The 112,244-nt window shown below is 73.2% G+C and carries 104 protein-coding genes, 1 tRNA gene, 2 pseudogenes and 1 riboswitch (2 of these 108 cut by a window edge); of the genes and pseudogenes, 50 read left to right on the top strand and 57 right to left on the bottom strand.

The genetic code is table 11. The features are described from left to right. The 8 genes from NFU81_RS33100 to NFU81_RS33060 form a co-directional block, all read left to right on the top strand. On the top strand, positions 1-99 hold the 3' portion of the coding sequence (locus tag NFU81_RS33100; RefSeq protein WP_251498548.1) for a SagB family peptide dehydrogenase. Its footprint begins 1,515 nt before the window's first position; the window shows 99 of its 1,614 coding nt (coding positions 1,516-1,614); the start codon falls outside the window, past its left edge; its stop codon occupies positions 97-99. 12 nt (positions 100-111) lie between these two features. Next, on the top strand, positions 112-2,874 hold the full coding sequence (locus tag NFU81_RS33095) for a lantibiotic dehydratase (RefSeq protein ID WP_251498545.1): 2,763 nt from the start codon (positions 112-114) through the stop codon (positions 2,872-2,874). Further along, positions 2,874-3,938: a thiopeptide-type bacteriocin biosynthesis protein gene (locus NFU81_RS33090; protein WP_251498542.1), complete on the top strand. Its 1,065-nt coding sequence runs from the start codon at positions 2,874-2,876 to the stop codon at positions 3,936-3,938. The genes NFU81_RS33095 and NFU81_RS33090 overlap by 1 nt, the downstream gene beginning before the upstream one ends. Then, positions 3,935-5,194, top strand: a complete 1,260-nt coding sequence (locus NFU81_RS33085) for a DUF3267 domain-containing protein (protein ID WP_251498539.1) — start codon at positions 3,935-3,937, stop codon at positions 5,192-5,194. Before NFU81_RS33090 ends, NFU81_RS33085 begins: the two co-directional genes overlap by 4 nt. Then, on the top strand, positions 5,187-6,137 hold the full coding sequence (locus tag NFU81_RS40895) for an ABC transporter ATP-binding protein (protein ID WP_274036800.1): 951 nt from the start codon (positions 5,187-5,189) through the stop codon (positions 6,135-6,137). The genes NFU81_RS33085 and NFU81_RS40895 overlap by 8 nt, the downstream gene beginning before the upstream one ends. Next, entirely contained in the window at positions 6,134-6,979 is an 846-nt protein-coding gene (locus NFU81_RS33070) for an ABC transporter permease (protein ID WP_251498536.1), read from the top strand. The genes NFU81_RS40895 and NFU81_RS33070 overlap by 4 nt, the downstream gene beginning before the upstream one ends. A gap of 451 nt (positions 6,980-7,430) precedes the next feature. Next, the gene (locus NFU81_RS33065) at positions 7,431-9,599 is read left to right on the top strand and encodes a protein kinase domain-containing protein (RefSeq protein WP_251498534.1); all 2,169 of its coding nucleotides are present in this window, start codon (positions 7,431-7,433) and stop codon (positions 9,597-9,599) included. Between the two features lie 301 nt (positions 9,600-9,900). Then, positions 9,901-10,464, top strand: coding sequence for an SUKH-4 family immunity protein (locus NFU81_RS33060; protein ID WP_251498532.1), 564 nt, complete (start codon positions 9,901-9,903; stop codon positions 10,462-10,464). A gap of 187 nt (positions 10,465-10,651) precedes the next feature. Here NFU81_RS33060 and NFU81_RS33055 read toward each other — a convergent pair whose 3' ends face one another. Next, on the bottom strand, positions 10,652-10,975 hold the full coding sequence (locus NFU81_RS33055) for a hypothetical protein (protein ID WP_251498530.1): 324 nt from the start codon (positions 10,973-10,975) through the stop codon (positions 10,652-10,654). A 181-nt stretch (positions 10,976-11,156) separates the two neighbouring features. Here NFU81_RS33055 and NFU81_RS33050 point away from each other — a divergent pair, with 181 nt between their 5' ends. Continuing rightward, on the top strand, positions 11,157-11,378 hold the full coding sequence (locus tag NFU81_RS33050) for a hypothetical protein (RefSeq protein ID WP_251498529.1): 222 nt from the start codon (positions 11,157-11,159) through the stop codon (positions 11,376-11,378). A gap of 247 nt (positions 11,379-11,625) precedes the next feature. Here the strand turns inward: NFU81_RS33050 and NFU81_RS33045 are convergent, their stop codons facing one another. Genes NFU81_RS33045 through NFU81_RS33030 form a run of 4 tightly spaced genes read right to left on the bottom strand, consistent with a single transcriptional unit; the run spans position 11,626 to position 15,359 of the window. Further along, on the bottom strand, positions 11,626-12,225 hold the full coding sequence (locus NFU81_RS33045; RefSeq protein ID WP_251498527.1) for a GTP-binding protein: 600 nt from the start codon (positions 12,223-12,225) through the stop codon (positions 11,626-11,628). Further along, positions 12,206-12,604, bottom strand: coding sequence for a DUF742 domain-containing protein (locus tag NFU81_RS33040; RefSeq protein WP_251498525.1), 399 nt, complete (start codon positions 12,602-12,604; stop codon positions 12,206-12,208). Before NFU81_RS33040 ends, NFU81_RS33045 begins: the two co-directional genes overlap by 20 nt. After that, the gene (locus NFU81_RS33035; RefSeq protein WP_251498524.1) at positions 12,601-13,032 is read right to left on the bottom strand and encodes a roadblock/LC7 domain-containing protein; all 432 of its coding nucleotides are present in this window, start codon (positions 13,030-13,032) and stop codon (positions 12,601-12,603) included. The genes NFU81_RS33040 and NFU81_RS33035 overlap by 4 nt, the downstream gene beginning before the upstream one ends. Next, entirely contained in the window at positions 13,029-15,359 is a 2,331-nt protein-coding gene (locus NFU81_RS33030) for a sensor histidine kinase (protein WP_251498522.1), read from the bottom strand. The genes NFU81_RS33035 and NFU81_RS33030 overlap by 4 nt, the downstream gene beginning before the upstream one ends. A 374-nt stretch (positions 15,360-15,733) precedes the next feature. On the opposite strand from NFU81_RS33030, the gene NFU81_RS33025 reads away from it, so the two are divergent. Then, positions 15,734-16,093 (top strand): hypothetical protein, encoded by a 360-nt coding sequence (locus tag NFU81_RS33025; protein WP_251498521.1) that lies wholly within the window; start codon positions 15,734-15,736, stop codon positions 16,091-16,093. After that, positions 16,050-16,784, top strand: coding sequence for a flavodoxin family protein (locus NFU81_RS33020; protein WP_251498519.1), 735 nt, complete (start codon positions 16,050-16,052; stop codon positions 16,782-16,784). Before NFU81_RS33025 ends, NFU81_RS33020 begins: the two co-directional genes overlap by 44 nt. Positions 16,785-16,897: 113 nt before the next feature. Here NFU81_RS33020 and NFU81_RS33015 read toward each other — a convergent pair whose 3' ends face one another. Beyond that, positions 16,898-17,545: a TetR/AcrR family transcriptional regulator gene (locus NFU81_RS33015; RefSeq protein WP_251498763.1), complete on the bottom strand. Its 648-nt coding sequence runs from the start codon at positions 17,543-17,545 to the stop codon at positions 16,898-16,900. A 161-nt stretch (positions 17,546-17,706) separates the two neighbouring features. Here NFU81_RS33015 and NFU81_RS33010 point away from each other — a divergent pair, with 161 nt between their 5' ends. Beyond that, complete coding sequence (locus tag NFU81_RS33010; RefSeq protein WP_251498518.1) at positions 17,707-19,209, top strand: MFS transporter; 1,503 nt, start codon at positions 17,707-17,709, stop codon at positions 19,207-19,209. 187 nt (positions 19,210-19,396) lie between these two features. On the opposite strand, the gene NFU81_RS33005 is transcribed toward NFU81_RS33010, so the two are convergent. Genes NFU81_RS33005 through NFU81_RS32990 form a run of 4 tightly spaced genes read right to left on the bottom strand, consistent with a single transcriptional unit; the run spans position 19,397 to position 22,435 of the window. After that, a complete protein-coding gene (locus NFU81_RS33005) occupies positions 19,397-20,254 on the bottom strand; it encodes an alpha/beta fold hydrolase (RefSeq protein WP_251498516.1) in 858 nt (285 codons plus the stop codon). A 37-nt stretch (positions 20,255-20,291) separates the two neighbouring features. Further along, positions 20,292-20,771 carry a cupin domain-containing protein gene (locus NFU81_RS33000; RefSeq protein WP_251498514.1) on the bottom strand — a complete coding sequence of 160 codons (480 nt, stop codon included), beginning with the start codon at positions 20,769-20,771 and terminating at the stop codon, positions 20,292-20,294. Positions 20,772-20,822: 51 nt separating this feature from the next. Continuing rightward, positions 20,823-21,629 carry an SDR family NAD(P)-dependent oxidoreductase gene (locus tag NFU81_RS32995; protein WP_251498512.1) on the bottom strand — a complete coding sequence of 269 codons (807 nt, stop codon included), beginning with the start codon at positions 21,627-21,629 and terminating at the stop codon, positions 20,823-20,825. Beyond that, positions 21,626-22,435 carry an alpha/beta hydrolase gene (locus tag NFU81_RS32990; RefSeq protein ID WP_251498510.1) on the bottom strand — a complete coding sequence of 270 codons (810 nt, stop codon included), beginning with the start codon at positions 22,433-22,435 and terminating at the stop codon, positions 21,626-21,628. The genes NFU81_RS32995 and NFU81_RS32990 overlap by 4 nt, the downstream gene beginning before the upstream one ends. A 152-nt stretch (positions 22,436-22,587) precedes the next feature. On the opposite strand from NFU81_RS32990, the gene NFU81_RS32985 reads away from it, so the two are divergent. After that, entirely contained in the window at positions 22,588-23,406 is an 819-nt protein-coding gene (locus NFU81_RS32985) for a DUF2785 domain-containing protein (protein ID WP_251498509.1), read from the top strand. Positions 23,407-23,436: 30 nt separating this feature from the next. Here the strand turns inward: NFU81_RS32985 and NFU81_RS32980 are convergent, their stop codons facing one another. Next, positions 23,437-24,582: a Fic family protein gene (locus tag NFU81_RS32980; RefSeq protein WP_251498507.1), complete on the bottom strand. Its 1,146-nt coding sequence runs from the start codon at positions 24,580-24,582 to the stop codon at positions 23,437-23,439. Between the two features lie 171 nt (positions 24,583-24,753). Here NFU81_RS32980 and NFU81_RS32975 point away from each other — a divergent pair, with 171 nt between their 5' ends. Further along, positions 24,754-26,724, top strand: a complete 1,971-nt coding sequence (locus NFU81_RS32975; protein WP_251498504.1) for a LamG-like jellyroll fold domain-containing protein — start codon at positions 24,754-24,756, stop codon at positions 26,722-26,724. Between the two features lie 71 nt (positions 26,725-26,795). Here the strand turns inward: NFU81_RS32975 and NFU81_RS32970 are convergent, their stop codons facing one another. From NFU81_RS32970 to NFU81_RS32945, 6 genes are all read right to left on the bottom strand, one after another. After that, entirely contained in the window at positions 26,796-27,671 is an 876-nt protein-coding gene (locus NFU81_RS32970) for an MBL fold metallo-hydrolase (RefSeq protein ID WP_251498501.1), read from the bottom strand. A gap of 11 nt (positions 27,672-27,682) precedes the next feature. Beyond that, a riboswitch (guanidine-III (ykkC-III) riboswitch) is annotated at positions 27,683-27,750 on the bottom strand. A gap of 57 nt (positions 27,751-27,807) precedes the next feature. Continuing rightward, positions 27,808-28,065, bottom strand: coding sequence for a WhiB family transcriptional regulator (locus NFU81_RS32965; RefSeq protein WP_251498498.1), 258 nt, complete (start codon positions 28,063-28,065; stop codon positions 27,808-27,810). Between the two features lie 33 nt (positions 28,066-28,098). Next, complete coding sequence (locus NFU81_RS32960; RefSeq protein WP_251498496.1) at positions 28,099-28,296, bottom strand: hypothetical protein; 198 nt, start codon at positions 28,294-28,296, stop codon at positions 28,099-28,101. Between the two features lie 71 nt (positions 28,297-28,367). Next, complete coding sequence (locus NFU81_RS32955; protein ID WP_308208345.1) at positions 28,368-30,671, bottom strand: bifunctional polysaccharide deacetylase/glycosyltransferase family 2 protein; 2,304 nt, start codon at positions 30,669-30,671, stop codon at positions 28,368-28,370. A 56-nt stretch (positions 30,672-30,727) separates the two neighbouring features. Further along, positions 30,728-31,243, bottom strand: coding sequence for a hypothetical protein (locus tag NFU81_RS32950; RefSeq protein ID WP_251498491.1), 516 nt, complete (start codon positions 31,241-31,243; stop codon positions 30,728-30,730). A gap of 85 nt (positions 31,244-31,328) precedes the next feature. Further along, a complete protein-coding gene (locus tag NFU81_RS32945; RefSeq protein WP_251498488.1) occupies positions 31,329-32,441 on the bottom strand; it encodes a glycoside hydrolase family 18 protein in 1,113 nt (370 codons plus the stop codon). A 200-nt stretch (positions 32,442-32,641) separates the two neighbouring features. On the opposite strand from NFU81_RS32945, the gene NFU81_RS32940 reads away from it, so the two are divergent. From NFU81_RS32940 to NFU81_RS32930, 3 genes are all read left to right on the top strand, one after another. Next, positions 32,642-33,070 (top strand): hypothetical protein, encoded by a 429-nt coding sequence (locus tag NFU81_RS32940; protein ID WP_251498485.1) that lies wholly within the window; start codon positions 32,642-32,644, stop codon positions 33,068-33,070. A 97-nt stretch (positions 33,071-33,167) separates the two neighbouring features. Continuing rightward, positions 33,168-33,767 (top strand): RNA polymerase sigma factor, encoded by a 600-nt coding sequence (locus NFU81_RS32935; protein ID WP_251498482.1) that lies wholly within the window; start codon positions 33,168-33,170, stop codon positions 33,765-33,767. A gap of 3 nt (positions 33,768-33,770) precedes the next feature. Next, positions 33,771-34,724 carry a hypothetical protein gene (locus NFU81_RS32930; RefSeq protein ID WP_251498479.1) on the top strand — a complete coding sequence of 318 codons (954 nt, stop codon included), beginning with the start codon at positions 33,771-33,773 and terminating at the stop codon, positions 34,722-34,724. Positions 34,725-35,006: 282 nt separating this feature from the next. Here NFU81_RS32930 and NFU81_RS32925 read toward each other — a convergent pair whose 3' ends face one another. The 9 genes from NFU81_RS32925 to NFU81_RS32885 form a co-directional block, all read right to left on the bottom strand. Further along, complete coding sequence (locus NFU81_RS32925; RefSeq protein WP_251498477.1) at positions 35,007-35,828, bottom strand: trypsin-like serine protease; 822 nt, start codon at positions 35,826-35,828, stop codon at positions 35,007-35,009. 777 nt (positions 35,829-36,605) lie between these two features. Then, entirely contained in the window at positions 36,606-37,871 is a 1,266-nt protein-coding gene (locus NFU81_RS32920) for an NtaA/DmoA family FMN-dependent monooxygenase (RefSeq protein WP_251498474.1), read from the bottom strand. A gap of 587 nt (positions 37,872-38,458) precedes the next feature. Next, positions 38,459-39,319 (bottom strand): transporter substrate-binding domain-containing protein, encoded by an 861-nt coding sequence (locus NFU81_RS32915; protein ID WP_251498471.1) that lies wholly within the window; start codon positions 39,317-39,319, stop codon positions 38,459-38,461. Positions 39,320-39,342: 23 nt separating this feature from the next. Next, positions 39,343-40,164 (bottom strand): hypothetical protein, encoded by an 822-nt coding sequence (locus NFU81_RS32910; RefSeq protein ID WP_251498468.1) that lies wholly within the window; start codon positions 40,162-40,164, stop codon positions 39,343-39,345. A 267-nt stretch (positions 40,165-40,431) separates the two neighbouring features. Then, positions 40,432-41,601, bottom strand: coding sequence for a S1 family peptidase (locus tag NFU81_RS32905; protein WP_251498465.1), 1,170 nt, complete (start codon positions 41,599-41,601; stop codon positions 40,432-40,434). Positions 41,602-41,786: 185 nt separating this feature from the next. After that, on the bottom strand, positions 41,787-42,527 hold the full coding sequence (locus NFU81_RS32900) for a hypothetical protein (RefSeq protein WP_251498462.1): 741 nt from the start codon (positions 42,525-42,527) through the stop codon (positions 41,787-41,789). Between the two features lie 5 nt (positions 42,528-42,532). Continuing rightward, complete coding sequence (locus NFU81_RS32895; RefSeq protein WP_422665357.1) at positions 42,533-43,060, bottom strand: SigE family RNA polymerase sigma factor; 528 nt, start codon at positions 43,058-43,060, stop codon at positions 42,533-42,535. A gap of 52 nt (positions 43,061-43,112) precedes the next feature. Next, a complete protein-coding gene (locus tag NFU81_RS32890) occupies positions 43,113-43,691 on the bottom strand; it encodes a hypothetical protein (RefSeq protein WP_251498458.1) in 579 nt (192 codons plus the stop codon). Positions 43,692-43,888: 197 nt separating this feature from the next. Next, positions 43,889-46,591: a LuxR C-terminal-related transcriptional regulator gene (locus NFU81_RS32885; RefSeq protein WP_251498455.1), complete on the bottom strand. Its 2,703-nt coding sequence runs from the start codon at positions 46,589-46,591 to the stop codon at positions 43,889-43,891. 194 nt (positions 46,592-46,785) lie between these two features. On the opposite strand from NFU81_RS32885, the gene NFU81_RS32880 reads away from it, so the two are divergent. Next, the gene (locus NFU81_RS32880) at positions 46,786-49,461 is read left to right on the top strand and encodes a LuxR C-terminal-related transcriptional regulator (protein ID WP_251498452.1); all 2,676 of its coding nucleotides are present in this window, start codon (positions 46,786-46,788) and stop codon (positions 49,459-49,461) included. Between the two features lie 76 nt (positions 49,462-49,537). Here NFU81_RS32880 and NFU81_RS32875 read toward each other — a convergent pair whose 3' ends face one another. Together NFU81_RS32875 and NFU81_RS32870 are read right to left on the bottom strand one after the other, a co-directional pair. Continuing rightward, positions 49,538-50,689: a hypothetical protein gene (locus NFU81_RS32875; protein WP_251498449.1), complete on the bottom strand. Its 1,152-nt coding sequence runs from the start codon at positions 50,687-50,689 to the stop codon at positions 49,538-49,540. Between the two features lie 348 nt (positions 50,690-51,037). Next, positions 51,038-51,484 (bottom strand): VOC family protein, encoded by a 447-nt coding sequence (locus NFU81_RS32870; protein WP_251498446.1) that lies wholly within the window; start codon positions 51,482-51,484, stop codon positions 51,038-51,040. 155 nt (positions 51,485-51,639) lie between these two features. Here NFU81_RS32870 and NFU81_RS32865 point away from each other — a divergent pair, with 155 nt between their 5' ends. From NFU81_RS32865 to NFU81_RS32855, 3 genes are all read left to right on the top strand, one after another. Continuing rightward, positions 51,640-51,960: a GYD domain-containing protein gene (locus NFU81_RS32865; protein WP_251498443.1), complete on the top strand. Its 321-nt coding sequence runs from the start codon at positions 51,640-51,642 to the stop codon at positions 51,958-51,960. Between the two features lie 104 nt (positions 51,961-52,064). Further along, entirely contained in the window at positions 52,065-53,036 is a 972-nt protein-coding gene (locus NFU81_RS32860) for an ATP-binding cassette domain-containing protein (RefSeq protein ID WP_251498440.1), read from the top strand. Then, on the top strand, positions 53,033-53,818 hold the full coding sequence (locus tag NFU81_RS32855) for an ABC transporter permease (protein ID WP_251498437.1): 786 nt from the start codon (positions 53,033-53,035) through the stop codon (positions 53,816-53,818). The genes NFU81_RS32860 and NFU81_RS32855 overlap by 4 nt, the downstream gene beginning before the upstream one ends. Here NFU81_RS32855 and NFU81_RS32850 read toward each other — a convergent pair. Continuing rightward, on the bottom strand, positions 53,799-56,924 hold the full coding sequence (locus tag NFU81_RS32850; protein WP_251498434.1) for an ATP-binding protein: 3,126 nt from the start codon (positions 56,922-56,924) through the stop codon (positions 53,799-53,801). The genes NFU81_RS32855 and NFU81_RS32850 overlap by 20 nt on opposite strands. A gap of 204 nt (positions 56,925-57,128) precedes the next feature. On the opposite strand from NFU81_RS32850, the gene NFU81_RS32845 reads away from it, so the two are divergent. Then, on the top strand, positions 57,129-59,102 hold the full coding sequence (locus NFU81_RS32845; protein WP_251498433.1) for a potassium transporter Kup: 1,974 nt from the start codon (positions 57,129-57,131) through the stop codon (positions 59,100-59,102). 200 nt (positions 59,103-59,302) lie between these two features. Here NFU81_RS32845 and NFU81_RS40890 read toward each other — a convergent pair whose 3' ends face one another. Continuing rightward, positions 59,303-60,205: a LysR family transcriptional regulator gene (locus tag NFU81_RS40890; RefSeq protein ID WP_274036815.1), complete on the bottom strand. Its 903-nt coding sequence runs from the start codon at positions 60,203-60,205 to the stop codon at positions 59,303-59,305. A gap of 147 nt (positions 60,206-60,352) precedes the next feature. Between NFU81_RS40890 and NFU81_RS32830 the strand changes: the two genes are divergently transcribed. The 3 genes from NFU81_RS32830 to NFU81_RS32820 all read left to right on the top strand — a co-directional run bounded on the left by NFU81_RS32830 (position 60,353) and on the right by NFU81_RS32820 (position 64,690). Next, positions 60,353-61,084, top strand: a complete 732-nt coding sequence (locus tag NFU81_RS32830; protein WP_251498430.1) for a flavodoxin family protein — start codon at positions 60,353-60,355, stop codon at positions 61,082-61,084. Between the two features lie 220 nt (positions 61,085-61,304). Further along, positions 61,305-63,371 (top strand): phosphocholine-specific phospholipase C, encoded by a 2,067-nt coding sequence (locus NFU81_RS32825; RefSeq protein ID WP_251498428.1) that lies wholly within the window; start codon positions 61,305-61,307, stop codon positions 63,369-63,371. Positions 63,372-63,478: 107 nt separating this feature from the next. Continuing rightward, positions 63,479-64,690 (top strand): MFS transporter, encoded by a 1,212-nt coding sequence (locus NFU81_RS32820; RefSeq protein ID WP_251498414.1) that lies wholly within the window; start codon positions 63,479-63,481, stop codon positions 64,688-64,690. Here the strand turns inward: NFU81_RS32820 and NFU81_RS32815 are convergent. Beyond that, positions 64,619-65,464, bottom strand: a complete 846-nt coding sequence (locus tag NFU81_RS32815) for a helix-turn-helix domain-containing protein (RefSeq protein WP_251498411.1) — start codon at positions 65,462-65,464, stop codon at positions 64,619-64,621. The genes NFU81_RS32820 and NFU81_RS32815 overlap by 72 nt on opposite strands. Positions 65,465-65,556: 92 nt before the next feature. On the opposite strand from NFU81_RS32815, the gene NFU81_RS32810 reads away from it, so the two are divergent. After that, a complete protein-coding gene (locus tag NFU81_RS32810; RefSeq protein WP_251498408.1) occupies positions 65,557-66,021 on the top strand; it encodes an NUDIX hydrolase in 465 nt (154 codons plus the stop codon). An 80-nt stretch (positions 66,022-66,101) separates the two neighbouring features. On the opposite strand, the gene NFU81_RS32805 is transcribed toward NFU81_RS32810, so the two are convergent. After that, complete coding sequence (locus tag NFU81_RS32805; protein ID WP_251498393.1) at positions 66,102-67,430, bottom strand: serine hydrolase domain-containing protein; 1,329 nt, start codon at positions 67,428-67,430, stop codon at positions 66,102-66,104. Positions 67,431-67,770: 340 nt separating this feature from the next. Between NFU81_RS32805 and NFU81_RS32800 the strand changes: the two genes are divergently transcribed. After that, complete coding sequence (locus NFU81_RS32800) at positions 67,771-69,531, top strand: MOSC and FAD-binding oxidoreductase domain-containing protein (RefSeq protein WP_251498390.1); 1,761 nt, start codon at positions 67,771-67,773, stop codon at positions 69,529-69,531. 30 nt (positions 69,532-69,561) lie between these two features. Beyond that, on the top strand, positions 69,562-70,359 hold the full coding sequence (locus NFU81_RS32795; RefSeq protein ID WP_251498387.1) for a hypothetical protein: 798 nt from the start codon (positions 69,562-69,564) through the stop codon (positions 70,357-70,359). Here NFU81_RS32795 and bla read toward each other — a convergent pair. The 4 genes from bla to NFU81_RS32775 form a co-directional block, all read right to left on the bottom strand. Continuing rightward, the gene (gene bla / locus NFU81_RS32790; RefSeq protein WP_251498384.1) at positions 70,334-71,326 is read right to left on the bottom strand and encodes a class A beta-lactamase; all 993 of its coding nucleotides are present in this window, start codon (positions 71,324-71,326) and stop codon (positions 70,334-70,336) included. The genes NFU81_RS32795 and bla overlap by 26 nt on opposite strands. 90 nt (positions 71,327-71,416) lie before the next feature. Further along, on the bottom strand, positions 71,417-72,028 hold the full coding sequence (locus tag NFU81_RS32785) for a DsbA family oxidoreductase (RefSeq protein WP_251498381.1): 612 nt from the start codon (positions 72,026-72,028) through the stop codon (positions 71,417-71,419). Positions 72,029-72,237: 209 nt separating this feature from the next. After that, positions 72,238-72,753, bottom strand: a complete 516-nt coding sequence (locus NFU81_RS32780) for a MarR family winged helix-turn-helix transcriptional regulator (protein ID WP_251498378.1) — start codon at positions 72,751-72,753, stop codon at positions 72,238-72,240. 275 nt (positions 72,754-73,028) lie between these two features. Beyond that, the gene (locus tag NFU81_RS32775; protein WP_251498375.1) at positions 73,029-73,631 is read right to left on the bottom strand and encodes a hemerythrin domain-containing protein; all 603 of its coding nucleotides are present in this window, start codon (positions 73,629-73,631) and stop codon (positions 73,029-73,031) included. 206 nt (positions 73,632-73,837) lie between these two features. Between NFU81_RS32775 and NFU81_RS32770 the strand changes: the two genes are divergently transcribed. Then, complete coding sequence (locus tag NFU81_RS32770) at positions 73,838-74,833, top strand: hypothetical protein (RefSeq protein ID WP_251498371.1); 996 nt, start codon at positions 73,838-73,840, stop codon at positions 74,831-74,833. Between the two features lie 12 nt (positions 74,834-74,845). Here the strand turns inward: NFU81_RS32770 and istB are convergent, their stop codons facing one another. The 3 genes from istB to NFU81_RS32755 form a co-directional block, all read right to left on the bottom strand. Further along, positions 74,846-75,646 carry an IS21-like element helper ATPase IstB gene (istB, locus tag NFU81_RS32765; protein WP_251498368.1) on the bottom strand — a complete coding sequence of 267 codons (801 nt, stop codon included), beginning with the start codon at positions 75,644-75,646 and terminating at the stop codon, positions 74,846-74,848. Beyond that, on the bottom strand, positions 75,643-77,280 hold the full coding sequence (gene istA, locus NFU81_RS32760; protein ID WP_251498755.1) for an IS21 family transposase: 1,638 nt from the start codon (positions 77,278-77,280) through the stop codon (positions 75,643-75,645). The genes istB and istA overlap by 4 nt, the downstream gene beginning before the upstream one ends. A gap of 67 nt (positions 77,281-77,347) precedes the next feature. Continuing rightward, positions 77,348-77,551, bottom strand: coding sequence for a nitroreductase/quinone reductase family protein (locus tag NFU81_RS32755; RefSeq protein WP_251498365.1), 204 nt, complete (start codon positions 77,549-77,551; stop codon positions 77,348-77,350). Positions 77,552-77,678: 127 nt separating this feature from the next. On the opposite strand from NFU81_RS32755, the gene NFU81_RS32750 reads away from it, so the two are divergent. The 4 genes from NFU81_RS32750 to NFU81_RS32735 all read left to right on the top strand — a co-directional run bounded on the left by NFU81_RS32750 (position 77,679) and on the right by NFU81_RS32735 (position 79,696). After that, a tRNA-Trp gene (locus NFU81_RS32750) sits at positions 77,679-77,753 on the top strand. Positions 77,754-77,951: 198 nt separating this feature from the next. After that, positions 77,952-79,016 (top strand): class I SAM-dependent methyltransferase, encoded by a 1,065-nt coding sequence (locus NFU81_RS32745; protein ID WP_251498362.1) that lies wholly within the window; start codon positions 77,952-77,954, stop codon positions 79,014-79,016. A gap of 75 nt (positions 79,017-79,091) precedes the next feature. Beyond that, positions 79,092-79,454: an ArsR/SmtB family transcription factor gene (locus NFU81_RS32740; protein WP_251498359.1), complete on the top strand. Its 363-nt coding sequence runs from the start codon at positions 79,092-79,094 to the stop codon at positions 79,452-79,454. A gap of 5 nt (positions 79,455-79,459) precedes the next feature. Then, entirely contained in the window at positions 79,460-79,696 is a 237-nt protein-coding gene (locus tag NFU81_RS32735; protein WP_251498356.1) for a hypothetical protein, read from the top strand. 27 nt (positions 79,697-79,723) lie between these two features. On the opposite strand, the gene NFU81_RS32730 is transcribed toward NFU81_RS32735, so the two are convergent. Next, positions 79,724-80,014, bottom strand: coding sequence for a metallophosphoesterase family protein (locus NFU81_RS32730; protein ID WP_251498353.1), 291 nt, complete (start codon positions 80,012-80,014; stop codon positions 79,724-79,726). A gap of 152 nt (positions 80,015-80,166) precedes the next feature. Between NFU81_RS32730 and NFU81_RS32725 the strand changes: the two genes are divergently transcribed. From NFU81_RS32725 to NFU81_RS32705, 6 genes are all read left to right on the top strand, one after another. After that, the gene (locus tag NFU81_RS32725; protein ID WP_251498350.1) at positions 80,167-80,523 is read left to right on the top strand and encodes a DoxX family protein; all 357 of its coding nucleotides are present in this window, start codon (positions 80,167-80,169) and stop codon (positions 80,521-80,523) included. 39 nt (positions 80,524-80,562) lie between these two features. Continuing rightward, positions 80,563-82,077: a hypothetical protein gene (locus tag NFU81_RS32720; protein ID WP_251498347.1), complete on the top strand. Its 1,515-nt coding sequence runs from the start codon at positions 80,563-80,565 to the stop codon at positions 82,075-82,077. 163 nt (positions 82,078-82,240) lie between these two features. Next, positions 82,241-82,450, top strand: coding sequence for a phospholipase domain-containing protein (locus NFU81_RS41445; protein WP_422665356.1), 210 nt, complete (start codon positions 82,241-82,243; stop codon positions 82,448-82,450). Between the two features lie 256 nt (positions 82,451-82,706). Continuing rightward, positions 82,707-83,522, top strand: coding sequence for a lysozyme (locus NFU81_RS32715; RefSeq protein ID WP_251498344.1), 816 nt, complete (start codon positions 82,707-82,709; stop codon positions 83,520-83,522). 86 nt (positions 83,523-83,608) lie between these two features. After that, positions 83,609-84,721: a glycoside hydrolase family 3 N-terminal domain-containing protein gene (locus NFU81_RS32710; RefSeq protein WP_251498341.1), complete on the top strand. Its 1,113-nt coding sequence runs from the start codon at positions 83,609-83,611 to the stop codon at positions 84,719-84,721. A gap of 33 nt (positions 84,722-84,754) precedes the next feature. Beyond that, positions 84,755-85,723, top strand: a complete 969-nt coding sequence (locus tag NFU81_RS32705) for a hypothetical protein (protein WP_251498339.1) — start codon at positions 84,755-84,757, stop codon at positions 85,721-85,723. A gap of 19 nt (positions 85,724-85,742) precedes the next feature. On the opposite strand, the gene NFU81_RS32700 is transcribed toward NFU81_RS32705, so the two are convergent. Further along, complete coding sequence (locus tag NFU81_RS32700; RefSeq protein WP_251498337.1) at positions 85,743-85,913, bottom strand: hypothetical protein; 171 nt, start codon at positions 85,911-85,913, stop codon at positions 85,743-85,745. Between the two features lie 111 nt (positions 85,914-86,024). On the opposite strand from NFU81_RS32700, the gene NFU81_RS32695 reads away from it, so the two are divergent. Beyond that, positions 86,025-86,678: a phosphotransferase gene (locus tag NFU81_RS32695; protein ID WP_251498334.1), complete on the top strand. Its 654-nt coding sequence runs from the start codon at positions 86,025-86,027 to the stop codon at positions 86,676-86,678. A 119-nt stretch (positions 86,679-86,797) separates the two neighbouring features. On the opposite strand, the gene NFU81_RS32690 is transcribed toward NFU81_RS32695, so the two are convergent. From NFU81_RS32690 to NFU81_RS32670, 5 genes are read right to left on the bottom strand one after another with little or no spacing between them, the layout of a single operon-like run. Continuing rightward, a complete protein-coding gene (locus NFU81_RS32690) occupies positions 86,798-87,859 on the bottom strand; it encodes a serine hydrolase domain-containing protein (protein ID WP_251498331.1) in 1,062 nt (353 codons plus the stop codon). Further along, positions 87,856-88,779 (bottom strand): DUF6895 family protein, encoded by a 924-nt coding sequence (locus tag NFU81_RS32685; protein WP_251498328.1) that lies wholly within the window; start codon positions 88,777-88,779, stop codon positions 87,856-87,858. The genes NFU81_RS32690 and NFU81_RS32685 overlap by 4 nt, the downstream gene beginning before the upstream one ends. Continuing rightward, positions 88,776-89,738, bottom strand: a complete 963-nt coding sequence (locus tag NFU81_RS32680) for a DUF6895 family protein (protein ID WP_251498326.1) — start codon at positions 89,736-89,738, stop codon at positions 88,776-88,778. Before NFU81_RS32680 ends, NFU81_RS32685 begins: the two co-directional genes overlap by 4 nt. Continuing rightward, a complete protein-coding gene (locus NFU81_RS32675) occupies positions 89,735-90,442 on the bottom strand; it encodes a hypothetical protein (RefSeq protein WP_251498324.1) in 708 nt (235 codons plus the stop codon). Before NFU81_RS32675 ends, NFU81_RS32680 begins: the two co-directional genes overlap by 4 nt. Positions 90,443-90,458: 16 nt before the next feature. Continuing rightward, the gene (locus NFU81_RS32670; RefSeq protein WP_251498321.1) at positions 90,459-90,647 is read right to left on the bottom strand and encodes a hypothetical protein; all 189 of its coding nucleotides are present in this window, start codon (positions 90,645-90,647) and stop codon (positions 90,459-90,461) included. Between the two features lie 425 nt (positions 90,648-91,072). On the opposite strand from NFU81_RS32670, the gene NFU81_RS32665 reads away from it, so the two are divergent. Next, entirely contained in the window at positions 91,073-92,182 is a 1,110-nt protein-coding gene (locus NFU81_RS32665) for a ScyD/ScyE family protein (RefSeq protein ID WP_251498317.1), read from the top strand. Positions 92,183-92,271: 89 nt separating this feature from the next. Here NFU81_RS32665 and NFU81_RS32660 read toward each other — a convergent pair. Continuing rightward, a pseudogene (locus NFU81_RS32660) lies at positions 92,272-92,559 on the bottom strand (DUF308 domain-containing protein); the annotation flags it as partial. A gap of 10 nt (positions 92,560-92,569) precedes the next feature. Between NFU81_RS32660 and NFU81_RS41440 the strand changes: the two are divergent. Further along, positions 92,570-92,833 (top strand): annotated as a pseudogene (locus tag NFU81_RS41440) (TetR family transcriptional regulator); the annotation flags it as partial. Positions 92,834-92,840: 7 nt separating this feature from the next. Here the strand turns inward: NFU81_RS41440 and NFU81_RS32655 are convergent. The 3 genes from NFU81_RS32655 to NFU81_RS32645 all read right to left on the bottom strand — a co-directional run bounded on the left by NFU81_RS32655 (position 92,841) and on the right by NFU81_RS32645 (position 95,779). Next, a complete protein-coding gene (locus NFU81_RS32655; protein WP_251498311.1) occupies positions 92,841-93,662 on the bottom strand; it encodes a lysophospholipid acyltransferase family protein in 822 nt (273 codons plus the stop codon). Beyond that, entirely contained in the window at positions 93,659-94,396 is a 738-nt protein-coding gene (locus tag NFU81_RS32650) for a GNAT family N-acetyltransferase (protein WP_422665347.1), read from the bottom strand. Before NFU81_RS32650 ends, NFU81_RS32655 begins: the two co-directional genes overlap by 4 nt. Positions 94,397-94,597: 201 nt before the next feature. Continuing rightward, entirely contained in the window at positions 94,598-95,779 is a 1,182-nt protein-coding gene (locus tag NFU81_RS32645; RefSeq protein ID WP_251498306.1) for an epoxide hydrolase family protein, read from the bottom strand. A 124-nt stretch (positions 95,780-95,903) separates the two neighbouring features. On the opposite strand from NFU81_RS32645, the gene NFU81_RS32640 reads away from it, so the two are divergent. Beyond that, positions 95,904-96,515: a TetR/AcrR family transcriptional regulator gene (locus NFU81_RS32640; RefSeq protein ID WP_251498303.1), complete on the top strand. Its 612-nt coding sequence runs from the start codon at positions 95,904-95,906 to the stop codon at positions 96,513-96,515. Here NFU81_RS32640 and NFU81_RS32635 read toward each other — a convergent pair. After that, on the bottom strand, positions 96,457-97,530 hold the full coding sequence (locus NFU81_RS32635; protein WP_251498300.1) for an ABC transporter permease: 1,074 nt from the start codon (positions 97,528-97,530) through the stop codon (positions 96,457-96,459). The genes NFU81_RS32640 and NFU81_RS32635 overlap by 59 nt on opposite strands. Before the next feature lie 160 nt (positions 97,531-97,690). On the opposite strand from NFU81_RS32635, the gene NFU81_RS32630 reads away from it, so the two are divergent. The 3 genes from NFU81_RS32630 (at position 97,691) to NFU81_RS32620 (ending at position 100,663) form a co-directional block, all read left to right on the top strand. After that, positions 97,691-98,278 carry a DUF998 domain-containing protein gene (locus NFU81_RS32630; protein WP_251498297.1) on the top strand — a complete coding sequence of 196 codons (588 nt, stop codon included), beginning with the start codon at positions 97,691-97,693 and terminating at the stop codon, positions 98,276-98,278. A 93-nt stretch (positions 98,279-98,371) separates the two neighbouring features. After that, entirely contained in the window at positions 98,372-98,986 is a 615-nt protein-coding gene (locus NFU81_RS32625) for a VOC family protein (protein WP_251498294.1), read from the top strand. 204 nt (positions 98,987-99,190) lie between these two features. Beyond that, positions 99,191-100,663, top strand: coding sequence for an arabinofuranosidase catalytic domain-containing protein (locus tag NFU81_RS32620; RefSeq protein WP_251498291.1), 1,473 nt, complete (start codon positions 99,191-99,193; stop codon positions 100,661-100,663). Between the two features lie 137 nt (positions 100,664-100,800). Here NFU81_RS32620 and NFU81_RS32615 read toward each other — a convergent pair whose 3' ends face one another. Beyond that, the gene (locus tag NFU81_RS32615) at positions 100,801-101,712 is read right to left on the bottom strand and encodes an aromatic prenyltransferase (protein WP_251498289.1); all 912 of its coding nucleotides are present in this window, start codon (positions 101,710-101,712) and stop codon (positions 100,801-100,803) included. Positions 101,713-101,931: 219 nt separating this feature from the next. Here NFU81_RS32615 and NFU81_RS32610 point away from each other — a divergent pair, with 219 nt between their 5' ends. The 3 genes from NFU81_RS32610 (at position 101,932) to gap (ending at position 104,616) form a co-directional block, all read left to right on the top strand. Next, positions 101,932-102,519, top strand: a complete 588-nt coding sequence (locus tag NFU81_RS32610; RefSeq protein ID WP_251498286.1) for a hypothetical protein — start codon at positions 101,932-101,934, stop codon at positions 102,517-102,519. A gap of 36 nt (positions 102,520-102,555) precedes the next feature. Next, positions 102,556-103,509, top strand: coding sequence for a GlxA family transcriptional regulator (locus NFU81_RS32605; RefSeq protein WP_251498283.1), 954 nt, complete (start codon positions 102,556-102,558; stop codon positions 103,507-103,509). Positions 103,510-103,617: 108 nt separating this feature from the next. Continuing rightward, positions 103,618-104,616 carry a type I glyceraldehyde-3-phosphate dehydrogenase gene (gene gap / locus NFU81_RS32600; protein ID WP_251498280.1) on the top strand — a complete coding sequence of 333 codons (999 nt, stop codon included), beginning with the start codon at positions 103,618-103,620 and terminating at the stop codon, positions 104,614-104,616. A gap of 87 nt (positions 104,617-104,703) precedes the next feature. On the opposite strand, the gene NFU81_RS32595 is transcribed toward gap, so the two are convergent. The 3 genes from NFU81_RS32595 to NFU81_RS32585 all read right to left on the bottom strand — a co-directional run bounded on the left by NFU81_RS32595 (position 104,704) and on the right by NFU81_RS32585 (position 108,006). After that, entirely contained in the window at positions 104,704-106,170 is a 1,467-nt protein-coding gene (locus NFU81_RS32595; protein ID WP_251498277.1) for a hypothetical protein, read from the bottom strand. A 138-nt stretch (positions 106,171-106,308) separates the two neighbouring features. Further along, positions 106,309-106,782: a carboxymuconolactone decarboxylase family protein gene (locus tag NFU81_RS32590; RefSeq protein WP_251498274.1), complete on the bottom strand. Its 474-nt coding sequence runs from the start codon at positions 106,780-106,782 to the stop codon at positions 106,309-106,311. 177 nt (positions 106,783-106,959) lie between these two features. Beyond that, positions 106,960-108,006: a polysaccharide deacetylase family protein gene (locus NFU81_RS32585; RefSeq protein WP_251498271.1), complete on the bottom strand. Its 1,047-nt coding sequence runs from the start codon at positions 108,004-108,006 to the stop codon at positions 106,960-106,962. A 631-nt stretch (positions 108,007-108,637) separates the two neighbouring features. Here NFU81_RS32585 and NFU81_RS32580 point away from each other — a divergent pair. Next, complete coding sequence (locus NFU81_RS32580; protein ID WP_251498268.1) at positions 108,638-109,165, top strand: DUF4396 domain-containing protein; 528 nt, start codon at positions 108,638-108,640, stop codon at positions 109,163-109,165. 12 nt (positions 109,166-109,177) lie between these two features. Here NFU81_RS32580 and NFU81_RS32575 read toward each other — a convergent pair whose 3' ends face one another. Further along, positions 109,178-110,086: a DUF4232 domain-containing protein gene (locus NFU81_RS32575; protein WP_251498265.1), complete on the bottom strand. Its 909-nt coding sequence runs from the start codon at positions 110,084-110,086 to the stop codon at positions 109,178-109,180. 98 nt (positions 110,087-110,184) lie between these two features. Beyond that, positions 110,185-112,244, bottom strand: partial view of a glycoside hydrolase family 2 TIM barrel-domain containing protein gene (locus NFU81_RS32570; protein ID WP_251498262.1) — the 3' portion only. 1,084 nt of this gene lie beyond the right edge of the window; only the last 2,060 of its 3,144 coding nucleotides appear in the window; the start codon falls outside the window, past its right edge — the gene reads right to left on this strand; the stop codon is at positions 110,185-110,187.

The raw sequence follows: 112,244 nt of genomic DNA, 5'->3' as shown, positions 1-112,244 counted from the left end.
GCGGTCGGCCTCGACGACGGGGACGAGCGCACCTTCCTTTTCGTACTGCTCGGCCACGAACGCGCGGACAGCGCGGACTTCGACTACCGGCTGGTCTGAGAGGGCTGATCCGTGAACACCAGCGCGATGCCGCTGACGGCGCCTGCGGCGCCCAGCCCGACCCGGCCAGGTCACGAGACCGCGAACGTGTCGTGGCACCTGGTACCGAGGTTCATGCTGCGGGTCGGCGGGCTCCCCTTCGAGACCGCCGCCGCCCTGGCCACCCCGGCGAGCGCGGCATGGGCCGACGGCGTACTCGACGCGCGGCTGCGGCTGCGCGAGCGCGGCGCCCGGCTCGCCGACACGCTCCAGGAACGTGTGGCGCACCGCCTGGAGGACCCGGCCGCGCGCAGGACGTTGATCAACCTGCGGCGTGACGTCTTCAACCTCCGTGCCCCGCGCGGCCTGACGGCGGCCGAGGCCCATCTGCCGGCCGGTGACCTCGCCGAACTCCACGCGTGGGCCGCCGATCGGGAGCGGCACGAGGAGCTGCTGCGGACCGGCTCCGCCATCCTGGCCGAGGAGATCGCGGCGGGCCGGAGGGACTTGCGCCAGGTGGCGCTGGAGACGGACCTGCGCTCCGGCGTCCAGCTGTCGTCCCCGTCCCTGGACGAGTACCTGGACGGCTATCTGCGGCGTCCGGACGGTCCGCTCAGCAAGCGGGAACGGCGGATCGAACGGTCGCTGCTGGAGTACCTGTTCCGCACCGCGTGCAAGACCAGCCCGTTCAGCACGCTGACGGCGGTGTCCGCGGGCGTCTTCGGCGAGGCGGACGGCCGGCTTCTGGCGGCGTCGGTGAGCGGCTGGGACAAGCGCGGCAGCACCCGGCTCAACATCGCGGTCCTCGCCAGGATCTCGGACCTGCTGACCACGGCCCCCGAGGTCCGCCGGGACCTGCCGCTGCGGGCCACCAGCGGCACGCAGGTGCGCCGCGACCGGGTGCGCTATCTGCGCAAGCTGCGCGGCGCGAACGGTGACGCGGACGCGGCCGTCACCCTGGACGCGGTGCACGAGAGGCTGTTCTTCCTGCCCGGCGGAGACGCTCTCACGGATGTGCTCACGATGTTCGAGGGCGGCGCCACGCTGCGGTTCGCCGACGCGGTGCGGCGGCTGTGCGAGATGGACGCGCGGCGCCCGGAGCCCGAAGTGGAGAGGTACCTGGCCCAGTTGCTCCGGTTGGGCCTGCTCGTGGTGCCCGACCTGCACCTCGACATCCACGACCCGGACCCGGTCGGCAGCTACCAGCGGGGGCTGCGGCGGCTGGAGACGCAATGGGCCGACGAACTCGCCGTGCTCGTGGAGCGGATGGGTGCGGACGTCCTGCGGTTCGCCGAGGGGGAACTGTCCCAGCGGCGTGAACTGCTCGCGCGGGTCGGGGAGTCGGTGGCCGAGGCGCACCGCGCCCTGGGCCGCGACGACGTACCGGTGCTGCGCACCCTGGTCTACGAGGACACCACCCTGCCGGGCCTCGCGGTGACCGGCGACACCCGCACGTGGGCTCGGCAGCTCACTCCCGGCCTGAGCCAACTGGCCCGGATTCTGCCCGCGTTCGACGGCAACCTGGTGCGCAGGCTGGTCACCAGAGGCTACTTCCGGGCGCGCTACGGGGAGGGCGGGCGATGCGAGGACTTCCTGTCCTTCGCGCACCGGTTCGATCAGGACTTCTACAGCAACTACAACCAGCGGCTGATGCGCCATCAGCGTTTCGACGGCACCGACTTCCGCCCGTACGACAACTGGTTCCGGCAGGAGGAGATCGCCGGAATCGACCGCGCCCGGGCGGCCGTGGCCGAGCAGATGCGCCGACGGGGCCGCGACGCCCGCACCGCCGGAGCGGACGTCGAGCTGGACGAGGGCTTCCTGGAGACCGTGGAGGGCCTGTTGCCCCGGCCGGAGGGTCTGCGCTCGCTGTCCTTCTTCCTCCAACTGGCCGACAGCGGCGCCCAGGGCGCTGCCGGGGACGGCGTCGAAGACAGCGCCGGGGATCCCCTTGTCGTGGTCAACCGGGTCTACTCCGGGCTCACCCTGCTCTTCTCCCGGTTCGCGCACTGCTTCGAGGACGGCCTCACCGCGTCCCTGCGCCGGTCTCTGGCGGACGCCGTACCGGCGGGAGCGGTGTTCGCCGAACTGAAGGGCGGCTACGACGCGACCAACCTCAACCTGCACCCGGTCGTGACGCCGTACGAGGTGGTCTGCCCCGGCGAGACCAGTTTCCGGCCGCCGCACGAGCAGATCCCGGTGGAGGACCTGATCATCGAGCACGACGCGGCGGCGGACCGGCTGCGCCTGCGCTCACGCCGGCTGGGCGTCGAGGTGATCCCCGTCTATCTGGGATTCCTGCTGCCGATGGCGCTGCCGGAGGTTCAGCAGGTGCTGCTCAACTTCTCCTGCACCACCATGGTCCAGCTCGACCTGTGGGAGGGCACCGGCCTGCCGGACGGCGACAGCGGCGTGCTGCCCCGGGTACGGCTGGGCAACCTGGTGCTCCAGCGCAAGTCCTGGAGGTTCGCCGCCGATGACCTGCCGCCGGCCGTGGCAGGACAGCCCGACCCGCAGTGGTACCTGTCGTGGCGGGAATGGCAGCGGTCCCGCGGGCTGCCGAGCCGCGTGTTCGCCTCCCTCGGCGGCGAGCACAAACCGCAGTACGTGGACTTCGACTCGTACGCCTGCGTCCGGCTGCTGGAGACCGCGGCCCGCAAGAGCGACTCGGCGGTGGTGCTCACCGAGATGCTGCCCGGCCCCGACCACCTGTGGCTGCGCGACGGCCGGCACCGGTACGTCACGGAGCTGACCGTCCAGCTCGACGGACTCGACGCAACGGATAGGGAGCGGTGATGGACGGCGACCACGGCGGAAACGGCGGCGTGCCCCCCGGGGCGGAACAGGACGGCGACGGCTGGATCAGCCTGCACGTCTTCTACGCCGCGAACTCCAACCCGGTACTGGTGGACTGCGTGCGGCCACTGGTGTCCGGCCTGCGCGAACAAGGGCTGCTGCGTTCGTGGTTCTTCATCCGCTACTGGCTGGAGGGCCCGCACGTGCGGCTGCGGCTGCTGCCCGCCGACCCGTCGGTCGCCGACGAGGTCGCCGAGACCGCGCGGAAGGCCATCGAGGAGTTCCTGCGCGAGCGCCCCGCCTTGTACGAGGAGGACCGCAACTCCAGCCGCGACCTGTACAAGAACATGTTCCTCGCCGAATACACCCAGGAGCGCTGGGACGAACTGTACGGCGCGGACGGCGAGATGCCGTTCAGGGAGAACAACAGCGTCGCCCGCATCCCGTACGAGCGGGAGCTGGACCGGTACGGCGGCGCGGCCGGCATGGGACTGGCCGAGTGGCACTTCCAGGAGTCCAGCGAGATGGTCGTCACCCTGCTGGAGACCACGAACGTCCATGTGCGGACCGTCCTGCTCGGACAGGCATCCCAGCTGACGGCCGCCCTGTGCTTCGCCTTCCTGCACGACGAGGCGGAGGTGGCCCGGTTCCTGACCCGCTACCGCACGATGTGGGAGACCTCGTACCAGGAGCCGAGCGACGCCCAGCACGAACGCTTCGACCGCAGCTACGGCCGGATGCGGGACCGGCTGGTGCCGCGGCTGCTGCACCTCCGCGACAGCGCGCGGGGCGACAGCGCCGCCTCGCCCACGCCGCTGGAGCGCTCCTGGCTCGCCCACTGCGCCGAGCTGCGGGACAGGGTGCTCGCCCTGTCCGAAGCGGGCGCCCTCACCTTCCGCGACGGGGCCGTCCCCGCACCGCAGGACGCCCTTGCCATCGTGCTCAGCTCCTACGTCCACATGACCAACAACCGGCTCGGGGCGAGCATCCTCGACGAGATCTACCTGTCCTACGTCCTGTGCAAGGCGCTCTCCGACATGGCGCCCCAGGCGGTGGCAGGGTGAGCGGCACGGCCGAGGCGGCCGCTCCGGCCGGGGACCGGCCCCGGCTGCGTCCGGAGGTGGTGCTGGGCCCGGCCCTGCGCTCCGGGCCGAAGACCGTGCACCACGTCAAGGACGCCCGTACCGGCTGCTATTACCGGGTCGGCCCCCGCGAGCACTTCATCATGGGCCTGATGGACGGCCGGCACACCCTCCAGGACATCGGACGCGAGTACCACGACGCCTACGAGCGCAGGCTCGGGCCGGAGCACTGGCGGCAGGTGTTCACCATGCTGGGCCGCTACCAACTGCTCGACGGGTACGCCGATCCGGCGGCGCTGGACCGGCTCCGGCAGGCCCACGACGCCAAGCAGTCGGCCCGGCAGGGCTGGTCGCGCCGGAGCTGGGTGCTGCTGCGCCCCGACCGGCTGTGCGCCGCCCTCGCGAGCCGGCTGGCGTTCGCGTTCTCCGCGCCGTTCGTGACGGCCGCGGCGGTCCTGGCGGTCGTGGTCCAGCTGTTCGTGTGGGCCCATGTCGCCACCCTGGCCCACGAGGTGGGGCACCAGAGGACCTGGGCGGTCACCGTGCCGCTCTCGATGGCGCTGTTCTGGCTGCTCACCATGCTGCACGAGTTCGCGCACGGCGTGGCCTGCCGGCACTTCGGCGGCACCGTCACCGAGATCGGGGTCAGCTGGCGGTTCCCGATGCTGACGCCGTACTGCCGTACGGACGACATCGTGCTGTTCCACCGGCGCCGGGCAAGGGTGGGTACGGCGTTCGCCGGCGTTTTCGTCACCCTGCTGGCACTGGCGCCGGTCACGGCCTGGTGGCTGCTCACCGCGGACGGGTCGATCGGGCACCGGCTGGCCGCCGCGCTGCTGCTGTTCGGTAGCGGGGGGGCCGTGATGAGTCTGCTGCCGGTTCTCCGATCGGACGGTTACGTGATGCTCACGCACGCGCTGGACCTCGTCGATCTGCGCCGTGAGTCCTACCGGTTCTGGCGGCTGCGGCTGAGCCGGCGCGACCCCGCCGCCCGTGAACGGCTCGGCTCCTACCCGACCCGCGACACCCGCGCCTACGCCCTGTACGGCGCCGGCTCACTGCTCTTCCTCGTGCTTGCCTACTGCGCCCTGCTGTGGCTCTGGTTCGGCAGCCTCCAGCACTGGATCGGGCCGGTGTGGGCGGTGGCGGTGCTCGCCGCCGAGACCGCCGTGCTGATCGGGATCCTGTCCCCGGCCGTCCGCGGCCGCTCCGGCGAACGGCGGACCACCGATGCCTGACCTCGACGACCTCGTCATCCGCACCGAAGGACTGACCAAGCGCTACGGCCCGCAGACCGGCGTGTTCGGCCTCGACCTGCGGGTCCGCCGCGGTGAGGTCTTCGGATTCCTCGGCCCGAACGGGTCGGGCAAGACCACCACGATGCGGATGCTGGTGGGGTTGATCCGGCCCACGTCCGGGACCGCGACGGTGCTGGGCCACCCGGCCGGCACCCGGAGCGGCCTGAGCGGGGTGGGAGCGCTGATCGAGTCCCCGGCCCTCTACCCGCATCTGTCCGGCCGGGACAACCTGCGCATCCTCGCCGGGTACGCGTCCGCACCCGCCGACCGCGTCGGAAAGGTCCTCGAAGAGGTGGGGATGGCCGCCAAGGCGGACGTCGCCTTCCGCGCGTACTCCCTCGGCATGAAGCAGCGCCTCGCGGTGGCCGCCGCGCTGCTGAAGGACCCCGCACTGCTGATCCTGGACGAGCCGACCAACGGACTCGACCCGGAGGGCGTGGCGGGTATGCGCGACCTGATCACCGGCCTGCGCCGGGACAACCGTACGGTGCTGCTCTCCAGCCACCTGCTGTCCGAGGTGGAGCTGCTGTGCGACCGGGTGGGCGTGATCCGGCGGGGCCGGCTGGTCGCCGAGGGCACCGTGGCCGACCTGCGCCGCGACGCAGGGGAGGGCGGGCTTACTGTGACCGTCGACGCGCCGGAGCGCGCCGCCGACCTCGTGGGCCGGTTGCCGGCGGTCCGCTCCGCGACCGTCGTCGACGGGCGGCTGCGGGTGGCCGTCGATCCGCGCGAGGCGGCGACCGTCAACCGGCTGCTCGTGGAGAACGGGCTGGAGGTCAGCGAACTGCACCGGCGGGTCCTCTCCCTGGAGGACGTGTTCTTCGAGCTGGTCGAGGACCATCCGCCCACAGGACCGGAACGCGTGGAGGTGAGGGGCCGTTGAACGGTGTCCTGAGCGCGGAGCTGCTGTCGGCCCGCAAACGTCCCGGCGTGTGGATCGTCGGCGGCGCGTGGACCGTGCTGGCGGTGGGCTTCGGCATGGTCGTGCCCTACATCGTCTGGCTGGCCATCCGGAACCGGCCGGTCGGATCGTCCGGTGACCCGGAGAAGCTGATCGACGGTCTGCTGCCGGACAAGTTCCTGTCCGGCACCGTGGACCTGTACCCGCTGTTCGGCAGCGCGCTGATGCTGATCCTCGGCGCCGTCCTCATCGGCGGGGACTACCGCTGGGGAACCTGGGGCACGCTGCTGGTCCAACGGCCCAGCCGCAACGCCGCGGTCCTCGGGAAGGCCGTGGCGACGGCGGCGGCGGTGCTGTGCGTCACCGTGCTGGTGGTGGCGGCGAGCGCCGGGACGAGCGCGCTGGTCGCGGCGGCCACCGGCCGGTCGGCGCCCTGGCCGGGCGCCGCCACGCTGCTGGCCGGGACCGGTGCCATCTGGCTGGTCGCCATGGCCTCGGCAAGTGTGGGCGTCTTCCTGTCGATCCTGCTGCGGTCCACCGGCGCCGCCATCGGGGTCGGGCTGCTGTGGCTGCTCGCGGTGGAGAACCTGGTCTCCGGGCTGACCGGTCCGCTGCCCGCGCTGAAGGGGGTCCAGCGACTGCTGATCGGGCCGTGCACGGGTTCGCTGGCCACCGCCCTGGACCCGTCCGGCAAGCCCAACACCTCGGTTCCCGGCGTCGTCTCGGTCTCCGGCCCGCTGACCGCGAGCCTGGTCCTGGCCGCCTACGTGGTGATGTGCCTTTCCCTCTCCTCCTTCCTCATCTCCCGCCGCGACATCGGCTGACCCCGAGGGGCCGGCCCCGGGCACCGGGTGCTTCCCCCGGCTCGGCGATCGCTGCCGGAAGTCGGGGCGAGTCGCGTCCGGACAGGTGTCCGCCATCGCCGAGACGACGGTGCGGCCCCCTTCGCGGCGGGGCGGGTGTGGCCGCCCGCCGGCAAGGAGCACCTGCCGGCCCGCAGCGAGGCGGTTCGGGCGATCGCACTCGTCGCCCCGGGCAACACGGCGGCCGGGGCTGGGGTCTGGGCGCGGTGACGGCCATCTCGCCACCAAGGGCGGACCTGGCCCGGGAGGGTGCCCACGGACGGTCCCGAGTGGAGCCCGCGCCAGGACGGACGATCGAGCGTACGGCTCGACACGACGACACCGTTCGGTGTCATGGCCGGGTTCGCGGCCGGGGAGGCAGGGCCTAGCCTGAGGGCGGTGAAGCAGGCAGGCGCGGGAAAGGTGATCGTCGATGACGCCCCTGGGCACCGAGGACCCGAGGTCCATAGGTGACTACACCCTTCTCGGTCGGCTCGGAGCGGGCGGCATGGGAGTCGTCTACCTGGGCGTCTCCCCTTCGGGACGGCAGGTCGCGGTCAAGTTCGTGCACGGGCCGTATGCCCAGGAGGAGGAGTTCCGAACGCGCTTCCGGCAGGAGGTCGCTGCAGCGCGCAGAGTGAGCGGGGCCTTCACCGCGCCTGTCGTGGACGCCGACCCGGACGCCGACCGGCCGTGGATGGCGACGCTCTACGTACCGGGACCCACTCTTGCCGAAGTCGTGAAGAAGGACGGCCCGCTGAGCCCGCGGGAGCTGCGTGGCCTGGGGCTGGGGCTCACCGAGGCGCTGCGCGACATCCACCGGGCGGGCCTGGTCCACCGGGACCTCAAACCGGCCAACGTCCTGATGTGCGAGGACGGGCCGCGCGTCATCGACTTCGGCATCTCGCGCACGTCCGACAGCCAGAAGCTCACCATGACCGGGCAGATGATGGGCACTCCGCCCTTCATGTCGCCGGAGCAACTGGCCTCTCCCCGGGATGTCACCCCGGCATCGGACGTGTTCTCGCTGGGGTCGCTGCTGGTGTTCGCGGCCGTCGGAACAGGACCGTTCGACGCCGACAGCCCGTACATGACGGGCTACCAGGTGATGTACGAGACCCCGGACCTCGAAGGGGTGCCCGAAGCGCTCCTGGACATTGTCGAGCGCTGCCTGGACAAGGACCCTGCCGCACGGCTGGAACTGGCGGATCTGCACCGCATGCTCCAGGCGCTACCGGAATCCGACGCCCCCGCGCCCGCGCAGGCCAGGGACTCCGCGAACCGCCGCCCCCGCCCCGCTCCTCGGAACGCGGGCACCACCTCCGCGACCGTCGCGCCGGGCACCCGCAGGCGACGCCGGGCACGGACGCTGCTCACCGTCGTCGGAGCGGCGTTGGCTGTAACGGGGCTGTTCGTCGGGGGAAGCGTCTACGTGTTGGGCCGGCACACCGCCACCGCCTCCCACACCGCCCCCACGCCCACAGCCTCCCGCACCACCGCCACCGCCCGTGCCGCGTCGCTGCCCGGCGGCTGGCGGCCCTGGAAGACGAACCTGCGGTACGACGTGAAGGGTGTCGGTCTCGACTACGACAGCACCGGATGCGTCGCAGCGGGAACCGCCCTGTTCTGCGGTGGTACGGGCTTCACCGTCGCCAGGGTCGACGCCGCCTCCGGCCGCGTCCTGTGGCGGAGCGGCACCCGCCCTCAGAACGCTCGACCGATCGGAGTTCGCGACGGGCTCGTCTACGCGTACGAAGTTCGGGACTCGGGGACCAGGCGCGTGGTGGCCCTCGACGCCGGTACCGGACACCAGCGGTGGCAGCACGACATCAGCACCACCCAGGAAGCTGTCCTGTACGACGGCGGACTGCTGACCATGTCCACCGACTCGGCGTTCGTCGTCTACGGGCCTTCCGGCAAGGAGCTGTGGGAGGCGCCCTCGCTGGACGAGTACTGCACTGCGTCGGCGCTGGGAGGCGCCTCCTATGCCCTCTGCTCGGCCGGCACCGAGCCCGGCAAGGGCCCGGTCGACCTGGAGAAGCTCGGACCCGGCAGCCTCACGGAGATCGCCACACTGCCCACGGGGGCGGAGGCGCTCGGCGTTTTCGGCGGACAACCCGTCTTCCTCGCCCCGCAGACCACGAAGGAGGTGTACGAAGCCGGATACGAGCGGCCGTACAACGCCATACTGCGGGTGGACCTGGAAACCGGGCGGGTCAGACGGATAGCGCTGGCACATCCGCTGACCGGCACAGCCACCCTTGTGGACGGCGTCGTCTACTTCGTCCGATCCAACGGGTCGGTCACCGCGGTGTCGGCGGACAGCGGCAGACAACTCTGGCAGAAGGCCACGGACATGGAGTACCTGTCCGTGCCCGCGGTGTCAGCGGCATACAAGCGGGTGTACTTCTCCAACCGCTTCGGCCGCCTCCTGGCGCTGGACAGCCGCACCGGAGGGGAGGTCTGGCGCACTCCCGCCCTGGACGACACCGGGGACAAAGCAGTGAACATCCCGCCGAGCGTGCTGCTCGTCAAGGACGCGATCGTGGCGACGGCCGGCGACACGGCCTTCTCCCGGAGCCCGGGCGGGCCTGCTTCCTGACCCGCCGATCCGGAGCCGGGCCACCGCGTCAGCCTGTACAAGGACAATGCCCACCGGTTCGAACGGGCCCGGACCGGGCTGCTGTACGGCGAATGGCTGCGCCGCGCCCACCGCCGGTCCGACGCCCGCCGCCACCTTCGCGCCGCGCTGGAGGCCTTCGAGCGACTCGATGCCAAGCCATGGCCGCGAGGCTCCCGCACGTCGAAGTGCGGCACAGTGTCGAGTAGTTCGCCATGAGGCCCGCCCCCAACCCCGGGGGCCGGGACGCCGGATGGGAACGCAGCGGAATGGAGCGGAAGGTATGAGCACACTCACCCGCGAGATGCTGGAGTCCGTATTCGCGCCGGAGGAACTGCTCACCGCACCGCAGAGCATTCTGGGACCGGTCGCGAACGCGGACGCGGCGGAGGTGCTGAGCACCCTGGGGATCCCGCACTGGGAGAACCCGTGGTTCGACATGGACGACAAGATCGGCACACGCCTTGAGCCGATCACCGACTGGGACTGGCGGCTCCCCGACCGCTACGAGCACATTCCGCCCGGTGCGGACCACTGGATCGGCCTCGGGCTCGTCCCCTACGACGACCTCGCGTTCGACCCGGCGACCGGCGAGGTCTTCTGCCTTCCCGACGACGCCGAGATCTACCGGATCAACAGCAGCCTGCGGGCGTTCGTGCACTTCCACTACCTGCTCAAGTCCACGAAGCCGGAGTGGGATTTCAACGGCAGCAGGACCGCCGATCCCGAAATGCTGCGCCTGCGCCTGCGGGAGGCGATGGCCGAGGTCGACCGGAGCGCGCTGGAGATCCCTGACTCGTGCTGGCCCCGGCTCCTCGACCACATCGTGAACCCGGAGGTGCTGTGACCCCGAACGGCCTCCGCCCCCAAGACGTCCGCCGGAGCCGCTGCGACGCCGGCTTCGATCTCCGCGACGGTGATGACGCTGAGGAAGCGGTTGGGGCGCGCAGTCGAGCGGAGCCAGGCCACGACCCGGGGGTCAGGCCGAAGGCGGGCGGTGAGCTCCGCCACGACGTTCGTGTCGAGCAGGTAGATCACCGATCGCCTGCCTGATCGTCGTCGTAGGAGCGCCCGCCGAATTCCAGCTCTTCGAAGGGGCTGGACAGCAGGAACTCCTCGAAGCCATCCGTAGCCAGCTGAACCCACCGGTTGAGCATCTCCGGCAGCGCCTCGAGCTCGGTGTCAGCGAGTTCCGCGTCGAAGTGCCTGGCCTGGTCCTCCGGCAGGGACTCCCGGATGTCGCGGATGGTCCGCAACGGATGGGCCGACGTCGCAGACCCGGGCGAGCGCGGAACGCCGCCAGATGCGCGGCCGGCCGGCGCCGGCCGGCCTTCGCGACCTGCGAGGATCGACGACACGAGCCGGTAGCGTGACTGAGAGGCGAGTGAGGTCACCCACTGTCAGCACAGGAGACCTGCGGTCGAATTTTGCCGCGCCTCGCGTCGAAATCCCAGGTCAGCGGCATGACGGCGGTCGTCCCCTTCAGAAACCGTGCCGACAACCGCAGCAAACCGGATGAACGTAGGCTCATACTGAGTCATGACAAAGCCTCCTGCGCCCAAGCGTCGCCTGCCTACCAGCCCCTTCAAGGCAGCGGCCACGCCGGCCCCCAAGCACTTCGCCACGAGCGACCAGGTCACACATGACGTGTACGGCCTCGGCCGGGTAGTCGGCGTCGAGGACGGTGTCGCGGCGCTCGTGGATTTCGGCTCGGAGCAAATGCGGATCTTGAGCCCGTACGTCAAGATGACCAAGCTGTAGGACCGCTGTGCCCGGACACGGGCGCACCGGACCCGTTCAGGACCCGTAACGAAGGAGATACCTCTCATCGATCCGACCTCGCTGTTCTCCGCCCTGGAAGGCCAGCCCCGCTGTTCCGCCGCAGCATCGCCGCCTCCGAAGACGAACCCTTTCCAGGCTCCGGACCTCGGGGAGGACGAAACCTTCCCGCACGAAGAAGCAGGGGAAGCAGAGGACGCGGAGGGGCCTGCCTGGAGCATGTCGGGGTTCAGGACACCGCGTGGGGGGACGGGTCGGGCTGGTCGGCCATCAGGTGGTCGATGAGCGCGAGGAGTACGTCCCTGCCGGACGTACGGTCGCGGGCGTCGCAGAGGACCAGCGGGACGCCGGGGTCCAGGTCGAGGGCCGCGCGGATCTCCTGGGCGGTCCGGTCCCTGACGCCGTGGAAGCAGTTGACGCCGACGACGAAGGGCACACCGCGGCTCTCGAAGAAGTCGATCGACGCGAAGCTGACGTCCAGCCTGCGGGTGTCGACCAGGACGATCGCGCCCATCGCCCCGTCGACCAGGTCGTTCCACATGAACCAGAAACGTTCCTGCCCGGGGGTGCCGAAGAGGTAGAGGACGAGCTCACCGTTGATGGTGATGCGCCCGAAGTCCAGCGCGACGGTGGTGGTGGACTTGCCGTCCACCAGCTCCAGGTCGTCCACGCCGATGCCGGCATGGGTCAGGTACTCCTCGGTGTGCAGAGGGGCCACCTCGCTCACCGCGCCGACCATGGTCGTCTTCCCGACTCCGAAACCGCCGGCGATGAGGACCTTCACCGCCAGCGGATCAGCGCCTCCGTGATCAGAGTTCGCGTAGTCCATCCCGCACCGCCTCAAGAATCGTTCTGTCGCGGAGGCCGCCGTCCCCGCGCAGGACCCGTGGCGGCCTGGCCCGGACCTGCTCGGCGTCGATGAGGTCGCCGATGAGGATCTTCGTCAGTGACACCGGCAGGCCGAGCCCGGAGGCGATCTCGGCGACGGCGGTGGGGCGCCGGCACAGGGCGAGGATCGTCCGGTGCTCCGGCTGCCACCTGCCCGGACCGCGACCGGTCTGGGCAGAGGCCTCGGGAACGGTTGCCACCAGGGTGATCAGCGTCAGGCCGTGCCGCTCGGGAGCGGTCCTTCCGCCGGTGATCGTGTAAGGACGGACCAGGGGCTCGTCGGCATCGTCGTCGTCGAACTCCTCGGTCCAGTGCTTCATCCGTGCCCGCCCGCAGCCTCGGGCTGCGAATCTCGCGGGTCGGCGCCCAGCTTCTGGCCGACCTGCTGGACCATGGTGTGCATGGCGACGCTCATCAGCTCGGCGTCGACCTCCTGGGAGGCGACCACGGCCAGGTGGGTGCCGTGGCCCGCGGCGATGACGAACAGCCACAGGTCGGCCATCTCGACGATGACCTGGTGGACCGGTCCGCCGCTGAAGAGCTGCCCGACACCACGGGCCAGGCTCTGCTGGCCGGTGGCGATCGCGGCCAGCCGCTCGGCGTCCGAGCGGTCGACGGTCCGCGACCGGCTGATCACCAGGCCGTCGTTCGACAGCACGACGGCGTGCCGGGTGCCCGCGACCTGGTCGACCAGGCCGTCGAGAAGCCAGTCCAGGTCCGCGTCGGTACCGGTGGTTCGCTGCGTCATTCTCGATCTTCCCTCGTAGCAGAGCCGACTTCAGGGAGGCCGTCCAGCCCGGGCCGAAGGGCGCTGTCGGCCTTCCGTGCCCTGCGGGACTCCCTCTGGAACGCGCCCACGACGGCACCGGACCGGCTGGGCGGCCCGTCCGTGCCCCGGGTCTCCTGACCACCGTGTCCGGCCTCGTCCGCCGGGACCCTGAGCTCGGCGGCCAGGCTGGCCTGGCGCACCCGCTGGGGCAGCGGCTGGACGCCGGTGGACCCGTACGCGTCGCCCCGTTCCCGCGACGGGGCCGCGGTGACGTGTGCCATCGCGTGTCCTCTGGAGCGGACGGGCAACTTCCCGTCCGCTGCTGCGGGTGACCCGCCACCGGCCTGGGCCTGCGGCGGATGGGGCCGCGGACCGGTGGGGCGCACGTCGGCCTGCGCCGGGCGCACGGCCGGCCGCGGCACCTCGGCCGGGCGGCCCACCACCAGCGACTCCGGGAGCAGAACGATGACGCGGGTGCCGCCGAAGGCGGACGGCCGCAGTTCCACCTGGAGGTCCAGGCCCTTGGACAGCCGGGCGACCACGTAGAGGCCGAAGCGCACGTCTTCGGCGTGGGTCAGCACGTCGAGCTGCGGTGGCGACTCCATCAGGGCGTTGGCGGCGGCGTACTGCGCGGGCACCATGCCCAGGCCCCGGTCCTCGATCTCCACGGCGACGCCCCTGCTGACCCGCGCCGCCCGCACCTCGACGGGGGTCGGCGGCCTGGAGAAGGCCGCGGCGTTCTCCATCAGCTCGGCGATGATGTGGACCAGTGGTCCCACCGCACGCTCGGCGACCCAGGGCTCGTCCTCGACCTCGACCTCGATACGGCGGTAGTCCTGGACCTCCCCCTGCGCGGCGCGCAGCACGTCGAGCAGGCGTACGGGCCTGCGCCAGCGGCGCTGCGGAAGCCCGCCGCCGAGGATCACCAGGTTCTCCTCGTAGCGGCGGAGGCGCGCGGTGAGGTGGTCCAGGTCGAACAGGCCCTCCAGGACCTCCGGGTCCTCGTGCTTGTTCTCCAGCTCGTCCAGCTTCTTCAGCTGGAGGCCGATGAGGATCTGGGTGCGGCGGGCGATGCGCTGGAGCAGGCGCTCGAAGCCGCGGTGCTGCTGGGCCTGCCGTACGGCGGTGGACACGGCGCTGCGACTGGCCAGGTTCAGTGCCCTGCCGAGCTCGCCGAGCTCGTCGGGGGTGGGTTCGAGCAGCCGGATCTCCGCGTCGACGTCCACGTCCTCGCTGCGCTCCAGCCGGGCGACGACGTCCGGCAGCCGTGTCTGGAGCTCCTGGGCCTCCTCCCGCAGTCCGAGGATGCGCCGGCGCAGGACCACGGTGAGCCGCCAGCTGGTGGCGACGACCAGGGCCAGCGCGAGGAGTCCCGCGACGCCGAGACCGATGAGGAGGGTCCGCAGGTGCCGGACGCTGTCGGCCGCGACCCTGGTGTCGCTGTCGGCCCGGATGGCGACGATCCGCAGGAGTTGCGGCTGGACCTTGTCCACCGAGGTGCGCCAGTCGGCGCGCGTGCGGGCGAACTCCTGGCGGTCGCTTGCACTGCCGGCTCCGGCGGCGACCAGCTGCTCCTCCACCGCTTTCTTGTTCTGCCACGCCTTACTGGTCGTCAGTGCCCGGTAGGTGCTGCTCTCTTCACCGGTGAGGAAGGGGGCCACGCGCGACTGGAGGAGGTACTCCTGGGTCCCGATGGCGTCGATGAGTCCGTCGCGGGCTTCGGTCGTCAGATGGGCGGTCCTCCAGCCGCGGGCGAGGAGGGCGTCTTCGCGGCCGATCATGTCCATGGCCGAGAAGAGATCGACCAGTGACTGCGACAGTGCGGCCGTGTCGCCGTTGCTGCTGTGGGTGAGCGCGGTGAGCAGGCCGAGGAGCGAGTCCAGGGCCTCGCTGTAGTAGTCGAAGGCCTGCTGCTCGCTGGACGTGGCGGCGTCCACCGCCTTGCGCTGCTCGGCGAGCGCGTCGAGGCTCTGCTCGGTATCGGCGATGCCTGCGGCGAGCCCCTTCTGCCCGTGGGCCGTGTCCAGGTGCACGAGCGTCCGGGCGTCTCGCACGGCCCGGTCGGTCACCGCACGCTGCGCGGCGAGACTGCCCCGGTTGGCGGCGCCGGGGTCGGCCTGCACGTCAGCGGTGAGGCGACGCTCCTGCTCGAGGTCCAGCAGGAGGGTGACCGTCACGTTGCCGACGGCGACGCCCAGGTTTCGCTGCGCCTTCTCCGCCTGCCACTGGGTGAGCAGCTGGTACGTGCCCAGCCCCCACAGGAGGGACAGGCCCAGGCCGGGTACGAGCACGAGAATGATCAGCACCGTGCGAAGCGGCAGCCGCCGAACAGATCCAAGGTGCCCCGCGGGACGACCGGTCGCCTTCGATGGCCCGTTCTCGCCAGTCGGACTCCCCGGCTTTCGCCGCCCGAGACGGCCCAATCCGGTCACCTTCGGGACACTCTCCTCGCCGTACGACGCAACCCCGACGACATAACGTCAAGTACCGGCCATCGGTTGCCCGATAGTAGCCACATGCCCCGATGGACCGTAAGTCCCTTGTTCCACCCGTTACTTCACCGGTTCGGCATCGCGGCTCAGTCGCCACGACGCCGGACTTCGTACCCAGTCCTTACTACGGCGACCGCATAGCGGCGTGGCGGATCGCCCTTCCCGCGGCGGGCGTTCACAACGTCTCCGTGGACGTCACGGACCCGAGCACCGGTGCGGTGCTCGATCCGGTCGGCGTGTCGGTTGCCGTGACCGACCCGGTTGCCGCGAACCCGTCGGCCCGCGCGGTCGCCGCCGCGCGGGCCGACGCGCGGGCCGACGCGCGGGCCGGCGGGCGGGTTGCCGCAGGCGTCGGCCGGGGGTGCGGGGGGATCTCGCTGCGCCGTCCGGGTGGTCGTGCCCGGGCCGTCGTGCCGCTGGGGATCGGCTGCTCGGCAAGTCAGGACGATGGGCTGCGTTGCGCCACCGTGACATCGCACGGCGGCAGGATCATCGGAGCCTTCCATGACCGTCCAGTCGCAAAACGACCAGCCGCCCGCCCGCTATGACGACCTGCGGGCGCTCTTCGTCAACTGCACCCTCAAACGGTCGCCGGCCAGGAGCCACACCCAGGGCCTCGTCGATCGCAGCAGCGGGATCATGAGGGACCAGGGGGTCGCGGTCGACGTCCTGCGCGCTGTCGACCTCGACCTCGCCACCGGCGTGTGGCCGGACATGACCGAGCACGGCTGGCCCAGTGACGCCTGGCCCGCCGTCTACGAGCAGGTCATGGCGGCGGACATCCTGGTCCTGGCGGGCCCGATCTGGCTCGGCGACAACAGCTCGGTGACCAAGAGGGTCATCGAGCGGCTGTACGGATGCTCCAGCCTCCTCAACCCCGCAGGCCAGTACGCCTACTACGGCAGGGTCGGCGGCTGCCTGATCACCGGCAACGAGGACGGGATCAAGCACTGCGCGATGAACGTCCTCTACAGCCTCCAGCACCTCGGCTACACCATCCCCCCGCAGGCGGACGCCGGATGGATCGGAAGCGCGGGTCCCGGCCCCTCCTACCTCGACCCCGGCTCCGGCGGCCCGGAGAACGAGTTCACCCAGCGCAACACCGCCTTCATGACCTGGAACCTCCTCCACCTGGCCCGGATGCTGAAGGACGCCGGCGGCATCCCCGCCTACGGCAACCAGCGCGCCGCCTGGGACGCCGGCTGCCACGGCGACAGCGAGAACCCCGAGCACCGGTAGGAGAGACCCACCCGGCTGCCGCCGTCCCCCGGAGGCAGCCGTACCGGGCTCTGAGCGGTTCCCGCGCTCGTCCCACCCGGAACGGTCCGCTCCCCCGCCCCGCCGCGGCCCGCTCAGGCGCCGGACTGGAGGCGGAGGCCCGCCAGGGTGAGGTCCAGTGCGGAGCGGAACTGGTCGACGTCGTCGTGGCCGTCGAACTCGTCGACGATCTCGTGGACGAACGGGTAGGCCTCGGGGTCGAGCTCCCGCCAGGTCTGGGCGTAGCGGCCGAGGTACTCGTCGCGGTTCACGGAGCCGTCGAGGACCTCCTCGGGCGGCTCCTGGCCCATGTCGACGGCGGAGCCGACGACGACGCCGACGACCGCGGACACGGCGTGGAACCGCTGGAGCGCGTTGAGGTCGAGGCGGAGGGTCTGCCGGCCGAGCTTCTCGTACAGGCGCAGGGAGTTGCCCTGGACGTCGGTGTTGCGCATGAAGTAGGCGCCCAGCCAGGGCCGGTCCAGGATCGCGTCGAACAGCGTCACGGCCATCGCGCGGAGGTCGTCGATCGGGTCGTCGCTGCCCGGAAGGGCTTCGATCTCGGCCAGCACCGTGCCGATCACGTGGTCGGTGGCGCGGTCGAGCAGCTCCTCCTTGTTCGCGACGTACCAGTAGATGCTGGCGACGCCGCCGCCGAGGCGCTGCGCGAGCGCGCGGAAGGTCAGCGCCGGCGCTCCGGCCTCGTCGAGCAGGGCGACCGCCTCGGTGAGCACGGACTCCATCGAGTGCGAAGCCCGTCGACGTCCCTGGCCCGGACCCGGGCGGTTCTGCAGGTGTGCCATGGCTCACATCCCCACGCGTCTTGCACTGTATCGAACGTTGTTCTATCGTACCGTATCGTACGTTGTTCGATAGCCGAACGGCGTTCGATTGGAGGACTGCCATGACTACCGCCACGCTTGAAGCCCCGTCCCGCACCTACCCGTCGCTGCGCGCGGCGTGGATTCCCCTGGCCGCCCTCTGCCTGGCCTTCTTCGTCGAGATGGTCGACAACACGCTGCTGTCGATCGCGCTGCCCACGATCGGCCGCGACCTCGGCAGCGGCACGACCGCGCTGCAGTGGGTCACCGGGGCGTACTCGCTGACCTTCGGCGGGCTGCTGCTCACCGCGGGGTCGATGGCCGACCGGCTCGGCCGCCGCCGGGTGCTGCTGGCCGGCCTCGCCGTGTTCGGCGCGCTGAGCCTGTGCGTGGTCCTCGTCACCACGACGGGCGAGCTCATCGCGCTGCGCGCCGCACTCGGCGTCGCCGCCGCGGCGATGGCCCCGATCACGAACTCGCTGGTCTTCCGGCTGTTCGACGGCAAGGCCCTGCGGATGCGCGCCATGACGGTGATGATCATCGTCGGCATGTCCGGCTTCGTCCTGGGGCCGCTACTCGGCGGCACCGCGCTGGCCCACGTGCGGTGGGAGTGGCTGCTGGTCGTCAACGCCCCGATCGCGGTGATCGCGTGCATCGGGGTGCGGCTCGGCGTCCCGGCCGACCGGCGGGAGGACCTGACCAGCGACGCCCTCGACCTGCCGGGCGCCGTCCTGAGCGTCACCGCCATCGGGCTCGCCTGCTACTCGCTGACCAGCGGTGTCGACCGCGGCTGGCTCTCCGCGACCACCCTGGCCTCGATCGTGGGCGCCGTCGTGGCCGCGATCGCGTTCGTGCGGCACGAGCGCCGCAGCGCGGCACCCATGCTGGACCTGGGCCTCTTCTCCAGCGGCACCGTCCGCGGCGCCGCCATCGCGCAGATCGGCACGTCCATCGCGATGGCCAGCGTGATGTTCGGGCTGATCCTGCACTTCCAGTACGCCTACGGGTGGAGCCCGGTGCGGGCAGGCCTGGCCAACCTGCCGATCATCGTGACGATGATCGGTGCGACCCCGCTGTCCGAGTGGCTCGCCCGCCGGTTCGGCCACCGCATCGCCTGCCTGGTCGGCGCGGCCTGCCTGGCCGGCTCGATGGCAGGCCTCGCCTGGGGTGTCGACCACGGGTACGCCGCCATCGCCGTCTGCATGGTGCTCATGACCGTGGGGCTGCGCACCGTCATGACGATCTGCGCGGTCGCGCTCGTCGACGCGGTTCCGAGCAACCGCACCTCCATCGGTGCGGCCCTCAACGACACCGCCCAGGAGGTCGGTACCAGCGTCGGTACCGCGGTGGTCGGCACCCTGATCGCCGCACTGGTCACCACCCACCTGCCGGCCGGCACGTGGAGCAGCGACCTGGTCGCGTCGTTCTTCCACGGCGAGCGGATCACCTACGCCGTGCTCGCCGTCGTCGTCGGACTGATCGCGGCAGGCGGCGCGCTGAGCCTCACCGACTCCCACTCCGTCGAGGAACACCCCGACGACGAGGAGGACGCCGTGCAGAAGCACCCCGTCGAGGAACCCGCCTGACGGCGAGGGCGCTCGACCGCGCGGGCCGGATCGGGAAGCGGGTACGGCGGTCCTGGCCTCGCGGGCCGTGCGGCCAGGACCTGCCGACCGGCGCCGGCCTCCTCCCGCGCCAGAACCGCTCGCCAGAGGAACGGCAGCCGGCGGGACCGCGCGTCGCCGCGTGGTCCCGCCGGCGGTGGTCACTCGGTCAGGCGGTGGCCCGGGCGGCCGCCCTGACGAGGTCCGCGACGGCTCCCGGGTGGGAGACCGACACGGCGTGCGAGGCGCCCGGGATCGTCACGGTGTGGGCATGGGCGCGCTGGGCCATGGCCCGCTCGGCGGCCGGCGGGATGGCCTGGTCGGCGCCGGCGACCAGGTACCACGACGGGATGGACCGCCAGGCCGGTGCACTGCTGGGCGCGGCCAGCGCCGCCACCGCGACCGGGCGCTGCTCGGCCGCCATCAGGCGGGTCCGGCCGGCCGGGACATCCGCGGCGAAGACCTTCCGGAAGGCGGCCTGGTCGATGTACGCGTCCTGCCCGCCGCCGGGGAATGACCGCACCACCAGGGACGACGGCAACTGGCTGCCCGGATACTCGCCGGTGATCCCCAGGCTGCTCTCGCCCTGGTCGGGCGCGAACGCCGCGATGTAGACCAGGGCCTTGACGTTGGGGTGTCCCGCGGCGGCGTCGGTGATGACCGCGCCGCCGTAGGAGTGCCCGACCAGGACGACAGGGCCGGGGATCGAGTCCAGGACGCTCGACAGGTAGGCCGCGTCGCCCGCCAGGTCGCGCAGCGGGTTCGCCAGGCCGAGGACGGGGTAGCCGTCGCGCTCCAGCCGGGTGACGACGCCATCCCAGCTGGAGGAGTCCGCGAAGGCCCCGTGGACCAGGACGATCGTCGGCTTGGCCGCTTTCACGGCGCGGGCGGCCCCGGCCGCCGGGTTCGGGGCGGCCTGCGAGCTCGCCGGTACGGCGAGCAGGGCCGCGGCCGCCAGCGCGGGGATCACGACGCTCTTGCGCCGCAGCAGGGCGCGGCGGGACGGCGCGGGCTCGGTGTACGTCATGTCGGCTTCCTTCGGGTCTCGGGGTCGCGGGAAGGGGTCACAGCGTCGGCGGCGGTCCGGTGACGCGCAGCCGGAAGGCCTCGGCCGAGCCCACGACAGCCGCCAGGTCGAAGGCCGGCGGGTGGTCCCGGGCCTCGGCGACCGGGGTGCCGTTGGCCTTGAACCACTCCTCGATGAGGGCCGGGCTGAAGACGACGGCGATCCGGGCGCCCTCGCCGGAGCGGACCAGGTAGCTGTGCGGCACGCCGCGCGGGCCGTAGGCGACCTGCCCGGGGGTGAGGTCATGGCGCTCGTCGCCGACGAAGAACGACACCTCGCCGTCGAGGACGAACCAGAGTTCCTCCTCGTTCTCGTGCACGTGCTGCGGCGGCGCGTGGCCGACCGGGTCCGAGAACTCCATGAGGCTCATGGCGTTGCCGGTCGCGGACCCGGGCAGCAGGACCCTGGCCTGCCCGCCGAGGAACCAGAACGGCTCGCGCTCGGGGGTGGGCTCGAAGGCGGGGAAGTTCCTGATCATGATCACTCCTGGGGTGGTGGGTGGCGGCGGGCCGGCGGACGGCGCCCGGGATCAGAGGGTGTCGGTCATGCCGCCGTCGATGAGGAAGTCGGCGCCGGTGACGTTGCCGGAGCGCGTGCCGGCCAGGAACACGACGAGGTCGGCCACTTCGGAGGGCAGGGTGAAGCGGCCGGTGACCGCCTCGGCCGCGGCGCTCGCGGCGACGGCGGCCGGATCGAGGCCCAGACCGGCGCCGACGGTCGCGGCGACGCCGTCCGCGCCCTTCCACAGCGGGGTCTCGACCGGGCCCGGGCTCACGCAGTTGACGCGTACACCCTGCGGACCCACCTGCTTGGACAGTGCCTTGCAGAAGTTGGACAGGGCCGCCTTGGCGGCGCTGTAGTCGATGACCAGCGGGTCGGGGAGCCGGGCGTTGACCGAGGAGACGGTGACGATCCGGCCGTCGCCCGTGGCGATCAGGTGCGGCAGGGCGCTGCGGGTGGTCCGGACGGCAGCCATCAGGTTGGCGGTGAACGTCCATTCCCAGTCCGCGTCGGTCGTCGCCAGGAAGCCGTCGACCCGGGGGCGCACCGCGCCGACGTTGTTCACCAGGACGTCGAGCCCGCCGTGCAGATCGGCCGCCGCGGCCACGAGCGTCCCCGGGCCGTCGGGGGTGGCCAGGTCGACCTCCACCACGGTCAGCTCGGCGCCCTTCGCGACCAGGTCGTCGAGCGCCTCGCTGCGGCTCCTGGTCCCCGCGACGACGCGGGCGCCGGCCGCCAGCAGGGCCTCGGTGACCGCGAGGCCGATGCCCCGGCCGGCGCCGGTGACCACGGCGCTCTGGCCGGCCAGGCCGAGGTCGAAGGCGGGAGCGGTCATCGCGGCGACTCCAGGCTCTGCCGCCGCAGCCAGGCCAGCGCCTCGTCCGCCACCGCACGCCAGCCGCCGTCGATCGTCAGCGAGTGCCCGCGGTCGGGGAAGGACACGAACTCGGTGACCGCCTCGGAATGCCGGTACTGCTTGAGCGTGGCGAGGGTGACGGCCTCGGGGACGGTGTGGTCCTTGCCGCCGGACATCAGCAGCATCGGGCCGCGCCCGGAGTTCGCGGTGTCGACCTTCGCCGGCGAGTGCGGGTTGAAGTTCGCCGCGGCGGCCTCGAACAGCGGCTTGCCCGGCGCCGGGATGGTCCACCGCGCGAACAGCGCGTCGGACTCCTCCTCGGTCACGGCGTTGCCGAACGCGAAGCGGAACTGCTCGGCGGTCAGGGACACCGCGCGGTGCTTGTTCGCCGGGTTCCTGAACACCGGCAGCGTCGATCGCAGCGCGGACAGCGGCAGCGGCAGGACCCCCTTGATCTGGGCGGCGTCGATCGCCACGGCGGCCGCGGCCAGGTCCTGGCCGAGCAGCTTCTGGGCGATCATGCCGCCGAAGGAGTGGCCGATCAGGATCGGCAGCGTGTCCATGCCTCGGATGATCGCCGCGTAGTGCTCGACGACGTCGTCGATGCCGTGGTCGGCGATGCTCTCCGGGTTCTGCCGCGCGTCCTCGACGCTGTCGGGGTCGCCGGGCCAGCCCGGCGCGGACGGGTCGTAGCCCTCCTGGCGGAAGAGGTCGATCCACGGCTGCCAGGAGGTGCTGTGCAGCCACAGGCCGTGGATGAAGAGGACGGGGATCGGGCTGGGCATCGTCGCGGTGCCTTTCTCGGGATCGGTTACGCCGAGCAGCACACCATCGGGAACCGCCCGCTCGAACCGTGGAAAGACCCCAGTCCCGAATCCCCCCACCCCGGAATCGGGAAGCCCTTCCCCGGGGTGGTGGCACGTGGAAAGCTGGCGCGATGCGCAGGGGTGTAGTGGACTGGACGGCCGTCGCCGCCGGGGACTTCGCGTTCCCGGCCGGGGTGGCCGCGCAACGGATCGGCGACGAGCTGGCGGAGATGCTGGTCTCCCCCGACCCCGTCGTACGCGACGAGCACGCCTACACCGCTGCCGCCGCCTGGATCCGCGCCGGGCACCTCGACGGCGTGCTGGCCGCCATGGGCGACACCGCCGCCGGGCGGTTCACCCACCCCGACGTCCAGGCCCGCACGTTCGCGCCCCTGGTGCTCAAGTGCGTGCTGGCCCGCGGCCGCCAGGTCCCGGGCGCCGTCCCCGAGGCGGCGGTGCGCCGCTGGTACGCCGGCTTCGCCGCCTGGTACCCGCACGAGCGCGACACCCGCGGCTGGGACGACGAGCTGGGCTGGCTGCACGCCGTCGCCCACGGCGCCGACGCTGCCGCGGCCTTCGCCGCGGCGCTGCCCGACCGCAGCACCGACCTGCTGGAGCTGTGCGCGCTGCGCATGACCGCCCGGGACACCGGCTACCGCTACGTCCAGGTCGAGGACGCCCGCCTGGCCGCGGCCGTCACCCGCATCCTGCTCGCCCCCGGCCTCACCGAGGGGCAGGCGACAGGCTGGCTCGACACCGTGACGGCGGCCTTCGCGGACAGCGGCCCCGGCGCGGTCCCGGCATGGGCCTTCAACACCTTCGCCACCCTCCAGTCCCTGCACCTCCACCTGACCCGCGGCCTGTCCGACGGCGGCATCCCACCCCACGCGGCCGCGGTGACCGCCCGCACCCTCGAAATCCTCCGCCTGCCCTACCACTGGCTGGGCTGAGGCGGCCCCGCGAGGGGCGGTGGACGGCGGCTAGGAACCGTAGGGGTAGCGGATCGTGTGGCGGCGCTGGGCGGCTTCGAGGACATCCTGGGGAAAGTGGTCGCCGGCCACGTAGTGACGGCCCTTGGTCTGTCCGACGGCAGCCAGGACGCCCGACCTGACGAGAGCCTGCATGTCCCGGGTGGCCTGCTGGGAGTTCAGCCCTTCGCTCTTCTCGTAGCGCGACCGGCGCACGCGTCCGGCTATGGCCACTTCGTGCAGAGCCGCGACCTGCCGCTCGCTGACACCGAGGCTCGCAGCGTGCTGGTCGAGCAGGAGCCAGACGTCCGTGGAACGCTCCACACGGTGCCGCACGCGCTGGGCCTGCTCGTGATAGGCGCGCAGGTTGAAGGAGATCCACGGGCCGGTGTCGCGTTCCGGCGAGTAGACGGGACCACCGACGTCGCGGAGCACCCTGTAGTAGTCCCACGTGTTTCCGGGCATCCCGAGCCATTCCTCGATGGAGGAGAACTCCGGCGCGAGGACGCGCTGCCGGGCGATGACCAGCGTCTGCAGGCTGCGGGACATGCGGCCGTTGCCATCGACCCACGGATGGATCTTCACCAGGTTGAGGTGGGCCATGGCGGCGCGGACCAAGGGGTGCGCGTCGAGGTCACCCTCGTTGAGCCAGTCGACCAGCTCGCCGGTGAGAGCCGGCAGCCGGTCCTCGCCCGGCCCCTCGTACTCCACGCTGAGGGGATCACCCGCGGCACTGATGAAAATGGGCTTGCGGCGCCACTGGCCCGCGGGTCTCCGGCGGCTGTGGTGGTGGCCCTGCAACATCCAGTGCAGAGAGTTGAGAAGGCCCTTGCCGTAGGCGAAATCCTCGACGTCGTAGAGGGACTGGATGTACGTCATCATCTGCTGATAGGCGAGGGTCTCCGCCTTGTCGGCTTCGCTGGCGTTGATACCTTCCCGCTCGCCGTCCATCAGGTCGGCGACGTCGCGCACATCGACCTGGAAGCCCTCGATGGTATTGGACGCGGCGATCGCCGAGGCCGTCAGAGCGCGGCGCAGGTCCAGAGTCCACTTCGCCGGCGCCTGGCGTACCGCATGGCTCAGCTCGGAGTGCATGGCGGCGATCTCCGCGAGAACGCGGTCATCGGCGGAGGAGAGGGACGGCGTCGCGTACAACATGAAGCAATGATACCTGCTACCTATCATTGCACCACCTCGCGGCCCGCGCGCACGCACCCCACAATCTGGACAACTGCTCGAAGTTCCTTCGTCATCTGGAATCTGCCCAGCTCAGGGCGCCTCTGAGTAGCGTCGTTGGCGTATGAAACCATCGATAGCGAAAGGCCCCCTATGTGCACTCATGATGACGCGGCGTCACAAGGACACGCCGGGCAGAACCGGCGGGGCTTTCTGCGCAACGCCGCACTGGCCGGTGCCGGAGCGGCGGCCGTAGGAGTCGGCGCGTCCGCACTCGGCGGGACCCCCGCGGTCGCCGCGGACTCCGCGGCCGCCGGCGAGAGCGCCAGGACCGGGAAGACCGGCGCGTGGAACCCTGACCCGGACGCCCTGCAGTTCACCCTCGCGGTCATGCCGGACACCCAGTTCCTCTACTGGGGTAGCCAGGACAGCGTCAACCGGGCGCCGCAGGAGGAGTCGTTCCGCTACATCATCGACAACAGCGGGACCCCCGACAACAACATCGTGTTCATGGCGCACCTCGGTGACCTGACCGAGGACGCCGACCCGCTGTCGTTCCAGGAGGTCGACAAGGCGTTCGCGCTGCTGGACTCGCACGGCGCCGCGTACAGCGTGCTGGCCGGCAACCACGACGTGAGCGGCGACGACAGCCGCGGCGACACCCCGTACCTGCAGACCATGGGACCGCAGCGCTTCAGGCGCGCGAAGTCGTTCGCCGGCTCCGACCCGACCGGCTACAACACCGCCCACGTCTTCCAGGCCGCCGGCCGCTCGTGGCTGGTGCTGGCGCTGGACTGGCGGACCACCGACCAGGGCTACGCGTGGGCCAACGAGGTCATCAAGGCCCACCCGAAGATGCCGGTGATCCTCACGTCGCACGACATCGTGGCCTCGCCCTACGATGACAACGTTTTCCCGTACGAGTCCGGCGACCCCGAGAACAACGCCGTGATGGTGGGCAACGGGCAGACGATGTGGGACAGGCTGGTCAAGGACAACGACCAGGTCTTCCTGACCCTCAACGGCCACTACTGGCCGCCCGGGCGGATGACCCGCAAGAACGACCTCGGCAACGACGTGCACATGCACATCACGAACTACCAGAACCGCTACTTCGGCGGCGGCGCCATGATCCGGCTGTACCACTTCGACCTGGCCCGCAACACGATCGACGTCGAGACGATCAACCCGTGGATCCTGGCCCAGGACCCGGAGTCGCGCAGCGAGCTGGCCGCCGAGCACGCCCGCATCACCGGCCCGGTCGACAACTTCTCGGTGGCGATCGACTTCGAGGAGCGGTTCAGCAGCTTCGTCCCGGTTCCGGTCAGGCCCTCCCGCCCGGCCGCCGAGGAGCTGGTGAAGGGCACGCTGGCCTACTGGCGGTTCGACGGGCAGGGCGCTCCCGGCACCGCGCTCAGCGCGGGCCAGACGGTCCGCGACCTGTCGGGCAAGGGCAACGACCTGACGGTGGTGACCGTGCCGGGTACCGCCGCCGACGCGCTGACCTGGTCCGCCGACCACCACCCCGACCAGCCGGGACACGCCAGCCTGAAGTTCGCCGGCGGCCGGAACCCGGTCCACGGCACGTACCTGACCACCGGGGCGAACGCTCCGCTGAACGCCGAGACGTTCAGGAGCGGGTACACGATCGAGACCTTCGTGATGATGCCGCTCGACTGGGACGCCGGCAGGAACGGCTGGGCGGCGATCCTCAGCCGCCGGGGTTCCGCGGGAGCCGCGGGCAAGCACGGCAAGAACACCGACCTGAACGAGCCCGTGGTCCAGCTCGCCATCTCGAACAACGGCCGCGAGCCGCAGTTCAACCACTACCCGCTGAACACCACCTACCCCACGACCAACTGGGGCCACGGGCTGGTGGAGCTGAGGTGGTGGCACCTCGCGGTGGTCAACGACGGCCGCTTCACCAGGCTGTACGTCGACAGCGCCCCCGTGGCCGACAACCCGAGCCGGGTGTCGCAGGGCCTCACCTCGCTCGGCCTGCCCTGGCTGCTGGGCGGCCACGAGTACGCGGGCGCCGTCGACATCGTCTTCCACGGCAACGTCGGTGACACCCGCATCGTCAACCGGCCCCTGCCCGTACGGGAGTTCCTGACCGCCAAGTGACGCGACCTCCCTCCGTCCCCCGTCTCCGCCGCCATCCGCGAGAGACGGGAGACGCGGGGGGGAGACGCCGGTCAGTCGAAGCAGAGGACGAAGAGAGGGCAGGCGTGGCGGCCGGGGCGGTCGCCGGCCTCCCTGAGTGCGGCGGCGATCTCCCGCAGGTGGTCCGTGGTCATCTGCAACGGGGGTTCGTCCGGCTGGTAGGTGGTGCGGATCGGGTAGTCCAGACCCGGTTCCGCGGTCATCTCGATGTGGCAGCCCAGGACGTGGGTGACCGGCCTGCGTTCGGAGAACCGGATCAGGCGGTCGATCGACCGGGCGAAGGCGGGCCGGTCCTGGACGTAGAGCCGGCCCGGGTAGACCGTGTCGCCGGTGAGGAGGAATCCCGTCCACGGGTCGTGGAAGGTGACGGCCGACTCGTGGTGGCCGGGAGTGGCCAGGCACTCCAGCACCCGGCCGCCCAGGTCGACCCGTGCCACGGCGTCGGGGTCCTGGTGGAAGCCGAAGTACGCCCAGGCGGTGGGCAGGTCCGCGCCGACCACCGTGGTGCCGGGGCGGTCGGCGAACTGGCCGTCGCCCGCGACGTGGTCGCGGTGGGCGTGGGTGTGCAGCACCAGCAGGTGGTACTCCTGCCGGGGGTGGCGGGCGAGCCAGCGGTCGACGAGCCGGTCCACCACCTGGCGCAGGGGCAGGAACGCGGCGGACGCGGTGGCTCCCGTGTCGACCAGCACCGCCCGGTCGTTGCCGAACAGCAGGAACAGGAACGGCGCCTCGTAGTCGATCGCCATGTTCTGCCGCAGGACGACCGTGTGCTCGTCGTACTCGTGGACCTGGATGTCCGGGTCGGTGTTGTGCTTGGCGGACGGTGAGCCGTGGATCCAGCGGACGTCCAGTCCGCGAGGCCGGGGGGCCGGGCTGCCGAAGTCGACGAAGGACGCGCCTGCGGCCATGACGCCTCCTGGATGCGTCGTCTTGGCAGGCCGGGTACGGCGCACATCTCGTCCGGGGCAGGCACCGACGGGCCTCCGCCGCGACGCTAGCACGGCACTGGCCGACGGCTCCGACGTCCCTCCGGCCGGATACCGCTCAGTCGCGGCGGTTGCGCAGGCGGCCGGCGCGGCGCCTGGCCGCGCGGCGCTCGTCCTCGCTGAGCCCGCCCCAGACCCCGCAGTCCTGGCCGGTCTCCAGTGCCCATTGGCGGCACTTGTCCATGACGGGGCACTGCCGGCAGACGGCCTTGGCCTCCTCGATCTTCAGCACCGCGGGGCCTGAGGTGCCCACGGGAAAGAACAGTTCGGGGTCCTCGTCACGGCACGCAGCGCGGTGCTGCCAGTTCTGGATCATGGTTCCTTCCTCGTGTGATCGGCGTCGGGGTCGTCAGCCGAAGGCGACGACGAACACGGCGGCGACGACGAGCAGGGCCGCCGCGGCGAGCAGGACCATGCGCCCCGGCGTCAGCGCGCCCGCGGCGTGGTGACTGGGACGCCCGGCCCGCGCGTGCTTGTGCTCCCGGCCGACAGACGCGCCGGAGTCCCACGAGTGACTGGTCTGTGTCGTCATCCTGTAGTGCGTCATGTCCCCTCTCCTGACCGCTGAGCGGAGAACGAAGCCGGAAGACGGCGAACAAGTTCACCCGGGCCGGGCCGTCAGAACTTCCCGTAGGGCGCGGCCCCGTGGCCGTACGGTGCCGGGGCCGGGGCGTGCGGCCCCGGCGCGTCGGGCTCGCCGTACAGGCCGGGGGTCCGGCCGGTGCCGAGGTAGCGGACGCCTTCCGGGTCCGCCGCGCCGCGGACCTCCTCCAGCCAGGCCTCGGCCAGATCGGGGGCTGCGGCCCGGTCGTCCTGCGCGGGAGCCGCGGTCGCGGACGGTCCGGCCGGCACGGTGAGGGTGCCGTAGCGCTCCATGCGCTGCCAGCGCAGCCGGCTTCCCGCCAGCGCGGTGGCCACCGACTGGATGACGACCAGGTACATCAGCTGGCGGTAGACGAACTGCTGGAGCGGCAGCGTCCACAGCGGGCCGCGGGGCTCGCCGTCCAGGCGGAAGGCGTACGCGCCCATGGCCGCCTGGAGCGCGAGGAAGCCCAGCCAGAGGCCGAGGATGCGCCAGGGGTCGAGGAAGACCAGGCCGTAGACCGCGAACACGTCGACGACCGGGGCGATCAGCGGCAGCAGGACCTGGAAGAGCAGCAGGTAGAGCAGGCCGCGGCGGCCCAGCTTTCCCGCGGCGCCGCGGGAGACCAGGGCGCCCCGGTGCTTCCACATCGCCTGCAGGGTGCCGTAGCACCAGCGGTACCGCTGGCGCCACAGCGCGCCGAGGGAGGCGGGCGCCTCGGTCCAGGCGACCGCGCCCTCCTCGTAGACCACCCGCCAGCCGTCGCGGCACAGCGCCATCGTCAGGTCGGTGTCCTCGGCGAGCGTCTCGTCGCTGACGCCGCCGACCCGCAGCAGCGCGCTCCGGCGGAAGGCGCCGACCGCGCCCGGCACGGTCGGCATGCACTGCCCGAGGTCGAACAGGCGGCGGTCGAGGTTGAAGCCGACCACGTACTCGATGTGCTGCCAGCGCCCGAGCAGCCCGCCGCGGTTGACGACCTTGGCGTTGCCGGACACCGCGCCGACGCGCGGGTCGGCGAAGGGCTGCACCAGTGCCCTGACCGCGTCCGGCTCGAAGACGGTGTCGCCGTCGACCATCACCAGCAGGTCGAACGAGGCGGCGGCGATACCGGTGTTGAGGGCGGCCGGCTTGCCCGCGTTGGCCTGCCGGATCACCCGCACGCCGGGCAGGCGCAGCGATTCCACCAGTTCGGCGGTGCCGTCGGTCGACCCGTCGTCGACGACCACGACCTCGACCGGATGGTCGGAGGCGAGCAGCGAGCGGACGGCTGCCTCGATGCCCGCGCTCTCGTTGTACGCGGGCACGATGACGCTGACCGGTTCGACCACCGGCGCTCCCCACCCCCGGCCGCGCCGCCTGACGTGCCGGCGGGCCGCGGTCACCACCGCGGCGGCGCGCAGGACGGCGAGCACGCCCGCCGCGAGCAGCAGCCAGCCGAGGACCCGCAGGACCCACGCGCTGGCGTCGAGCGTGCCGATCAGGGCGTACCCGAGCCGGTGGTCACCGGCACTGGCCGGGCGCATCGCCTGCGGGATGCCGACCGCGTCCCCGACGGTGGCGAACCTGAAGCCGCGGGCCGTGAGCTGCGGCAGCAAGCGGTCGAGCGCGGCGACGGTCTGCGAACGGTCCCCGCCCCCGTCGTGCATCAGCAGGATCTGTCCGGCGCTGCCGTGCGGGGTCGCGTTCGCCACGATGGCGTCCACGCCCGGGCGCTGCCAGTCCTGGCTGTCCTGGGTGGTCAGCACGGTCAGGTAGCCGTCGCCGCCGGCCGTGGTGACCGCGTCCCAGTCGCGGTCGTCCAGCGCGCCGTTGACCGAGGAGTACGGCGGCCGGAGCAGCGAACTGGTCTTCCCGGTGGCGCCGGCCAGGGCGAGTTGCGCCTCGCGCAGTTCGAGCGAGCGCTGCCAGCCGGGAATCGTGCCGAGGTCGGCGTGGGTGAAGGTGTGGATGCCGATCTCGTTGCCGTCGGCGAGGATCTGCCGGACCAGCGCCGGATGGGCGGCGACCTCCGTTCCGACCACGAAGAACGTGGCGTGCACGTGATGGCGCCGCAGCACGTCGAGGATCTGCGGCGTCCAGCGCGGGTCGGGGCCGTCGTCGAAGGTGAGGGCCAGGGTGCGGGCGGCCGGGCGGGCGGTGCGGGCGGGCGTCACGGCGCTGTCGATCACCGGACCGCCGTGGGCGACCGCCGCGGGCACCCGGCCCGCCGCACCGCCGCCCGACCCCGCCGCGTCGTCGCCGATGCCGAACATGTGCTGGGTGTAGCCCTGGATGAGCAGCGCCCCGGCGAGCGTGAGCACCAGCACGGTCAGCAGGAGCCAGTGCGTGCGCAGCGGCACGTTGCGGACGACGCCCCGGCGGCCGCGGCGCCCTCTCGGCGCTGTCGTTCTGCGGCTCATCCGCGGCCGTGCCCGGTGTGGGTGGGCACGGGGTGCGTCGCGGTGCTCTTGCCGTGCGTCACGATGGGAACGGCGGTGGCGGGCGCGCTCGTGGCGGCCGTCGTGCTCCCGGGCGCGGACGGGCGCGGCGCCGGTCCCGCCGCGGGCACGCCGCCGGCCGTGGCGCGGGCGGTCGGCGAAACGGAGCCGGGCGCGGCGGGTGTACGGCCCGCGGTGTCCGGCGCCGAGGGCCTGGCGGTCGCAGAGCCCGCGCCATGCTCCCCCGCGGCCGGCAGCGGAAGGTAGGGCGAGTGGACCGAAGGCCCCCCGATGGCCGCGCTGAGCAGCAGCGCGGCGTATCCGGCGGCGGGGATCACCAGGAGCCACCCGAGCCGCCTGACCCGGCGCTGCCGCCGCCCCGAAGGGTCGACGAAGACCGGTCGGGCGGCCATCGCGGGGCCGCCCGACCGGTGGTCGGCCGCCTTGGACGCCGGTGGGGCGTCGTCGGGCGGACGCACTGCGGGGGTTTGCATGGCGGCGCACCTTACAAGACGTCTGCCGCTTGGGCGAAGCGGCGCATATTACGGATACGCCCTGTTTGCACCGGGGCAGGAGCGCTCAGCTCTGCCGGAGCGCCGGCATCGGCACCGGCACGGAGTACGCGCTCGCTCCTGCGCCGACGCCGCCCTCGCAGCTGTTGGGCGGGTCGGTGGTCACGCCGCGGGTCGAGGGGCGTTCCGCGGCCCAGAACATGTACCCCAGCAGGCCGTTGGTGGTGCCCGCGCCGGCCGGTGCGGCGTTCTGCGTCCAGCTGCCGGTCGCGTTCTGCACCGAGGAGGAGAAGTCGGTGCACTCGGGCCTGGCCTTGGAGCCCTCGGCGATGTAGAGGCTGCCGGTGAACTTCGCCGGGGCCAGCGGCGGGATGGCGGGGCTGTAGTTGGCCTTGCCGGTGAGGTGCTCCTGCCAGTTCGACTCGGCGTCGGTCGCGGACGGCTGCCTGCTGGGCACCATGGCGTTGGCGTAGTCCAGCACCGGGGTGCCGGGAGTGAGCCAGTGGGCGGTGGCGTACTGGTCGAGGTCGATCAGCCAGCGGTCGCCGGCCGCCACGTCGATCGTCAGCCGGGCGGTCGGGTCGGCCCCGGACGCGTCGTACGGGTGGGCGGCCCGGTAGGCGTCGATGAACGCCTGCAGCCCCGCGGTGTTCGGGGACGCGCTCTGCTCGTAGTCGATCTCGATGCCGACGCCCAGCTGCGAGGCGAGGGCGGCGGCCTTCTGGCCGAGCAGGGTCGCGTTCTGCGCGAGCGCGGTGTTCCAGTCGTCGGTGTACGTGATGCCGCCGATGGAGAGCATCACGCGGACGCCGTGGCTGGTGAAGTAGTTCACCACGGCCTGGTTCATGCCGACCGGCACGCCGTTGGTGTTCGCGCTGTTCGTCGTGCCGTTGAGCAGCGTGAGCGGGTTGACGAAGCTGAGGACGGCGAGGTTGACCGAGGGGCGGCCGTCGCCGCGGTCGATCAGCCAGTGGTTGTTGCGGTCGAAGTCGGCCATGTCGCGGACCGTCGCCCACGTACAGGCGTCGTCGCTGCAGTGCCAGGCGCCGTAGACCTGCGGCGCGGTGCCGGTCGCGGCAGCCGCCGCGGTGGCGGGGGCGGCGGCGGGTACGGCCGCGGCGGCGGCCACCAGTGCGGCGGCCGCCGCGAAGGACTTCACTCTGCCGAACAGCACACGCATGAACGCCTCCTGGCGATCAGGTGGTTCTCCGTGAGGGGCCACACACGGTGACGGATTGGTCTGGACCTTGTCAACGAGGCATACAGATCGGGACGAATCGCCGCCACGGCCCGGGGTGTGACATTTTCGCCCGGCTCTGCGCCTTCGGTTGCAGCCGCGTGGTCCGCGGCTGGCGGTCCGGCGAATGGAGGCGCGACACGATGCAGCACGTCTCAGGCACTGTCAGCAAGGCTCGGGCGGAGACACTGGGCCCGCGGTTCGCCGCGGACGTCGTGGCCATGGCGAGGGAGGGTGCGCGGGTCCGGCTCGACTACTCGCCGCAGAGCCTGGCCCTGGTGGACCGGGTCATCGACGGCATCCGCCGGGAGCACCCGCCCGCCGAGGCGCTCGCGCCCGCGCTGACCGGCTTCGGCGCGTACACGGGCGAGGTCCTGCACCGGGCGGCCGGCGCGCGATGGGTGGATTTCGACCCGGCCCAGCGCGAACTCTTCGGGCAGCCGTTCGGCATCCGCACCACCGACGGGCGGGTGTGGAACCCGCTCGGCAAGGCCATCAAACGGTACGAGAACGGACAGGCGGAGAGCCTGCGGCTGTTCTACCTGGCGGTGGTGGGCCGGGCACAGGTGTGACGGCGTAAGGTGCGGACCTGCCGGGACACCGGCAGGTCCGCACAGGTGCGGGTATGGTGCGCGCAAGACGCGCGGTGCAGGCGAGTACGAAGAGGGCATGGTGGGCGACGCGAGACTGCACCGGCACTCGCGGATGGACGACACGGAGCTGGGCGACGCGGTCGCCCGGGCGCGTGACGGGGACGAGGCCGCCTTCGGCGTCGTGTACCGGGAACTCCATCCCATGCTGCTGGGCTACCTGCGCGGCCTGATCGGGGACGACGCGGACGACATCGCCTCGGAGACGTGGCACGACATCGTCAGGGACCTCCGCGCCTTCCGGGGCGGCGGCCAGTCCTTCCGGGGCTGGGCCGCGACGATCGCCCGGCACCGGGCGCTGGACCACATACGGCGCGGCCGCGTCCGCCCGCGCACGACGGCGCTCGACGAGGATGCGGCCGAACGCGTCGCGGAGCGCACGAGCACGCGGGACTCGGAGGGCGCGGCCCTGGAGAACATCTCCACGGCGCGGGCACTCTCCCTGATAGCGGAACTACCCAGGGACCAGGCCGAGGCGGTGCTGCTGCGGGTGGTGCTGGGACTCAACGGCCCCATGGCGGCCGAGGTGCTGGGAAAACGCCCCGGCGCGGTGCGCACAGCGTCCCACCGGGGGCTGATGCGTCTGTCGGAGCGTCTGAAAGGCGCTGAGGAGAAGTAAGGGATGAACGAGAGCCAAGAGCATGGCCCGCGGGGCGACGGCGGCCGGGACGAGCCCGCCGCGGCCGGGCACGAGCAGGAGCACGACGACGGCCATGCGGCGCCGCAAGACCCACGGGGCGACGGCGGCCGGGACGAGCCCGCCACGGCCGAGCGCGGACAGGAGCACGACGACGGGCATGCGGCGCGCGGGCAGGGCCGCTGGCCGCGGCCGGGCGTCGCGGAGCAGCTGCTGAACGGCGAGGACGTCACCGACGCCGACCCGCGGTCCGCCGAGATGGCCGGGCTGCTCGCGGCCGCGCGCGTCCTGCCGCCGGGCCGGCCGCAGGACGAGGCCGCGGCACTGGAGGCCTTCCGCCGCGCGGCGGCGGTACCGGCCCCGGCCGTACGCGGCCACCGGTGGCGTACGCGGCGAGGACCCCGTCCGGTCAGGTTGCTGATCGGCGGCGCGCTGGCCGTCTCCGCCCTCGGCGGGGTCGCCATCGCCGCGCAGGGCGGCGGCCTCACACACCCCTTCCACTCCTCCGGCGGCGGCACGCACAGCCCGTCGGCGTCGGCGCCGGCGCCCTCGGCCCGCGGTACGGGGACGGCGCCGGGCCTGCCCCGCACCCCGGGCGCCACGCCCGGGCACGGCACGCCCCCGACGCTCGCCGGCACCGTCCCGCCCACGTCCGGCCCGCCCGCCGACACGGGCATGCAGGGGCTGTGCGAGGCGTACGCCAAGGCGAAGGGCGAGGGGAAGGCGCCGGACAAGGCGATACAGGCCCGGCTCGCCGAGGCGGCGGGCAGCGCCGCCGGGATCGACGCGTACTGCGCCGCACGGACGGCCGCACCCTCCCCCACCCCCGGCCACGGCCGCAGCCACGTCCAGAAGACCCCCACGCCGCACACCGGCCCGCCCTCGCCCGTGTCCACCCCGCCCAAGGCGGCAGCCCCGGGCGCCACCCGGCACAGATGAGACCCGGCCGCACGGCCCGCAAGGGGGCGGACGTGCGGCTCGGCAAAGGTGCGGGCCAGAAGGGGAAGAACCCTTCCGGCCCGCGGGTGACGCCTCTGCCGGGACAGGTGGTGCAGGGCAGGACGGGTCAGAAGGCGCCGATGCCGTTCGGGGTGCCGAGGCCGGTCGCGCCGTCCCAGCCGGTGCGGGCGTTGCGCCACTGGGTGGTCGGGCAGCTGCCGTTCGGCAGACGTCGGGGCCGTTGCCACCCGGGTCGGGCGGACGGCGACCGGCACTGCCGCGTCAGGGGAGGGTGACGAAGGGCGCGAGGAACGCCCGGGCCGCCGGTGCGTCGAGCCGGTAGGCGACGTTGGTGGCGTAGCAGGGGCCGTCACCGGTGATGGTGGTCGCCGCGAGAACGAGGGTGCCGTCGAGCGCGGCGAAGTTCGGGCCTCCGGAGTCGCCGTAGCAGGCACCGCCGTTGCCCTGCGGCGCGGTCATACCCAGCCGCACCCACGAGGGGTTGAGGGCGTTGAAGGTGACCGGCGCCTTCATCCGGACGCCGCCGCCCGGATGGGTCTGCCCGCCCGGTCCGCGCTGCGCCTCCTGGGTGCCGTAGCCGGCGACCTCGAAGGGGGTGGCGTCCAGCTGCTGCGGCGCCAGGGCGTCCAGCTCGCCGGCGGTGGGCAGCACGGCCGGCGTGAACGTCCACCGGGCGGCCACCGAGGTCGCGGGCAGCTGGACGACGGCGATGTCGTGCGGGTCGGCGGACGGTCCGGGGTAGGCGGGGTCGGTGTGGGCGACGCCCTCGACGCCCACGGCCGCGCCGATCGCCGCCGGGTCGCCGGGGTGTGCCCGCGCCGCGCTGTCCAGCGCGGTCTGCACGTCCTGGTCGAGCGAGACGTAGAAGCGGACGCCCGCGGACCAGTCGGTCGTGCAGTGCCCGGCGGTCACGAACGTGTCGCGGTCCACCATCGTGCCCGAGCACTCCCAGTCCACCCGGTCGGGCGTCGCCGGGTCGCCGTCGTCGTCCCACTGCACGACGAGCGCCCCGACCTCGGTCCGCTCTGGCGCCGGAGTCGCGTTGTACGAGTTGATCGCCCCGGCCGAAAAGGTCAGGCTCATGACAATCAGGAAAACCCCGGAGAACCCGGCCGCCCCGCCGGCCGCACGCCCTCCGACACCTGCCGACCGCACTGCTGCACGCAACCCCACGACGCGTTCCCTCCGCCCGCGGCGGACCCCGCAGGGCACGCCGACAACCCGCGTCGCAGCCCCGGCAGGGCCGCGGACCGCGCCGACGGGGTGCAGTGTGGGGCCAGGCGAGCGCACGGCGCAAGGCCCCACACAAATCAGACGAACCACCCGCGGTGCCGCACGCGCCGCGACCCCGGCCGCCGGACGTGTGCTTGTCCGGGGGCACTTGGGGCTGCCAGGATCTGTGTTCATGACAGCCGCCGCGGGACTCGGGTGCACCTCCGCCCTGCTCGTGCTCCGTCGCCACGTCGACCAGGGCCGGCAGTCCAGCGCGCTGTGTCGCTGACGTAGCCACCCGGCGACTCCAGGGGAGAACCGCCGCAGCGGCCCCCTGCCCCCCTCCCGTCATTGCTGCTCCGCATTCCGCGTGGGACGGAGCTGCGTTCTTCCCGTTCGGCCCGACCCGGTCCTCCCCCGAGCGGATCCCGCCACGCCGCGCTCCTCGCTGTTCCCGCGCGCCGCCGTGCTCGGCTCCGCCTGCCTGCTCGCGCTGGCAGCCGCGCTGCCGGCGCAGGCCGCCCCGGTCTTCGGCCCGCTACCCGGCCACGCAACCCGCGGGTCCGCGCGCGCCGCTCCCCGGGAGCGGCGGTTCCCGCCCCGCGGGTCGAGGGCCGGTGCTCGCCGTCCGCCGTCCGCCGGCCGCCGTCAGCCGGCCGCCGGAGGCAGTTCGAGGCCGAGGTTCTCGCGCAGCGTCGTCCCGGCGTAGTCCCCGGCGACGATCTTCCGCTTGCGCAGCTCGTGCAGCAGCCCGTTGACGGCGAAGTCGTGCTGGCGCGGGTCGGCGAGGCCGCCGAGCATGATGACGTCCAGCACGCCGGCCCGGAAGCGCTCCTCCACCGCGTCTGCCAGCTGCTCCGGCGTGCCCGCGACCGCCCAGTGCCCGGTGTCCTGCGCGGCGACGACGAGCTCCCTCAAGGTGTAGCCCTGCCGTGCGTACCCGGCGAAGATGTCCACGCGGCCGCGCCGCCGGTTCACCGCCGTCACGTCCGGCAGCAGGCTCTCCGGCAGCTTCGCGTCCAGCGGCAGTTCCGAGAGGTCGACGCCGCCGCCGAGCATGTCGGCCACCTGTGCCCGGCCGCGCTCGAAGTCGATCGCCTCGCGGCGCTCGCGCACCAGCCGCCGCGCCTCCTCCTCCGTCGCGCCGTACGTGGCGTGGAAGGAGCTGAAGATCAGCGGCAGTCCGCCGGGCCGCCCGAACTCCTCGGCCTGGCCGCGGATCTTGCGGGTGAAGTCCAGCGCGACGTCCAGCGTGGGCAGCGAGGTGAACACCACTTCGGCGTACCGCGCACCCAGCGTCCGGCCCGCGTCGGACTGCCCGGCCTGGAACTGCACCGGGCGGCGCTGCGGCAGCGGCGGGATGTTGAGCGGGCCGGCCACCGAGAAGTAGCGGCCGCAGTGGTCGATGGGCCGGACCCTGGCGGGGTCCAGCACCGCCGTGCCGTCCGGCCCACGGGTCAGCGCGCCCGGCTGCCAGCTGTCCCACAGCGCGTTGACGACCTCCAGCGTCTCGGCGGCCCGCGCGTACCGCTCCTCGGGGCTCGGCAGCCCGCCGGGGCCGAAGTTCTCCTCGCCGAGCGAGGACGTCACCAGGTTCCACCCGGCCCGCCCGTTGCTGACGTGGTCGAGCGTGCCGAACAGCCGCGCCAGGTTGTACGGGTGGTGGAAGGTGCTCGACACGGTCGCGATCAGGCCGATCCGCGAGGTGACGGCGCTCAGCGCCGACACGAACACCAGCGGCTCCTGCGAGCCGATCGCTCCCTGCGCGCCGAAGCTCAGCAGGTCGGCGGTGAACAGCGCGTCGATCCGCGCCGCTTCGGCGAGTGCCGCGACCCGCAGGGCGGTGTCCAGGGTGGACCGCTCCGGGTCGACCGCCAGGTCGTACGTCTCCGACACACCGCCGGCTCCGGTCACGGTCTTCAGTGTCCTGGGAGGCTTCGCGCTCACAGGTCGTCCCTTCTCACCGGCGGCGAGGCACCGATGGCGTCATGGGGCTGGGTGCCGCCGTCGTTCACGGCGGAGGTGGCGGCGGCCGCAGTCACGCGCGCGGGCTTCCGCCGGGGCGCGCGCACACGGCGACCCGCGCGCGAAAGGGTGGAGGGGTGGCCGTCAGGGACGGCGGATCGTCAGCGACAGAGCGTGGTGTGGGTCCGGCACAGATCGACGTGCCGGCGCTTCGTCCAGCCGGGACGCAGAACCGCGGCCCCGACGGGCACGACGCGCGATCCCCTCACGACGACTCCGATCGGCCCGGCCTCGAAGGCCGGGCACTGCTCCGCGGCCCCGGGTACGTCCCGGCCGCGTGATGCGTGCTGACGGTGCGGAACGACCGTACGTGCCCGATGGCAGGCCGTGTCAAGACCCCACGGCTGCCGCACGGCGCCCCAGGCGGGGCGCAGAAGGCGCTGCCCCTGCCGGCGGGCTGACCGGCCGGCCCCGCGGGGCCGGCGGGACGGGCGCCGCGCGCACCGCGTGACGGGTGCGCGGCGCCCCCCACGGCCTCACAGCTTGCAGGACAGCCGCTGCACCTCGCTGGAGGTGGGTTTGAACACGCTCTGGTAGTCCCGCGCCTGCCCGGTCTGCTGGTTGTAGTCCTTGATCGCGTAGGGGAAATCGGTCAGGAAGTCCGTCGCCCACTGCTTGTCCAGGAAGTTCGTGAGGACGCCGTTGAGTTTCAGGCAGTCGGCGTGATGCCCCTTCTTCAGGCCGATGCCGAGGTACTGGAGCTGGCCGAACACGTTCGGCAGCACCACCTTGTACTCGTCGGGGTGGAGGTGCATGAAGCCGTCGAGGATCAGCCAGTCGCTGAAGACGGCGTCGGTGTTGCCCGCGGCCAGCTGGTCGACGCATCCCTGCGTGGTCGGCTGCTGGTCGTCCATGTGCGCCCCGGGGATGTCCGTCCCGCCGCCGGTGGTGTCCTCCGCGGTGCACACGCTCTTGCCCCGGACGTCCTTCGCGCTGCGGAACGTGTCGTCGGTCTTGCGGACCAGCAGCCCCTGCGGACTGACCATGTACGGTCCGGCGAAGTCTATTCCGGCGTCGTTGCGGCCCTGCGTGATCGAGTAGGTGGCGATGACGAGCTGGAGGGTGCCGTCGAGCAACTGGCCCGGGCGGTCCTTGTAGAAGATCGGCGAGGGGACCATCTTCTTGTCCAGCGCCGCGCCGACGGCGTGCATCACGTCGATGTCGAAGCCCGCCGCGGGGACGTCGAAGTCGAACCCCGGTGCGTCGGCTATGGTGCCGACGGTGACGCGTTCACCGCTGAGCACGGAGCCCGCCGGGGAGCTGGAGCCGCCGCAGGCGGTGGCCAGTGCGAGAAGGAGAAGACCGGCCGCCTTGGCCGGGTGACGCGCTGCGGGCACGGGGATGTTCCTGCTTTCGGTAGCTAGCCGTTGCTGAGTGCGACGCGGGAGATCTGCAGGTTGACCCCGCAGTTCGCGTCGTCCCTGGGGTTCACCACCGTCACGGTGAGCGTGATCTCGTCCTGTCCGGGCTCCAGCCGGATCTTCGCCCGGGTGTCGGGAGCGACCTGCACCGGCTGCTGCGGCCTGGTCGTGCTCGCGGGGACGACGTCAAGGGTCGTCAGCGGCGCGCAGGTGCCGATCGTCCGGTCGGTGTCCGTCACCTCGAACGTGATGACGACGTACTTGCGGTGGGCGGTGACCTTGGCCTGGAAGGTGGCCGACTGCTTCGGCAGCAGCCCCAGGTTGCCCCTGAGCGACCAGTCCGGGACGGTGACGACCGTGTTCGCCCGGTGGTACGACCAGAGGGGCCATCCGGCGGTGACCAGGCCGTCCGCACACAGGACGGCGACGACCGCCCAGACGGCCGTCCGACGCGGGATCGACGGCGGACGCAGCGGCGGGAACAGGCCCAGGACCGCGACCACGACACCGACCAGGACCACCAGCCCGGCGAACACCCGGGAGAGCCCGTCGGTCTCGACCGCCGCCACGGACAGCAGGACCACCGTCCACACCACCGCGGCGACGGACAGCGCCAGCAGGCTGCCGGCGGAGATCCCGGGCGGCGCGGGGGTGCCGGTGTCCGCCGGCTCGGCGGCCGCCGCGGAGGTGTCCGCGGACCCGCCGTCCCCAGGCGCGGCGCCGGCCGCCGTACCGGCTTCGTCGGGCGTGGCGCCGGGTGGGACGCCGGGCACGGGAACGCTGCCGGTGGAGGCACCCGCACCCGCGTCATCACCGCTCAAGGGTGGTTCTGACATCCGCAATCCCCCCGGATCGGGCTCTGCTGCCGGGACACCGGCGCCAGGGAGTCGAACCTCGCACGGGCCGCGCCCTCTTGGCGGCCCAGTTACTGTGCCGTTACGGATCGGAGTGAACCTTGCCCCACGGCTCCTGCCGCCGGCCGCCTGCGACGCGGCGCCGGTGGCCAGGGACGCCATCTCCCTGGCCACCGGCCGCGACACCTCCGGGACCCGCAGGTCAGGAGGCCGCCGCAGGACTGCTCCGCGCCGTCAGCTCGTCTGGAGCGTGAGGTGGTAGGCCGACAGGATCGGGTTGACCGGCTGGAACCAGGTCTCGCCGCCCGAGCTGCAGTTGCCGTAGCCGCCGGAGGTCACACCCTGGGCCTGGTCGCCGGTGATGAACGAGCCGCCGGAGTCGCCCGGTTCCGCGCACACGTTGGTCTCGGTGAGCCCGTAGACGCTGCCCTGGGAGTAGTTGACGGTCTGGTTCATGCCGAGGACCGTGCCGCAGTGCCAGTGCGTGGTGGAGCCCGAGCGGCACACGGAGGAGCCGACCGGGGCGACCGCGGAGCCGTGCACCAGCGCGTCGGAGACGGTGCCCCAGCCGAGGACGACGTTCACCGTCCACCAGCCGCTGCCCACGTTGACCCAGGAGTAGTCGTTCCCCGGGAAGGTGCCGGCCTGGAAGTTGCCGACGTAGGAGCCGTCCCAGCCGTAGACGGCCGCGCCCGCCTGCGAGCAGTGCCCTGCCGTGACGAAGCCGCCCACCACCGAGAAGCCGATGGAGCAGCGGATGCCGTGGCTGGTGTACGGGTCGCCGCCGACCGTGCCCGCTGACAGCGTTGTCGGAGCGGCGGCGGCCGTCGTCCGCACCGTCACGGCCTTCGCGGAGTCGCCCCGCTCCGCCCGGGCGACGAAGGCGCGGACCGCGGGGTCCGCCGCCTTGTCGGCGCGGACGCTGACCACGACGCTGTTCGACGCGAGGTCCACGCCCCAACTGCTCACCCCCGCCGGGGCCTTCTGCTTCCTGGCCTGCGCGTCGATCGCCGACTTGGCCGCGTCGAGCTGCGCCGCGGTGCGGGTGACGACCCGGGTGGCCGCTCCGGTCCCGGCCACCGCCCGGGCCGCGTCCGCGTCGGTGACCGCGACGACCAGCCTGCCGTCCTTCCGGTCGAACCACGAGCCGCCGTACGCACTTCCGGCGGCCTTCTCGGCCTTCGGTGCGAGGCCGCTCGCGGCGGCCTGCTGCTGCAGTTGCCGCTGGGCCTGGTCCTTGGTGAGGCCCAGGTCGTGGACCATCGCGTCCACGACCGCCGCGGAGGCGTCCACCTTGGGGGCGGCGGACGCGGACGCGGTCGCGGAGGTGGCGCCGGCGCCGGCGGCGACGGCCCCGGCGAGTAAGGCCGACAGGCCCATGATCGTGCCGATTCTGCGTTTCATGACACCTCTTCTTCTTCCGTCTGGGGGGAGTGAGACCGAAGCGAGCAGAGAGCGCTCTCAGGTGGTGCCGTGCCATCGTAGGATCGACACGAGGGTCATGTACAGGTCAAGTCAGCGCAATGTCCGGAACGGGTGGGGCGGTTGGGGCTCGAACAAGCCGCGACTCCCGCCCGCCGCACCAGGCGCTACCCCCGCGGCTTCTCCAGCGACGCGATCACCCGGCCGTCCGCGTCCCACACTGTCAGGCCCAGGGGCGTGAACGGGCCCTGCGAGGCGGCGGACGTGGGCAGGTCGAGATAGCCGGCCGCCCATCCCGGGTGGCCGGGCAGCGTGACCACGGTCGCGGGCCAGGCGCGGCCGGCGACGGTGACGCACATCCGCGCAGGGGCGGCCGTCCCCCGGTAGAGCAGGGTGTAGCGCATGCCGCCGGTGTAGCCGTACGCCTGGGTGCTCACCGATCCCTGCGGCTGGTTGCCGTCCTCGTTGGACTCGTCCCGGCAGTCCCAGCCCCCGCCGTCCTTCCAGTCGACGCAGCGTTCGCCGGCGGCGAGCCGCATCCGCACGCCGCCGCCGAAGCCGATGGCCCGGCCCGGCTCGGCCACCCGCACCGCCGGCCAGACGACCGCGGGGGAAGGGGGCGTACGGGGTCGGGGCGGCGGTGCGGGGGCCGCTGCCACCGGGCGCGGTTCGTCCGGGCCGCGGGCGACACCGGCCGCCAGGGCGGCGATCGCGGCGACGGCGACCACCAGCGGCACGCAGACCGCGACGCGCCGGTTGCGCCGGCGGCGTGCGGCACGTCCCAGCACCTCCCCGGCGGGCCAGGGGGCCGGCTCGACCGTGGCCGCGGCGTCGGACAGGGCACGCCGCATCCGCTCCTCGAACCTTGCGGAAGCCCCGTCGCCGTGCTCCGCCGTCCGGCTGTTCACACCTCTCACCTCTCCCCGCTCTCCCCGGCGGCGAGCGCCGGATGGTCGCGCAGTTTGCGCAGGCCGCGGCTCGCCTGGCTCTTGACGTTCCCGATCGTGCAGCCCAGCGCGTCGGCGACCTGCTGCTCGCTGAGGTCCTCCCAGTAGCGCAGCACGACCACCGCCCGCATCCGCGGTGGGAGCGCGGCGAGGGCGGTGACCAACGCGGCCCGGGTCTCGACGTGGCCGGTGGCCGCGGGCCGGCTCCGCTCCGGCAGCCGGGAGGTGAGCAGGTGGACGACGCGGCGCCGGCGGAACCGGCTGAGGTTGTTGTTCACCAGCGCGCGGTGGACGTAGGCGTCGGGCTCGTCGAGCCGGCTGATCCGCGGCCAGGCGAGGAAGACCTTGGCGAGCGTCGTCTGGACCAGGTCCTCCGCCTCGTGGTGGTCGCCGGTCAGCAGGTACGCCGTCCGCACCAGCCGCGACCAGCGCACCGCCGCCCAGGACTCGAAGTCCGAGCCCGCGTCCACGGCGGCCGCGACGTCCCGGGACAGGTCGCGTCCCGGGACGTCGCGGCCGCGCGTGGGCGCGTCGAGCGGTGGACTGTCAGAACTGGGCAAGGACCGTGCCCGCGGCGTCGTACACCGTCACCTCGGGCTTCTCACCGGGGAAGCCGCTGGTGGGAGCGCCCCAGGCGTATCCGGTGGCGTACCCCGGGTGCCCGCCGAGCGTGACGACCCGGGCGTCGTAGGTGGCGCCCTGGACGGTCACCGTCATGCGGGCCGCCCGGCCGTCGCCGATGTAGAGCGGGGAGTAGAGGGTCCCCGAGGCGTCGCCCGAGGACTGCAGGCTCACCGTGCCCGCGGGCTGGTTGCCGTCGACCACGCTCTTGCAGGTGGACCAGTCCTCGGGCGGCGTGCCGACGCAGCGCTCGGTGCGGGTGAGCTTCAGGTACTGGCCGTGGCCTGCGTTCACCAGCTGCCCGGGCCGCACCACCAGCACGCGGGGGGCCGCGGCGGGCTTGGCGGGAGCGGCGGCGTGAGCGGCGGCGGGCGCGGCCGCGGCCCGGTGGGCGGCCGGGGCGGCGGCGGGAGTGGGCACCGCGGACGCGGAGTGGGCGGTGGCGGCGGCGACCGTGCCTGCCGCGGCGAGAGCCACGGCGGACGCGAGGATGCGCAGTTTCATGGTGCTCCTTCGATACGTTCGGTCTCGCGGAGGAGCGGGTGTCTCGTCCCTCCATCCCCTTCACTCCCGAGGCGCGGACGAGGTTGCACGGCTTCCGGGACTTCTTCGCGGCGGCCGGAGCGGTCCGGCACCGTTCCTGAGCGCGGCTCAGGCGGTGGGAGCGGTCGGCGGTGTGACGGCTCGTGGGGCGGGGCCGGTCAGCGGTGTGACGGCTCGTGGGGCGGGGCCGGTAGGCCGAGCGCGGCGGCCAGCTGCCGGCGGGTGGTCAGGCCCAGCTTGGCGTACACGTGCTGCAGGTGGTTGTCGACGGTGCGCACCGACAGGTGGAGGGCCTCGGCGATGTCCTTGCTGGTGGTACCCGCGGCGGCGAGCCGGGCGACCTCGTGCTCCCGCGCGGTCAGCGACCTGGCCGCCGGCGCGCTGCGGGAGGTGGCGAGCAGCGGGGTGCGCACTCCCGGGCAGCGTGCGGTGTACGCCTGCGCCCGGTGGGCGGCGGCGGTGGCGCGGCGGCGGTGGCCGGTGCTCCGCCACCCGGCCGCCGCTGCCGAGGCGGCTTCCGCGGCGAGCAGGTGGGCGCCCAGGCCCGCCAGTTCGTCCGAGACCTCCTGGAGGGCGGCCGGGTCGTCCACGGCGAGCCCGGTCGCGAACCGGACGCGTGCGGCGGTGAAGGGGCCGTCGCAGAGCCGGCCCAGGTCGGCGAGCCGGCCGGCCGGCTGCTCCGTACCGCCCATCCGGACGACGTCCGTCAGCAGCAGCAGCTCCGAGGTGCGGTGACCGGTGCGCCGGGCGTCCCGGGCGGAGGCGGCCAGCACGGTGCGGGCCTCCGCCAGGCGCCCGCGGGCCGCCAGCAGCCAGGCCTCCGCCAGCCCTTCCTCGCCGGCGGCGAAGCCCATCACCGGGCAGTTCCGCAGCTCCGCCACCGCCGCTTCGGCGGCGTCCACGTCGCCGAGCAGCGCCGCCGAGGCGCCGAGACCGGCCCACGCCTGGCGCAGCGGCGGAAGGAAGCGGTGGGTGCGGGCCTGGGCGACGGCCTCGGCGTACCACCGGCGGGCCGCAGCGACATCCCCGGCCAGCCACTCCAGCCTGCCCCTGAAGCAGGTCATCCAGATGCCCGGCAGGGTGACGCCCTCGGTGACCATGTCGGCCAGCGCACCCTCGGACGTCTCCCGCGCCAGGTCCAGCTGCCCCGCGTCCGCCAGCGCGAAGACCAGCGGGTTGAGCTGGGAGTACGGGGTGCGCGCCGCCTGGCCGCGCTCGGCGAGCCGCCGGTGGGCCGCGTGCGCCCGCCAGCCCCACTCCACGGCCTCCTCGACGCGGCCGACGCAGCACAGGGCCGCGGTCCTGCCGAACGCCGCGACCTCCCAGACCCCGCTCTGCGGCGACGGGGCGGCGTCCTGCGGGGCGGCGGCGTCGTCCTCGACGTCGGCCAGCAGCTCCACGCCCTCGGCAGGCCTGCCAGAAGCGGCCAGCATGGCGCCCTTGTTGAGCCGCAGCAGCCGCAGGCTCGCCGGGTCGCCGACCTGCGCGAGCGCCCTGTCGTTGACGTCGAGCGCCTGCTCGGTGCGGGCGGCGGCCCAGAAGAGGTTGGAGGTGCGCACCAGCACCGCGGTGACCCGTTCCTGCTCGCTGCCCGCGCGGCTCTCCGCCTCCGCCATCAGCGCGTCGGCCTGCTGCCAGCGGGCGAGGTTCATCAGCGCCTCGCCGTTCATCAGGCAGGTGCTGGACGTGCGGTGGCTGTCGGGCAGCGCGCTCAGCAGGGCGTCGACCTGCCGGTAGTCGTGCGCGTGCCGGCCGACCATGGCCGCACGGACCAGTAGTTCGGGGTCGGCGGTGCCGGTCGCGGCCAGGTGCAGGGCGGCCAGCTGGGCGGCGTCGCTGCGCCGGCGGCCCCCGTGCGCCTGGACCCGCTCGATGTGCCGGAGCAGCAGGTCGCGCCGGCGCGGCTCGGGCAGGCCGTCCCGCACCACCTCCCCGTACAGCGGGTGGGCGAGGCTGACGGTGGTGCGCCGGCCGTCCTGGTGGACCCGGGTCAGGCCGGACTCGTCCAGGCCGATCAGCGTGTCCAGCCCCGACACCGCCTGGGCGTCGGCGAGCGCGACGGGCTGGCACAGGGCGAGCAGTTCCAGCACCCTACGGGCCGGCCCGGTCACCGCGGCCAGCCGGGCCGAGATCAGCTCCGCCAGCACGGCGGGTACCGGGGGCGCGTCCCGGGTCAGCGTCCAGATCTCCCCGTCGTGGGTGAGCGTCCCGGCCTCCAGCGCGGCATGGACCAGTTCGCGCAGGTAGAGGGCGTTGCCGAGGGACCACGCGAAGAACGCCCGCAGCGCCCGCCGGTCGACCGGTCCGCCGAGGACCCCGCGCAGCACCGCGTCCATCTGCTCGGCGTCGAAGGGGGCCAGGTCGGTCCGGAGCACCGCGTCGCCCTGGGCGAGGGCGTCGACCGCGTCACCGAAGGGCTCGCCGGTGCGCACGGTGGCGATCAGCCGGATCACCCCGGCGTCCAGCAGGTACTGCAGGAGCACCGTCGATGCGGTGTCCAGCAGGTGCAGGTCGTCGACCAGCACCACCCACCGCCGGTTCCGCCGCGGCCCGGCCAGGTCGCGGGCGACGGCGGCGAAGCCGCGCACCGGATCGGTGAGGTCCGCCCCGCCCGGCAGGAGGTGGGCCAGCGCGCCCAGAGGCACGTTCCGGCTGCTGCCGCCCGCCGTCCTGATCCCCTTCCAGCGGCCGCCCACCGCCCGCGCCTGGAACTCCTCGGCGAGCCGGGTCTTGCCCACCCCCGCAGGGCCGAACAGCACCGCCCCGCGGCACCGCGGGTCCTCCCACGCCCGGTCGAACGCGGCCAGTTCGGCGTCCCGCCCCACCAGGGGCCACGCCGTCCCCCCGTCCGGACCACGCACCGCGACCTCCCGCCCGTGTCGCGTGCGGCCCCCCGGCCCCGCGCGGCTTTCACCCTACTCATGCGTAACACCCGTGGCTTGATGGGGACTTGGCCGAGGGAAGCGAAGGCGGCGGGGCGGCGCGTCCGCCGGACCGCGGCGCGGATTCCGGCTTAGCCTGGGCAATGGTCCCGGTGTGTCCCGCGGAGGCGGTCATGGGTGTGTTCAATCCGGCCTCCCGCTGGCCGCTGGTCGCGCGGGACGCCGAACTGGCGGCGTTCGGCGGGCAGTGGAGCGCCCCGGGCTTCCGCGGCTGCGTGCTGCGCGGGCCGGCCGGGGTGGGGAAGACGCGGCTGGCCGAGGAGTACCTGGCCCGTGCCGCGCGGGACGGCTACCGCACGGGCCGTGCCCGGGCCACCGCGGGCGCCGGCACGGTGCCGCTGGGCGCGATCGCCCATCTCATACCGGCGACGGTCGACCTGTCCGACCCGGTCGCGGGATTCCCGCGGGTGGCCGCCGCGCTCGCCGGCCCGGGCCGGGACCGCCGCTGGGCCTTCCTCGTCGACGACCTGCACCTGCTGGACGCCACCTCCGCGGTGCTGCTGCGGCAGCTGCTGGAGACGCGGACGGTACGGCTGATCGCCACCGTCCGGAACGGCGAACCGGTCAGCGAGGCGGTGCGGGCACTGTGCGCCGCGGAAGGGGTCCGCGGCAGCGAGCTGGCCGAGCTGGACCGCGCGCAGGTCGCCGAGGTCCTGGAGGCGGCGCTGGGCGGCCGGGTGGGCCGCCGTACGGTCCGCGACCTGCACGCCGCGTCGGGCGGCAACGTGCTCTACCTGCGCGAGCTGGTGACCGGCGCCCTGGCCGCGGGGACCCTGGCGGGCGACGGGCAGATCTGGGAGCTGAACCGCAGCAGGCCCGGCGGCACGCCGAAACTGGCCGAGCTGATGGCGGCACGGCTGTCCGCCGCGGACCGGGCAGGCCGGCCGGTACTGGAACTGCTGGCCCTGTGCGGCACGCTGTCGCTCGCCGACGCGCGGGCGGTGGCCCCGCCCGAGGTGCTGGCCGGTCTGGAGGACGGCGGGCTCGTCGAGGTCGGCACCGACCGGCGGCGCACCACCGTGGAGTTCCAGCACCCGCTCTACGGCGAGGCGGTCAGGGCGGAGTTACCGGCCCTGCGCCGCCGCGCCCTGCTGCTGGGGCAGATCGCGCGCGTCGAGGCGTACGGCGCCCGCCGGCGCGAGGACGTCCTGAACCTGGCCACCTGGCGCCTCGGCGCGCACGGCACCGCCGACCCCGCCCTCCTGCTGCGCGCGGCCACCCTCGCGCGGCACGTCCGCGACTACGAGCACGTCGTCCTGCTGCTGCGCCCGCTGGGCGACGCGGACCACACCGCCCGCAGCCTGCTGCTGCTCGGCGAGGCCCAGTTCGAGCTGGGGGACTCCGCGCAGGCGGAGGAGACCCTCGTACGGGCGGCCGGTCCGGCCGCGACCACCGCCGAGCGGCTGGACATCGCCTTCGCCCGCACCCTGAACCTGTTCTGGGCGGCGAACGACGCCGCCGCGGCCCTCGCGGTCAACGCCGCCGCCCGCACGGAGCTGACCGGGGCGGACGAGCAGCGCATGCTCAGGGTCAACGAGGGCGCCTTGCAAGCCGCTTCTGGCGGCCCCGCGCGGAGCCTGGAGCTGCTGGCCGACCTGGACCCCGACCCGCGGCAGTCGCCGAACCCCAGCGTGTGGCTGATGGGCGCGATGATGAAACCCGTCGCCCTTGCCGTCACCGGCCGGGCCGAGGAGGCGGTGGAATTCGCCGGGCGCGCCTACGACCTGCACCGCCGGCTGGAGGAGCAGTCGCTGCTGTTCGCCCCGATCGGCCACCTGATCACCCGGACGCTGGCCCTCGCCGAGGCCGGCCGGCTGGCGGAGGCACGGGCCACCGGGCACCGCGCGTGGGAGGCGGACGGGCACGATCGCAACCCGGTCACCTGGATCTGGCTCGCCTTCCACCAGGCGCGCACCGAATGGCTGGCCGGCCATGTGGAGCCCGCCCAGCGCTGGTTCGCCGAGATGGTTTCGGCCTGCCGCGCCCACCGCATCCACCGCGGCATGCGGCTCGGGCTGGCAGGGCTGGCCGCCTGCGCCGCGCTGACCGGGGACACCGCGGCGGCGGAGAGCATCGGGCGTGAGGCGGCGGCGTACCCGCCCTCGGACTTCCGCGCGGGGGAGGACCGGCTGGGCGAGGCGTGGCTGCACGCGGCGCGCGGCCACCTGGCGGAGGCGCGGCGCACCCTGGCCGAGGCGGCCGCCGCCGCACGGGCCACCGGCGATCTGGCGTCCGAGGGGCTGCTGCTCACCGATCTCGCCAGGCTGGGCGCCGCGGAGCAGGCCGCCGACCGGCTGGCCCGGATCGCCCGGGCCTGCGACGGCGCCCTCGCCCCTGCCCGGGCCGCCCTCGCCGCGGCGCTCGCCGCCGGCGATCCGGAGGCGCTGATGGGCGTGTCCGGGGAGCTGGAGGCCGCGGGAGCCGACCTGCTGGCCGCGGAGGCGGCCTCGGCGGCCGGAGCGGCCTGGACCCGTACCGGCCACACCCGCAGGGCCGCGGGCGCGGCCCGGCGGTCCGCGGCGTGCGCCGCCCGCTGCGGGGCGGTGCACACTCCCCTGCTGGCCCCCGTCCGCACCGCCGCGGCCCTCACCGCCAGGGAACGGGAGATCGCCCTGCTGGCCGCGGGCGGCTCCACCAGCAAGGACATCGCGGCCGCCCTGCGGCTGTCGGTGCGCACGGTGGACAACCACCTGCAGAACATCTACCGCAGCCTGGGCGTCCCGGGCCGCCGCCAGCTCGCCCGGGTCCTCGGCGGTGCGGACCGGCCGTGGCCGGCCAGGACCAGGTAGCGAAGCCGCGCTCCCCGGCGGGACCGGCCGGCGCCCCCGTACGGGCGCGGGGGCGGCGACGGCAGGCCCTGTGCCCTCAGCGGGTGAGGATGGCGCCCGAGGAGAAGCTGTCGCCGTCGTCGCTGGACACGTAGTGCCAGCCGCCGACGGTGAGGTGGCTGCCCGAGGAGGTCACGGAGGAGACGCCCAGGGCGAGTTGCGGGTCGCTCTCGGGCAGGCCGAGGGACTGCCAGCCCGCGGCGGGGGTCCAGGACAGGCCGACCGCGGCGTCGTCGTTGCCGCCGACGACGGCGAGGCCGCCGTGCGGGCGGAGGGTCAGCGCCTGCAGGGCGAAGGTGCCCGCGGGCAGCGGCACCTCGGTCCAGGCGGTGCCGTCCCAGTGCAGGGCCAGCCCCGCCGGCCGCTGCTTGTCGGTGTCGCGGGACCACCCCACCGCCCACACGTCGGACGGCGTCCGTGCGGCGATGTCGAAGAGGACCGAGGAGTCGGGGAACGCCGGGGTCTTGGTCCGCTTCCACTGCTGCCCGTCCCAGTGCACGACGAGGGACTGGCCGGTGTCGTAGTCCGCGCCGACGACCCAGACGTCGTCCGGCGCGACCTCGTCGACCTGGTAGAGGCCCCAGTTGCCGGAGCCCGGTATCTGCACGGACCGCCACTGCCGGCCGTCCCAGTGCTGGACGACCGGGACCTGGGCGAAGGTGTCCCCGTCGTAGCCCTCGCCCACCGCCCAGGCGTCCCGCGCGGAGACCGAACTCACCGACAGCAGGCCGGCGTCGACCGTGCCGGCTGGCAGGGCCGTGTCGGCCGTCAGCCGCCACGAGCCCGCGGCGTAGCGCCCGACCAGGACGCCCTGGGCGTCCGTCCCCTGGTCGCCGACGAAGAACGCGGAGCCGTCGGGGTTCGTGGCGATGTCGTTGATCCTGCTGTTCCACGCGCCGGCGCCGCTGAGCGGCAGTTGCCGCCACGTCCCGCCCTTCGCGAGGTCGCGCTCGTAGACGGTGGGGGTGAAGCCGATGACGCCGCTGTCGGGGTCCGTCACGACGTTCGCGCCCGCGGCCCAGGTGACCGCCGGGGTCGGCTGCGCCACGCTCATCACCGAGACGGAGCCCGTGGACGTCTCCGACCACGTACCGCTGTCCGCCGCCGCTGCCCCGGCCGGGCCGCTCACGGCCAGCGTCGCGGCACCCGCGACTGCGAGGACCTGCGCGGTCCTGCGTGGGAACGACATCTGCTTTCTCCCTTCGCGGAGGAACGCTCCTCCTGCTCACCTCATGGACGCGCCACCCCACCGGAGGCGTTACGTCCGCTTCGGCGCCGCGCCAGGGCGTACGTGGCACACGCTTTAGGGATGACAGCTCAGCCCGAGATCACCCAGCGCGACCTGCGCAGTCATCAAGGGCCTCGACAACCTCCTCACCGTCGTACCCGTCACCCGGCCCACCGTCCTCCACGACCGGTAGGGCTTGCCCGCCGCACGCGCGGATGTGTCCCCCACGACCGGTGGGGCGGTCAGGCGACCGCCGTGCGGAAGGCGCGGCGGGTTGTCCGCCGCCGGCGGGGGCAGCGGGTGAAGGGCTCAGGTGGAGGGCTGGTCGGTGCGGGCGAAGACGCCGTGGAGGATGCCGGTGGCCTGGCCCACTTCGATCAGGTAGCCGTCGGGGTCGCGGATGTAGCAGCGGATCTCGGCCTCGCGGTCGATGGGCGGGGTGAGGAACTCCGCGCCCTTCGCGGACCATTCGGCGTAGCAGGCGTTGATGTCGGCGACCCGCAGGTTCATGAAGCTGGAGATGGTGTGGGGGTCGTCGGGCGCGACCAGGGTCACGGCGGGCTTGTCCGGGGTCGGGCCGCCGCCGGGGTTCATGATGATCCAGCTGTTGGCGAGCTTGACCGTGCAGGGGTTCTCCGCCAGCACCACCTCCCCGCCGAGCACCTCGCTGTAGAAGCGGCGCGACCGGGCCACGTCACGAACCGTCAGGAACACGGTGACCAGCAGGCCCTGGTCCGGGGCAGGAAAACCGTCCATGCGCGCATCATCGGCTCTCCGGGACCGGTGCCGGGGGAGGAACGGCGGTGGCCGCGGCCGGGCCCACCCGTTCGGCGGCCACCGGTGGCCGGCCGCGCGCCCCGGGGCCAGGCTGGTGGGCGGCGCGGAAGCGCCGTGGAAAGGAGCGTCACCCGATGGCCAAGTACCTGATCCAGGCCTCCTACACCGCCGAGGGCACGAAGGGGCTGCTCAAGGAGGGCGGCACGGGGCGCCGCAGGGCCGTGGAGGAAGTGGTCGGCGGGCTGGGCGGCACCGTCGAGGCGATGTACTTCTGCTACGGCGCCGACGACACCGTGCTCATCGTCGACCTCCCCGACGCGGCCTCCATGGCCGCGGTGAGCATGATGGTCACCGCGAGCGGCGCCCTGCAGACCAGGGCCACTCCCCTGCTGACCGTCGAGGAGATCGACGAGGCGACCCGCAAGCAGGTCGCGTTCCGGCCGCCGAAGGCCTGACCGGCGGCCTGTCCGGCCGCCCGACCAGCATGTCCGGCCCGCTTCCAGCGCGCTGAAACCGTCGTGAAACCGCGCTGAATGCGCCGCCCCGCAAGCTCTGCGGCATGACGACAACGACACCGCACTCACCCGCCATCGCAGCCGAGGGGCTGCGCAAGGCCTACGGGGACAAGGTCGTCCTCGACGGGGTGGACCTGACCGTACCGACGGGGACGGTCTTCTCCCTGCTCGGCCCGAACGGCGCAGGCAAGACCACCGCAGTGAAGATCCTCTCCACCCTGGTCACCGCCGACGCCGGCACCCTCCGCGTCGGCGGGCACGACCTCGCCGCCGACCCGCAGTCCGTACGCGCCGCGATCGGCGTCACCGGCCAGTTCTCCGCCGTCGACGGCCTGATCACCGGCGAGGAGAACATGCTCCTCATGGCCGACCTGCACCACCTGTCCAGGAGCGAGGGCCGGCGGGTCACCGCGGAACTCCTCGAACGCTTCGACCTCGTCGAGGCCGCCAAGAAGCCCGCCTCGACCTACTCGGGCGGCATGAAGCGCCGCCTCGACATCGCCATGACGCTGGTCGGCAGCCCGCGCATCATCTTCCTCGACGAGCCCACCACCGGCCTGGACCCGCGCTCCCGCCACACCATGTGGCAGATCATCCGCGAACTCGTCGCCGACGGCGTCACCGTCTTCCTCACCACGCAGTACCTGGACGAGGCCGACGAGCTCGCCGACCGCATCGCCGTACTCAACAACGGAAAGATCGTCGCGGAGGGCACCGCCGAGGAGCTCAAGCGGCTCGTCCCGGGCGGCCACGTGCGGCTGCGCTTCTCCGACCCCGACGCCTACCAGTCCGCGGCAACCGCCCTGCGCGAGGTCACCCGGGACGACGAGGCGCTCGCGCTGCAGATCCCCAGCGGCGGCAGCCAGCGCGAGCTGCGCTCCATCCTCGACTGGCTGGACGCGACCGGCGTCGAGGCGGACGAGCTGACCGTCCACACCCCCGACCTCGACGACGTGTTCTTCGCCCTGACCGGCGGCACCGACATCCCCCAGCAGACCAAGGAGAACGTCCGATGAGCACGCTGTCCCTCGCCCTGCGCGACTCGAACACCATGCTGCGGCGCAACCTGCTGCACGCCCGCCGCTACCCCTCGCTCACCCTGAACCTGCTGCTCACGCCGATCATGCTGCTGCTGCTCTTCGTCTACATCTTCGGCGACGTGATGAGCACCGGCATCGGCGGCACCGACCGCTCCGACTACGTCGCCTACATCGTGCCCGGCATCTTGATGATGACCATCGGCGGCACCGTGATCGGGACCGCGGTCTCCGTCGCCACCGACATGAACGAGGGCATCATCGCCCGCTTCCGCACGATGGCGATCCACCGCGGCTCGGTGATCGTCGGGCACGTCGTCGGCAGCGTGCTGCAGTGCGTCGCCAGCGTCGTCCTGGTCGGCGCCGTCGGCGTGGCCATCGGCTTCCGGTCCACGGACGCCACACCGCTGGAGTGGCTGGCGGCGTTCGGGCTGCTGGTGCTGTTCTCGCTGGCGCTGACCTGGATCGCGGTCGGTATGGGCATGGCCAGCCCGAACGCGGAGGCCGCGAGCAACAGCGCGCAGCCGCTGATCCTGCTGCCGCTGATCTCCAGCGCCTTCATCCCGGCCGGCACCATGCCGGGCTGGTTCCGGCCGATCGCCGAGTACCAGCCCTTCACCCCCGCCATCGAGACCCTGCGCGGGCTGCTGCTCGGTACCGGGATCGGAAACAACTGGTGGATCGCGATCCTGTGGTGCGTCGCCCTGGCCGCGCTCGGCCACCGCTGGTCGAAGGCCTCGTTCAACCGCGACCCGAAGTAACGGCCATGACAGCGCGGGCCGCCTCCCGCAACTCCTCCCGCCCCAGGGCGGCGTACTCCGACAGCGCGTCGGAATACGCCGCCCCGTCGGCGTCCTGCGCGGCCTGCCGGGCGCGGTCCGCCGACATCGTCGGCTGGAACTCGCGCATCACCCCGAGCCGTTCGGCCAGCGCGACCATCCGCACCGCACCGGTGTCGCCGGCGGCGAGCCCCGCCGTGCCGAGGGCGTGCAGCATCGTGCCGAACAGGGGGAGCTCGGACGGCGAGCCGACGGGTTCCGAGAGCAGGGCCAGCAGCCGCTGCCGCAGCCGGCCGGCCGCCTCCGCGACCAGCCCGAGCCGGCCGGCGTGCGCGTGGGCCGTCACCGCCACCGACTGGATGAGGAACACCCACGGGTCGTGGCCGGCGTCGCCGTCGCGCGCCGCGGCCGCCGCGAGCATCCGCTCCACCGCGCCCCGCCAGAGCCCCAGGCCCACCTCGGTCAGCCCGCGGGCGAGCGCGATCTCGGCACGTCCGCCGAGGTCGGGCCGGTAGAAGTCGTCCTGCTGCGGGGTGCTGTGGCTCTCCGCCTGGCGCATCCAGTAGTCGGCCTCCTCGGGGTCGCCGCGCTGCAGGCACGCGAGGGCCAGGAGCGAACGGATGCCGATGTGGTCGTGCCCGTCGCCGAGCCGCGGCAGCACGTCGAGCGACGCCTGGAGATGCTCGTACGCCTCCTGCCCGCGCCCCGTCCGCAGGCACAGCTCGCTCAACCGGGAGTGCACCATCAGCTGGACGGACGGGTTGTCGACCGGCGCCAGCCCGGCGACCGCCCGGCGGGCCGAGACCAGCGCGCGGTCGATGTCGTGCTCGAACTCCCAGACATAGCAGGCGACGCACTCGGCGATGCCGGAGAGCAGCGGCTGCCCGCTGTCCTCGGAGAGCCGGCGCAGCACCTCGTAGCCGGGCGGACGTATCTCGGGGATCGCGCTCAGGACGACCGCGGTGGCGCGAATCAGCGTGTCCGGCGGAGCCGGCGGCAGCCGGCGCAGGGTGACGATCTGGCGTACGGCGCGGGGGCCGGACCCCATGAAGACGGTCGCCGCGCCGAGCACCGCCGCGGTGCGGGCGACCTCGACGCCGGCGGGCTCGGGCCGGTAGTGCGACAGCGGCGGGCCGGTGTCCGCGGCGAGGGCGGCGAGGCGGGGGAAGTTGGTGCCGGTGGACCACAGGCTTCCCAGGACCGCGGTCAGGGCGGCGGTGGCCGGGTGGTCGGTACGGGCCAGGGAGTGCCGCAGGGCCGTGACGAGGTTGTCCTGCTCGGCCTTGATCCGCTCCCACGCGGCCGAGGAGTCCGCACCGAAGAGCGCGTCGTGGTGGGCGGCCCCGAACTCCCGCGCCCAGTCGAGGAACCGGCCGACGGCCGCGTCCTGTTCGCCTGCCTCCTCGCGCCGGGCCGCGCTGAACTCCCGTACGGTCTCCAGCATCCGGAACCGCACGCCGACCGGGGTGTCGGCGACGGTGAGCAGCGACTGGCCCGCCAGCTGCTCCAGCAGGAACAGCGCGTCCTCGCCGAGGACCCGCTCGGCGGTCTCGCCCAGGAAGCCGCCGGGGAAGACCGACAGCGTGCGCAGCGCCGCCCGGGCGTCCTCGGCCAGCAGGTTCCAGCTCCACTCGACGACCGCATGCAGGGTGCGGTGGCGCTCGGGCGCGTCCCGCGCCCCGCCGCGCAGCAGCGCGAACCGGTCGCCGAGGCGCCGGGCGATCTCCGGCACCGACAGCACCCGCACCCGGGCCGCGGCCAGCTCCACGGCGAGCGGCAGCCCGTCGAGGTGGCGGCACAGCTCGGCGACGGCGTCCGGCGGCAGCTGCACGCCGGGCCGGGCGGCCAGCGCCCGCTGGGTGAACAGCTCGACGGAGGTGTCAAGGCCCAGCTCCGGCAGCGCGTAGACCGCCTCCGACGTCAGGCCGAAGGCGGCCCGGCTGGTGGCGAGCACCCGCAGGCCGTCGGAGGACGAGACCAGGGCCTGCACGAGGTCGGCGGCGCCCCGCACGACCTGCTCGCAGTTGTCCAGGACCAGCAGCGCGGGCCCCGAGCCGAGCACGCCGAGTATGCCGGCCACCGGGTCGGCCACGGGGCTGCCCATGGCGCCGCCCGCGCCGAGCGCGGAGGCCACCTCGGCGGCCACGTCGTCGTCGGCGGTGAGGCCGGCGAGCGGCACGAAGTACACCACGCGCTGCTCGGCCCCGCGGCTGACGGCGTGCGCGAGCCGGGTCTTGCCCAGGCCGCCGGGGCCGACGACGGTGACGGCGCGGGAGCTGCCCAGCAGCCGCGCGACCGCCGCGACGTCCTCGTCCCGGCCGAGCAGCGGGTTCGGCTCGTGCGGGACGCCGTGCCGGACGGCGGGCGACTCGCCGCGCAGCAGCTCCCGCTGCACGGCCTTGAGCCGGGCGCCCGGGTCGGTGCCGAGGCTGTCGCGCAGCTCACGGCGGTAGGCCTCGTACCGGGCCAGCGCGGCGGACGGCCCCGAGGTCGCGGCCTCGCCGCGCAGCAGCTCGGCGAGCAGCTCCTCGTCGCGCGGATGCTCCGCGGCGGCCGCGCCCAGCGGCCCCGCGGCCTCCGCGTGCCGTCCGAGGCGGGCGAGCGCGAGCGCCCGGGTGCGCAGCAGCGTGCCGCGGACGGGCGCGCGTTCGGCTCGCAGCGCGGCCACGGGGTCGGCGGGGTCGCCCGCCGCGTCGGCGGTGCCCTCCCACAGCGCGAGTCCCGCCTCGGCCGCGGCCAGCGATCCCGCGTGGTCCCCGGCCCTGGCCCGGTCCGCGCCGGCGGCGGCGTGCAGCAGCAGGGCGGCGCTGTCGACCTGCTCCTCGGCGAGCGCGAGCCGGTAGCCGGCCGGCGTGCTGACGATGACGTCGGCGCCCAGCTGCGCCCGCGCCCTGGAGACGAGGACCTGCACGGCCTTTCCCGGCCGCTCGGGCAACTCGTCCTGCCACAGCCCCGCAACCAGCCGCTCGGCGCTGCAGCCCGTGCGCAGGTCCCCCGCGAGCAGCGCGAGCAGCCCGCGGAGCCGGGGCGCGGTGACCTCCTGTCCGCGGTAGGCGACACGCGGCAGCAGGGTCAGGTCGGTGGTCACCCGTGCAGATTAGCCAAGGCCGGGGAAACCGGAACTCCCGCTGCGGCGCCGGATGCCTGGTGCGGGCCCCGCCGGTGCCCGCGGCGGAGTCCCGGGCTCGTCGCGGTGTGCGGCGGGGCGGGTGCCCGCGCCGTACGGGGGATCGGGATATCGTCCCGCGTGGTGCGCTGGCCCGGGCCGCCACGACCGCGCGGAGGAGACGTCATGGCCGATCGTCGGCAGGAGAGCGGGTCCGGGGGCGGCCCCGCACCGGCGCAGGACAGCCCGGCCGCGGGTTCCGGCGCGCGGGAGACCGCCCGGCTGGCCATGACGGTCGGCGCGCTCGGCGTGGTCTTCGGCGACCTCGGCACGAGCCCGCTCTACACCCTGCAGACCCTGTTCAACCCGGACGACCCGCACCCCGTCCCGGTCTCCGCACGCAACGTGTACGGGGTCGTGTCGCTGGTGTTCTGGTCGATCACGATCATCGTGTCGGTCACCTACGTGCTGCTGGCGATGCGCGCCGACAACGACGGCGAGGGCGGCATCATGGCGCTGATCACCCTGCTGCGGCAGGGGAAGGCCAAGCGCGGCCGGCGCGCGGCCGCGGTGCTCGCGGCGCTGGGGATCTTCGGTGCGTCGCTGTTCTTCGGCGACAGCATGATCACCCCCGCGATCTCCGTGCTGTCCGCGGTCGAGGGGCTCAAGGTCGTCCAGCCGTCGCTGCACAGCGCCGTCGTGCCGATCACGGCGGTGATCATCGTGGTGCTGTTCCTGGTGCAGAGCAGGGGAACCGCGGCCGTGGGCCGGGTGTTCGGACCGGTGATGGTCGTGTGGTTCACGGTGATCGGCGCCTGCGGCATCTCCGGCATCGTCGACCACCCGGGCATCCTCAGGGCGGTGTCGCCCACCTACGCGGTGAGCTTCCTGTTCGGCCACTTCGGCACGGCCTTCTTCTCGCTGGCCGCGGTCGTGCTGACGGTCACCGGCGCCGAGGCGCTGTACGCCGACATGGGGCACTTCGGCCGCCGGTCGATCACGCGGGCATGGGTGCTGCTGGTCTTCCCCGCCTGCATCCTGAGCTACTTCGGGCAGGGCGCGCTGATCCTGGCCCACCCCGGCAACATCAGCAACCCGTTCTTCCTGCTCGTGCCGGGCTGGGGCCGGCTGCCGATGGTGCTGCTGGCCACGGCGGCAACCGTCATCGCCTCCCAGGCGGTGATCACCGGCGCGTACTCGGTCGCCTCGCAGGCCGCCCAGCTCGGCTACCTGCCGCGGCTGCGGATCGCGCACACCTCCGAGTCGACGATCGGCCAGATCTACGTCCCCTGGATCAACTGGCTGCTGATGGCCTCGGTCCTCACCCTGATCTTCGCCTTCCGCACCTCGACGGCCCTGGCCTTCGCCTACGGCATGGCGGTCACCGGCACGATCATCATCACCACCCTGCTGTTCTTCTACGTCGCACGGACCCGGTGGGACACACCGCTGTGGCTGGTAGCCGCCGGTGCGACCTTCCTGCTCTCCGTCGACCTGCTGTTCGTGGCCGCCAACCTGACCAAGCTCGTGCACGGCGCGTGGCTGCCGCTGCTGATCGGCCTCGTCGCGTTCACCGTCATGACCACCTGGCAGCGCGGGCGCAAGGTGGTCACCGCCGAACGCGCCGAGCGGGAGGGGTCGCTGCGCGAGTTCGTCGACTACCTGCGCCACCGGGAGCCGCAGGTGCTCCAGGTGCCGGGCACGGCCGTCTTCCTCAACCGGGACCGGCACACCACCCCGCTGGCCATGCGGGCCAACGTCGAGCACAACCACGTACGGCACGACCAGGTGGTGATCCTGTCGATCGAGACCAAGCCCGTGCCCCGGGTCCCGGTCGAGGAGCGGCTGCTGGTGGACAGCCTCGGCTACTCCGACGACGGGATCATCCACGTCACGGCCCGGTACGGCTACATGGAGACGCCCGACGTGCCCGCCACGCTGGCGCTGCTCGACCCGGCCACGACCGAGGGGCCGCTGCAACTGGACGAGGCGTCCTACTTCCTGTCGAAGATCGAACTGCGCCGCGGCAAGGCGCCCACGATGAGGCCGTGGCGCAAGCGGCTGTTCGTCGCCACCTCCTACATCACCGCCGACGCCGCCGAGCACTTCGGCCTCCCGCGCGACCGGACCGTCATCATGGGCTCGGACATCGAGGTCTGACGGCCGCGCCGGCGACTCCGCCCCTCCCGCCCCAGGCGGACGGCCCGGGCAGGCGGCGGGTGAAGGCGAGCCGGCCGCCGGCGGCCAGGATCGCCGGCACCATCAGGAACCCACAGCGCGAGGGAGTCCGAAGTCCGCTCCGCGGTGCCGCGCACGGCGACCGGCAGCCGGGGGTGGACTCCGGGGGCCGTGCCTGGTGCTCAGCGGCCGGCGGGCGGCTCGGCCGAGGCGCGCAGCAGCAGGTCGCGCAGGGCCGTGGCGGTGTACGACGGGGCGGCGGGGGTCAGGACGACCTGGTCGACGGTGGTCGAGGGGCCGGCGAGGGGGATGACGCGCAGGCCGGGCGTCCGGTCGTCGAGTGCGGACTCGACGGTGATGCCGATGCCCGTGCCCGCGGCGACGTGGGCGGCGATGGCCTGCACGCTGTCGGCGGTCCTGATGATGCGCAGGTCGGCTCCGCCGATGTGGAAGGCGGACAGCAGCCGGTCGCACAGGCCGCTGTTGATCTGGTGCGGCCAGGTGAGCAGGGCGGTGGTGGACAGCTCGGACGCGGTCAGCTCGGCGTGCCCGGCCAGCGGGTGGGCCGCGGGGACCAGGGCCATGAAGCGCTCGGTGGACAGCACGTCCGCGCGCACGCCGGTCAGGTCGCCGGTCGCCCAGCCGATGCCCAGTCCGGCCGTCTCCGCCCGCAGGGCGGTGAGTTGGGCGGTGGTCGGCAACGCCTCCGGCACGATCGTCACGTCGGGGAAGCGGTCGCGCAGCTGCGGCAGGCAGCGCAGCAGCAGGTGGTGGCAGGTGTAGGCGGCGTGCGCGACGACCAGCGTGGTGCGGGCCGGGTCGCCGGCGGCCAGCGAGCGTCCGCGCTGCTGGAAGCGGCGCAGCTGGGCCAGGGCGGCGTGGGCGTCGGGCAGCAGCGCCGCGCCGAGGTCGGTCAGTGAGACCCGGCGGCTGGTGCGGTGGAACAGCCGCCCGCCCAGGGCGCTCTCCAGCCGCCTGACGGCGTCGCTGACGGTGGGCTGCCCCCGGTGCAGGCGCTCGGCGGCGCGGCCGAAGTGCAGCTCCTCGGCGACCGCGACGAACGCTTCCAGCTCGATCCTGTCCACGGGGCCAGGCTACGGCCTGCCCTCACCCGATCGATCGGTGCGGCCGATCGCTGCGCACCGAAGTTCGGCGTTGATGCCGTGCCGCGGGCGGGTTGTGATGGCTGTGCACGCAGGGATTTCCCCACGACCGGGAGTAGTGAAGAGCAGATGGCAGTCAATGACGTGGACCGCGAGCAGGACGCCCCGGCGGTCACGGTGGCGGTGGTCTACCACTCGGTGCACGGGACCACCCGCGTCCTGGCCGAACACCTCGCCGCCGGGGCGCGGCTGGTGCCGGGCGCCCGGGTGCACCTGGTCGAGATCCGGGCCGAGGACGTCACCGCGGGCCGCTGGTACGACGCGGAGGTGATGGCGCTGCTGGAGCGCTCCGACGCGATCGTGATGGGCTGCCCGACGCTGATGGGCAGCGTCTCCGCGGTGTTCAAGGCCTTCATGGAGGCGGTGTTCACGCCGTTCGTGACGCAAGGATGGAAGGACAAGCTGGCCGGCGGGTTCACCATGTCCGCCTCGCAGAGCGGCGACAAGCTGGCGGTGCTCCAGCAACTGGCGGTCTTCGGAGCACAGTTGGGCATGCAGTGGATCGGTGTCGGCGACATGCCGGGCAACAACTGGAGCGGCGGCACCCGCGACGACGTGAACCGGCTGGGCTCGTGGCTGGGCCTGATGAGCCAGAGCCACGCCGACCTCGGCCCCGAGCAGGCCGGTTCGCGCGGCGACCTGATCACCGCCGAGCGGTACGGCGAGCGGATCGCCCGGCTGACCCAGCGCTGGGTCAACGCCGTGCCGTACGAGACCTCCCGGATGACCGAGCACGAGGCCCGCGCCCTGTCGGCGTCCCTGCGGGAGGCCGGCGGCGCGGCCGCGCTGACCGGCGCCTGACCTCCGCCCCGGTCGCGGGGCCGGCATCCCGGGCAGACGTCCCCCGCGCTTCGGCCGGGGGACGGGCCGCCGTAGGGGTCCGTTCACGCCTCATTGACACCATGGGCCGCGCGTGATCAGCATGAGCGCGACATATCTGCCCGGACGTGCGCACCGTCTCCCCGGGGCGCACGCACGCCCGCTGCCGGGCCGCCCCCACCGGATGTCAGGAGAACCGCCCGTGGCCAACGTCGATCGCCGTAGGTTCCTGCAACTCGCCGGGGCCACCGCCGCCGGGTCGATGCTCACCGGCGGCATCGACAGAGCCGCCGCGATCCCGGCCGCCGCGGGGACCGGGACCCTCCAGGACGTCGAGCACGTCGTCGTCCTGATGCAGGAGAACCGCTCCTTCGACCACTACTTCGGCACCCTGCGGGGGGTGCGCGGCTTCGGCGACCCGCGCCCCGCCACCCTCCCGAGCGGCAGGTCCGTCTTCCACCAGGCGGCGGCGAACGGGCACGAGACGCTGCCCTTCCGGCCGGACGCCGACAACCTGGGCCTGCAGTTCATCCAGGACCTCGACCACAGCTGGTACGGCACCCACCAGGCGTGGAACGGCGGCAACTACGACCGCTGGATCCCCGCGAAGACCACGACCTCGATGGCGTACCTCACCCGCGAGGACATCCCCTTCCACTACGCCCTCGCCGACGCGTTCACCATCTGCGACGCCTACCACTGCTCGATGCTCAGCTCCACCGACCCCAACCGCTACTACATGTACACGGGTTACGCGGGCAACGACGGCAAGGGCGGCGGCCCGGTGCTGGGCAACGAGGAGGCCGGCTACGGCTGGACCACCTTCCCGGAGATCCTGGAGGAGGCGGGCGTGTCCTGGAAGGTCTACCAGGACGCCGGCACCGGCCTGGACGCCGCCGGCGGCTGGGGCTGGACCAGCGACCCCTTCATCGGCAACTACGGCGACAACTCGCTGCTCTACTTCGGCCAGTACCGCGGCCTCACCGCGGGCAACCCGCTCCACGACAAGGCGTGCACCGGGACCAACGCCCGTGGCGGCGAGGGCTACTTCGACCGGCTCAAGGCGGACGTGCTGGGCGGGAGGCTGCCCCAGGTCTCCTGGATCGCCGCCCCCGAGGCGTTCTGCGAGCACCCCAACTGGCCCGCCAACTACGGCGCCTGGTACGTCTCGCAGGTGCTGGACGCGCTGACCGCCGACCCCGACGTGTGGAGCCGTACCGCCGTCTTCCTCACCTACGACGAGAACGACGGCTTCTTCGACCACGTCGTCCCGCCCTTCCCGCCCGCCTCCGCCGCCCGCGGCCTGTCCACCGCCGACGTCACCCAGGACCTCTACACCGGCGGCCTGTCCGGATACGCCGCCGGCCCCTACGGGCTCGGGCCGCGGGTGCCGATGCTGGTCCTGTCGCCGTGGAGCACCGGCGGCTGGGTGTGCTCCCAGACCTTCGACCACACCTCGATCGTGCAGTTCATCGAGAAGCGGTTCGGCGTGCACAACCCGAACGTCTCGCCCTGGCGCCGCGCGGTCTGCGGCGACCTCACCGCCGCGTTCGACTTCACCCGCAGCAACGCCACCGCGCCCGCGCTGCCCGGCACCGGCGGCTACGTCCCGCCCGACCACCACAACCCGGGCAACTACGTCCCGGCCCCGCCGGCGACCGGCGCGATCCCCCGGCAGGAGCCCGGCCTGCGCAACGCCCGCGCCCTGCCGTACAACCTGACCGCCGACACGCAACTGGTCAACGGGCGCATGCAGTTCACCTTCGGCAGCTACGGCACGGCGGGAGCCGCCTTCCTCGTCACCTCCGCGGTGCGCTCCGACGGCCCCTGGCCCTACACCGTCGAGGCGGGCAAGGCCCTCAGCGACACCTGGGCGATGCCCGCCGCCGGCTCCCGCTACGACTTCTCCGTCTACGGGCCGAACGGCTTCCTGCGCCGCATGGCCGGCACCGCGGGCTCGGCCGGCCCCGAGGTCATCGCCCGGCACGACACCGCGACCGGGTACGTCGCCCTGGTGTTCACCAACCCCGGCTCCGGCCCGGTCACCTTCACCGCCACCGACGCGTACGCGCCCGCACAGCACTACACGTACACCGTCCAGGCCGGCGCCACGCGCAGCGTCACCGGGTGGGGCGTGCCCGCGGGCAACCGCTGGTACGACATCACGGTCACCTCCGGCGCCGACTCCGCCTACGTACGCCGCTTCGCCGGGCACGTGGAGACCGGCGCCGCGAGCACCAGCGACCCGGCCACCGCGACCACCGCCTGACGCCCGCCGGCCGCCCGGGTCGCGCCCCCGGGCGGGTCCGGCGTCCGCATCAAGGAGGGCGGCCGGACGGTCAAGCCGGTGCGGCGCGGGCACACGAGACTGGGCGCATGACCTCAGAGGGCTATGTGACCGGTACCGAGTCCGCCGTGGCACCGAGCGGTGCCGCCGCGGGCGACCCGCCCGCGCGGGGCGGCGCGGCCGCGTGGGCGCCCGTCGCGGCGCTCACGCTGGGGATCGCGGCCCTGGTGGCCAGCGAGTTCCTGCCGGCGAGCGTGCTGCCGGCGATGGCGTCCGACGTCGGTGTCAGCGAGGGCACCGCGGGGCTCGCCGTCGCGGCGACCGCCGTCGCCGGCGCCGTCACCGCGCCCACGATCGCGGTGGTGCTGCCGCGCACCGACCGCAGGACCGTGCTGCTCGGCCTGCTCGCCGCCGCCGTGGTGTCCAACGCGGTGGTGGCGGTGACCCCGAACTTCCCGCTGCTGCTCGTGGGCCGGCTGCTGCTGGGCGTCGCCATCGCCGGCTTCTGGTCGTTCGCGCTCGGGGCGGGCACGCACGCGGCGCCCGGGCGCGACCACGTCGTGTCCACGAGCCTGGCGCTGGGCGTGAGCGCGGCCACCATCGTCGGCGTGCCGCTCTCCTCGGTCCTCGGCGACGCGGTGGGCTGGCGGCCGGTGTTCTGGTCGGCCGCGGGCCTGAGCGTGCTGGCGCTGGTCGCGGTGGCGGCCACCGTGCCGCCGGTGCCGGCCCAGCAGGGGGCGGGGCTCGGCATGCTCCGGCAGGCGCTGGCCAACCGGCGGCTGATGGCCGGGACGGCGTGCATCGGGCTGGTGGCCTTCGGCAACTTCGCCGCCTACCCCTACATACGGCTCGCGATCGAGCGGGTCACCGAGGGCAGCACGGTCTGGCTGCTGCTCGGCTGGGGCATCGGCGGCCTGGCGGGCAACCTGGCCGCCGGGATGCTCTCCCGCCGCCTCGGGATCTCGGTGGTCGCGGGCCCCGCCCTGCTGGCGGTGAGCCTGCTGGCGCTGGCCACGACCCACGGGATCGCCGCCGCGACGGTGGCCATCGTCGTCTGGGGCTTCGGCTTCAACATGATGCCGGTCGCCAGCCAGCTGTGGGTGACCCGGGCCGAGCCCAAGCGCATCGAACCGGCGCTCGCGCTGCAGGTGACGGCCTTCCAGGTGGCCATCACGGCCGGCTCGGCGATCGGCGGGGCCGTGGTCGACGGCGGCGGGGTCCGGGCGGCGCTACTGGTCGGGGTCGCCGCCGCACTCGCGGGCAGCATCGGCTTCGGGGTGCTGCGCACCCCCCGGCCGTGAGCGCCACGCCAGCGGCGAGCTGCCGTGCTGGGCGGAGAACGCCCGGCTGAAGGCCGCGAGCGAGCCGTACCCCACGGTGAAGGCGATCTGCTCGATCGGCTTGTCCGTCCCGGCCAGGAGCGCGCGGGCGTGCCGCATGCGCACCTCCCGCAGCACCTGCGCGGGACTGCTGCCCAGCTCGCGGCGGAAGCGCTCGCCCAGCGACGAGCGGGACAGATGGGCGACCCGGGCCATGCTCTCCACCGTCCAGGGGCGCCCGGGATGCGCGTCGAGCACCGACACCAGCGCGGTGAGCCGCGGGTCGGAGTCCTGCCGCGCGCTCTCCTCCTGCGCCCGCAGCATCGCGGCCTGGATCAGCCCGCCGTAGCTGGCGGCGAAAAGCGGCAGCTCGCGGCGCGGGTCCAGCGGGCAGATCCGCACCAGTTCGACGATGCCGCGGTTGCTCCGCGCGAAGTCCCGCGCCACCAGCGGGCCGCCAGGCAGCGGCGCGACCGCCCGCACCGCGCTCACCGCGACCTCGGCCGGCGTCAGCGCGACGAGCCGGTAGGCGCTCCTGGCGTCCACGAGGAAGGCGTCACCCGTATGCAGCGCCTCGACGCCCGCCGCGGTCTCCAGCCGTGCCTCGCCGTCCAGGACCAGCGCCCAGACCGCGCCGTCCGCCCCCTCCAGCCGCTCCCCCGCCACCAGCCGGCGGATCGTCACGGCGCCCATGTCCCACGTCGGCCCGACGCCCACACCACTGCCGGGCGCGGCCGCCCTCTCCACCGACGTCATGCACGGGCAACCTCGCGGGCCGTGCCCGCTATTCCGCGGCCCGGGGCGGACGGACGCTCGCGGCCGTACGGCCCTGCACCGAGACTGGCCTCATGGCTGACATCAAGCGCAGCGCGGGCCTGCTCGTCTTCCGCCGCACCGGCTCCGGGGTGGAGGTCCTGCTCGGCCACATGGGCGGGCCGTTCTGGGCACGCAAGGACGCCGGCGCGTGGACGGTGCCGAAGGGCGAGTACGAGGGCGGCGAGGGGCCCTGGGACGCGGCGCTGCGCGAGTTCCGCGAGGAGCTGGGGCTGCCCGCGCCGGAGGGGACGCCGCTGCCGCTCGGCGAGGTGGTGCAGTCCGGGGGCAAGCACGTGACGGTGTGGGCGGTGGAGGGCGACCTCGACCCGGCGGACGTGGTGCCGGGCACCTTCACCATGGAGTGGCCGCGCGGCTCGGGCCGCACCGCGGAGTTCCCCGAGCTGGACCGGGTGGCGTGGTTCGGGCTCGACGCGGCGCGCGGCGTGGTCGTCAAGGCGCAGGCGGCGTTCCTCGACCGCCTCGCGGAGCGGGCCTGAGCCGTACCGCCCCGCGACGTGGAGGCGCCGCCGCCGGTCTGGCCGACCGGCGGCGGCGCGGGAGTTGCGGCTCGGTCGGCTCAGCCGCCGAAGACGTCCGCGAGGACGCGCTTGGTCAGCTCGGAGGCCGGCGTCGTGCCGTCGGGCGAGCGGTCGGAGTTGGCCAGCACCACGACCGTGGCCTGCTTGACCGGGTCGTAGCCGATGAAGCTGGAGTAGCCGCGGATCCGGCCCTCATGGCCGAGGAGGCCCGCGTAGTCGGCCAGGGCCAGGCCGTACGTCATGGCGGTGGGCGTGGTGGGCGTGGTGGGCACGGCGGGCGCCGCCGCGGTGGAGGTGGCGGACATGGACGCGCCCGTCGTGGACGTGGGCGCGGACGTGGCGGTGAACTTCAGCTGCTCCTTGTGCATCTTCGCGCTGAGCAGCTTGCCGGTGGCCAGCGCCGGAACCCAGCGGTTCAGGTCGGCGACGGTCGAGGTGGCGGCTCCCGCGGCCCAGGTCCAGGAGGCGTTCGCCGTGGTGACGTCGGCCGGCTTGCCCGCCGAGTAGTCGGCCCAGGCCGCGTCCTTGCCGGTGAGCACGGGCGCCGTCAGCGCGGCGGCGTTGCTGACGTGCTGGTAGCCGCGGGCGGCCGGGGCGGGGATCGCGGTGCTGCTGTCGATGCGGGTGTCCTTCATGCCCAGCGGCGCGAAGATCCGCTGCTGGAAGAGCGTCTGCAGCGACTGGTGCGTGACGCGCTCGGCGATCATCCCGAGCAGCACGGCGTCGGTGGCGGAGGAGTGGAACGCCTTGCCAGGCGCGAAGTACGGCTGGTGCTTGAAGGCGACGGCGAGCAGGTCCTTCGGGGCGAACTGCGTCTCCGGGTGCTGGGTGAGCGTCTGGTTGAGGCCCTGGTCCTCGGCGTAGTCGAACAGCCCGCTGGTCATGTGCAGCAGCTGGCGGACGGTGATGTTCCGCCCGTTGGGGACGCCGGGGACGAGCCGCGCGACCGGTTCGTCGAGCCCGAGCCGGTGGGCGTCGGCGAGCTGCAGGATGACGGTGCCGGTGAAGGTCCTGGTGATGTCGCCGACGCGCACGTGGTCGGCGGCGTCGATCCGCTGGCCGGTCCCGAGGTTGTCGGTGCCCAGCGCGGTGGTGGTGGTCCCCCACTTGGCCATGGTCACCGAGACGATGGCGCCGGGGATGCGCAGCTTCTGCATCGTCCCGAGCAGGTCGGGGACGAGCTTCTTCTCGATCAGCCCGGCCTTGTTCGGGTCCGGTGCGGGGTTGGCGACGGCCGGGCCGAGCGCGGGCGCGGCGGCCGTCAGGGGGATCAGCGAAGCCAGGAGCAGCGCCTTCCAGGCGTTGCCGCGCCGGATCAGCGGGCGGTTCGCGGAGTCGGAGGATGCCTCGGGTGACGAGGCCTGCACGGAGCCCGTGAGTGTCGGGTGGGCCGAACGTGCGGTATGCGTACGCGGGTTCATAGCTCGAATCCAGTTCGCCGCGGGGGAGGGTCAGGGGAGTAGTGTGACCCATGAATCCCGTTTTGTACCGATTACTCCACCAGTGAGCGTGTACACGCTCATCCGGCCCCGCCTGACGCGGCCACCGCCCGCCCGTCCCCCTCCAGCACGTACGAGGTGTGGTGCGGCGTGGTGCCGGGGGTGGCCACGGCGCGCAGCAGATCGGCGGCACGACACGGGACGGGATCGCCCCGGTTCCCGGGCCGCCCGCGGTATGAATGGTCGGCCGCCCCCCAGGAGGTCCGCCATGGCGACGCTGGTGTCCGTCAACGTAGGAATGCCCCAGGACGTCCCCTGGCAGGAGCGGACCGTCCGCACCGGGGCCTGGAAGTCGCCCGTGCAGGGGCCCAGGATGGTGCGGCGGCTGAACGTCGAGGGAGACGGGCAGGGGGACCTGGCCGGGCACGGGGGCGAGATGCGCGCCGTGCTGGTCTACCAGCAGGACTCCTACCGGTACTGGAACGAGCAGCTCGGCCGCGCCGACCTGGCGTCAGGGATGTTCGGCGAGAACTTCACCGTCGACGGCCTGCCCGACGACGACGTGTGCATCGGGGACCGCTTCCGTATCGGTGAGGCCGAGTTCGAGGTCACCCAGCCGCGCGTCACCTGCTACCGGGTCGGCATGCGGCTGGGCGAGCCCACCATGGCGTCGCTGCTGGTCGCCCACCACCGGCCCGGCTTCTACCTGCGCGTCCTGGCCGAGGGCCGGGTCCAGGCCGGGGACGCGATCACCAGGACCCGCAGGGGGCCGGAGGGGCTCAGCGTCGCCGACACCGACGCGCTGCTCTACCTTCCGGACCGCGACCCCGCGAAGCTGCGCAGCGCCCTGAGGATCCCCGCGCTCAGCCCGGGATGGCAGCAGTCCTTCCGCGAGCTGGCCGACGCCCAGCAGCCCAAGCGGGAGCCGGGCTGGCCGGGCGAACCGGGCACGCCGGAGCAGCCCCGGGAGGAGCCGGGCTGGCCGGGCTTCCGGCGGATGCGGGTCGGCCGCATCGTGCACGAGACCCCCGCCGTCTCGTCGGTCTACCTCGACAGCGAGGACGGCACGCCCCTGCCCGAGGCCCGCCCGGGGCAGTACCTCTCCCTGCGGGTCGCCGTCGGCGAGGACGCGCCCGCGGTACGCAGCTACTCGCTGTCCCGCGCGTCCGCGGGCGGCGCCTACCGGATCAGCGTCAAGCGCGAGCCGCGCGGGCGGGTCAGCGGCTACATCAACGCCACGCTCCGCGCCGGCGACCTGGTGGAGGTCGCCAGCCCGCGCGGGACGTTCGTCCTCGAAGAGGGCACCCGCGCGGTCGTCCTGCTCTCCGCGGGGATCGGCGCGACTCCCGTGCTCGCCATGCTCCACCGCCTCGCCGGGGCGAAGGACCCGCGGCCCGTCTGGTGGGTCCACACCGCCCGCGACCGGGCGCACCACGTCTTCGCGGACGAGGCCCACACGCTGCTGGGGCGGCTCCCCGACGCGCACGAGTCCGTCTACTACACCGCGCAGGCCCCGGAGCGGGACGAACCCCGCGTCACCCACGGCCGCCCGACGGCCCGTTCGCTCGCGGCCCTGGGGATTCCCGCCGACGCCGACGCCTACCTGTGCGGGCCGACCGCCTTCATGGACGACCTCACCGGCTACCTGCGCGAGCACGGCCTGCCCGCGGAGCGCATCCACGCCGAGCAGTTCAGCGCGCTGCCCGCCGTCAACCCCGGAGTGACGGCCGCCGCCGCCGTACGCCCCCACCAGCCCGCCGGCCCCGCCGGCACCGGCCCGCTGGTCACCTTCGCCCGCAGCGGCCTCGCCACCCCCTGGTCGGCCACCCGCGGCACCCTGCTCGACCTCGCGGAGGCCTGCGACATCCCGACCCGCTGGTCCTGCCGTACGGGCGTGTGCCACACGTGCATCACCCCGCTGGTGTCGGGCGACACCTCGTACGCCACCCCGCCCCTCGAACTCCCCGAGCCCGGCACGGTCCTGGTCTGCTGCAGCGAACCGACCAGCGAGGTCGTCCTCGACCTCTAGGTGTCGGTGCCGTGCGCTTCACTGTCGGCCATGGAGCTGACGCAAGCCGCACTCAACGACCTGCTGGACCGAATCGCCGCCCCAGGCGGCCGCCTGCACCTGCCGGCGGACGTCGATCCGCACGCGCTCGTGGAACTGCTGGACGGCCGCTACGGTGCCGCGCGCACGCTCGTCCTGGAGGGCTTCACCGACCCGACCGCGGACGAGTCCTGCGGCACGGCGCTCCTGCCGGTCCTCGAAGGACGGGGCGAGACGATACGGGCGTGGGCGTGGGGGGACCAGTGGATCGGCGCCGGCACCGCGCGGGACGGCGAGGGCGCCGTCCGGGCGGTGCTGGCGACCGCGCCGCGGCGCACGCAGGCACCGCCGGTGGGAGGGCCGGGCGAGGGCGAGGACTGGGTCGACCGGCTCGTCGCCGTCACCGGCTGGACCCCGCCCGCGCGGCAGCCCGGCACCGACTGGGCGCGGACCGAGGCCGACCTGGGAACGCCGCTCCCCCGCGACTACAAGCGCATGGTGGACACGTTCGGGTCGGGCTCCTTCGACGGCTACCTCGACCTGAGCCAGGAGCCGGAGACCTACCTCAGGGAGGACGGCCTGCTCATCTGGGCGGGCACCGAGCACGAGGACCTGTACTGCTGGCGGACCGACGACGGCGACCCGGACCGCTGGCGCGTGACCGTCAGGAGCTTCGACAACGTCGACGTCCCCTTCGACTGCCAGACCGCGGAGTTCGTCTGCCGCATCCTCCTCGACCCGCGCCACCGCTTCACGATGGCCCGCTACTTCGACACCCACTGGTTCATGAGCTACCAGGACCTCGGCTGAGCGGGCCGCGCAGGGCGGTCAGGCCGGTGCGGACGGCGTCGGCGACGAGCGCGTCGTCCGAGGGGGCGTCCTGCCGGCCGCGGTCGGTCAGGACCGCGACGACGACCGGGGCGCCGGTGGGGGGCCAGACGACCCCGATGTCGTTGCGGGTGCCGTAGCCGCCGCTGCCCGTCTTGTCCGCGGCCTTCCAGCCCGCGGGCAGGGCCGCCCTGATGTACGGGCCGCCGGTGGTGGTGTGCAGCATCCAGTCCGTGAGCAGGGCGCGGTGGGCGGCGGGGAGGGCCGTGCCGAGCAGGAGGGCGCGCAAGTCGGCGGCGAGAGCGCGGGCCGTACTGGTGTCGCGGGTGTCGCCGGGGGCCGCCTCGTTGAGGTCCGGTTCCGTCCGGTTCACCAGCGTCGTGGTGTCGCCGAGTTCCCTGACCGCCTTCTGCAGCCCTGCGGGACCGCCGAGTTCCCGCAGCATCAGGTTCTCCGCGGTGTTGTCGCTGTACTGGAGCGCGGCGGCCATCACGTCGCGCAGCGGCATGCCGGCGTCCACGTGCCGGGAGGTGACGGGGGCGTGGTCGAGCAGGTCGGACCGGTCGTAGCCGAGCGTGCGGCCGAGGTCCGCGTCGCCGTCCTCGCGCAGCAGCGCCCCGGCGGCCAGCGCTTTGACGGTCGAGCAGGTCGCGAAGCGGCGGTCGGCCCGGTAGGCGACGGAGCGGCCGGTGCCGGTGTCGAGGAGGAGCAGCCCGATGTTCGCGTGGAAGCGGCCCTCCAGCGCCCGGAAGGCCGGGGCGGTGGCGGCGGACGAGGAAGAAGAGGAGGAAGAAGAGAAAGAGGAACCGGAAGAGGAGGACGGTGATGCGGTCGCCGGGGCGTGCGCGGGGGACGCCGGATCGGACCCGCACCCGCCGAGCAGGCCGAGGCCCAGCGCGACGGCGGCGGCGCGGCGCCCCGATGGGCGACGGCGCTCGGAACGGCACATGCCCGCAAGCCTCGCCCCCCGGTCGGGCCTGGTGCAACCGAGGCCAGGGCGTGTCGGGGCGGGGCAGCCGGACGAGCGCGGTGCCGGCGGTCAGACGGGGTGGAACTCCTGGAACTCCGCGCGCGGGCTCAGGCCCGCGACCACCCGCGAGCCCACCAGCCACGCAGGGGTGCCGGTGACGCCGATCCGCGCTGCAAGACCGGCCGACCGCTCGACGTCGCGGGCGGGCTCCGGTGAGCACATCGCCGCCGTCAGGGCGTCCGGGTCGGCGCCGCACGCCGCCGCTCGGGCCTCCACCACGGCCGGGTCGCCGATGTCCTCGCCGCGCACGAAGTGCGCTTCGAAGAGCCCGGCGTACAGCGCGGGGAAGGCGGCGGGCTCGTGGCGGCGCACCCATTCGGCGGCGGTGAGGGCGTGCAGGGTGTTGGGCAGCCGTTCCGGCCAGTTCAGCGGGAGCCCGGCGGCGCGTGCCTCGTACTCCAGGAACTCGTACATCGGCCCCTGCCGGGGGCCTGCCTCGATGCCCTCGTGCGGGATCTCCGGGTGGATCGGCAGCGGGACGTTCAACACCGTGAAACCACGGGCGGTGAGGATGCGCGACCGGTCCTGCCCGACGTAGCAGAAGGGGCACACGAAGTCGTACCAGTGCAGGACGGGTGCCGGGACGCTCACCCCTGCCGGCGAGAAGTCGTCGATCGACATACCTCCACCATCGCGCACCACGCCGCCGACTGCGAACCCGGCCGCCGGGCCGGCCCCGGCACCCGGTGCCCGGGTGGACCGTCCGCAGCCGGCCGTTCGGCGACAGCTGCGCCCGCCGGCCGGGCACTGACGACGGGTCACCGCCGGCGGACGGGACGGGACGGCTCGCATCCCGGTCCGGTACGGGTGGGTCCGCGCGGGCGGGAAGGTCAGTCCGCGTCGGCGGCGCCCGCGGGTCCCGCGGCGCCCTTCTCGTACGCCTCGATGGTGCGTACGAAGACGGCGCGCTCGGCGGGGCTGAGCGGCTCGAAGGCCGCGCGCCACGCGCTCGCCCCGTTGGCCAGCCAGCCCTCGATGGCGGCGCGGGTCTCCGGGTCGTGGGAGATGCTGACGATGGTGCGGCGGCCGTCGGCGGGGTCGGAGCGGCGGTCGACGACGCCCTGCCGGCTCAGGTCGCTGACCATCAGGCTCACGGTGGTGGGCGCGACCTCCAGCCGCGCGGCGAGCCGGCTGACCGGCATCGGGCCGTCGAACAGCAGGTAGGACAGCATCGACAGGTGGCGGGGCGCGAGGTTCAGCGACCGCAGCCGCTCGGGGACGAGGGTGCGCTTCAGGCGGGCGGCGACCCGGGGCATCAGCAGCAGCATGGCGCGGATGGCCTCGTCCGTGTCCAGACCGGGCGCGGCGTCCTGGCCCGCCCGCGACTCGTCCGGCTGCGTCGACATCCCTCCACCCCCCTTATAGATTTGCTTTCAAAGCAAACCCTCTTGGTGATGTCTCCACAGTACCCGAAGGGGCTGCTCACGCCCGGTCCGCGATCCGAGTCCCAGCAGTTCAGCCCGCATCGATGGCGGCACTGGTGGTGACCATGGCAGCCACGGTCATGGACCTCATCGACGGCACGGTCCTCCAGGTCGCGCTGCCGGAGCTGCGCCGGGCCGGCCTTTTCCGGTCACCCCGGGGCAGGCGCGCAGCCGGCGCAGGCCGGCCGGGCGACGGTTCACCGGGCGCGGGTCACGTTCACCGCGGGCAGGAGGCTCTCCTCCTCGTAGGCGAAGTGCGCCTCCAGGCCCGCGACGGTCCTGTCGAGTTCGGCCCGCAGCCGCTCGGCGTCGCTCGCGTCGCCGGACAGGCGCCGGACGATGAGCTCCTCGAGGCCGGCGAGCGCCCGCTCGACGGCGTGGTGCTCCTCGCGCAGCCGGGAGATGGCCGGCCGCAGCTCGGGGAACTGCTGCTCGAACGCGGTGAAGGAGCCGTCCTCGCGGGTGTGGTGCATCTGCAGGTCGTAGCAGAACCGCAGGCAGTGGCCGCGGAGTTGGGCGCCCAGGTCGAACGTGGAGACGTCGACCGACGGGGTGGCGCCGTTCAGCGCCGCGTCGATCTCGGCACGCACCGAGGCCAGCGCGCCCCGCAGGTCGTCGTGGTGGGCGATGAGCTGCCGCCCGATCATCGTGTTGCGCTCGCCGCTCACGGACAGGTCGAGCTTGTTCAGCGCGACCACCGGGATGACCCGGCTGGTCTTCGCCTGGTACTCGCCGAAGGACGGGATGATGGCGGACTGCTCGGCGTAGAGCCGGTCGCGCTCCTCCCCCTCCAGCACCACCGCGCGTGGCTTCGTTCACGTGAAGTAGCAGCGTTTGGTCGGCAGTTTGGACAGCAGTTGGCGATCTTCAGTGCTGCAGATGCTCACGAGAAATGACGTCGCCGTACTGCGGTGCCACCGGAGTGCGTCAGAAGGGTCCGCCCCTTGATCACCGGTCGTTAGACTCCCGGCGTTCGGATGCTGTCGATGGGCTGGAAGGCCAAGCCGTGGACGATGATTTCTGGGCCGGCTGGCCGGAACGATGGGCCGGCACGGACTGTGACGTGCGGACGGCCGTGGGCGCGATCCCGCGGGAGGTCAAGGACCTGTTCAGGTATGACGAGGTCCCTTGGCAGCAGTTCCCGCACTTTTACGGCCCGGGCGAGGAGATCCCCGGACTGCTCGCCACGCTCGCGTCCGGGGATGCCCACGCAGCCGACAGGGCCTTGGATCGGCTTTGGAACAATCTTCATCATCAAGGCGGCACCATCGCGGTGGGGGCACTGGCGGTGCCGTTCCTGCTCCGCGTCGCGGCGACTGGGCGCCCCGAACTCCGTGCCCAGACCCTTCGCCTGGTCGCCGAGATCGGTCGGTGTCAGCACATGGGGGACGGAACGCGAGAAGGCTTGCTCCAGGTCGCTGAGGAGCCGTTGATGGTCGAGGGCAGCACGATGTGCCCGGTGGACTGGACGATCCAGGCCGCCCGTCAGGCCGTCACGGACGACCTGCACCTTCTACTCCCGCTTCTCGCCAGCCCCGACCCCGAGGTCCGCTCCGAGACCGCCTACGTCCTGGCGGCGGCGATCGGCGAGCTTTCACACGTCTTCTCTGCTCTGCAGTCCAAGCTGGCGAGAGAAGACGATGCGGTGGTCCGGGTGAGCCTGATCCTGGCGATCGCCCAACTCGCCCGCGAACATTCAGATGAAGACGCTCCCAGGTGGGCCCGGGATCTGTGGTCAGATCCCGGACGGCCGCCCGAGGTCCGCATCGGCGCTGGGCTGGCCTGGCTGTGCCTGGTCACCGACCCCGCCCCCGACGAGCTCCGCGCCCTCCTCACAGACCCCGGCATCCGTCAATACGACGACCTGCTCCAGCCCGTGCCGTGGCTCACCTGGATCAACCCCACCGGCGTTGGGTTGCGCAGCTGCATCGACGAAATGCTCACGGCGAACTTCCCTGAAACAGTGCTTGACGATCCTTGGGGTGGTGGACCATCAAGCTGAACCATGCGGCGGTCAGCCGGTTTGGGCGGGTGCTTCGGATCGCGCCCGGGTCGAGGCGAGGCGGTAGGAGTCGGTGCCGGTCTCGATGATGGTGCCGTTGAAGGTGAGGCGGTCGACGATGGCCGCGCACAGGCGGGGGTCGGTGAAGGTCTTGGTCCAGCCGCCGAAGGATTCGTTGGAGGCGATGGCGACGCTGTTTTTCTCCTCGCGTTCGGTCAGGACCTGGAAGAGGAGTTCGGCGCCGTGGCGGTCGAGTTCCATGTAGCCGAGTTCGTCAATGCAGAGCAGGTCGACGCGGCCATAGCGCGCGATGGTTTTGTTCAGCTGCTTCTCGTCGGCGGCCTCGACCAGCTCGTTCACCAGCTTGGTGGCGAGGGTGTAGCGGACGCGGTAGCCCTTCATCGCGGCCTCGGTGCCCAGAGCGATGAGCATGTGGGACTTGCCGGTGCCGGAGTCGCCGATCAGGCAGAGCGGCTGGCTCTTCTTGATCCATTCGCAGCTGGACAGGGTATGGATGGTGGCCGCGTCGATGTTCGGGTTGGCGTCGAAGTCGAAGGCCCGCAGGGACTTCTCCCGCGGGAAGCCGGCTGCTTTGATCCGTCGTTCCGAGCGGCGCCGGGCCCGGTCGTCGCACTCGGTCATCAGCAGTTCGGCGAGGAAGCCGCGGTAGGTCATCTGGTCCCTGACCGCCCGGTCGGCGATCTCGTTGAACTCGTTGCGGATCGAGGGGAGTCGCAGCAGGCGGCAGGCAGTGTCGATCGCGGCGTCGGCTGCCTGCTCGGTCAAGCCGCGCTGGCGGGGCAGGGTGGTCACTGTGCTTCTCCCTCACGGTGGTCGCTGTCGCTGGTGCGACGGCTTCGGAGCAGTTGGTCATAGGGGGTCACCGACGGAAGCGGCCGGGTGTCCGGCGGCAGGTGCGCGAGCCGCCACGCGTGCAGCGAGGTGACGGTGGCCGGCGGCTGCCCGGCAACCGCCGGGATGGACCCGCCGGTGGTCGGCTCGTCCTCCGCCTGGGCAGCCTTGCGTGCCTCCAAGGCGACTGCGTCTGCGGTCAGGGCGCCGGCCCGCAGCGCGGCGGCCAGGCCCGCGACCACGTGCTCGTGGGCGAGGTGCCGGTTCAGCAGCAGGACCTCGATCAACGCCCGGGTGCCGTCCCGCTCGCCGTGGACCTTGCGGGCCTGGGCCCACCAGGCGTCATGAACCGGGGTGAACCTGCCTGCGGACCGGGCCTGTTCCAGGGCCGTTGCCCCGGGGAAGGCCCCGGGCTTTCGGATGAGGGCTTCGAGGTAGTGGTCCAAGTCCAGGCGGCAGCCGCCTTTCGCGATCAGCCGCTCGTGCCGGGCCACCTCGACGTTCTTGTCGTAGACCACCAGGTGAGAGGCGTGGAGCACGACGCGCACCCGCTTGCCGATCAGGCGGGTCGGGACCGAGTAGCGGTTGGTGCGGACAGTGATCTGGCTATAACGGTCGACCCGCGGCGTGAACAGCCGGCCCGTCTCGAACGGCTCCTGGGGCAGCGGCAGCAGCAGCGGCTGCTCGATCGCGAAATACTCGTCCACGGTCCGCGGCCGGGAACCGATCCTGCGGTGCCCGTCGTGCAGGTCCCACTGGTCGACCATCTCGTTCAGCTCGGCGAGGGAGTCGACTTCCGGGACCGGAGTGAAGTGGTTGCGGCGGAAGTAGCCGATCATCCCCTCGACACCGCCCTTCTCGTGCGCGCCGTCGATGCCCGGGCGGCAGTAGAAGCTCTCGATGGTGAAGTGCGAGCGGAAGGCGATCCACCGGTCTGTCTCCACCCGGGCCCGGCTCAACCCCAACACCTGGGCGACGGCCGACTTCAGGTTGTCGTAGCGGATCTTGCTCCGCGGGACACCGCCCAGCGTCCGCAGCGCGTGCACGTGCCCTTCGAAGAAGGCTTCCTGGCCGCAAGAGGCAAAGACCCGGTGGACGGCCTTGCCCGAGTAGGACAAGCGGAGCGAGAACAAGTAGCAGGTCACCAGCTCGCCGGCCAGGCGCACGGTCACGTCACCGAAGTCGACCTCCGCCTCGTGACCCGGCAGGTGGGTCTGCGGCACGAATGCTTCCATCGGGGCCTTGCCCGAGGCCGTGAGGATCTCCGGCTTCCGGTCGGCGACGTAGCGCCGGACCATCGGGTAGGACACCTCGGCGCCGTGCTCCTCGATGAGCCGGTGGAAGATCCGCTTGATCGTATGGCGCTGCTTGCGCGGCGCATCGAGGTCCGTCCGCAGCATCTCGTCGATCACCGGCTTGTACGGATCCAGCGCAGTCGGCCGCGGCGGCGGCTTCTTCCGCGGCTCCGGCCAGACAGAGTCCACGGCCTTCTTCACCGTCCGCCACGACACGTTGTGCCTGCGCTCAAGCTCGCGCATCGTCATGCCAGCACGATGATCACGCCGGATCGCCGCGTACAGCTCGACCTTCGACATCTGCGGCATGACCAGGACCTTTCACCAGGAGCACCTCGATGCTCCCCTGGCAAGTACCCCAGCGCTGTCAAAACTCGTGAACATCACCCGACCGTGGATCTGGGTGCCTCCCAAACCCGTGAACAACTGACGGCACTTCACGTGAACAAAGCCAGCTGCGCCGGCCCGCGGTGGTCACCAGCACCATGGGGGCACCTTCGAACATGCCGCCCACCTTTCCGTTGTTGGCACGGAATTCCTTGACGATGCGGTCGTTCCAGCTCTCGGCCATGAGGGCGTCCTCCAGCTAGTTTGCTTTCAAAGCAAATATAAAGCGACCCTAATCAGCTCCCGTGATCGATGTCAACACGTCCCGGCGTTCCCCGGCGGGGCCGGTCGGTCTACGATCCCGGGCAAGCGAAGTCGTAGCGCAGAGGTCGTCGCGCGCGGTCTCCAAAACCGCGAGGACGCCGGTTCGAATCCGGCCGGCTTCGCCCACCACCACGCCGCCGGGCAGCGCCCCGCGGGTCCGGTCCGCGAGGGGCCGCCCCGGGGCGCTCGGCGTAGCGTGGAGGAAGAGGAAAGTGCTGCCGTCGCCATCGGGCCGCCTGGCCCGGCCGCGTGCCCCGGAGCCGCCTGAGCCGAGCGCGCCCCGCCCCTCCCACCGTGGTCCGATGGACTGAGGAGGAGCGATGTCGGTTGCGGAACTGGACGCGGCGAAGCAGGAGGAGTTCGCGGGCCGCATGATCCAGGTGGTCAACGACACCTGCCTGGGGCTCATGGCCGGCGTGGGCCACCAGACGGGCCTGTTCGACACGATGGCCGGCATGGCGCCGGCCACCAGCGCGGAGATCGCCGAGGCCGCGGGGCTGGACGAGCGGTACGTCCGCGAATGGCTGGGCGCGATGGTGACCGGCGGGATCGTCGACTACCGGCCGGAGCGGGCGGTGTACGTGCTGCCGACCGAGCACGCCGCCTCGCTCACCCGCACCGCGGGCCCCGACAACCTGGCCAGGATCGCCCAGGACTTCGGCATGATGGGCGAGGTCGAGCAGCAGGTGGTGGAGGCGTTCCGCACCGGCGCCGGGGTGCCGTACTCGGCGTACCCGCGCTTCCAGGCCCTGCAGGCCGAGGAGTCCGGCGAGGTCTTCGACCTCGCCCTGGTCGACGGGATCGTCACGCTGGTGCCCGGCCTGACCGAGCGGCTGCGCGAGGGCATCGACGTGCTGGACGTCGGCACCGGGCAGGGCCACGCGGTCAACGTCCTGGCCAGGGCCTTCCCCGCGAGCCGCTTCCTCGGCCTGGACATGTCCGAGGACGGGATCGCCGCGGCACGCGCCGAGGCCGCGGAACTGGGCCTGGGCAACGCCGACTTCCGCGTCGGCGACAGCGCCGAGCTGACCGGCTCCTACGACCTGGTCACCGCGTTCGACGTCATCCACGACCTGGCCCGGCCCGCCGCCGCCCTCGCCGCCGTCGCCGACGCCCTGCGGGACGACGGCGTGTTCCTGATGGGCGACATCGCCGCGTCCAGCCGCCTTGAGGAGAACATCGACCACCCGCTCGGCCCCGGGCTCTACACCTTCTCCGTCTTCTACTGCCTGAGCGTCTCCCTCAGCGAGGGCGGCGAGGGCCTGGGCACCGCGTGGGGCGAGCAGACGGCCCGGCGGATGCTCGCTGAGGCGGGCTTCGGCCACGTCCACACCCGGCGGGTCGAGGGCGACATCCTCAACGTCTACTACGTGGCCAGGCGCTGAGCGCCCGGGCCCGCCTCTCCCGACGCGCCACAGCGGTGATTGACACATCCGGCACGTGCCAATAATGTTTTGCACATGCAGGAGAACGTTATGGAGACGTCGGATCTGACGGGCGACGACCTGGTCAGAGTGCTGGCCACGCTTGCCAGCCCGCACCGGATGCGCGTTCTCACGGCCCTGTCGGCCGGTCCCACCTACGTGAGCCAGCTCGCGCGCGACCTGGGGATCAGCAGGGCGCTGCTCCAGGTGCACCTCAAGCGGCTGGAGGCGGTCGGTCTGGTCTCGGCCCGCATCGAGGTGTCCGAGGACGGCAAGGCCATGAAGTTCTACGAGGTGCGCCCGTTCGCGCTGCACCTCACACCGCAGACGCTGACCACCGCGGTCGAGACGCTCGCGGAGACCTCGGAACGCGGCGTGGCCGCGAAGAAGGAGCTGTGACGCACATGCCCAGTTGGATCATCGAAGAGATCGTCGTCCTCGCCGTCGTCGGCGCCGTGCTGGTCACGGTGATCCGGCAGGTGGGCGTCCACCTGCGCGCGAAGGCCGAACTGGCCAGGGACACCGGCTACCGCGCGATCGCCGAGCGGTCCGTCACGAGCCAGGAGGCCACGCAGGCCGCCCTGGCCGGGATAGAGGCGCGGATGGCGACGATCGAGCGCGTCCTGGCCGACGTCGAGTGACCGCCCGGCGCGGCCGCGCCGCCGGGCTCAGCCCGTGCGCACCGCGCCGAACGCGGCGCGGTCGTCGTGGTTGCCGGTCGCGTAGAAGACGTCCGCGCCCCGCGGGCCGGCGAAGCCGGACAGCAGCTCGTGCGCCCGTGCGTACGCCTCGTGGGAACCGTCGTCCGCGACGTCGCCGGTGACCACGACCGCGTCGAGGCCCTGGAGGTGCTCCAGTTCGGCCAGCAGGCAGCGCAGGGCCGCGGTGCCGTCCGCCCCGTCGGCGTCGGGGCCGCCCGACCGGTCGAGATGGGTGTCGGAGAGGTGCAGGAGCCGCATCGGCCCAACCTGGCGCGCCCGAGACCAGGTCGGATGCCCACCCCGAAGGCGGCCCGGGGCGGGCCGCTAGGGTGAGCGGCACCCCCCCGGCCGGCTATCGCTCTCACAACGGGGTGCCCAACGGCACCCCGTCTCACAGAAGCGGAGAAAGCGTGTTCGCCGCCTACCTCACGATCGTCATCGTCGGCGCCGTCTTCAACGGCGCCGCTGCCGTCACCTATCTCATCGGCCACGAATACCCCAAGGCCCAGGCCGACATGAAGGGCATACCCCGCAAGTACGTCCCGGTCCTGGGCTCCCTGCTGGCCGCGGGCACCGCGGGGCTCCTCGCCGGCCTCGCCGTGCCGGCCCTGGGAACGCTGGCCGCGGCGGGCCTCATCCTGTATTTCGTCGGCGCGATCATCGCCCACCTGCGCGTGGGCTCCCGCGACATCGTCGGCGGCATCGTCTTCCTGGCCACCGCCGTCGCGGCCCTGACCCTGGGCGTTGCCTACCACGGCGCCTGGTAGACGCCGCCCGATCCCACCGGGTTCTGGCACAGTTCCCCTGTGAATCCTGCGCTGTGCGGGCTCGCCGCCAACGCGGCGTTGCCGTCCGAACTGCTCGACCGGCTGGTCGAAACCGCGGACGGCGACGTCGCCGCCGAGCTGGCCCGCCGGGCCGACCTCAGCCGTACGCAGGCGGTCGCGCTGGCGGCGCGGGTCGCCGGCAGCGGCGTACCGCTGGCGTACGCGGGCACGTTGGGTGCCGACGACGTCGATCCGGTGGCGCAGCCGGACACCGCGCTCGCCCTGCTCGACGCGGGGCGGGGAAGGCCGGAGTGGGCGCGGGTGCTCGCGGCCGACCCTCTCGCCGGGCGGCGCGAGAGGCTGGCCGCCTGCGCGGGGCTGCCGGGCGACGTGGTGGAGCGGCTCGCGGCCGACGCGGACATACGGGTCGTGGCGGAGCTGGCCCTATGGGCAACCGCCGACGTGGCGGGGCGACTTGCGCGGCACCCGCACGCCGAGGTCCGGCGGGCGGCGGCAGTCAACGAGGCGACGCCGCCCGACCTGCTGGCCGCGCTGATCGGCGGCGCTCTGCCGCCGGCCGCGCGGTGCCTGGTCTGCGACCGCGAGCAGGTGCCGTTCGTGCACGACAGGCAGTGCCCGCGGCCCGACTGCGACCTGCCGCCGGGCGCCTCCTGCGACGGCTCGCACGAGTCGACCGTGCACGCCATGCGGCATGCCGCGCTGCAGAATCCGGCCACGCCCGCCGACGTCGCCGCCGGCTTCGCCGACCACCCCTCGATGCACCTGCGCTGGGCGCTCGCGGCCCGCCCCGACCTGCCGTCGCAGGTGTACGAGCGGCTCGCGGTGGACACCGTTCCCGGGATACGGGCCGACCTCGCGGAGAACCCCGCGATCGGCGAGGCCCTGATCCGCGTACTGGCCGCCGACCGCGGCCACGATGTGCGGCGCAGGCTGGCCCACAACCCCCGCGTACCGCTCGACGTGCTGACCGAGCTGGCCGGCACCGCGAAGATCGGCGCGACCCTGCTGCCGCGGATAGCGGCCGCGTCCCCCGCCGAGGTGACGGAGCTGGCCCGGTACCCGCAGCCGGCCGTCCGGATGCTGCCGGCCCGGCGACGCGACCTGCCGGCCGGGATCCGCGACGCGCTGGCCGCCGACCCGGACGCGAAGGTCGTCGCGGCCGTCGCCTCCCACCCCGGCCTGCCGGAAGCGCAGTTGCGCGCCATGGCCGACCGGTACGGCGCCCACGTCGTCGCCGGGGTCGCGGGCAACCCCGACGCGACCGCCTCCCTGCTCGACTACCTGGCGCGGCACGAACCACCGGTGCGCAAGGCCCTCCGCGAGATCGCCCGCCACCCGCGCGCGACGGCCCCCGCGCTGCTGGCCTGCCTGGCGGACCCCCGGGCCGGGCACGTCGCCGCCGGCCACCCCGCGCTGCCGCCACAGGTCGTCACCGAGCTGCTCGGCCACGCCGACTGGCAGGTGGTGCGGGCGGCCGCCGCCAACCCGTCGCTGCCGCGGGCCGCGATGGAGGGCCTGCTGGCGAGGCCGTAGGGCCTGCGGGGCGGGGGAGGCGAGGGGGCGTCCCGGGTACCAGAGGTGCGGGAGGAGTGTCCACACCCGCGCGGGATGCCGGCTCGTCCCCGCGGGGCAGAAGCACCCCGGAACCCCGCGCGTCGACGCGGAACCCGTCGCGGGACCGGCGCCGCAGGTCCGGCTGACGCTGCGCAACGACGGCACCCGCGCGGTCCGCTGCACCCTGACCGCCCACGGCCACCTCGGCGGCACCCGGACCTGCACCGTCGCCCGCGGCCGCTCGGCGGTCGTCGACCGGCCGACCCGACTGGGCTCCTACGACCTGGTGATCACCGCCGGCACCGGCACCGGCTGGACCCAGCGGTACGCCGGCCGCGTCGCGACGCTCTGACCGCGCCCCACCCCGGCAGGACGCGGAACCCGGGAGCCCGTCCCCACCTGGGGCCGGGCTCCGCCGCGTTCGGCCCCGCGCCGGGCACCCGCCGCGGGGCCGTCGGGCACGGCCGGACCGGAGCCGCTAACACTTTTTTTCATGTGCCTTGTGCGAGACGAAAGTTTCCTTCACTCTGGGCGTGGACGACGCCCCCGCCCCACCCGAAGCGTGCTTCACACCGGAGGACTTGATGTTGAGTTGGCATGTACCTGCCATGCGGCGCATCCTGGTCGGCGCCGCGGCGCTGGCATGCGCCGCGCTGGGCGCCACCGCACTGCCGGCGGCGGCCGCCCCCACCGCCGCGAAGAACCTCATCACGCACCCCGAACTGGACTGGGCAGGCTCCCAGATCGCCCTGCACCAGCCCGCCTCCGCCGGGCACCTGGCCGTCACCCCGAACGTCGCCGGCACCCCGGGGCTGGACGTCAGCGGTTACCAGGGCAACGTCAACTGGGCGTCGGTCGCGGCGAACGGCGGCCGGTTCGCGTACGTCAAGGCCACCGAGTCCACGTCGTACACGAACCCGTACTTCACCCAGCAGTACAACGGCTCCTACAACGCGGGCCTCATCCGCGGCTCTTACCACTTCGCGACGCCCAACACCTCCTCGGGCGCCGCCCAGGCCGACTACTTCATCGCGCACGGCGGCGGCTGGTCCAAGGACGGCAAGACCCTGCCCGGGATGCTCGACATCGAGTGGAACCCGTACGGCGCCACCTGCTACGGCCTGTCGGCGTCCTCGATGGTCAACTGGATCCTCTCGTTCAGCAACGAGTACCACGCCAGGACCACCCGCTGGGTGACCATCTACACCGCGACGTCCTGGTGGAGCCAGTGCACCGGCAACACCGGCGACTTCTCCTCCACCAACCCGCTGGTGCTCGCCAACTACAACGGCAGCCCCGGCCCGATGCCCTACAACTGGCCTTACCAGACGATCTGGCAGTTTGCCGACAGCGGCATCTTCCCCGGCGACCAGGACGCCTTCAACGGCGACTTCAGCCGCGTCCAGGCGCTCGCCAACGGCTGACCCCGCGGCGTGCGGCGGTCCCCGCGGCCGCCGCACGCCCGACCGGAACCCGCAGGCCCCCGCACCCCACCTCCTGGAGGCACGCCATGGCCGGCTCCGGCCGTCCTCTCTCCCGCCGCAGCGTCCTGGCGGCCGGCACCGCGGTCGCCGCGTCGGCGGCCACGCCGGCCGCAGCCTTCGCCCGCCCCGCCGCGCTGACCCCGCAGCAGCAGGCCGGGCAGCGGGTCGTCTTCTCCTACTCGGGGACGACGGTCCCGCAGAGCCTGCTGACCCAGATCAGCTCGGGGCAGGCGGCCGGCGTCATCTTCTTCGGCGACAACATCAGCAGCCTCGCCCAGATCACCTCGGCGGTGCAGCAGTTGCGGCAGGCGAACCTGAGCAGCCCCTCCCCCGCACCGCTGCTGCTGATGACCGACCAGGAGGGCGGGCAGGTACGCCGGCTGCCCGGCGCCCCTGTGCAGTCCGCGAAGCAGATCGGCGCCTCCGCCGACCCGGCGGGCGCCGCCGCCACCGCGGGCACCGGCGCGGGCAACCTGCTGCGCAGCGTCGGGATGAACGTCAACCTCGCCCCGGTGCTCGACGTCTACCGCACCGCAGGGGACTTCGAGGACCAGTACCAGCGCTCGTACAGCACCGACCCCGAGGTGGTCTCGGTGTGCGGCCGGTCGTTCATCACGGCACAGCGGGCCACCGGCGTCGCGGCCACCGCCAAGCACTTCCCGGGCCTGGGACCCGCAACCGCCACGCAGAACACCGACCTTCGCCCGGTCACGCTGAATACGTCGCTGTCCGAGCTGCGCCACAAGGACGAAGTCCCCTACGTCGCCGCGCTCACCGCCGGCGTCGACCTGGTGATGGTGTCCTGGGCGATCTACTCCCAACTGGACGCCGCACACCCGGCGGGCCTGTCCCCGACCGTGGTGCAGGGCGAGTTGCGCGACCGGTTCACCTTCACCGGCGTGTCCATCACCGACGCGATCGGCGCGGGCGCGCTGAGCGCCCTGGGCACCCCGGCCCAGAACGCGGTCACCGCGGCCGCGGCCGGCATGGACCTCGTCCTGGACGCCTCGGGCGACGTCTCCCAGGGCCAGGCCATCGTCTCCGCCCTCGCCTCCGCACTCCAGAACGGCACTCTGGACGCCGCCGCCTCCAGCGCCGCACTGACCAGGATCAGCGCACTTCGCACCAGCCTTTTCTGACGTCGCGCCACCTCATGAGAGGACCGCATCAGCGTGAGAAGTCCGAAGACCATCGCGGTCTCGTCAGCCGCCGCGGCAGCACTGGTCCTGGGCGTCGGTCTGGGTACCGCCAGCGCCGCCCCCGCCCCCACCGGCACCGCCCGTCCTGCGGCCGTCGGCGTCTGCAGCTCGACCGCCCTGTCCGGCGGCGCAGTCCGCGGGACCCTGCCCCAGGCGGAGGTGCAGCGCCTGCTCTCCCCGCTGACCGCGCAGCACCGCGCGCAGTTCGGCATCCCGGGGAAGGGTCCACTCGGCACCGCCGCCGGCGCCACCGCGGACCGCAGCGCCGCGGCACAGCCGCTGGTGAGCATCCACCCGGCGAAGGGCACCGCGTTCAAGTCCCTGTCCGGCGCCGACGGCTCCTGCGCCACGCAGTCGGTCTCCACCCAGCTCACCGTCCACAACAGCGCCACCACCATCTACACCCCGACGATGTACCCGCCCGGCGGCTCCTGCGTCGAACTGGTCACCGTCTACACGCAGTCGGTGCGCTCGGTGTCCGCCTGGGACTGGTGCCGCAGCGTCAGCTTCGCGGCCTCGGTGCCGATCAACAGCTCCTTCCTGGCCACGTACGGCAACGGCGCCGGCGCCTACACCGGGCGGGTCGTGCGGAACTCGGCCGCCTCCAACACCTGGACCGCGGCCCTCTACAACTACTCGACGGCCCGCTGGGACACCCTGTTCACCCAGTCCGGCACCAACCAGTCCGGGCGCACCGACGGCTGGGACATCGAGGAGCTGTACTCGTCGGTCGCCCCCTCGGGGCAGGCCTACTCCTGCACCGACATGGCCGGCCTGACCTTCGAGTCCAGCAACATCTCGGTGCGCAGCAACGGCACCTGGTCCACGGCCACCTCGGCCAACTCCGACACCCACTACGACCAGCCGGACAGCGCCTTCTACTGCCCCACCCGCAGCTACCAGATGCTCAGCACGTACGACCACTGGAGGGCGGTGGGCTGACCGCCGGCCGCGGCGGCGGTCAGGCCTGGCTCGCGGGCCTGACCGGGAGCGGGGCGCGGGCGTCGCCGCAGGCGTAGCCGATCTCCACCGACCCGCCGGGCAGGGCTCGCCGGCTCTGGAAGGCCAGCCCTGCCGCCGGGTCGAGCGCGGGGGCCAGCCGCGTGCCGCCGCCGAACAGCATCGGCAGCACGACCGGTTCGAGGCGGTCCAGGGCCCCAGCGCGTGGAAGGTCCCGATGGTGCGCGGCCCTCCCCTCGCTGTGCCCGGGTCCACCCGCCGCCGGTTTGGCAGACTCCCCGGCATGGAGCTGATCGGGCGGGGACGCGAGGCGGACGTGTTCGCGCTGGGCGAGACCCGGGTGCTGCGGCGGTTGCGTGACGAGCGTCCGGCGGCGGACGAGGCACGGCTCATGCGGTGGCTGGGCGCGCAGGGCTACCCGGTGCCGGCCGTGCACGAGGCGGAGGGCACGGACCTGGTCATGGAGCGGCTGCACGGGCCGACCATGGCCGAGGCGCTGCGCCGCAGGCCGTGGCGGGCTCCGGCGTACGGGGCGGCGCTGGGGCGGCTGCACCGGCAGCTGCACGCCCTGCCCGACCCGGGCTGGCTGCGGCCGCTGCCCGGCAGCACCGGCGAGGCCCGCGTCCTGCACCTCGACCTGCATCCCGACAACATCATCGTCACCGCGGACGGCCCCCGGGTCATCGACTGGACCAACGCCAGGGTGGGGCCGCCCGAGGTCGATGTGGCCATGACGTTCGTGATCCTGCGCGGCATCGAGCTGCCGCCGCACGAACGCCTGGTGATCCGGGGCCTGTTGCGGTCCATGGCCCGCGCCGGCGGCAGCGACCTGCGGGCCGGCATACCCGCCGCCGCCGAGTGGAAGCTCGGCCGGGACCCCAACCTCAGCGAGGCCGAGGCAGGCCTGATCCGCCGCCTGCAGCGCCGCCACGGGTGACCCGCGGGCCGCCGAACGGGTGAGCGGCCCGCGGCCCGCGGTCCTCAAGACCGCCACGGTGACCGTCCACGTGCGCTGACGCTGCTGCCGGGCCGCCCGCACCCGTGGGCGGCCCGCGGTCACCCGCCGGCGGCCGACGCCAGGTCCTGGAGCAGGCGGTGGCCGGCGGCGACCACCGCGCAGGTGCGGTCGTGGCGGGTGGCGAACGCGGCGACGGCGGTGCGGGTCGCCGGGTGGAAGCCGAGGAAGCACTGCTGGCCGAAGGTGGCGCCGGCGTGGAAGAGCATCGGGCCGCCGGCCGCCTGGTGCTGGTACCAGGTCAGGGTGTGCACCTCGCGGCGGTGCGGCCGCCCCCGCCGCACCTGCGGGACCTGGACGTCCCGCAGGGCCGCGGTGAGCGCGCCGGCCGGCCGCAGATGCGCCTCGGCGTAGCCCAGCAGGTCGTCCGGGGTGGACAGCAGCCCGCCCGCGGGCGCGAACGCGGCCATGTCGGTGGGCGGCAGCGGGGTGCGGCCGTCGCCCCGGCGGCCGACGGCGGCGGCGGGAACGGCGGACGCCTCCGTGCCGAGCGCGGTCCCGGTCAGGGCCAGCGGCCGCAGCACCCGGTCCGTGAGGAGGTCGGCGAAGTCGGCGGCCGTCGCGCTCTCCAGCACGGGACCCAGCAGCGCCAGGCCGAAGTTGGAGTAGTGCCAGCGGGTGCCCGGCGCGTGCCGCAAGCGTGTGCGGGACAAGGCGGCGAGCAGCCGGTCGCGGCCGTAGCCGGCGTACCCGTTGGCGTACGGGTGCAGCAGGGCGCCCGCGACCATGTCCCGCGGCACCCTGGGCAGGCCCGAGGTGTGGGTGGCCAGGTGGCGCAGGGTGATCCGGCGGGCGTGGCCGGGCGGCAGCCGCAGCCCCGGCAGGTGCGCGGCCAGCGGGTCGTCGAGGCCGAGGACCCCGGCCCGGCCGAGGTCGGCCAGCAGCAGCACCGTGAAGGTCTTGGACAGCGACCCGAGGGCGAAGCCCAGGTCCTCGCGCGGATACACCCCGGCCGCCGCCGTACCGCCGGCCGCGTACGTGCGGCGGCCGTCGCGGCTCACGGCCACCACGACGTCCGGGGCGCGGACCCGGGCCAGGGCGCCGTCCAGCAGCGGGGACAGGTCCTCGGCCTGGTACGCGGGCGCGGCCGTCCGCACGCTCATGCGGCCAGGTCCGCGGACAGCGCCCGCGAGGTGGCCATCGCGGAGGCGAACGCGGCCACCAGCGTGGGGTGGTGGACCTGGTCGAAGACCTCCGCGCGCTCTCCGGCGGGCATCGCGCCCTGCACCGGCATCGCACCGTCGGGCGCCTGGGCGGCGGCGTAGAGCTCCCACATCCCGGCGTCGAGCACCGGCCGTGGCAGGCAGGCGTCGACCACGAGGAGTTCGCCGAGCAGGTCCCAGTGCTCCAGCTCGGCCCAGTCCGCGGTCCACGCGGGCAGGTAGCGGGCGAGGTAGTCGGCGACCCGCGGCGGGATGCGGTCGGGGGCGGCTCCCCAGTCGGTGAGGTGGAAGACGGTGTGGGTGATGTCGTAGGCGATGTGCAGCTGTACGGTCCAGGGCTCCGGCATGCGGCCGAGCCAGGTGGCCGCCAGGACCTTGCCGGGGTCGCCGCCGGGCACCCGCCCGATCATGCGCTCGGCGTTGAGCAGGCCGAGCCGCCGGTTCGGCACCATCTCCAGCGCCTGCCAGCTCGCGGTGCCGCGGGCCAGGTCGATCGCGCTCTCCAGCCCGGGGTGGCGGTGGCCCAGCTCGTACAGCCCGGCGTAGATCTCCAGCGGTACGGGCGACAGCGGCTCCTGGCGCTGGAGTTCGGCCAGCAGGTTGCCGCCGTCGAGCAGGTCGCGCCAGACGTGGTCCAGCAGCCGCACCGAGATGTCGTGCTGCCGCGAGCCGGCGACCCCCTCCCGGGCCAGCACCCGCATGTTGACCGCCAGTTCCCCGACCGGCTTGAGCCGTTCGACGATGCCGCGGCCGGTGGCCCGGTCCTCGTCGGTCAGCCGGAAGTACTCGCGGTGCGCGTCCAGCCAGGCCAGCGCCTGGTCGCCGACGCGGTGCAGCACAGCGGGGGATGCGGCGGTCACGGTGTCCTCTCGCTTTCCTGCGGCAGGGCGGCGGGCGCGGCCGCCCGCGCCAGGGTGGCGGCGAACGCGGCCACCAGCGTGGAGTGGTAGCAGGCGGTGAAGACCGCCTGCTGGTCGGCGTCGCGCCGCGGCGGGTCGCCGATCTCCGGCAGGGCGCCGTCCGGCGTGCGCGCGGCGGCCAGCCGGCGCCACGCCCCGGCGTCGTAGGGGGCGTCAGGCAGGCAGGCCGAGACCGCCAGGAACTCCCCGACCAGGTCCCACAGCTGCTCCTCCGACCAGCTCTCGGTCCAGGCCGGCAGCCACAGCCGCAGGTAGTCCGCCAGCGGGGCGGGCAGCCGGCCGGGTGCGCGGCCCCAGTCGGTGGTGTGGAAGACGTCGTGCGTGATGCCGTACGCCGCCTTGCGGTCCAGCGCCCACGGCTCGGAGCACCGGCCCAGGCCCGTGCAGGCGAGCACCGCGTCGAAGCGGGCGTGCGGCGGCAGGCCGACCCGTGCCTCGGCGTTGAGCACGCCGAGGGTACGGGTGTGGTCGTCGCGGGCCACCCGCCAGCGGCGCAGCGCCGTGGTGGCCCCGATCAGCTCCTCGGCCCCCGGGTGGCGCAGGCCCGCCCGCGCGAACACCCCGTACAGCTCCACCGGATAGGTGCCCGCGGGCTCCCCGCGGACCAGCTCCGCGAACAGCTCGCCGTCGCGGGTCTCCTTCCAGGCGAAGGCGAAGAGGTCGGCGGCCGCCTCGCGTACCGGCGCGACCGGGTGCAGCGCGTGCAGCACCTGTGCCAGCTCGGCCAGTTCGCCCAGCGGCTTGAGCGTCGTGTTCGGGTCGGCGTCGGTGGCCACGTCGGCGGGCAGCCGGAAGGCGCCGCGCATCGAGTCGAGCCACTGCAGCGCCCCGGTGACGACGCCGTCGAGCAACTCGGCGTCGGGGTGCGCGCGTCCTGCGTCCGTGGTCCGGATGCTCACCGCGAGCCGCCGGGGAAGCAGCGCGCGGCGCTCGCGTGCAGCGACACCCGCGGGTCGCCGCCGCTCATCCGGTGCACGAAGACCAGGCCGGCCTCCAGCCCGAGGGTGTCCGGCACGTCCGGCATGCGGACCAGCCAGCGGCCCAACCCGGCCGCCTGCAGCCAGTCCCTGCGGCGTACCGCCCGGACGAAGCCCCTGGCCAGGTCGTCGGTGCGGGCGGCGAGCCCCGCGGCGAGACCCGGCGCCAGGCCGGGCAGCGAGAGCGCGGCCAGCTGCGAGGCGCGGTGGGCGAGCTTGGGCCAGGGGTCGGTCCGCACCCAGGTGTCCCCGGCCTGCGGCTCGACCGGCCAGTCCTCGCCGCCCGGCGGGAGGAAGGCCCGGGACGCCTCGACCAGGCCCCGGTAGCTCCACAGCGAGACGTCCGAGGCGTCGGCGCCCGGCGGATACGCCGCCAGCGCCCGGCGGACGACCTGGCTGTCGGGTGCGTCCGAACCGCCCCGGACCGCACCTCCGTTGAGGGCGTACGGTGCCAGGACGTCAGCCCCCAGCACCCTGATGGCGGCCAGTGCCACCGTGTCCCGCTGTGCGAGCAGTGCCGACAGCGCATAGGAGCCGCCCTCGCCGTCGAGGGCGAGGGCGACTCCGCCAGCGACATCGGCCACCACAGTGCTCAGCGAGGAGTTCTCCTGCGCCTGCCCGGCCAATGGGTGCCCCTGACCGTCAGCGGGCGTCCGTCTTCGGGGCGCGGGGGGTTGGGGGCGAGATCAGCAGCAGGGCTGCGAGGAGCAGCCCGCCTCCGCATTCGCGGGTGTCGCGGTAGATGCCTTCAGGTTCTGCGGAATCCAGCAGTCCTTCGACCGCGGCGGCAAGGGCTGCCGTCTCGACGGGGGCTGTCAGCTCCGTAGCCATGAGACCACTCCTTCTCTTGGGGAGGCCTTCAGGCTGGCATTCGTTCGATTTCGTCGCAACTGGGACATACCCGAAGGTGGCGCCCGGTGCGGCGCCGGGAACGGCGCCCAGGTCGGCGGGGTTGTACCACCCTCCTCTGACGTCCCGTCCGGCCCACCCGTGCTTCCGAGCGGACAACAAGCCGAAACCAGCGGGCGGGCAAGTCGGGTCGGCAATGCTCCTGCCTGTCACCCGGCTGGTGTGACCCGCGGCAGGGGGGCATTGCGGTGTCCGGCAGCGGTGTCACGACCGGCCCTACCGTGAGCCGCGGGCGGGGGCACAGGCGGCCGGCATCTCACCGAGGCGTCTGCGCACGACCCCGCGTGCTCACTCTCAGGGGAGGAGATGAGGCGCGGATGCGACCTCTCGCAGTACGTCGGACACTCGTGGCCACAGCAGCGGCCGCGGCACTCGCCGGCCTGAGCGCCGGACCGTCGGGACCGGTGGCGCAGGCGGCCACCCGTCCGGCGGAACTCAGCAGCAACGCACCGGTCAATGTCGTGGCGAGCGGGCTGAACGGCCCGCGCGGTCTGGTCTGGGGGCCGCACGGCCACCTGCTGGTCGGCGAGGCGGGCACCATCCCCTCGCTGTGCGACACCACCAACCCGGCGGGGGTGAACTGCTTCGGCCTGACCGGCTCGATCGCGGACGTCTCGTCCGGCACCCCGGTGCGGATCCGCACCGGCCTCGCCTCGCTGCTCAACGGCGGCGAGATGGTCGGCCCCGACGACCTGGAGTACGTCGACGGGCACCTGTACGCGCTGGAGCCCGCGTCACCGGAGTTCGTCCCCGCCGGCCTGCCCGGCCTGACACCCGCGCTGAGCGCGACGCTCACGACGCAGTACGGCGCGCTGCTCGACGTCACCGGCGGGACCCCGAAGGTGATCGCCAACCCCGGCGACGTCGACTACCAGTGGGCGCCGGACCACGACGGCAACCCCTACGCCCTGGCGGCGAACCCGCGCGGCGGCTTCTACGTGATCGACGGGGGCTCGAACACGCTGGACTCGATCGACAGCAACGGCAACGTGCGGGTGCTCGCGCTGGTGCCCAACACCCCGGGCGGCGCGAACTCCGTTCCCACCTGCCTCGACATCGGCCCTGACGGCGCCGTCTACATCGGCGAGCTGACCGGGTTCGGCGGCACGGCCACCGACGCGAACATCTACCGCTACGCTCCGCGCACCGGCGCCCTGACGGTGTGGCAGAGCGGCTTCAGCGCCGTCAACGGCTGCGGCTTCGGCGCCAACGGCGACTTCTACGTCACCGAGTTCGACACCACCGGTTTCCCGTCCCAGGACGTCCCGCCCACCGGCGCGGTCATCCAGATCGGCAGGGACGGCAGGCGCACCGCCCTGGGCGGGGACAAGCTGTTCGCGCCCGCGGGCTTCCTGGCCGGACGTGACGGCTCGATCTACGTCAGCAACTACTCGTCGCTGTGGCCCTTCGGCGACCCGGCGTACTCGACCGCGGGCCAGGTCGTCAGGATCGGCTGACGCCGGCCGGACGGCGCCGGGCCCAGCCCAGGACCGTACGCAGCCAGGCGGCGGTGACCGCGAGGTTCGCGGGGGCGTCGAACCGCCGTTCACGGACGCGCGGTGCCGCCGGCCCGGCCCAGGCGCAGTGCGGAGAGGAGGAAGAAGACCCCGCCGAGGAAGGCGTAGCCGGCCAGGGTCCGCAGGGAGGCGTCGTCCTTGCCGGCCTGCGCGACGAAGGAGGCTCCGGCGAGCGTGGAGATGGCACCGCTGGCGATCATCGGCCACTGGCCTCCCATGCCGCGCCGCAGGACCCCCACGACCAGCTGGACGAGCCCCGCGGTGATCGCCCAGGCGCCCCACACGCGCAGGACGGCCGGAGTGCCGGAGAACCCGGCGGCGAGCAGGATGAACGCGGCGGCCGAGTACCCCGACGCGGCGCACCCGATCCACCAGGCCGTACTGGCCCACCGGCAGTGGTTCCTGGAGACCGCCACGCAGTTGCTGGCGCAGGCCGGCTGCACGCCCGCCGAGGCGGCGGGCCGCCACTACGTCATGCTCCGGGACGGCGCCATGGCATCCGGCTGCCTCTTCGACCCCGCACTGGTCACCGAGACGTTCCTGCACGGCGTCGACGGCCTCCTGCACAAGGGCACGGCCGCCACCCGGTGAGCACGCCCTAGCGCCGGTGCCCGAGTTGCGGATGCACCTCAGCGGGCGGCTGCGGGAAGACCGCGGCCCGGGCGAGGGCCGCGAGCGTGCGGCGGTCGTGGCCCGCGGGGTGGAGTGCGGGGTGCGCGGTCACGTGGACGGTCAGGCCGCGGGCAGTGGCGACCCGGCGCAGCGAACCGGCGAAGGTGCCCTCGCCGACGTAGGCGGGCAGCGTGGTCGGGGCGCCGTTGCGGGTGTAGGCGAGGGTGACCGGGCGCACCGGGGCGCCCGCGTCCAGCGCCGCCTGGAAGGTGGCCCGGCGGAAGGGGCCGCCCGGCGCCGAGCACCAGGTCGTGCCCTCGGGGAAGACCACCACCGACTCACCCGAGCGCAGCAGCGCGGCCAGTTCCCGCACCGTCGCCGGCAGGCCGCGCAGGCCGTCGCGGTCGATGAAGCGGGTCCCGGCCCGCCGCACCAGCGTGCCCACCAGCGGCCACCGGCCCACCTCGCGCTTGGCGAGCAGGGTGGCCGGCTGCACCGCGAGCAGCGCGAGGACGTCGAGCCACGAGATGTGGTTGGCCACCACGAGGGTGCCGGTGGGCACGCCCGCCACCGCGAGCCCGCCCCTGCCGCCGTCGAGGCCTATGCCGAGGTCGGCCAGCAGCCCGCCGGCCCTGCGCCGCACCTCCTCCCCCGACCCGAGCCGCCGGCCGGCCGCCACCGCCCCCGCCAGGTGCGCGCCGAAGGCGGTGCAGCGCCGCAGCGTCACCAGCGGCGGCGCCTTGCGCGGGTGGCCGCCGAGGCAGGCCGCCGAGCAGGGCGACACCGCGGCCCAGGGGCCGGCGTTCACCGGTCCTCGCCGAGGTAGTAGCGCCGGTAGCGCTCGTTCATCCGCTCCAGGTCGAGCAGGACGAAGAAGTCGGCGTCGCCGAAGTCCCGGTCGTGCGCGGGCGCCCCGCACATCCAGGCGCCGACCCGCAGGTAGCCGCGCAGCAGCGGCGGCAGCAGGGCGGGGCTGGGGGCGGCGGGCAGCGGCTGCCCGCCGGTCCAGGGCTCGCGGGGCCGGACCCGGAACTCCGGCGGGCAGGCGTATCTCGTGCTGCCCAGCAGGGCCGCGTTGGCGGCGGCCAGGCCCCCGTCGCCGAGCGGGACGGAGGCGCAGCCGGCGAGGTAGCGGTGGCCGGAGAGCAGCACGTAGCGGGCCAGGCCCGACCACATCAGGTTGATGACGGTGCCGTCCCGGTGGTCGGGGTGCACGCACGCCCGGCCGGTCTCGACCAGCGAGTCGCGCAGGCCGTCGAGCGCGGCGAGGTCGAACTCGCCGTCGGAGTACAGCCGCGCGCAGCGGCCGGGCGGCAGCAGCCGGTAGGTGCCCACGACCTCGCCCGTGGTGCGCTCGCTGACGATCAGGTGGTCGACGTGGGCGTCGAAGTCGTCGATGTCGTGGCCGGGCAGCGGGGTGTGCAGGACGGCGCCCTTCTCCTCGGCGAAGACCTGGTACCGCAGGCGCTGGGCGGCCCGGACCTCCTCCCGCGTGGCGGCGATCGAGGTGACGTACGAGCGAACAGAAAGAGGCATGGGCATGACAGATCACAACTCCCGTGTGCCGGAGCAGAGGTGGCCGGAAACCGCAGGGGGGAACCCGCGCCCATTGATGCCCGCACCCGGTGCCTGCACGGCCCCCGGCCGCCGTCCGGCCGATGGCCGTGCGGTGAATGTCGAAGGTCGGCGGCCGCTACCGGCCGCGCACCGCCCCCGAAGGCGCCCGGCGGCGCCGAAGCGGCGTCAGCCCGCCGCGGGGGACGGGCTGCGGAAGGGCCGGAAGAACGCGCGCAGTTCGGCCGCGTAGAGCTCCGGCTCCTCGAACGCCGCGAAGTGGCCGCCGCGCGCGGGCTCCGCCACGTAGACGGTGTTCGCCGTGCGCTCCAGCCAGGCCCGCGGCGGGCGGACGATGTCGCCGGGGAAGAGCGAGAAGCCGGAGGGCACCTCGACCCGGCGGGCCAGCTGGGCGGGCGGGATCGCCGCGTTGGCGCGGTACATGCGCATCGAGGAGGCGATCGTGCCGGTCAGCCAGTAGAGCGTGACGTTGGTGAGGATCTCGTCCTTGGTGTAGCTGCGCTCGATGTCGCCGTCGCAGTCGCTCCACGCCCTGAGCTTCTCCACGATCCACGCGGCCAGCCCGGCCGGCGAGTCGTTCAGGCCGACGGCGGCGGTCTGCGGCTTGGTGCGGTGCATGGCCGCGTAGCCGCCCTCGGCCGCTCCCCAGGCCGCGGCGCTCGCCAGCCAGTCGCGCTCCTCGGGCGCCAGCGCCGCCTGGTCGCCGTCGAAGTAGGGCACGCCCGCGTCGGTGCGGTGGACGGCCACCACCCGGTCGGGGTGGTCGAGCGCCAGGTAGCGGCTGACGTGGCTGCCGATGTCGCCGCCTGCCGCGCAGAACCGCCGGTAGCCGAGCACGTCCATCAGCTCGGCCCACAGGCCCGCCACCGCGACGGAGTTCAGCGGCGGCCCGGCCGGGGCGTCGGAGTAGCCGTAGCCCGGCATGTCGGGCACGACCACGTCGAAGGCGTCGGCCGGGTCGGCGCCGTGCGCGCCGGGGTCGGTCAGCAGCGGGATGACCTTGGAGTAGCGCCAGAAGGAGTCGGGCCAGCCGTGGCTGAGGACCAGCGGCAGGGCGGTGCCGGCCGGTGCGGCCGCCCGCACGTGCGCGAAGTGGATGCCCAGGCCGCCCAGTTCGGCCCGGAAGCGCGGGAAGCGGGCCAGTGCCGCCTCCTGCGCGGGCCAGTCGAAGCCGTCGGCCCAGTAGGCGGCCAGCTCCTTGAGGTAGCCGAGGTCGGTGCCGAGCGACCACCCGGCGTCCGCGGGCTCGTCCGGCCAGCGCGTCGCCCGTACCCGTGCGCGGAGGTCGTCGACGTCCGCCGGGGCGGCCCGCACGGTGAACGGCTCGGGGCGTGGCGCGGCATCCGGCATGCGGTCACCCTACAATCGCCCCCGGCCGCGCCCCGCAGGACGCGGCGGCCACCGCCTCGCGGGCCTTGCCCTGCACGGGACCCGCAAGGACCCACGCGCAAGAACATTCGTTTTACGATGGACCATGCCCAAGGTCAGTGAAGAGCACCGCGAAGCCCGCCGCCGCCAGATCCTCGACGCCGCCTGGGTCTGCTTCGCGCGCAACGGCTTCCACAAGACGTCCATGCCGGACGTCTTCGCCGAGGCCGGGCTGTCGGCCGGCGCGGTCTACCGCTACTTCCCGGGCAAGGAAGCGCTGATCACCGCCATCGCCGAGACCTCCATGCGCCAGCTGGTCGAGATCCTGGACGCCCACCTGCGGGCACCGGACCTCCCGCCGCCCGAGGAGCTGCTGCCGGAGCTCATGGAGGACCTCACGGCGCTGGGCGGTTCCGCGCCCGCGCCGATGGCGCCGCAGGTGTGGTCGGAGATGATGCGCGACCCCCGGATCGCCGGGGCCGTCGCCGGCACGCTGGGCGACATCCAGCAGCGGCTGGCCGAGATGTGCCGGCGCTACCAGGCGGCGGGCGTCCTCGCCCCCGGCCTCGACCCCGGCGACACCGCCCGGGTCCTGGTCGCGCTGATCCAGGGGTGGATCATCCAGTGGAACACCATGGGCCTGGCCGCCCACCAGCAGATCACAGCCGGCGTACGCGGGCTTCTGACGCGGGCACCACGGTCAGCGACGCACGGCTGAGCGCCTGGCCCCCGCCCTCGGCGACGAGGTGGTCGCCCAGGTCGGCGGGGCTCGGCCGCCCCGAGGCGACGGCGGCGAGGCCGAGCACGATCCATACGGCGAGGACGGCGAGCGGGCCCGCCGAGCCGCTGCCGCCGAAGTAGGCGGTGCCGCGCAGCAGGTTGGCGCCCGCGCCCGGCGGCAGCCAGCGGCCGATGTCGCCCACCGCGGTGGGCAGCAGCTCGGGCGCCGAGGTGCTGCCGGAGAAGGGGTTGCCCACGAAGACCATCAGCACCGCGCCCATCCCGAGCCCGGCGCGGCCGACGAGGGTGACCAGGCCCGCGGTGGGCGCGGCCACGGCCAGCACGGTGAGGGCGAGGCCCGCCCAGGTGGCCGCGTGCTCGTGCGGCAGCGCGCCCAGGAAGCCCTGGGCGACCAGCAGGGCGGCCAGGCCGCCGGCGGCGGACGCGGTGACCAGGGCCACCAGCCGGCGCCGGCCCGGCATGACGGCGCCCGACATGGTGACGACCAGGGCGACCAGGACGCCGCAGATGGTCAGCGGCAGCAGCGCGGAGCTGAAGACCAGGCCGCGCGGGTCGTGCGCGGAGACCGGGACGACGTCGACCGTCCGCACCGCGGCGGGGGCCGCGGCGGACGCGGCGAGCCGGCTTCCCGAGGCGTCGAGCAGCTGGGCCACCGAAGGCCCCGCCGCGCTGGCCTGCAGCACCGTGACGCCGCCGGGGCCGACGACGAAGGCGCCGTAGACGTCGCGGTGCTCGATCGCCGACCGGGCGGCGGCCTGGTCGGGGTAGCGGTGGACGTCGAAGCCGCCGGGCGCCCCGCGATGGAGTCCTTCGGCGGCGCCGCGGGCGGCCGCGGCCGTGCCGACGACCCCCACCGGCACGTGGCGGGGCGCGATCCGCGCCGCCGGCCACGCGTAGGCCAGCACGGCGAGCGTGACCACCAGCGGCAGCCCCACGACGGTGACGACGGCCTGGCGCCACGGCACGACGGCCAGCGGGTTCCTCACGATCACGCTCCCAAAGCGAATGATCATTCTTCTTTCAGGATGAGCGTAGGCCTCGCATCACCCGACAGTCAAGACGAATGTTCGTTTTCTGATACATCCAGCGGCGTTCCTGGCCGTCCCGCGTGTGCACAGGAGAGCGGGCGCATGTCCGTTTTACCGTGGCTCGATGGGATATGTGACGTGGTGGGCCGTGGTCTCGTCCGGGTGTGCTCCGGTCCTGCTGATCGGCGGTTCGACGACAGCGACGGTGCTGGAGGGACCCACCTACAACCCCGTCAGGCAGACGATCAGCGTCCTGGCGGCGGGCAACCCTTCCGGCTACTGGACCCTGACGGTGATGCTGGTCGCGCTGGGCGCGTGCCATCTGGCGACCGCCTTCGGACTGCGCGCGGCCGCGCTCGCCGGGCGGCTGGCGCTGGGCGCCGGCGGGCTGTCGGCCATGGTGCTCGCACTGTTCCCCGCGCCGAAGTCCGGGGGCTCCTTCTCGCACGGCTCGGTGGTCGCGGTCGGCTTCACGCTGCTGGCGCTGTGGCCGGTGCTGGCCTCCTACCGGCAACCGCCCGCGCCCTGGGGGCTGCGGCCCGTGCCGTCGCTCGCGGCGACCGGGATGATGGTGCTGGGCGCCGCGTGGTTCCTGGTCGAGCTGCAGATGCACGGGGCCGCCGGTGTGGCCGAGCGCGTCGTGACGATCGTGCAGTCGCTGTGGCCGGTGGTGGTCGTCGTCTCCTGCCTGCGGCACGGCCGCCGGGCGTGAGCACCCGGCGGGCCCGGCCGCGTGCCGCCCGGACGTCCGTACCGGTCAGCTTTCGAGAAGCGCAGGCCGGTGCCCGGCGCTTAGCTTCGAGTCATGACCTCCATCGCATCAGTCACCCTTGAGGCGGCCGACCCCGCCGCCGCCGCCGACTTCTACACCGACGCCTTCCGGCTGGACACCCAGGTCCAGGTGCGGGCCGCCGAGGAGCCGTCCACCGGCTTCCGCGGCTTCACGCTGTCGCTGACGGTGTCCCAGCCGGCCACCGTCAACAGCTTCTTCGACGCCGCGGTCAAGGCCGGCGCCACCGCGGTCAAGCCGGTCCACAAGTCGCTGTGGGGCTGGGGCGGCGTCGTCCAGGCACCCGACGGGGCGCTGTGGAAGCTCGCGACCTCGGCGAAGAAGGACACCGGCCCCGACACCGGGACGTTCGACCAGCTCGTGCTGCTGCTCGGGGTGGAGGACATGGTCGCCAGCAAGCGCTTCTACGTCGAGCACGGCCTGGCGGTGGGCCGCAGCTTCGCCCGCAAGTACACCGAGTTCGACATGGCCTCAAGCCCGGTGAAGCTGGCGCTGTACGGCCGCCGCGCGCTGGCCAAGGACGCAGGCGTCAACTCCGACGGCACCGGCTCGCACCGGCTGGCGATCAACGGCGACGGCGGACCGTTCACCGACCCCGACGGCTTCGGATGGGACAAGCCGTCGCGGTGACGGCAACCGCACCGCGGCATGGCCTGATTCAACGTTGTAAACAACATATCCGGACATCGCAGGCGGCCCCGCAAAAATAAAAGCAACAAATATTGACGCAAACAATCAGCGCGCGTACGTTCCGTCGCAGCCGTCGGCCGCAGTGCTCCCACCGCACTGCTCCGCCGGCGGGATATTGCTCCCTCCCCCCATCAAGGAGCACACATGCGCAGAACGAGATCCGCTGCCGCGCGCCACCACAGGGCGCTGCTGTCCGTGCTGGCGACCCTCGGGCTCCTGCTCGCCGCGTTCCTGAGCCTGCCCGGCTCGGCAGCGCAGGCCGCAGGCACCCTGCCCTGCGACATCTACGGCGGCGCGGGCACCCCCTGCGTGGCCGCGCACAGCACGACCCGCGCACTCTTCTCCGGCTACAACGGCCCCCTCTACCAGGTCACCCGCGCCTCGAACGGCGCAACCACCGACATCGGGCTGCTCTCCCAGGGCGGCTACGCGAACGCCGCCGCGCAGGACTCCTTCTGCGCGGACACCACCTGTCGGATCACCAAGGTCTACGACCAGACCTCGCGCCACAACGACCTGTTCATCGGCCCCGCGGGCACCGCGGGCGGCGCCGACCGCGGTGCGGACGCCGCCGAGCTGTCGGTGACGGCCGGCGGCCACAAGGTGTACGGCATCTGGGTCTCACCGGGCGTCGGCTACCGCTCGCACGGCGCCGCGTCGGGCACCGCGGTCAACGGGCAGGCCGAGGGCGCCTACATGGTGGCCAGCGGCACCCACGTCGGCTCCGACTGCTGCTTCGACTACGGCAACGCCGAGTCCACCCCCGCCGACACCGGCAACGGCCACATGGACGCCGTAAGCATCGCCACCACCTGCTACTTCGCGCCCTGCAACGGCACGGGCCCCTGGGTCGAGGCCGACATGGAGAACGGCATGTTCCAGGGCGACAACGGCTCCAACACCGCGAACGCCGGCAACAAGAGCGCGTTCGTGACCGCCGTGCTCAAGAACAACGGGCAGACGACGTACGCGATCAAGGGCGGCAACTCGCAGTCCGGCGGGCTGACCACCTGGTGGAACGGCGGCCTGCCCACCCGCGGCGGCTACCGGCCCATGCAGCAGGAGGGCGGCATCATCCTGGGCACCGGCGGTGACAACAGCAACCGCAACATGGGCACCTTCTTCGAGGGCGTGATGGTCGCCGGCTACCCGACGGACGCCGCCGAGAACGCCGTCCAGTCCAATATCGTCTCGGTCGGCTACTCCGGCGAGACCAACGTGCCCAACGGCCCGCAGGGCACCATCACGGGCCCCGGCGGCAAGTGCGTCGACGTCGCCGCGGACGACACCGGCGTCAACGGGGCGGCCGTGCAGCTGTGGGACTGCCAGACCTGGGCCGAGGACCAGTTCTGGGCGCACCACACCAACGGCTCGCTGTCCACGATCGGCCGCTGCCTGGACATCGTCGGCAACGGCACCGCCAACGGCGCCAAGGTCGAGCTGTGGGACTGCAACGGCGTCGGCGGCCAGGTCTTCAACCAGCGCTCCGACGGCTCGCTGTTCAACCCGCAGTCCGGCCGCTGCCTGGACTCCCCCAGCGGCGCCACCGCCAACGGCACCCGGCTGCAGATCTGGGACTGCAACGGCTCCGCCGCGCAGAAGTTCACCCTGCACTGACGGGCTGGCGCACTGACGCCCGGCAGCACGAAGGGGCCGGTTCCGCCACCGCGGAACCGGCCCCGCCGGCCGTTCAGCCGGCTGGTCGGCCAGTCGGCTGGTCGGCCAGTCGGCTGGTCGGCCAGTCGGCTGGTCGGTTAGTTGTCTTCGTACTCGCGCCACAGCCGCACCACGTCGGGCTGCGCCCGGTAGAAGGACAGAAGCTTGAAGTACTCGCCGGCCGGCGACGAGGCGACGTAGGCGATGAACCTGCGCTCGGCGTCCGGGTCGGCCGACGGGGCGTTGCGCGCCAGCTGCTCGATCTTCGGGTCGAGCCGGCCGCCGGTCGTCGCCGCCGGGTCCAGGGTCATCGCGCTGAAGCAGATCCGCTGCACGCTGGGGGAGTCCCAGTTCAGCGTGACGTAGAAGCCGCCGGCCGACCTGGCCAGGGTCTGCAGCGCCTCGCTCGGCTCCGGCATGTCCAGGTCGCCGAGGATCGCGGCGACGTTCTTGGGTTCGAGCAGGTAGCCGTCGGGCGTCTTGAGGTAGACGTTGAAGGTCTTGTGCTCGTAGTCCATGCCGGTCAGCGCCACCTGGTCGGCGACCCCGTGGCGCTCGAAGAAGGCGGCGTTCTCGGCCACCGCCGGCGGCACCGCCCCGATGCCGGTCAGCGTGGAGATCAGCTGCAGGTCGTCCGGCGGGAAGAACTGGAAGGTCTTGGTGAAGCCGCCGACGACGCCGAAGTCCACCCCGTAGTTGTCGATCGGGCAGGCGGCGGCGATGTCCGCGCTCAGCGAGGCGACCGGGTGGTCCGTGCGCGGGGTGATGCCGCCGGACAGCGCGAGCGCGTAGGGGTCGACCTCCTTGGGGATCATCGTGAAACGGCAGCTGAAGTCGTTGCTGCGACGCGCGCTGGTCTCCACCCGGAAGGCGATCGCGGACTGCGGTATCACGTCCTGATACGTCGTCATGATCGGCCAGACGGTCTCGCGCGAGCTGGTCACGCCCGTCTGCCGAGCTGCGTCCTCGATGACCGAGTAAAGGTCTTCCAGCTCCGTCGTCCCGGCCATTCGCCCTCCAAGTTCGAAATGAGACAAGATCACCGACAGTCCAGCGGTCCTCACTGCCCGTGTCCGCATCCTGCTGCTCTGTCACCTGAGCATTGGCCGCAGGCCTTGGCGGGGACTATGGAACGGCTTGGCGCCTGCTTGGCGACATGGCGCCGGGTCGGCCGGACGATGGCCGGAAAGCAGTGGTTCCGCGGGCCTGAGCGGCGGACGATGGGTCGTATGCGCTACGCCGGGTCCCCCAGTTGGCTGATGCGAATCCACTGCCCCCTGGGTCTGCTGATCGGTCTGTACGCCCGTGACGCTGCGGGACTGCGCCCGGCGACCGCCGTCGACGTGCCGCGCCTGGAACCGGCCGTCGAGCTGCGGGCGGACCTGGCGCCGCTGGCCGTCCCCGCGGCCTCGGAGCAGTGGGCGCGCTGGTGGGAGGGGGAGCTGGCCCGGCAGGAGGGCGTCGAGCACGGCTTCTTCGCGCCGGACGCCAGGTTCGGCGACGGGCAGGAGCTGGACGCCCTGGTCCGCGCGCGCCTGGACGACGCCAGGCGGTGGAGCGGCGAACGCGGCCACGAGGAGGCCGAGGCCCACCGCGACGGCAGCTACCCGGATGAGGAGAACGGCCTCGTGCGGGCGGTCGAGGCGGAGATCGGCCGCAAGGCCCGCCCGTTCGAGCTGGAGGTCATCGAGCTGCCGGTCGCGGGCCGGTTCGGCCGGCGCCTGTCCGAGGGGCTTGTGCTGGTGAGCCGGGCGCTGCGCGCGGACCCGGAGGCGTACCGCGACTGGCTGACCCCGGTGCTGCGCGACCTGGCCTGAGCGGCCCGCCCTGCCCGCTGCGCATAGGGTGGCGCGGTGGGTCGCAGATTGCACCGGGTCGCCGTGCTCGTGCTGGAAGGGGCGAAGCCCCTGGACGTCGGCATTCCCGCGCAGGTGTTCACGACCCGCGCGAGCATGCCGTACGAGGTGCGGGTGTGCGGTGCGGCGCCCGGTCTGGTGGCGGGCGGCGACGGGCTCTCGTACCACGTGGCCGACGGCCTGGACGCGCTCGGCTGGGCCGACATCGTCTTCATCCCCGGCTACCGCTTCCCCGACCGCGAGGACCCGCCGGACGCGGTCCTCGCCGCGCTGGTCGCCGCGCGCGACCGGGGCGCGCGGCTCGCGGCCATCTCGACCGGGGCCTTCGCGCTGGCGGCCACCGGGCTGCTCGACGGCAAGCGCGCCACCACGCACTGGCACTACACGCGCAAGCTCGCCGCCAAGCACCCGCTGGTCCAGGTCGACGAGAACGTGCTGTTCGTGGACGAGGGCACCGTCCTGACCTCGGCGGGCGCCGCCTCGGGCATCGACCTGTGCCTGCACATCCTGCGCGGCGACCTCGGCGTGGCCGCGTCCAACCACGCGGCCCGGCGGCTGGTGGCGGCGCCGTACCGCAGCGGCGGCCAGGCGCAGTACGTGCCGCGCAGCGTGCCGGAGCCGCTCGGCGAGCGGTTCGCCGCCACCCGCGAGTGGGCGCTGCACCGGCTCGGCGAACCGCTCACCCTCGGGGCGCTGGCCCGGCACGCGGCGGTCTCCCCCCGGACGTTCTCCCGGCGCTTCGCCGAGGACACCGGCTACACCCCGATGCAGTGGGTGATGCGCGCCCGCGTCGACATGGCCCGCGAGCTGCTGGAACGCTCCGAGCGGAGCATCGAGCAGATCGCCGCGGACGTGGGCCTGGGCACGGGTGCGAACCTGCGCCAGCACTTCCAGCACATCCTGGGCACCACGCCGAGCGAGTACCGGCGCACCTTCGCGCAGGGCGAGTAGCACCGCTGCGGTGAGGGTGGCGACATCCTTTCGAACCATGGCGCTCACGCCGCCGTCATCCGCGGGCGCCGCGCGCGAGCCTGGTGGCGAAACGAAGGGACGCTTCTCATGACTCGTATCGCCATCAACGGATTCGGCCGCATCGGCCGCAACGTGCTGCGCGCACTGCTCGAACGGGACAGCAAGCTCGATGTCGTCGCCGTCAACGACCTGACCGAGCCGGCCACCCTCGCCCGCCTGCTCGCCTACGACACCACCGCGGGACGGCTGGGCCGCCCGGTCACCGTGGACGGGGACACCCTGGTGGTCGACGGCCGCCGCATCAAGGTGCTCGCCGAGCGCGACCCGGCGAACCTGCCGTGGGCCGACCTCGGCGTCGACATCGCCCTGGAGTCAACCGGCCGCTTCACCTCGGCCGAGGCCGCCCGCGCCCACCTGGCAGCGGGCGCGAGGAAGGTGCTGGTCAGCGCCCCGTCGGCGGGCGCGGACGCGACGATCGCCTACGGCGTCAACACCGACGCGTACGACCCGGCCACGCACACCGTCGTCTCCAACGCCTCGTGCACCACCAACGCGCTCGCGCCGCTGGCCTCGGTGCTCGACCAGCTGGCCGGCATCGAACACGGCTTCATGACGACCGTGCACGCCTACACCCAGGAGCAGAACCTCCAGGACGGCCCGCACCGCGACGCCCGCCGCGCCCGCGCCGCCGCCGTCAACATCGTGCCGACCACCACGGGTGCCGCCAAGGCGATCGGCCTGGTCCTGCCCAACCTCGACGGGAAGCTGTCGGGCGACTCGATCCGGGTCCCGGTCCCGGTGGGCTCCATCGTCGAGCTGAACACCACCGTGGCCCGCGACGTCACCCGCGAGGACGTCCTGGCCGCCTACCGCGCCGCGGCCGAGGGGCCGCTCGCCGGCATCCTGGAGTACTCCGAGGACCCGCTGGTCTCGGCGGACATCACCGGCAACCCGGCCTCGGCGATCTTCGACTCGGCCCTCACCCGCGTCGACGGCCGGCACGTCAAGGTGGTCGCCTGGTACGACAACGAGTGGGGCTTCTCCAACCGGGTGATCGACACCCTCCAGCTGCTGGCCGCCTCCTGACCGGGCTCCGGTCGGCGACCGGGCGGCGGTACCGCGGGAGGCCTTCCCCGCGCTGCCGCCGCCCTCCGCCGCTCCGGGCGCGTGCCGTCAGCCGGCGGCCTGCCACAGGGTCGCCTCGGGTGCGTCCGGCGTGAGGACCGCGGAACCGGTCCAGTCCGCGAAGGAGCCGGACGGCAGGTAGTCCTGCTGGAGGAAGAACGCGCGGGTCACGGCGGTCACGGTCAGGGACGCGCCGGTCTCCGCCACCGGGGTGCGCAGGGCCACGATCTGCGCGATGTCCGACTGCGTGGTGCCGGCCGGGAGTTCGACGGTGGTCGCCGCGGTGCCCTCGCGGGTGATGGACCACGTCGGGTCGACGTGGTTGGAGCGGTAGAGCGTCGGGTCGCCCTTGAGCCGCACGCCGATGGACAGGCCCACGCTGCCGGCGTCCGTCGAGGGCGTCGCGGTGTGGGCGACGGCGAGGTAGAGATACGTGCGCTGGTCGCCGAGTTGGGGGGTGGCCGGGTCGGAGGGCGACTCGATCTTGCCCTCGCGGGCCATCTCCTGCGCCATGACCGGGTAGAGCCACGGGTTGACGTCCATCATGTGCTCGCGCGGCTGCCCCGCGGGCAGTTCCTGGACCGGCGCGGGCGAGAAGCGCATCGGGTCGTCGACGGTGTCGCACAGGTTGTTGTTGGAGGTGCAGGTCTCCAGGCGCGGCCGGTTGCCCTCGTAGGCGCCGGCGAAGACCAGCGTCTGGTGGTTGGCCGCCTGGTAGACACCCGTGCCGGGCACCGGCGTGCCCTCCGCGTCGACCTCGACGTCGTACGCCCACTCGATGTCGGTGGTGCGGCCCCAGCGGGCCATCAGCGCGGGCGAGTTGGTGCCGCCGTCCTCGTTGGTCCAGATGACGGTGTACTGGAGGATCCGGTGTCCAGGCGTCTTCGCCGGAAGGACCTCGTGGTACGAGTACAGCGGCGCGTCGGTGGTCGCGCTCTGGAAGGCGCTGCCGAGCCCGGGCAGGTTGCGGCCGTAGTAGACGGGCGCGTTGCGCAGGATGAGCCCCATGTCGGTGTTCTCGCCGTAGACCTGCACGGCGACCGCGCCGAGCCGCGCGCTGCGGGCGCCCTGCGGTGAGCGGTCGGCGGCGAAGCGGAACTCCAGCCTGTGCGGGCCGCGGTCGAGGCGGCCCAGCGAGAAGCTGCGGGAGATCGGCTGGTCGGCGGGGATCACGATGTCGGTCGCGTAGCGGCCGTCGACGTACGCGGACACCACCGCGGACTCGCTGCCCGCGGTCCCCCAGGAGACGCCGGGCGCCTGCGACTCCAGTGTCACCACGGCCTCGCCCGACCCGCGCACCACGAAGGGCACCGTCCGCGCCGGTCCGCCGCGCCGCACGGTGACCTCGGGTGCGTGGCCCTGCCCGTGGGCCGCGCTGCCGGAGCCGGTCTGCGGCGCCGCCGCGGCCGGCGAGGCGGCCAGCCCGAGCACCGGCCCGGCCAGCAGCGCCATCGCCGCGCCCCCGGCCAGCCCCATGACGCCGGTACGGGGTCGTGACCTGCGGATGTCCTTCATGTCGGATTTCCTCTCAGCCGGTGCGCGTCCTGCCTGGGTCATGACGACGGTGCAGCAGGACGGCGACGGCTGGAAGACGGCAACGGCAACCCGGGCTGAACTTCCGTGCCGGAAGGGACAGTCGGGGCCGAAGGGGGATCAGGCGAACTGGCCCGGCTGGTAGGAGCCCGCGGGCTGCCTGATGATGACGTTCATCCTGTTGTAGGCGTTGATCACCGCGATCAGGGCCACCAGGGCGGCGAGCTCGTCCTCGTCGTGGTGCTTGGCGGCGTTCGCCCACACCTCGTCCGGGACCCCGCCGGCCGCGTCCGCGATACGGGTGCCCTCCTCGGTCAGCTCCAGGGCGGCCCGCTCGGCGTCGGTGAAGACGGTGGCCTCCCTCCAGGCGGCGACCAGGTGCAGGCGCTGGGCGGTCTCCCCCGCCGCCTCGGCGTCCTTGGTGTGCATGTCGGTGCAGAAGCCGCAGCCGTTGATCTGGCTGGCCCGCAGCAGCACCAGGTCCTGGGTGGCCCGGGGCAGCGACGAGTCGGCGACCGCCTTGCCCGCCGAGTTGAGGTACTTGGTGAACTTCTGGCCGGTGGTGCTGGTGTAGAGGTTCAGACGCGCGTCCATGACTGGCTCCCTGATCTGCTGCGATGCTCTGCCGTCGCCGGCGGGTACACCCCTCTGACGTAGCGGACCGGGGTGATGTGACCGGCCGGCGTGTGACGTGGCTCTCAGCGTTCGAGGGGTCGCCGCATGCCGGCGCGGCGGCCCTGGGGACCGCCGCGCCGGTGGTGCGTGGGCGTTCTAACTCGCGCTGCAGGAGAAGGACGGCCAGGTGGTCGAGCCGTTCTTCTGTACTGTCAGGCCCCAGTTGTTGCCGCTGCCGTTGGGCTTGGCGACCAGCTGGTACTGGCTGGGGTAGCTGGCGCTGATGTTCCAGGTCGACATGACCACCTCGGGGGCGGGCATGTTCACCGTCACGGTCCAGTTGCTGGAGCCGGAGACCGAGACGTTGAGGTTGTACCGGTCGCTCCACTGGTCCCCGGCCGTCACGTTGGCGGTGCAGCTCCCGCCGCCACCGCCGGTCGTGCCGCCGTTGGTGGTGCTCCCGGTCGTGCCGCCCGTCGTGGTGCTGCCGGTGGTGCCGCCGCCCCCGTCGGGGGCCACCGCCCGGCCGGTCTGCGGGGAGATCATGCCGTAGCACATGCCGCGGCTCGCGAGGTTCTGCGCGATCTGCGGGATCGCGGCCAGCGTGTTGGCGGGCCACTCGTGCATCAGGATGACCTGGCCGTTCTGCAGCTGCGCGTTGGCCGCGACGATCGCGGCCACGCTCGCGCCGTTCCAGTCCTGCGAGTCGACGTCCCAGATGACCTGCGTCAGGCCGTACTTGGACTCGACGCCCTGGAGCGTGGAGTTGGTCTCGCCGTACGGCGGGCGGAAGAGCTTCGGGGTGCCGCCGCCCGCGCTGGCGATGGCCTGCTGGGTCCTGGAGACCTCGGAGTCGATCTGCGCCTGGCTCTCCTGGATCAGGTGCGGGTGGGTGTAGCTGTGGTTGCCGACCCACATCCCCGCGTTGACCTCGGCCTGGACCTGCGCGGGGAACTGGGCTGCGTACTGGCCCTCGTTGAAGACCGTGGCCCGCAGCCCGTTCTGCTTGAGCGCGTTGAGCAGGGCGGGGGTGTGGTCGTTGGACGGGCCGTCGTCGAAGGTGAGCCCGACGTAGCCGTTGCAGGTCGCGGCATGCGACGGCGTGGCGCCGGTGGTGAAGGTCAGGGTGGTCGCTACGGCCATCGCGGCGACGGCGAGCCCGGTGACCAGGGTGTGCGCCGAGAGTTTCCTTGGGATACGCATGCGGGGTGCGTCCTCCTCGTGAGGTGGGGGGATCGAGGGCGTCAGGTGCTGCTGCAGGTCAGTGCGCTGGGCGGGGTGGCGGAACTTGCGTTGGCGACGAAGCCGAAGGTGGTGCTGCCGCCTGCGGCGACGGTGGCTGGGCGACGCGTTCGGGCGGCCGCCGCCGCCCACACCCGGGGTCGATGTCGGGGGAAGCGCATGGGGGGAACCTCCAGTGGGGGGCGCACGGTCGGCACGCGGGGAGGTGCCGCTCTCGGGTGGGGGTCCGAGAGCCGCGAAGGTGCCGTAGACCGGGCCGGGGGCTGGGAGCGCTCCTAGGTTAGGTACGGGTCCCGAGCGTGACAATATGCGGAACGCGGGTGCCTCAGCTTGGCCGTTTTCCCACCCGAGGCGGGTCTCGGATCCCCTCAACAGGCGGGCGGAACGGCGGAAACCGGCCACACACATCACGCTGACCTGCACATTTAGCAGCCGAACATTTTCAGCCACTTTCCGGGACAACAGCGAAACTTTCGGAAATCCATGCGGGTGAATCCCTGATCTCCGCTCAGTGAGGAATACCCCCTGGGGGTATATGGTTGGCACAGGTCGAGCGCAGTGCGATCCGACCGCTCACGAAGGAGACGGGGCCATGGACCACTCCCACCACGGACATCACGACCACCACAGCGGGCACGCCGGCCCGCACGCCGGCCACCACGGCGGCGGGCAGCCCGGCTCCCGGGCGGCCGGCTGGCGCACCGCCGCGCAGGCGACGCTGCACTGCCTGACCGGCTGTGCCATCGGCGAGGTCCTGGGCATGGTCATCGGCACCGCGGCCGGTCTGCACAACGGCGCGACGGTGGCCCTCTCCATCGCCTTGGCCTTCGTCTTCGGCTACGCCCTGACGATGCGCGGCGTCCTGCGCGCCCAGGTGCCCTTCCGGCAGGCGGCGAAGATCGCGCTGGCCGCCGACACCGTGTCCATCGCCGTGATGGAGCTCATCGACAACACCGTGATGGTGGGGGTGCCAGGCGCCCTCGACGCGGGCCTCGGCGACGCGCTCTTCTGGGGCTCGCTCGCCTTCTCCCTCGCCGCCGCCTTCGTGATCACCACACCGGTCAACCGCTGGATGATCGGCCGCGGCAAGGGCCACGCCGTCGTCCACGCCTACCACTGAGCGGGACGCGCCTCAGCGCTGCTCCCTCTGCCAGGGGCTGACGCCCAGCTTCCCCGTGGTGCCCAGGTCGAGTTCCGGCGTCACCGTCACCGCGTGCGTGCCCGGCTGCGCGACGACCCTGACGTACGGGACGTCGACCGCCGTGCCGTCGGTGACGGTGTTGCGCCACATCAGGCCGGACGTCGCCCGCTCCCCCGGCTGCAGGGTCATCGCGCGGGGCGCCTTGTCGAAGTCGGTGCCGCTGGAGATGCCGCCGCTGCCGTGCAGGACGCTGACGCCGCTGACGGGGCGGTGCCGCGGGTCGAGGAGCTGGATCTGCGGGAAGCCGCTGAGGCGGTAGGGGCGCTTCGAGCAGTTCTCCAGGTGCAGGCCGACCACCCGCAGCCCCATCGCGGCGTCGCCTTCGTCCGCGGAGACCCGCACCCCCGAGGCCGGGCACGCGCCCGGCGCGATGGGAGCCTCGTCGGCGGGGACGCTTCTGACCCGGTAGATCCTCACGTGCGCACCGGCGCCGTGCCGCATGATCACCCCGGCCTCCGCCGTGGCCGCGGCACTCGCGCCGGGTTTCACGCCGGACACCGTCCCGCTCGCGTTCGCCAGCGCCTCGCCCGAGGGCGCGATCACCTCGAACTCGACGGTGTAGGTGACGGGTCGCGCCTCGTGGTTGGTGACCCGGAAGCCGACCTCCACCCTGTCGTGCGCCGACGTGCCGCAGCCGATCGCGCTCCCGCCGACCGCGGTGATCTCGACGCCGTCCGCCGCCGCGGCCGCGGGGTCCGCGGGAAAACCGCACCGGGCGGCGGCGGTCGAGCCGGGGCCGGCGCCCGCGGAGCGCTGCGTGCCGGACACCTCCGTGCCGCACGCCGTCAGGAGCAGGGCGCCGAGCAGGACGGGGGCGGAGAAGGCGAGGCGGTTGCGCATCGGACCACCCCACCAGAGCCCGGCCCCCAACCCCTGTGACGGGGACCACACTTCCCGTCACAGGGGTGTCACAGCCGGTCGGGCGTCCGGTGCCCGTCCTACTCCGGGCTCACCGCCAGCGAGGTGATCCGCTGGGCTCCGGCCGCGCTGTCGGGGGCGGCGCTGGTCAGGTCGAGCCGGATGCGGTCGGTGTGCAGCGCGGCGAAGGTGATCACCGTCGGCGCGTCCGACGCGGTCGCCCAGGTGACGGCCTGGTCGCGGGCCGGCACGAACCGGTCGCCGTCCCAGTAGGAGACGGTGGCCGCGGCGGGCAGCGAGTGGGTGGCGTCGACGGTGAAGGAGACCGCGACGGACTCGGCGCTGCGGGGCGCCGCCCAGGCGACCGAGACCCAGTCGGCGGCGCGGGCGCCGCTGAAGGCCGGGAGCAGGGCGGTGGCGCTCTTCTTGAAGGCGTTGGACCACCCCGTCGCCGGGTCGCCGTCGAGCATCGCGGCCGGCAGGGTGTTCCCCGCGCCCGAGTAACTGGCGTCCGCCAGCGGGTAGTCGGGGGCGGCCGGCGCCGGGCCTGCGGCGAACCGCGCGGGCGCGGTGGTCGCGACGTCGGACGCGTGGGCGGTCCGCACATGGAGGACGGCCGGGTGCAGGCCGGGTCCGGTGGCGGTGACGGTCAGGCGCCCGGCGGAGGTGCCGGAGCGGACGATGGCCAGCGCCTTGCCGTGGAAGGCGGTGCGGGTGCTGGCCTGGTAGCGCTCGGCGCTCTCCTGGCGGCCGTTGTCGACGCCGGCCAGCGAGCCGCCGTCCACCGCGAAGGTGAGCAGGTGCTCGGCACCGGGCACGACCGTTCCGCGGGCGTCGATGACCTCGGCGGTGACGTAGACCAGCGAACGCCCGTCGGCGGGCAGCGTGTCGCGGTCGGGCAGCAGCCGCACGGTGTGCGGTGCGCCCGCGGTGCGCAGCACGTCGGTGGCCACCGTCCGCCCGCCCCGCATCGCCACCGCCTTCAACTCGCCCGGTGCGAAGGGCACCTGCCAGGTCAGGTGGAGCTTGCCCGCGCTGCCGTTGGGGCTGGTGTAGCTGCCGGGGTAGGGGCCGCCGGTGACCGTGCGGTCGTCGCCGGTCGCCTCGGTGGTCTCCAGGTACGTGCGCCCGTCGGTGGTCTTCTTGGTGTCGAAGCGCCGCACGCCCAGCGAGCGGCCGTCGAGGAACAGCTCGACGGTGTCGACGTTGGAGTACGCCCAGACCTCGACGGTCTCCCCCGGCTTGTGGTCGGTCCAGTCCATCGGCACGAGGTGGACCATGGGCTCGGTCGTCCACTGGCTGCGGAAGAGGTGGTACATGTCCTTGGGGAAGCCGGCCGTGTCGACCGCGCCGAAGAAGGACGCCTTGACCGGGAAGACGTTGTAGGGCGTGGGCTCGCCGATGTAGTCCATGCCCGACCAGAGGAACTGCCCGGCGAAGAAGCGCCGGTCGCGGTCCTTCTTCAGGCCGTACTCGCCGCTGATCGTCCAGGAGGCGAGGTTGTTGTCGTAGCTGGAGGTCTCGCGCCTGCCCGGCGTGTAGTTCTCGCCGGTGTTGAGGTGCTGCGGCTCCTGGTAGGCGCCGCGGGTCGAGGTCTCCGAGGACGACTCGGACTCGAAGAGGAACAAGTGCGGGTAGCGGGCGTGCAGGGCGTCCACCGAGGCCGCGGTGTTGTAGTTCAGGCCGAGGCCGTCGAGCTTGGCGAGCATCAGGTCGGCCGCCGAGCCGACCGCGGGCAGCCCGCGGTACTTGTCGGAGCCGATGACGACCGGCCGGGTGGTGTCGAGCGCCCTGACCGCGTCGATCAGGCCCTGGGCCATCGCGAGGCCGGCGGTGCTGGTGGAGTCGGGGATCTCGTTGCCGATCGACCACATGATGACCGCGGGCGAGTTGCGGGCCGCCCGCACCATCTCCGCTATGTCGGCGGCACTGTCGGCGTCGAAGAAGCGGTGGTAGTCGTAGGTGGTCTTGCCGGTGTGCCAGCAGTCGAAGGCCTCGACCATCATCACGATGCCCAACTGCTCGCAGACCCGGATCATTTCCGGCGACGGCGGGTTGTGGGAGGTCCTGAAGGCGTTGACGCCCATGGACTTCATCAGGGTCATCTGCCGCAGCAGCGCGTCGGCGCTGATCGCGGAGC

Source organism: Actinacidiphila cocklensis (genome assembly GCF_907177275.1).
Taxonomy (GTDB): Bacteria; Actinomycetota; Actinomycetes; order Streptomycetales; family Streptomycetaceae; genus Actinacidiphila; species Actinacidiphila cocklensis.
This window is presented reverse-complemented; position numbering and strand designations above follow the sequence as displayed.

What these genes read in the sequence shown, in the direction of transcription:
- NFU81_RS33090 (WP_251498542.1), top strand. Translation starts at nt 2,874, where the DNA reads ATGGACGGCGACCACGGCGGAAACGGCGGCGTGCCCCCCGGGGCGGAA.
- NFU81_RS40895 (WP_274036800.1), top strand. Translation starts at nt 5,187, where the DNA reads ATGCCTGACCTCGACGACCTCGTCATCCGCACCGAAGGACTGACCAAG.
- NFU81_RS33065 (WP_251498534.1), top strand. Translation starts at nt 7,431, where the DNA reads ATGACGCCCCTGGGCACCGAGGACCCGAGGTCCATAGGTGACTACACC.
- NFU81_RS33060 (WP_251498532.1), top strand. Translation starts at nt 9,901, where the DNA reads ATGAGCACACTCACCCGCGAGATGCTGGAGTCCGTATTCGCGCCGGAG.
- NFU81_RS33050 (WP_251498529.1), top strand. Translation starts at nt 11,157, where the DNA reads ATGACAAAGCCTCCTGCGCCCAAGCGTCGCCTGCCTACCAGCCCCTTC.
- NFU81_RS33045 (WP_251498527.1), bottom strand. Translation starts at nt 12,225, where the DNA reads ATGGACTACGCGAACTCTGATCACGGAGGCGCTGATCCGCTGGCGGTG.
- NFU81_RS33040 (WP_251498525.1), bottom strand. Translation starts at nt 12,604, where the DNA reads ATGAAGCACTGGACCGAGGAGTTCGACGACGACGATGCCGACGAGCCC.
- NFU81_RS33035 (WP_251498524.1), bottom strand. Translation starts at nt 13,032, where the DNA reads ATGACGCAGCGAACCACCGGTACCGACGCGGACCTGGACTGGCTTCTC.
- NFU81_RS33020 (WP_251498519.1), top strand. Translation starts at nt 16,050, where the DNA reads ATGACCGTCCAGTCGCAAAACGACCAGCCGCCCGCCCGCTATGACGAC.
- NFU81_RS33015 (WP_251498763.1), bottom strand. Translation starts at nt 17,545, where the DNA reads ATGGAGTCCGTGCTCACCGAGGCGGTCGCCCTGCTCGACGAGGCCGGA.
- NFU81_RS33010 (WP_251498518.1), top strand. Translation starts at nt 17,707, where the DNA reads ATGACTACCGCCACGCTTGAAGCCCCGTCCCGCACCTACCCGTCGCTG.
- NFU81_RS33005 (WP_251498516.1), bottom strand. Translation starts at nt 20,254, where the DNA reads ATGACGTACACCGAGCCCGCGCCGTCCCGCCGCGCCCTGCTGCGGCGC.
- NFU81_RS33000 (WP_251498514.1), bottom strand. Translation starts at nt 20,771, where the DNA reads ATGATCAGGAACTTCCCCGCCTTCGAGCCCACCCCCGAGCGCGAGCCG.
- NFU81_RS32995 (WP_251498512.1), bottom strand. Translation starts at nt 21,629, where the DNA reads ATGACCGCTCCCGCCTTCGACCTCGGCCTGGCCGGCCAGAGCGCCGTG.
- NFU81_RS32990 (WP_251498510.1), bottom strand. Translation starts at nt 22,435, where the DNA reads ATGCCCAGCCCGATCCCCGTCCTCTTCATCCACGGCCTGTGGCTGCAC.
- NFU81_RS32985 (WP_251498509.1), top strand. Translation starts at nt 22,588, where the DNA reads ATGCGCAGGGGTGTAGTGGACTGGACGGCCGTCGCCGCCGGGGACTTC.
- NFU81_RS32980 (WP_251498507.1), bottom strand. Translation starts at nt 24,582, where the DNA reads ATGTTGTACGCGACGCCGTCCCTCTCCTCCGCCGATGACCGCGTTCTC.
- NFU81_RS32975 (WP_251498504.1), top strand. Translation starts at nt 24,754, where the DNA reads ATGTGCACTCATGATGACGCGGCGTCACAAGGACACGCCGGGCAGAAC.
- NFU81_RS32970 (WP_251498501.1), bottom strand. Translation starts at nt 27,671, where the DNA reads ATGGCCGCAGGCGCGTCCTTCGTCGACTTCGGCAGCCCGGCCCCCCGG.
- NFU81_RS32965 (WP_251498498.1), bottom strand. Translation starts at nt 28,065, where the DNA reads ATGATCCAGAACTGGCAGCACCGCGCTGCGTGCCGTGACGAGGACCCC.
- NFU81_RS32960 (WP_251498496.1), bottom strand. Translation starts at nt 28,296, where the DNA reads ATGACGCACTACAGGATGACGACACAGACCAGTCACTCGTGGGACTCC.
- NFU81_RS32950 (WP_251498491.1), bottom strand. Translation starts at nt 31,243, where the DNA reads ATGCAAACCCCCGCAGTGCGTCCGCCCGACGACGCCCCACCGGCGTCC.
- NFU81_RS32945 (WP_251498488.1), bottom strand. Translation starts at nt 32,441, where the DNA reads ATGCGTGTGCTGTTCGGCAGAGTGAAGTCCTTCGCGGCGGCCGCCGCA.
- NFU81_RS32940 (WP_251498485.1), top strand. Translation starts at nt 32,642, where the DNA reads ATGCAGCACGTCTCAGGCACTGTCAGCAAGGCTCGGGCGGAGACACTG.
- NFU81_RS32935 (WP_251498482.1), top strand. Translation starts at nt 33,168, where the DNA reads ATGGTGGGCGACGCGAGACTGCACCGGCACTCGCGGATGGACGACACG.
- NFU81_RS32930 (WP_251498479.1), top strand. Translation starts at nt 33,771, where the DNA reads ATGAACGAGAGCCAAGAGCATGGCCCGCGGGGCGACGGCGGCCGGGAC.
- NFU81_RS32925 (WP_251498477.1), bottom strand. Translation starts at nt 35,828, where the DNA reads ATGAGCCTGACCTTTTCGGCCGGGGCGATCAACTCGTACAACGCGACT.
- NFU81_RS32905 (WP_251498465.1), bottom strand. Translation starts at nt 41,601, where the DNA reads ATGAAACGCAGAATCGGCACGATCATGGGCCTGTCGGCCTTACTCGCC.
- NFU81_RS32890 (WP_251498458.1), bottom strand. Translation starts at nt 43,691, where the DNA reads ATGAAACTGCGCATCCTCGCGTCCGCCGTGGCTCTCGCCGCGGCAGGC.
- NFU81_RS32880 (WP_251498452.1), top strand. Translation starts at nt 46,786, where the DNA reads ATGGGTGTGTTCAATCCGGCCTCCCGCTGGCCGCTGGTCGCGCGGGAC.
- NFU81_RS32875 (WP_251498449.1), bottom strand. Translation starts at nt 50,689, where the DNA reads ATGTCGTTCCCACGCAGGACCGCGCAGGTCCTCGCAGTCGCGGGTGCC.
- NFU81_RS32870 (WP_251498446.1), bottom strand. Translation starts at nt 51,484, where the DNA reads ATGGACGGTTTTCCTGCCCCGGACCAGGGCCTGCTGGTCACCGTGTTC.
- NFU81_RS32865 (WP_251498443.1), top strand. Translation starts at nt 51,640, where the DNA reads ATGGCCAAGTACCTGATCCAGGCCTCCTACACCGCCGAGGGCACGAAG.
- NFU81_RS32860 (WP_251498440.1), top strand. Translation starts at nt 52,065, where the DNA reads ATGACGACAACGACACCGCACTCACCCGCCATCGCAGCCGAGGGGCTG.
- NFU81_RS32855 (WP_251498437.1), top strand. Translation starts at nt 53,033, where the DNA reads ATGAGCACGCTGTCCCTCGCCCTGCGCGACTCGAACACCATGCTGCGG.
- NFU81_RS32845 (WP_251498433.1), top strand. Translation starts at nt 57,129, where the DNA reads ATGGCCGATCGTCGGCAGGAGAGCGGGTCCGGGGGCGGCCCCGCACCG.
- NFU81_RS32830 (WP_251498430.1), top strand. Translation starts at nt 60,353, where the DNA reads ATGGCAGTCAATGACGTGGACCGCGAGCAGGACGCCCCGGCGGTCACG.
- NFU81_RS32820 (WP_251498414.1), top strand. Translation starts at nt 63,479, where the DNA reads ATGACCTCAGAGGGCTATGTGACCGGTACCGAGTCCGCCGTGGCACCG.
- NFU81_RS32815 (WP_251498411.1), bottom strand. Translation starts at nt 65,464, where the DNA reads ATGACGTCGGTGGAGAGGGCGGCCGCGCCCGGCAGTGGTGTGGGCGTC.
- NFU81_RS32810 (WP_251498408.1), top strand. Translation starts at nt 65,557, where the DNA reads ATGGCTGACATCAAGCGCAGCGCGGGCCTGCTCGTCTTCCGCCGCACC.
- NFU81_RS32800 (WP_251498390.1), top strand. Translation starts at nt 67,771, where the DNA reads ATGGCGACGCTGGTGTCCGTCAACGTAGGAATGCCCCAGGACGTCCCC.
- NFU81_RS32795 (WP_251498387.1), top strand. Translation starts at nt 69,562, where the DNA reads ATGGAGCTGACGCAAGCCGCACTCAACGACCTGCTGGACCGAATCGCC.
- bla (WP_251498384.1), bottom strand. Translation starts at nt 71,326, where the DNA reads ATGTGCCGTTCCGAGCGCCGTCGCCCATCGGGGCGCCGCGCCGCCGCC.
- NFU81_RS32785 (WP_251498381.1), bottom strand. Translation starts at nt 72,028, where the DNA reads ATGTCGATCGACGACTTCTCGCCGGCAGGGGTGAGCGTCCCGGCACCC.
- NFU81_RS32780 (WP_251498378.1), bottom strand. Translation starts at nt 72,753, where the DNA reads ATGTCGACGCAGCCGGACGAGTCGCGGGCGGGCCAGGACGCCGCGCCC.
- istA (WP_251498755.1), bottom strand. Translation starts at nt 77,280, where the DNA reads ATGTCGAAGGTCGAGCTGTACGCGGCGATCCGGCGTGATCATCGTGCT.
- NFU81_RS32755 (WP_251498365.1), bottom strand. Translation starts at nt 77,551, where the DNA reads ATGGCCGAGAGCTGGAACGACCGCATCGTCAAGGAATTCCGTGCCAAC.
- NFU81_RS32745 (WP_251498362.1), top strand. Translation starts at nt 77,952, where the DNA reads ATGTCGGTTGCGGAACTGGACGCGGCGAAGCAGGAGGAGTTCGCGGGC.
- NFU81_RS32740 (WP_251498359.1), top strand. Translation starts at nt 79,092, where the DNA reads ATGCAGGAGAACGTTATGGAGACGTCGGATCTGACGGGCGACGACCTG.
- NFU81_RS32735 (WP_251498356.1), top strand. Translation starts at nt 79,460, where the DNA reads ATGCCCAGTTGGATCATCGAAGAGATCGTCGTCCTCGCCGTCGTCGGC.
- NFU81_RS32730 (WP_251498353.1), bottom strand. Translation starts at nt 80,014, where the DNA reads ATGCGGCTCCTGCACCTCTCCGACACCCATCTCGACCGGTCGGGCGGC.
- NFU81_RS32715 (WP_251498344.1), top strand. Translation starts at nt 82,707, where the DNA reads ATGCGGCGCATCCTGGTCGGCGCCGCGGCGCTGGCATGCGCCGCGCTG.
- NFU81_RS32710 (WP_251498341.1), top strand. Translation starts at nt 83,609, where the DNA reads ATGGCCGGCTCCGGCCGTCCTCTCTCCCGCCGCAGCGTCCTGGCGGCC.
- NFU81_RS32695 (WP_251498334.1), top strand. Translation starts at nt 86,025, where the DNA reads ATGGAGCTGATCGGGCGGGGACGCGAGGCGGACGTGTTCGCGCTGGGC.
- NFU81_RS32690 (WP_251498331.1), bottom strand. Translation starts at nt 87,859, where the DNA reads ATGAGCGTGCGGACGGCCGCGCCCGCGTACCAGGCCGAGGACCTGTCC.
- NFU81_RS32670 (WP_251498321.1), bottom strand. Translation starts at nt 90,647, where the DNA reads ATGGCTACGGAGCTGACAGCCCCCGTCGAGACGGCAGCCCTTGCCGCC.
- NFU81_RS32650 (WP_422665347.1), bottom strand. Translation starts at nt 94,396, where the DNA reads ATGCCCATGCCTCTTTCTGTTCGCTCGTACGTCACCTCGATCGCCGCC.
- NFU81_RS32645 (WP_251498306.1), bottom strand. Translation starts at nt 95,779, where the DNA reads ATGCCGGATGCCGCGCCACGCCCCGAGCCGTTCACCGTGCGGGCCGCC.
- NFU81_RS32640 (WP_251498303.1), top strand. Translation starts at nt 95,904, where the DNA reads ATGCCCAAGGTCAGTGAAGAGCACCGCGAAGCCCGCCGCCGCCAGATC.
- NFU81_RS32630 (WP_251498297.1), top strand. Translation starts at nt 97,691, where the DNA reads ATGGGATATGTGACGTGGTGGGCCGTGGTCTCGTCCGGGTGTGCTCCG.
- NFU81_RS32625 (WP_251498294.1), top strand. Translation starts at nt 98,372, where the DNA reads ATGACCTCCATCGCATCAGTCACCCTTGAGGCGGCCGACCCCGCCGCC.
- NFU81_RS32620 (WP_251498291.1), top strand. Translation starts at nt 99,191, where the DNA reads ATGCGCAGAACGAGATCCGCTGCCGCGCGCCACCACAGGGCGCTGCTG.
- NFU81_RS32615 (WP_251498289.1), bottom strand. Translation starts at nt 101,712, where the DNA reads ATGGCCGGGACGACGGAGCTGGAAGACCTTTACTCGGTCATCGAGGAC.
- NFU81_RS32610 (WP_251498286.1), top strand. Translation starts at nt 101,932, where the DNA reads ATGCGCTACGCCGGGTCCCCCAGTTGGCTGATGCGAATCCACTGCCCC.
- gap (WP_251498280.1), top strand. Translation starts at nt 103,618, where the DNA reads ATGACTCGTATCGCCATCAACGGATTCGGCCGCATCGGCCGCAACGTG.
- NFU81_RS32595 (WP_251498277.1), bottom strand. Translation starts at nt 106,170, where the DNA reads ATGAAGGACATCCGCAGGTCACGACCCCGTACCGGCGTCATGGGGCTG.
- NFU81_RS32590 (WP_251498274.1), bottom strand. Translation starts at nt 106,782, where the DNA reads ATGGACGCGCGTCTGAACCTCTACACCAGCACCACCGGCCAGAAGTTC.
- NFU81_RS32585 (WP_251498271.1), bottom strand. Translation starts at nt 108,006, where the DNA reads ATGCGTATCCCAAGGAAACTCTCGGCGCACACCCTGGTCACCGGGCTC.
- NFU81_RS32580 (WP_251498268.1), top strand. Translation starts at nt 108,638, where the DNA reads ATGGACCACTCCCACCACGGACATCACGACCACCACAGCGGGCACGCC.
- NFU81_RS32575 (WP_251498265.1), bottom strand. Translation starts at nt 110,086, where the DNA reads ATGCGCAACCGCCTCGCCTTCTCCGCCCCCGTCCTGCTCGGCGCCCTG.